The 81044-nt window shown below is 45.5% G+C and carries 70 protein-coding genes, 1 tRNA gene and 1 pseudogene; 29 read left to right on the top strand and 43 right to left on the bottom strand.

Going from position 1 to position 81044, the window contains the following annotated elements; all coding sequences use genetic code 11:
- The first annotated feature begins 681 nt into the window (after nt 1-681).
- Nucleotides 682-1218, top strand: coding sequence for a hypothetical protein (locus tag H6F66_RS07725; RefSeq protein WP_190419883.1), 537 nt, complete (start codon nt 682-684; stop codon nt 1216-1218).
- 124 nt (nt 1219-1342) lie between these two features.
- Nucleotides 1343-1522, top strand: coding sequence for a hypothetical protein (locus H6F66_RS07720; RefSeq protein WP_190419881.1), 180 nt, complete (start codon nt 1343-1345; stop codon nt 1520-1522).
- Here the strand turns inward: H6F66_RS07720 and H6F66_RS07715 are convergent.
- The 4 genes from H6F66_RS07715 to H6F66_RS07700 form a co-directional block, all read right to left on the bottom strand.
- Nucleotides 1508-2643, bottom strand: a protein-coding gene (locus H6F66_RS07715) for an IS630 family transposase (protein ID WP_190419879.1) whose coding sequence is annotated in 2 segments (ribosomal slippage) — nt 1508-2205 and nt 2205-2643 — 1137 coding nt in all. Because the reading frame shifts where the segments join, the coding sequence is not laid out codon by codon here. The genes H6F66_RS07720 and H6F66_RS07715 overlap by 15 nt on opposite strands.
- Before the next feature lie 118 nt (nt 2644-2761).
- Nucleotides 2762-3532 (bottom strand): hypothetical protein, encoded by a 771-nt coding sequence (locus tag H6F66_RS07710; RefSeq protein WP_190419877.1) that lies wholly within the window; start codon nt 3530-3532, stop codon nt 2762-2764.
- 54 nt (nt 3533-3586) lie between these two features.
- Entirely contained in the window at nt 3587-3961 is a 375-nt protein-coding gene (locus H6F66_RS07705; protein ID WP_190419876.1) for a Mo-dependent nitrogenase C-terminal domain-containing protein, read from the bottom strand.
- A 327-nt stretch (nt 3962-4288) separates the two neighbouring features.
- Nucleotides 4289-4513: a hypothetical protein gene (locus H6F66_RS07700; protein ID WP_190419875.1), complete on the bottom strand. Its 225-nt coding sequence runs from the start codon at nt 4511-4513 to the stop codon at nt 4289-4291.
- A gap of 343 nt (nt 4514-4856) precedes the next feature.
- Here H6F66_RS07700 and H6F66_RS07695 point away from each other — a divergent pair, with 343 nt between their 5' ends.
- Nucleotides 4857-5753 carry a WecB/TagA/CpsF family glycosyltransferase gene (locus H6F66_RS07695; protein WP_199295315.1) on the top strand — a complete coding sequence of 299 codons (897 nt, stop codon included), beginning with the start codon at nt 4857-4859 and terminating at the stop codon, nt 5751-5753.
- Between the two features lie 8 nt (nt 5754-5761).
- Here H6F66_RS07695 and H6F66_RS07690 read toward each other — a convergent pair whose 3' ends face one another.
- The 3 genes from H6F66_RS07690 to H6F66_RS07680 form a co-directional block, all read right to left on the bottom strand.
- A complete protein-coding gene (locus H6F66_RS07690) occupies nt 5762-6178 on the bottom strand; it encodes a secondary thiamine-phosphate synthase enzyme YjbQ (RefSeq protein ID WP_190419874.1) in 417 nt (138 codons plus the stop codon).
- Between the two features lie 14 nt (nt 6179-6192).
- Nucleotides 6193-7275, bottom strand: a complete 1083-nt coding sequence (locus tag H6F66_RS07685; protein WP_190419873.1) for a glycosyl transferase — start codon at nt 7273-7275, stop codon at nt 6193-6195.
- Between the two features lie 169 nt (nt 7276-7444).
- Entirely contained in the window at nt 7445-8638 is a 1194-nt protein-coding gene (locus H6F66_RS07680) for an aminotransferase class V-fold PLP-dependent enzyme (RefSeq protein WP_190419872.1), read from the bottom strand.
- Between the two features lie 246 nt (nt 8639-8884).
- Between H6F66_RS07680 and H6F66_RS07675 the strand changes: the two genes are divergently transcribed.
- The 5 genes from H6F66_RS07675 to H6F66_RS07655 all read left to right on the top strand — a co-directional run bounded on the left by H6F66_RS07675 (nt 8885) and on the right by H6F66_RS07655 (nt 14303).
- Nucleotides 8885-10384: a TM0106 family RecB-like putative nuclease gene (locus H6F66_RS07675; RefSeq protein ID WP_190419871.1), complete on the top strand. Its 1500-nt coding sequence runs from the start codon at nt 8885-8887 to the stop codon at nt 10382-10384.
- Nucleotides 10385-10537: 153 nt separating this feature from the next.
- A complete protein-coding gene (locus H6F66_RS07670) occupies nt 10538-11764 on the top strand; it encodes an esterase-like activity of phytase family protein (RefSeq protein ID WP_190419870.1) in 1227 nt (408 codons plus the stop codon).
- A gap of 177 nt (nt 11765-11941) precedes the next feature.
- Nucleotides 11942-12015, top strand: a tRNA-Asp gene (locus H6F66_RS07665).
- Between the two features lie 87 nt (nt 12016-12102).
- Nucleotides 12103-13542 carry a glutamate--tRNA ligase gene (gene gltX / locus H6F66_RS07660; protein ID WP_190419869.1) on the top strand — a complete coding sequence of 480 codons (1440 nt, stop codon included), beginning with the start codon at nt 12103-12105 and terminating at the stop codon, nt 13540-13542.
- Nucleotides 13543-13706: 164 nt separating this feature from the next.
- Nucleotides 13707-14303, top strand: a complete 597-nt coding sequence (locus tag H6F66_RS07655) for a hypothetical protein (RefSeq protein ID WP_242019231.1) — start codon at nt 13707-13709, stop codon at nt 14301-14303.
- 10 nt (nt 14304-14313) lie between these two features.
- On the opposite strand, the gene H6F66_RS07650 is transcribed toward H6F66_RS07655, so the two are convergent.
- Complete coding sequence (locus H6F66_RS07650) at nt 14314-15579, bottom strand: TPM domain-containing protein (RefSeq protein WP_190419867.1); 1266 nt, start codon at nt 15577-15579, stop codon at nt 14314-14316.
- A gap of 123 nt (nt 15580-15702) precedes the next feature.
- Between H6F66_RS07650 and H6F66_RS07645 the strand changes: the two genes are divergently transcribed.
- Nucleotides 15703-17007, top strand: a complete 1305-nt coding sequence (locus H6F66_RS07645) for a homoserine dehydrogenase (RefSeq protein WP_190419865.1) — start codon at nt 15703-15705, stop codon at nt 17005-17007.
- Nucleotides 17008-17078: 71 nt separating this feature from the next.
- Complete coding sequence (locus H6F66_RS07640; RefSeq protein ID WP_242023760.1) at nt 17079-17987, top strand: M23 family metallopeptidase; 909 nt, start codon at nt 17079-17081, stop codon at nt 17985-17987.
- A 76-nt stretch (nt 17988-18063) separates the two neighbouring features.
- Here H6F66_RS07640 and H6F66_RS07635 read toward each other — a convergent pair whose 3' ends face one another.
- The 8 genes from H6F66_RS07635 to H6F66_RS07605 form a co-directional block, all read right to left on the bottom strand.
- Nucleotides 18064-18732 carry a glycoside hydrolase family 16 protein gene (locus H6F66_RS07635; RefSeq protein ID WP_190419861.1) on the bottom strand — a complete coding sequence of 223 codons (669 nt, stop codon included), beginning with the start codon at nt 18730-18732 and terminating at the stop codon, nt 18064-18066.
- Nucleotides 18733-19110: 378 nt separating this feature from the next.
- A complete protein-coding gene (locus H6F66_RS07630; RefSeq protein ID WP_190419859.1) occupies nt 19111-20484 on the bottom strand; it encodes a right-handed parallel beta-helix repeat-containing protein in 1374 nt (457 codons plus the stop codon).
- 727 nt (nt 20485-21211) lie between these two features.
- A complete protein-coding gene (locus tag H6F66_RS07625) occupies nt 21212-22585 on the bottom strand; it encodes a right-handed parallel beta-helix repeat-containing protein (RefSeq protein WP_190419857.1) in 1374 nt (457 codons plus the stop codon).
- Between the two features lie 417 nt (nt 22586-23002).
- Nucleotides 23003-23134, bottom strand: a complete 132-nt coding sequence (locus H6F66_RS28825) for a hypothetical protein (protein WP_277873933.1) — start codon at nt 23132-23134, stop codon at nt 23003-23005.
- A gap of 15 nt (nt 23135-23149) precedes the next feature.
- On the bottom strand, nt 23150-24571 hold the full coding sequence (gene glgA, locus H6F66_RS07620) for a glycogen synthase GlgA (protein WP_190419855.1): 1422 nt from the start codon (nt 24569-24571) through the stop codon (nt 23150-23152).
- 91 nt (nt 24572-24662) lie between these two features.
- Nucleotides 24663-25634, bottom strand: coding sequence for a hydroxymethylbilane synthase (hemC, locus tag H6F66_RS07615; RefSeq protein ID WP_190419852.1), 972 nt, complete (start codon nt 25632-25634; stop codon nt 24663-24665).
- A gap of 220 nt (nt 25635-25854) precedes the next feature.
- A complete protein-coding gene (locus H6F66_RS07610) occupies nt 25855-29457 on the bottom strand; it encodes a tetratricopeptide repeat protein (protein ID WP_190419850.1) in 3603 nt (1200 codons plus the stop codon).
- 276 nt (nt 29458-29733) lie between these two features.
- Complete coding sequence (locus H6F66_RS07605; RefSeq protein ID WP_190419848.1) at nt 29734-30168, bottom strand: lysozyme inhibitor LprI family protein; 435 nt, start codon at nt 30166-30168, stop codon at nt 29734-29736.
- A gap of 217 nt (nt 30169-30385) precedes the next feature.
- On the opposite strand from H6F66_RS07605, the gene H6F66_RS07600 reads away from it, so the two are divergent.
- The 4 genes from H6F66_RS07600 (at nt 30386) to H6F66_RS07585 (ending at nt 33447) form a co-directional block, all read left to right on the top strand.
- Nucleotides 30386-31501, top strand: coding sequence for an NHL repeat-containing protein (locus H6F66_RS07600; RefSeq protein ID WP_190419846.1), 1116 nt, complete (start codon nt 30386-30388; stop codon nt 31499-31501).
- A gap of 243 nt (nt 31502-31744) precedes the next feature.
- On the top strand, nt 31745-31939 hold the full coding sequence (locus H6F66_RS07595; RefSeq protein ID WP_190419844.1) for a hypothetical protein: 195 nt from the start codon (nt 31745-31747) through the stop codon (nt 31937-31939).
- A 63-nt stretch (nt 31940-32002) separates the two neighbouring features.
- A complete protein-coding gene (locus H6F66_RS28820) occupies nt 32003-32767 on the top strand; it encodes a pentapeptide repeat-containing protein (protein ID WP_190419842.1) in 765 nt (254 codons plus the stop codon).
- Nucleotides 32768-32820: 53 nt separating this feature from the next.
- A complete protein-coding gene (locus H6F66_RS07585) occupies nt 32821-33447 on the top strand; it encodes a TenA family protein (protein ID WP_190419840.1) in 627 nt (208 codons plus the stop codon).
- Between the two features lie 82 nt (nt 33448-33529).
- Here H6F66_RS07585 and H6F66_RS07580 read toward each other — a convergent pair whose 3' ends face one another.
- From H6F66_RS07580 to H6F66_RS07540, 10 genes and pseudogenes are all read right to left on the bottom strand, one after another.
- Complete coding sequence (locus H6F66_RS07580) at nt 33530-34567, bottom strand: Npun_R2821/Npun_R2822 family protein (protein ID WP_190419838.1); 1038 nt, start codon at nt 34565-34567, stop codon at nt 33530-33532.
- 15 nt (nt 34568-34582) lie between these two features.
- A complete protein-coding gene (locus H6F66_RS07575) occupies nt 34583-35470 on the bottom strand; it encodes an Npun_R2821/Npun_R2822 family protein (protein ID WP_190419836.1) in 888 nt (295 codons plus the stop codon).
- Nucleotides 35471-35479: 9 nt separating this feature from the next.
- A complete protein-coding gene (locus H6F66_RS07570) occupies nt 35480-36451 on the bottom strand; it encodes an Npun_R2821/Npun_R2822 family protein (protein WP_190419834.1) in 972 nt (323 codons plus the stop codon).
- A 29-nt stretch (nt 36452-36480) separates the two neighbouring features.
- A complete protein-coding gene (locus H6F66_RS07565) occupies nt 36481-37449 on the bottom strand; it encodes a glycosyltransferase family 10 (protein ID WP_190419832.1) in 969 nt (322 codons plus the stop codon).
- A 16-nt stretch (nt 37450-37465) separates the two neighbouring features.
- The gene (locus H6F66_RS07560; RefSeq protein ID WP_190419830.1) at nt 37466-38665 is read right to left on the bottom strand and encodes a glycosyltransferase; all 1200 of its coding nucleotides are present in this window, start codon (nt 38663-38665) and stop codon (nt 37466-37468) included.
- Nucleotides 38666-38709: 44 nt separating this feature from the next.
- On the bottom strand, nt 38710-40722 hold the full coding sequence (locus H6F66_RS07555; protein WP_190419828.1) for an ABC transporter ATP-binding protein: 2013 nt from the start codon (nt 40720-40722) through the stop codon (nt 38710-38712).
- 139 nt (nt 40723-40861) lie between these two features.
- Nucleotides 40862-41191, bottom strand: a pseudogene (locus tag H6F66_RS07550) (glycosyltransferase); the annotation flags it as partial.
- Nucleotides 41192-41312: 121 nt separating this feature from the next.
- A complete protein-coding gene (locus tag H6F66_RS29235) occupies nt 41313-42524 on the bottom strand; it encodes a glycosyltransferase family 4 protein (protein WP_347269348.1) in 1212 nt (403 codons plus the stop codon).
- Between the two features lie 84 nt (nt 42525-42608).
- Entirely contained in the window at nt 42609-42743 is a 135-nt protein-coding gene (locus tag H6F66_RS28815; protein WP_277873932.1) for a hypothetical protein, read from the bottom strand.
- 32 nt (nt 42744-42775) lie between these two features.
- Complete coding sequence (locus tag H6F66_RS07540; RefSeq protein WP_190419824.1) at nt 42776-42982, bottom strand: hypothetical protein; 207 nt, start codon at nt 42980-42982, stop codon at nt 42776-42778.
- Between the two features lie 168 nt (nt 42983-43150).
- Between H6F66_RS07540 and gloB the strand changes: the two genes are divergently transcribed.
- From gloB to dnaB, 3 genes are all read left to right on the top strand, one after another.
- Nucleotides 43151-43924, top strand: a complete 774-nt coding sequence (gene gloB, locus H6F66_RS07535; protein ID WP_190419822.1) for a hydroxyacylglutathione hydrolase — start codon at nt 43151-43153, stop codon at nt 43922-43924.
- Between the two features lie 93 nt (nt 43925-44017).
- Nucleotides 44018-44476 carry a 50S ribosomal protein L9 gene (rplI, locus tag H6F66_RS07530; protein WP_190419820.1) on the top strand — a complete coding sequence of 153 codons (459 nt, stop codon included), beginning with the start codon at nt 44018-44020 and terminating at the stop codon, nt 44474-44476.
- Nucleotides 44477-44644: 168 nt separating this feature from the next.
- Nucleotides 44645-45997 (top strand): replicative DNA helicase, encoded by a 1353-nt coding sequence (gene dnaB, locus H6F66_RS07525; RefSeq protein WP_190419818.1) that lies wholly within the window; start codon nt 44645-44647, stop codon nt 45995-45997.
- 67 nt (nt 45998-46064) lie between these two features.
- Here the strand turns inward: dnaB and H6F66_RS07520 are convergent, their stop codons facing one another.
- Together H6F66_RS07520 and H6F66_RS07515 are read right to left on the bottom strand one after the other, a co-directional pair.
- Nucleotides 46065-46610: an FKBP-type peptidyl-prolyl cis-trans isomerase gene (locus tag H6F66_RS07520; protein WP_190419816.1), complete on the bottom strand. Its 546-nt coding sequence runs from the start codon at nt 46608-46610 to the stop codon at nt 46065-46067.
- Nucleotides 46611-46901: 291 nt separating this feature from the next.
- Nucleotides 46902-47225 carry a phasin family protein gene (locus tag H6F66_RS07515; protein WP_190419814.1) on the bottom strand — a complete coding sequence of 108 codons (324 nt, stop codon included), beginning with the start codon at nt 47223-47225 and terminating at the stop codon, nt 46902-46904.
- A 207-nt stretch (nt 47226-47432) separates the two neighbouring features.
- Here H6F66_RS07515 and H6F66_RS07510 point away from each other — a divergent pair, with 207 nt between their 5' ends.
- Both H6F66_RS07510 and H6F66_RS07505 read left to right on the top strand, forming a co-directional pair.
- Nucleotides 47433-47741 carry a TIGR03792 family protein gene (locus H6F66_RS07510; protein ID WP_190419812.1) on the top strand — a complete coding sequence of 103 codons (309 nt, stop codon included), beginning with the start codon at nt 47433-47435 and terminating at the stop codon, nt 47739-47741.
- A gap of 150 nt (nt 47742-47891) precedes the next feature.
- Nucleotides 47892-48266 (top strand): zinc ribbon domain-containing protein, encoded by a 375-nt coding sequence (locus H6F66_RS07505; protein ID WP_190419810.1) that lies wholly within the window; start codon nt 47892-47894, stop codon nt 48264-48266.
- Here H6F66_RS07505 and nblS read toward each other — a convergent pair.
- The 8 genes from nblS to H6F66_RS07465 all read right to left on the bottom strand — a co-directional run bounded on the left by nblS (nt 48263) and on the right by H6F66_RS07465 (nt 60878).
- The gene (nblS, locus tag H6F66_RS07500; protein WP_190419808.1) at nt 48263-50254 is read right to left on the bottom strand and encodes a two-component system sensor histidine kinase NblS; all 1992 of its coding nucleotides are present in this window, start codon (nt 50252-50254) and stop codon (nt 48263-48265) included. The two genes, H6F66_RS07505 and nblS, sit on opposite strands and share 4 nt — an antisense overlap.
- A 198-nt stretch (nt 50255-50452) precedes the next feature.
- Nucleotides 50453-51733: a phosphoribosylamine--glycine ligase gene (purD, locus tag H6F66_RS07495; protein ID WP_190419806.1), complete on the bottom strand. Its 1281-nt coding sequence runs from the start codon at nt 51731-51733 to the stop codon at nt 50453-50455.
- 449 nt (nt 51734-52182) lie between these two features.
- Entirely contained in the window at nt 52183-56145 is a 3963-nt protein-coding gene (locus tag H6F66_RS07490; RefSeq protein ID WP_190419804.1) for a DUF2157 domain-containing protein, read from the bottom strand.
- A 315-nt stretch (nt 56146-56460) separates the two neighbouring features.
- A complete protein-coding gene (locus tag H6F66_RS07485; RefSeq protein WP_190419802.1) occupies nt 56461-56865 on the bottom strand; it encodes a hypothetical protein in 405 nt (134 codons plus the stop codon).
- Nucleotides 56866-57305: 440 nt separating this feature from the next.
- On the bottom strand, nt 57306-58757 hold the full coding sequence (locus H6F66_RS07480) for a deoxyribodipyrimidine photo-lyase (protein ID WP_190419799.1): 1452 nt from the start codon (nt 58755-58757) through the stop codon (nt 57306-57308).
- A gap of 520 nt (nt 58758-59277) precedes the next feature.
- Nucleotides 59278-59826 carry an NUDIX hydrolase gene (locus H6F66_RS07475; protein ID WP_190419796.1) on the bottom strand — a complete coding sequence of 183 codons (549 nt, stop codon included), beginning with the start codon at nt 59824-59826 and terminating at the stop codon, nt 59278-59280.
- Nucleotides 59827-59832: 6 nt separating this feature from the next.
- Nucleotides 59833-60324: a 2-amino-4-hydroxy-6-hydroxymethyldihydropteridine diphosphokinase gene (folK, locus tag H6F66_RS07470; RefSeq protein WP_190419794.1), complete on the bottom strand. Its 492-nt coding sequence runs from the start codon at nt 60322-60324 to the stop codon at nt 59833-59835.
- Between the two features lie 107 nt (nt 60325-60431).
- Nucleotides 60432-60878 (bottom strand): CAAD domain-containing protein, encoded by a 447-nt coding sequence (locus H6F66_RS07465; protein ID WP_190419792.1) that lies wholly within the window; start codon nt 60876-60878, stop codon nt 60432-60434.
- Between the two features lie 269 nt (nt 60879-61147).
- On the opposite strand from H6F66_RS07465, the gene H6F66_RS07460 reads away from it, so the two are divergent.
- From H6F66_RS07460 to H6F66_RS07430, 7 genes are all read left to right on the top strand, one after another.
- Nucleotides 61148-61498: an iron-sulfur cluster assembly accessory protein gene (locus tag H6F66_RS07460; protein WP_190419790.1), complete on the top strand. Its 351-nt coding sequence runs from the start codon at nt 61148-61150 to the stop codon at nt 61496-61498.
- Between the two features lie 100 nt (nt 61499-61598).
- Entirely contained in the window at nt 61599-61988 is a 390-nt protein-coding gene (rpsL, locus tag H6F66_RS07455; protein WP_190419788.1) for a 30S ribosomal protein S12, read from the top strand.
- 491 nt (nt 61989-62479) lie between these two features.
- The gene (gene rpsG, locus H6F66_RS07450) at nt 62480-62950 is read left to right on the top strand and encodes a 30S ribosomal protein S7 (RefSeq protein WP_190419786.1); all 471 of its coding nucleotides are present in this window, start codon (nt 62480-62482) and stop codon (nt 62948-62950) included.
- 105 nt (nt 62951-63055) lie between these two features.
- On the top strand, nt 63056-65131 hold the full coding sequence (gene fusA / locus H6F66_RS07445) for an elongation factor G (RefSeq protein ID WP_190419784.1): 2076 nt from the start codon (nt 63056-63058) through the stop codon (nt 65129-65131).
- A gap of 115 nt (nt 65132-65246) precedes the next feature.
- Nucleotides 65247-66476, top strand: a complete 1230-nt coding sequence (gene tuf / locus H6F66_RS07440; protein WP_190419782.1) for an elongation factor Tu — start codon at nt 65247-65249, stop codon at nt 66474-66476.
- Nucleotides 66477-66646: 170 nt separating this feature from the next.
- Nucleotides 66647-66964, top strand: a complete 318-nt coding sequence (gene rpsJ, locus H6F66_RS07435) for a 30S ribosomal protein S10 (RefSeq protein ID WP_190415403.1) — start codon at nt 66647-66649, stop codon at nt 66962-66964.
- 265 nt (nt 66965-67229) lie between these two features.
- Nucleotides 67230-67871 carry an LON peptidase substrate-binding domain-containing protein gene (locus tag H6F66_RS07430; protein WP_190419780.1) on the top strand — a complete coding sequence of 214 codons (642 nt, stop codon included), beginning with the start codon at nt 67230-67232 and terminating at the stop codon, nt 67869-67871.
- Nucleotides 67872-67929: 58 nt separating this feature from the next.
- On the opposite strand, the gene H6F66_RS07425 is transcribed toward H6F66_RS07430, so the two are convergent.
- The gene (locus H6F66_RS07425; RefSeq protein ID WP_190419778.1) at nt 67930-69333 is read right to left on the bottom strand and encodes a hypothetical protein; all 1404 of its coding nucleotides are present in this window, start codon (nt 69331-69333) and stop codon (nt 67930-67932) included.
- A gap of 68 nt (nt 69334-69401) precedes the next feature.
- Nucleotides 69402-70247 carry a prephenate dehydratase gene (pheA, locus tag H6F66_RS07420; RefSeq protein ID WP_190419776.1) on the bottom strand — a complete coding sequence of 282 codons (846 nt, stop codon included), beginning with the start codon at nt 70245-70247 and terminating at the stop codon, nt 69402-69404.
- A gap of 334 nt (nt 70248-70581) precedes the next feature.
- On the opposite strand from pheA, the gene H6F66_RS07415 reads away from it, so the two are divergent.
- On the top strand, nt 70582-71169 hold the full coding sequence (locus H6F66_RS07415) for a DUF1997 domain-containing protein (protein ID WP_190419774.1): 588 nt from the start codon (nt 70582-70584) through the stop codon (nt 71167-71169).
- Between the two features lie 96 nt (nt 71170-71265).
- On the opposite strand, the gene H6F66_RS07410 is transcribed toward H6F66_RS07415, so the two are convergent.
- The 3 genes from H6F66_RS07410 to H6F66_RS07400 form a co-directional block, all read right to left on the bottom strand.
- Nucleotides 71266-71868: a ribonuclease HII gene (locus H6F66_RS07410; protein WP_199295316.1), complete on the bottom strand. Its 603-nt coding sequence runs from the start codon at nt 71866-71868 to the stop codon at nt 71266-71268.
- Between the two features lie 239 nt (nt 71869-72107).
- Nucleotides 72108-74273, bottom strand: a complete 2166-nt coding sequence (locus H6F66_RS07405) for an Rne/Rng family ribonuclease (RefSeq protein ID WP_190419772.1) — start codon at nt 74271-74273, stop codon at nt 72108-72110.
- A 607-nt stretch (nt 74274-74880) separates the two neighbouring features.
- Entirely contained in the window at nt 74881-76041 is a 1161-nt protein-coding gene (locus tag H6F66_RS07400) for an IscS subfamily cysteine desulfurase (RefSeq protein WP_190419885.1), read from the bottom strand.
- 440 nt (nt 76042-76481) lie between these two features.
- On the opposite strand from H6F66_RS07400, the gene H6F66_RS27570 reads away from it, so the two are divergent.
- A complete protein-coding gene (locus tag H6F66_RS27570; protein ID WP_199295312.1) occupies nt 76482-76691 on the top strand; it encodes a Uma2 family endonuclease in 210 nt (69 codons plus the stop codon).
- 91 nt (nt 76692-76782) lie between these two features.
- On the opposite strand, the gene H6F66_RS07390 is transcribed toward H6F66_RS27570, so the two are convergent.
- A complete protein-coding gene (locus tag H6F66_RS07390; protein WP_190419770.1) occupies nt 76783-78567 on the bottom strand; it encodes a serine/threonine-protein kinase in 1785 nt (594 codons plus the stop codon).
- A gap of 640 nt (nt 78568-79207) precedes the next feature.
- Here H6F66_RS07390 and H6F66_RS07380 point away from each other — a divergent pair.
- Complete coding sequence (locus H6F66_RS07380) at nt 79208-79366, top strand: hypothetical protein (protein WP_190419766.1); 159 nt, start codon at nt 79208-79210, stop codon at nt 79364-79366.
- Between the two features lie 211 nt (nt 79367-79577).
- On the opposite strand, the gene H6F66_RS07375 is transcribed toward H6F66_RS07380, so the two are convergent.
- Complete coding sequence (locus H6F66_RS07375) at nt 79578-80945, bottom strand: WD40 repeat domain-containing protein (protein WP_190419764.1); 1368 nt, start codon at nt 80943-80945, stop codon at nt 79578-79580.
- Nucleotides 80946-81044 lie beyond the last annotated feature (99 nt).

Raw genomic sequence — 81044 nt, 5'->3', positions numbered from 1 at the left:
ATCGCTTGCATGACTTTTTGCCGGAAGTCATCGCTGTAAGGTTTAGCCATAGAAAGGGGTAGACGTAAGCGGTCTCTCTAGTCTACGTCCTAACGAGCATGAATACAGCTATAGTAGTTGGTTCTCCAAATGGGTAGGTAAACCCTCCTTTGGCAAACTATCCAAGTGAAAAGCCTGCTACCACACATTCACACATAGTAGTGGGTTTGGAAATGAGTATATGACGATGTAGAAACAAATTTTCTAGAGCCACCCCAAGTTGATGACTTGGAAGCTTCAGACAATGGCGGCATATATCTGTAAAGCTGAAAAATATAAAACGCTAAAACATTGGGTACTGTGCTTGGAATTTTGGGAAGGCTGAGTGCGACAAGCAATAAATAAATTACCCCCACCTTAAGCAACCGCGATTACTTTGGTTTATCCATGCTGGCAATGCGTGGAGCGAAAATAACTTGAGAGAACTTCAATTCTTAAGATTAGTAACAAAAGCTTTATAGACATCTTCTTACAGGTAGTTAGTTAAACTCAATATATAGTTTGAGCCATTGTCTACATTGCAAATCGACCATAGGCTGCATAAGTCTCTATTAATATAAATTTATGTAATATTTATAATCCATTGTGAACCGATTGTTCGTACCCCAATTAAAATTTGGTAATAAGAGGAAAAGTTTTATTATGCAGAAAAAACAGATACATTTAGCTTCTTTAGGTGCTGGATTTTTAATGCTAGGTTTTCCATGTGTTACCAGGGCACAAACAACACATCTTACTCAAAATGTAACGACAACACCTAATCCACAGGTAGCGGAGCGCAGATCGCAGGCTCATACTGCTAAAGCTACTTATGAAAACTTAATGGCAGCCTGCAAGAGTAGAGAGTTTCAACTTAGTAGACTGAATAAACTTCAAGATGTGGCAAACAATGTTGTTAGATTTGACAGAATTGAGGTTGTCGATATAAATGAAGTATTGAAAGGTAAAGATGTTTATGCTTTTCAGCAGCTACACGCTAGGCATACTAAAGCCGAACATCTCTTGTTAGAAAAGAGTTTAAATAATATTAGTGTTATTGTGCCAAACACTAATATTATTATGAAGTTAAAACAGGCGCTTTTGAATTTAAAGGTTAAGCCTACAAGTATTACTGGGGTAATAGTTAAAGATATTATTTACGGGAAAGTGTTTGTTTTCTATGATTCTACAGTACAGTAGTTGCAACAAAGGGTCGGCAACAAAATACTGCTTGGCGAGAGTTCCCAAACGCACTAACGGCGGTTCATGAATCTCTCTTAACGCGAAGTTAGGGGATTTGAGTGTACTGTCCTCTCCTGCTGCCATGCGTTCCCTTCCTCACTGTGCTTGTCGAACGCCTGATGCACTAAAACAAGCCAGCCGAGTACGCTTTCATCCCGACACCAAGGGATTTGGCGATAGGGGTTATCAAGGCATCGGCAAGTTTCATCCCAACAGTCAGACTCCAAAAACGAAGCCTACTAGGCTGTCAAGTCTGGATTGATGGGTAAAGGCGCTTGAGCTTAATACGAGCATCAGCCGTCGTAAATTGCCAATCAATAGTACGAGAATCATGATTTCGTCGTTCTTCCCAAGCTGCGACCTCTCGCTGCAAAGATTCTTTGTCAGGGAGGCGACGTTGAAGACATTGAGTTGCTAAAACACTCAATTCAATCTCAGCCATATTCAACCAACTACCATGTTTTGGAGTATAGTGAAACTCCAGTTTGCCCAGGAGGCGTTTCGCTTCTGCTGGCTCAAAAGCCTGATAAAGCGAAGAAGGCACATGAGTATTGAGTTGGTCATGAATAACTGTAATTATTTCGGCATCAGGATAACGCACATCTACCAAATACTTCATTTGTTGAGCATAATCAATCTTGGTGCGTCGGTTAGTAACCTCTACATGCCGCCATCCGGCTTCATGTTCAGAAAACATGAACAGATTACACACGCCGTGACGTTCATATTGATAGTCGTAGCGTTGAGGTTGCCCAGGTTCCATAGGCAGTGGTTCTATTATTTCTCCTACCAGCTGTTTGTTGCTTTCATCAAAACAAACGACTGGGTACAGAGGATCATAGGGACGGGTGTATACGTCTATTACATCTTCCATATGATAGACAAATTCTGCGTCGGCTTTCGGTGCAATCACCCATGATTGCTTAAGCCAAGGTTTAAGTTGGTTTTTTTTAATGTCTGTCTGACGGTTTCATGGGAAATACTGTCAACTATTTCTAGTTCGACTAGGCGCTGGGCTAAAAGACGTAATGTCCAACGAGCTTGCCCTTCGGGTGCCTGAGTGCAAGCAATAGCAATTAAATGTGCTTCTTGTTCACCATCAAGTTTGTGATACTTCCTCTTCTGGGATGTTTGTCGCGAGAGTGCAGCTTCTATTCCTTGTTCTACGAATAATCGACGTACCCGTTCAATTGTCGAAATACTCATGTCTAATGCAATACTTATTGTTTCATCTGTCCAACCTCCGTCTTCAGTACCGATATCAGCTTTCAGGAGGATTCGTGCATGATTAACTTTGTACGCTGGCGATTTTCCTGTGTTAGTCAACTGTTCCAGCATCCGCCTTTCTTCTGGTGTCAGCTTGATAATGTATTTCTTGCTCATTGGATAGCTTAAAAATTTTTGGTGAGCGCTTTTCCTTGCCTTTTCTTTAGATTATCCGTATATACTACCCCTCAAACTATCCTTGACAGCCTACTAGTAACAAGACAAAGAAATACTATTAGGAAAACAAATTAAACCGATGTAGCAGGGTTTCCAGCAGTGGGGGCAAAGTTTGACGTAGTTCCGAAGCTGTGGTGAATAACAGTTGTTGATGGTTGGGAAAGTCAAAAGGAAACTCCCCTGCTAGGTCATTTCGCTCCATTTGAGCTAACAAAAGTTGTTCAGAACGCTTGCTTTGCAAGGCGTAACCAATTTCTACACAAACATTGGGGCTGGGAATTAACAACGTCGTCTCTTCCTTGGAAATGCCAGTCACTGGTGTCCCATCGGCAACAAATAGCAGACATTTGCGGATTTTTCGCATCTGGGTGTTGCTGAGCCGATGTGGGACGCCCGTGGGACGACCAGATTCTTCCAGTGTCAAAGGTAGACGCGATCGCGTGTTTAATGTCTCCAAGGCATCAACCAGTCCCTCGCGCAGGGCAACGCTAGATGCCGTATATTCGGTTTGATGGCACAGGAAGATTGTTGGTTCCAAATTCGCCATCACCGCTTGCTTGGTGAAATAAATCTCGTGGCTCGTTAGGTCAATGTTAGAGATTGTATAGCCACCGCTACCTTCGATATAAAACTCGACCGTTTCTCCTTCTAGGTAGCGCTTAAACCACTCTGAGCCTTTTACATCCTGGCTGTCGTCTAAAAAATCTGCTCGTAGTCCCGACTTCAGCAAGCTATTTTTGCTCAGCCGCAGATCGTGGGGACGTTTCTCTAATTCTTTGATCGGCTCATACTCTTGGAGATACCAGCCTCTCAGGGCAATGATAGCCATGATATCCAGTCACTATGCACATCCGATGGTGCCTTTTTCCAGTCCTATGAAATCTTAGCAGTATGCGGCGATATCTTCTCCACACTCATCTGCCAGATAGCACAGCGCCCGGAAACGCAGACCCACTACTTCATCATAAAGCGGGTTTAGCTTACACATGGGCGGAATGTGGAACAGAACTTTACTGAATAATTTGATATCGCGCTCAAACGGACACTGGGCGGGAATCATTTTGCAGAGGCGATGAGCAAGCTTTGCATCGCGCACTTGTAAGTTATCCATCCACTGGCGTAATGGTTTGAGGGGTTCAAAAGGCTTTTTGGCAGTTGCTTTCGCTTTGGGGGCTGTGTTGACGGTAACTTCTTGTTGCGGAATCGAAACCCAGCTTGCCAGACTAATATTTCTTACTGTATACTCAGATACATTCATGATACTGCTCCTGTGTTGTGAATCCTTTTTTCCAAATAAGTGAAGCTTACTGTCTGTCCTGTATCTACAACTGTCGATCTGCTGTTACCGGATAAGAGTTGTGGATAGCTTGAGAAATTTTGATGTTTAGGTTCACTCAATAAAGACTGGCGATTACAGTTTTTTGTTCTCTACTCCTCAGGATTGAGAAGCAACCACCTTTGGACAACACCTGATGTAGAAACGGCATGAGATCGATGCAGTTCATTACCAGGGGCAGCGATCGCTAAGCCAAAATGCCGATCCGGACTAAAAAAGCTTTTGTTAGACTGCCTGTTATCATCCTCGCTAAAATCTATCCTCGATTGCGTGGGGAGCATCACTGAATCTTTGCGATCGCTTCTGGACAGATTCAGTGATTTCACGCATATCTTGCCTCTGCCATCTCGCGTAAACTTGTCTGCGAAGAGGGTGTAATCTAATTTTTAATTTTTCTACTTGGCTAGAAGCCTCTGCGTAGGCGATCGCTGTTGCTTGGCGGATATACCGTCCTAAGCTAGGTTGTTCGCTCATCTACACGCAGCGCGTAGCGCACTAAAAGTAAAGTTTTTTTACCAAAACAATACAAAATTCAGGTAATGTTATCTGGCTTTTTTCTAAAGGTAGAATTTTATATCGGCAATTCGTTTAACAGTGCTAATTTCAGCAATTTTGCCGATGTAAATGGGAAAGGTACAGCTAATAATTTATATATACTAACGATGAATTAATAAACACTGGAAATTAGTCCCTGCCATAGCAAAAGCGGCTGGATTACTTACCCAATTATATCGAGGGTAATAAACCTATCAAAATACAAAAATATTAGATGCCACTCACGTTGCAGTAAGCAAAACATTAAATACAGAGGTGAATTATGATTGCCATGAAAAATATCTATAATTTCAAGACGAAGATGAACATCCGCACTTTTATATCACCTCCAAGTAAGACTAATGTATTGGGAATTGGCGTTAGCCGGACTAACTATAAAGAAAGCACAGATTTTATTATTCAAAGCGCCCAATTAAATCAATCTTGTACAGTAGCAGCCACTAATGTCCATAGCATTACCTCCGCTTATCTAGATCCCGATGGTTATGGGGAACAGCTGAAGCGTTTTACCCTTGTTACTCCTGATGGTCAACCTGTGCGCTGGGCGCTAAATCTTCTTCGTGATAGTGACGAAGAGGTACTCGCAGACCGAGTTCGAGGGCCAGAGCTGATGTTACAAATTTGCGAACAAGCTGCTGTTAAAGGAATCAGTATTTTTCTATATGGCTCCAAAGAAACAGTTTTGGAGAGTCTGCAAATTAAGCTTAAACAAAAGTTTCCTGAATTAATAATTGCTGGTGTTATTTCCCCTCCTTTCCGTCCTCTGACACCAGAAGAAGATGCCGCATACACCGAAGAAATCCGCAAATCAGGGGCAGGAATTGTTTTTGTTTCCTTGGGTTGTCCTCGCCAGGAAGCATGGACTTTTGAGCATCGCTATCAGCTAAAGTGTCCCATAATTGCTGTGGGTGCTGCTTTTGATTTTCATTCAGGCAACATTCCAGAAGCTCCAGCTTGGATGCAATGGGCTGGTTTAGAATGGCTGTTCCGCCTTTGTAAGGAACCAAAACGCCTCTGGAAACGGTACTTATTGCTCAATCCTCTCTATCTGATTCTCCTGACTTTACAGCTTGTAAAATTACTACCTATTGACGAGGAATCAACTGTAGAAAGTGGCACTGTTGAACACCCAGAGCAAGCAATAGATCGCCGACTTTAAAACAGTTATTAGTCCCCGTTTATATGAACAACCACCTCTCTATATTGGCTGCGCTGTCGATGTTCCCAAATATAAATTCCCTGCCACGTTCCTAGTAGTAATTTTCCTCTGGCAATGGGTATGTTTTCAGAAGTATGAGTCAGTGCCGTGCGGATATGAGCTGGCATATCGTCTGGCCCTTCAGTGCTGTGGAAGTAGTGGCTGTTTTCCGGGACGAGTTTGGAGAGGAAGTTTTCTAAATCTTTGAGAACATCTGGATCGGCATTTTCTTGAATGACTAGACTAGCTGAGGTATGAAGTAAAAACAGGGTGCAAAGTCCAGTTTGTACGCCCGAATCGGCGACAATAGCTTGAATTTTGGGCGTTATTTTGTGCAAAGATTTGCCGGGGGTTTGAAATTTAAGCAGCTGTTGGTATTGCTTCATAGCGGGAAAAAGTATTAACGATTTTGGAAATAGCTGACGATGGTCTGCGCGATCGCTTCCGTTCCATCTGTTGCTACCATCTGAGACTGGCGGGGTGCAAGCAAAGGTTGACGCAGAAACTCCCAATTACTCTGGAAAAACTCAGCAGGCTTCAGAATTTGATGATACCCATGATTTTGAATGCCTTCAAGTAACAAGGGCGCTTCTGCAAAGCCCTCTCGTGTTAACGTCACCAGGGGTACTCCCAGCCGCAAAGCTTCGGCAAAGGTGCTATATCCTGGTTTGGAAACCACGCGCCCACACAGGGGCATAAAATCTACTGGGCGGTAAGACTGGTCTGTTATTTTGAGTAAATTAGGTAAATCGGACGAATCTCGGTCAAACGTGATGAATTGCCAGTCGGGAAACTGCTGCAAGTTGTCATAGGGAATTTCTTGCAAACCTAAGCCGCCGAAAGTGAGTAAGATGGTTTGCTCTCTTGGTGCTGTAATTCCAAATTTAGATCGCAGTTCGTCGGTATTGTGGCGGGGATTACCTCCAGTTAAGCCAACATCTGTAATATTGCCAAAAGCGCTCATGGGTTCGTGGAAGGGTAAGCGAAATAAGCGATCGCATCCTGCATAACATTCGCCAATCCAATCAGAAATTTCCAGAAATTCCCCTCCCCACGCCCGATAAATAAAATCCCAGCCAAAATTACTTAGCATCCAACAAGGAATCCCCGCAGCTTTCCCAATTGATGCTGCTAGAGGGGGAATATCTGCCAAAATTAAACCTACTCGATTTTGGCGAATGAAACTTACTTCTCCAGCAATTATAGATTTTTGTTGGGCGCGAATCTCCCGCAATTTTTCCAGGGTAGCGCCTTTGTCCATCGCGAAACTATCAGCTTGTACAACGCCAATATCAAAAGCACGGGGGCGATGGATAAAATCTCCTGTAATGTAAGATTCTAGCAACCAGCGTGGTGCTGTTGTTACTAGAATTAGCAGAATTTCAGGATACAGTTTTTGTAATTCCGCTGCGACGGATGCCGCCCGCACTGCGTGGCCGAAGCCGTGATTCGTGATCGCTACGTATAAAATTGGATGGGTCATTGGGAATGGCTAATATGGCAATCCTTGCAGGAATTGTAAAATTTTATGAACCGCGTTGGCAGAGCCTGTGCTTTGAGACTTAGAAAGAGAAAGAAGAAAAAGGGAAGATTTCATAAACGGTTTACGGTTGCTATTGATTAAGTCCAGACTGGAAATTGATAATTAGCTATTAGCCATCAAATTCTTGAATTGTTTCAATTAAGCGATCAATTTCTCCAGGGATGGTGAAATAGTGAACGCAGGCGCGAACGCAGTCTGGATTGTTGATTGTCCTCACAAGTATGCCTTGTGTTTCCAAAAATTCTACTAACTTTTGATGGTTTGGTTTGTCTTTAAGTTTGAAGGAGACAAGGCCTGATTCTGGTGGTGCATTTCGCAGACATTGGATGCTGGGAATTTCAGCTAAACGTTGCCAGAGATATTTACTCAAATTTCGGATTTGTTGATAACATTCCTCTGGGGTTCCCCATTGCTGATGTAGCGCGATCGCTGCCCTTAAGCCTGCGTAAAGTGGATAGGCGGATGTTGCTACTTCATATCTTCGCCCGTCCGGTTGCCAACTGTAGGGTAAAGATTTACTGGGTACAATACTGCGCCAACCAATAAAGGTGGGATTTAAGCTTTCTAAGGCTTCCGGTCGCACGTAAAGACCGCCCACACCTTCTGGCCCACACAACCATTTGTGGCCAGTAAAGGCATAAAAGTCAACAGCTAATTCTGTTAAATTTAGTGGCAAAGAACCCACAGATTGAGCCGCATCTACCAAAATTCTTACAGGCTGATGATTATGGGAATGCTGGCGTACCGCCTCAGCAATTTCACTCAGGGGTAGGACTTGTCCGGTGTTCCAGAGAAGATGACTCAGGACTACCATTTTGGTTTTCGGGTGCAGATGATCGCTAATCGCTGCTACTGGATTGCCTTCGTTCAATGTCGCCATTAGGGGACAGCAGTCAACTCCGATGCCAAAACGCCGCTGGAGTTCTTGTACAGTTGCGATAATGCCTGGGTGTTCGCAGTCAGAAATGAGTAAGCGATCGCCTGCTTGCCAGTCGATACCCCACAAGGCGATATTGCAGCCTACGGTGACATCTTCAGTTAGAGTAATAGTTTCTGGCGGAACGTTGAGGGATTTGGCGATCGCGCTTCTAGTTTCATTCGCCTCCTTTATAACCCAAGCGTTGACCTCTGTCGAAAATGGCCCCGAACGCTGCACGTATTCATACGACTGGTAAATTGCATCCAAAGCCGCTTGGGGCATCGGGCCTTGACCGCCATAATTGAAATACGCTTTATTCGCCAAGGCTGGAAATTGCTGGCGATGACTCTCCAGCGAGTCCTTGGTTTTCTGTAAATTGGACATGAGTTTGCGTCACTATATAACTTTATAGAGTTATCCACCTTTTAAGGTAGGGTTGTTTCATTCTGTACTTTTCTGGCTAGATAAGCTCAGATTATAAAAAAAAGAACCGCAAAGACGCTAAGGACAAGGAAGAAAAGACCAGTAGTAAGGACGGCAAAGTATTGGGTTGTCATCAATCTACTATTTTTGGGATAAAAAAGTTGTGTCAGGAAACGCAGCCAGCTTAATCTCTGTTAGCTTGAAGTTATGCTGCTAACTGTTGAGATGCTGCGGCACTACCAACGCTGTAGTCGCCGAGCTTTTTTAGATGTATACGGAGATCCTATCGGACAGGATTTTCAGAATGATTTTCGCGCCAAACTGCAACAGGATCGGTATGCTCTACAGCAAACTATTCTGGCAGGGCGGACTTATGATAAACCAAATTTTCCTTACGGAGATTGGGACGCAGGTGCAAATGCCACTAAGGTATTGATGCAACAAGGCGTTGAACTAATTTACCGAGGAGTGTTGCTGGCAGATTTTGGGGAAGCACAGGAGTATTTTGTCGAGACAACGGCGGAAACCAATTACCAATTACCGCCGGGAATTTCTCTAATAAGTCGTCCCGATTTGTTGGTTAAACAACCAGGACAGTCTATCTTTGGAGATTGGATTTACGTCCCTGTTGACATTCATCTGGGTAAGCGTCCTAAGCAAGAATATCAAGTTGTCGCTGCTTATCACGCTTTGCTACTGGCAACTATGCAGGGAGTTTTACCGAGTCAAGCTTGGTTAATGTTGCGTCGCCCAAACCCTCACTATACGGTAAATTTGAGTAAATGCCTGCCTCAGATGCAGTCGGTTTGCCTTGAATGTATCGAAATGCTGCTTCAAGAGCAAGAGCCAGAGGTATTTATTTCTCGTCATCGGTGCAATCTTTGTCCTTGGTTGAACGAGTGCTATGGCGTGGCGAAATCTCAACAGCACATCTCTTTACTTGCGGGTGTTACGCCTAGCCGCTACCAGTATTTGCGATCGCTTGGACTAACGAGTGTAGAGTTGCTGGCTGATGCTGATTTTACTGAGTTAGAGCCTGTTTTGGGGGAAGAGGCGGCACAATTGTTGATTTGCCAAGCGCAATGCGCGATCGCAAATCAAGCAATGCCTTTGACAAGTTCCACCCAACAGTTTACTATCCCCAAAGATTTACTCGCTTCCCCCATAGAATTGTATTTTGATATTGAGGCAGAGCCGGGGCTGGATCTTGACTATCTGCTGGGAGTCTTGGTTGTTGATCGCCAAGCCAAAACTGAAACGTTTCATCCCTTTGTAGCAGAACAACCAGCTTCGGAAGGCTTAATCTGGCAACAATTTTTAGATTTGGTGACAGCTTATCCTCAAGCCCCCATTTTCCATTTCTGCGATTACGAAGTCCTGACCGTCAAGCGGCTGGCTAAGTGCTACAACACGCCGCGAGAGGTGAGAGAAACTATCTTGTCCCGCTTTGTTGACACCCATCTGTGGATAACAACTACGGTGACAATGCCTGTGGAAAGTTACGCCCTCAAACCAATTGCCCATTGGCTAGGCTTTGAGTGGCGCGATCCTGGAGCTAATGGACAGTTGTCAATATATTGGTATGACCAATGGTTGAAAACAGGCGATCGCACTTTCCTTGATACCATTATTCGCTACAACGAAGATGATTGCCGCGCCACCCATCACCTTAAAGATTGGCTGGTAAACTTTTTGCAGGATTTGTAGAGTAGGTATTGCCCATCCTACTCCTTTACAAAATCCTCATAAATTTAAAGATTTGGTATAGCTGTCTATTCAATAACCTCTTCTTAAGAAAATCTTATCTTTATGTTGATAAGGTACTGTGTGATTTGCTTAACACATTTTCACCATACTGTCATGCAGAAAATTACCAGATTTTTGAAGCCATTAAGAAAAATTTCTCTAAGTTTAGTCGGTGGATTCACCACTGCCATAATCGCAGCGCATCCCTCTGAGGCGGTTACGATTACAGGAGTAGATTTTTTAGGACAATCGACCTTTCCTACTCAAACCTTTTTTCAGGAAACACAACTGGGAGGATTATCGGGAATTACTTATGATCCCGCTAAAAATGTTTATTACAGTATTTCCGATGACCGGAGTCAGTTTAATCCGGCTAGGTTCTACACGCTCCAGATCGATATCAGTGATGGGTTGGAACAGGGGGAAGTAACTCCTTTAGAAGTGACAACCCTGTTAAACCAAAATAATCAGCCTTTTCCTGCTTTAAGTCTCGATCCAGAAGGTATAGCTCTTACTAGCAATGGAACTGTGTTTATTTCTTCTGAAGGAGATGCCAATCAATTAATCAATCCCTTCGTTAACGAGTTTTCCTTATCTGGACAGCAATTAAAGGCTTTACCTGTTCCTGAAAAGTTCTTTCCCACTGCCGATAAAAGTAGTGGTATTCGCAACAATTTATCTTTTGAAAGCCTGACGCTGACACCAAACCAAAAATACTTGTTTACAGCTACAGAGAATGCTCTATTTCAGGATGGTGCCGCCGCTGACATTAATATTAGCAGCCCTTCCCGGATTTTAAAGTACGACCTGAGTGCAGGAAAGCCAGTAGCAGAATTTTTATATGTAACAGAGCCAGTGGCAGCAGCACCGATTCCGGCTACAGATTTTAAAACTAATGGATTAGTTGATTTACTAGCTGTTGATGATAATACATTCCTCAGTTTAGAACGGTCTTTCTCGGTGGGAGTGGGAAATACTATTAAGCTGTTTGAGGTATCTTTAGAAAAAGCTACTGACATCAGCAATATTAACAGCCTCAGCCAGATTGACATTAAGTCCATCAAAACCGCAAAGAAAGAGCTGTTGCTTGATTTCTCGGAATTAAAATTGACTTTAGATAATATTGAAGGTCTGACCTTTGGCCCAGATTTGGCAGATGGGCGAAAGTCGTTGATTGTTGTCAGCGACAACAACTTTAGCGATACTCAGTTCACTCAGATCCTAGCTTTTGGTGTCAAGACCAGATCACCTCGTGAAGTTCCGGAACCGAGCGCGATCGCATCTTTTGCTTTTCTCGCACTTGTAGGACTCCAACTCAAGCGCCGTGTCCACAGCTCGTGAACCATCCCTGCTAGCGAAAAGAGAGCCTTTGTTCCTTCTTAAAGCCTCGTCCCCGCAGGCGGGGACGAGGTTTGGGAAGGGTTCCGGACTGCGGCTAAAAATTCTTTTTTAAGCCTATTGACAAACTTGTTTAGAGTTGCAATAATAGATTCTGGCTTGAAAAACAAAGCCAAATAAGGGACTGTAGTTCAATTGGTTAGAGCACCGCCCTGTCACGGCGGAAGTTGCGGGTTCGAGCCCCGTCAGTCCCGTAAAAAGTAGGGGTGGGCAAATAAACCCACCCCTACGCCTATTATTAGGTAGAACAGATATAGAAAGATAATCAAGAGAAGTAAGCTGTGACCGTTAGAGTTCGGATTGCACCAAGTCCTACTGGAAATTTACACATTGGTACGGCGAGAACAGCTGTATTTAACTGGCTGTTTGCCCGACATCATGGTGGCAAATTCATCCTGCGAATCGAAGACACAGATGAAATGCGATCGCGCCCCGAATATACTCAGAACATCCTTGATGGTTTGAGCTGGCTGGGGCTGAATTGGGATGAAGGTCCACTATTTCAATCAAAGCGCCTCGATCTCTATCGGCAAGCCATTCAAACCTTGCTAGATAAAGGCTTTGCCTATCGCTGTTATACCAGCGAAGGCGAACTGGAGGAAATGCGGGAAGCTCAGAAAGCAAGAAAAGAAGCTCCCCGCTACGACAACCGCCACCGCAACCTGACACCAGAGCAGCAAACTGCCTATGAAGCAGAAGGTCGCCGCCCGGTGATTCGCTTCAAAATAGATGATGACAGAGAAATTGCCTGGAATGACCTGGTGCGGGGAAGAGTGAGCTGGAAAGCCAGCGATCTTGGCGGCGACATGGTGATTGCGCGTGCGTCAGATAATCCTATTGGTCAGCCGCTTTACAATTTGGCAGTAGTGGTGGATGACATTGATATGCAAATCACCCATGTCATCCGAGGCGAAGATCATATCGCCAATACAGCCAAACAGATTTTGCTATATGAAGCGCTGGGAACGACTGTACCGGAATTTGCCCACACGCCTTTGATTTTGAATCAAACCGGACAAAAATTGTCTAAACGAGATGGAGTGACTTCCATTTTCGACTTCAAAAAGATGGGCTACACCGCTCCCGCTTTAGTCAATTACATGACGTTGCTGGGATGGACAGCGCCAGACTCGACTAAGGAAATCTTTACCCTGGAAGAAGCGGCTAAAGAGTTTAGCTTTGAGCGCGTCAACAAGGCTGGGGCGAAGTTTGACTGGGATAAGTTGAATTGGCTCAACAGTCAGTATCTGCACAAAATGCCAGTGGATGAGCTGTTAGAGCAGTTGATTCCCTATTGGCAAGAAGCGGGGTATGAATTCGATCCGGTAAGCGATCGCCCTTGGCTAGAACAGCTGACTTCCCTGTTGGCAGCAAGTTTGGTTCGGTTGCAAGATGCAGTCGAGATGAGTCGAATTTTCTTTAGCCAAACCGTAGCTTACAGCGAAGAAGCACTAACTCAATTACAGCAAGAAGGCAGCGATACCGCTTTTTCTGGGATTCTGAATGCCTTAGAAAATCATCAATCTCTAAGCGTAGAGGTAGCTCAAGACATCATCAAACAGGTGACAAAAGAGAAAAACCTGAAGAAAGGGTTAGTGATGCGAAGTCTCAGAGCTGCCCTTACCGGAGAACTGCACGGCCCCGACCTGATGGAATCTTGGGCGATATTGAATCAACGGGGACTGGATAAGTTGCGCTTAAACCAAGCGCTGGAAAAGTAAAAAGTAAAAAGGCAAAAGGCAACAGAAAGAAATTGTTTTTTGCCTTTTTCCTTTAATCTTTTGCCTTTTTCTGCGGAACTCAGTCTGGGAGGGGCGCGTCACTGGTAATTTCAATCCTTAATAGGTATTGAAACCCCCGTCCCGCTAAAATACTACACCAATTTATGAATAAGTCTAATAACCAAGGTGCCTTTGGTAGAGTAGTGAGGATGTACAAATCCGTACCCAATCTAAGGGAAAGATTACTAGAGAAGCCTGTCAGGGCAACCATTACCAGCTTAGCCCTGATAACACTTGGGCTAATTAGCCTTTCCAAAGTGCAAGCCCAGTCAGTACAATCTCCGCCCATTTTCGAGAATGTTACCCTTGGCCCCAGGTTTTCTCCCGACCCCCTGACCATTCGCGGCATTAGCGGCGGTGAAGTGTCAGCAGCAAAAATCGCTGGTCGCCAAGAAACTGCCACTGGGCCTTGTGTTGGTTTTACAGACGAAAAGCCTGACCATACAGTGGTTTTGACTTCGTTTTTTAACTATCTAGCAATTGAAGTCCAAAGCCCCGAAGACACAACCATAGTCATCAAAGGCCCTGGTGGCAGTTGGTGCAACGATGAGTATCAAGGGAAAAATCCTGGGCTTGCCGGACAATGGCAACCTGGTACTTATGGAATTTGGGTGGGTTCCTACGACAAAAGTAAGTTTCACCCCTACATCATCAAAATTAGTGAAGTAAACTTGCTCAATCCAGGCCCTTTCCGGCGTTAATTACCTGCGGCTACCAGTCGCCACCGCTACCGCCACCGCCACTACTACCGCCGCCAAAATCGCTGCTGCTACAGTCACTGCTATAACTACTGACATCTGAACTCCAGCTACTGCTGCTAGTGTCACTGCTGGTGCCTGAACTCCAGCCGTTGTAGCTTTCGGTACTTGATGTGTAAGCAGTGGACGTGCTGGCGCTCATTGTCTGAGTGGTGACAGGAGGGGGAGATACACAAGGAATTGTCTCCTCAGTTTCCCAGGAATAAGAACAGCAATGACATCGTTGAGTAACTTGGCGGATGCCTTGACTGTGGGTGGTCGCAGATTGCAGAATGCGATCGCTACGTTCGACAGTTAGTTCTTGACAAGTGGGACAATTGCTGAATCGGTTAAAAACCGTAATATAGCCGCGAATATGGATTCCCGATCCGGTTAGATGCGGATAACAATTGGAACATTGCCAACCTTCAAATTTAACGCTACCAAGGTTTTGGGCAACTTGCTCGGCTTGACTCAGGTAAGGTAGCACTACAGTTGAGTCTAGTTTTTGCATCGGTTGAGAGCAAACCGAACAAGCTACGTTTTGAGAGCAACCCCAAAGATTGGAACTACGCGATCGCCCTGTCGGTTCTATTAACACCGGACGGTTGAACCAGCGAACCAGGCTGCGGAGGATTGCCAGCACGACAAGGAAAATTATCCCGCCTATTACTACAAAACCGACAATTTCCACCAAAGAATTACGATCGGTAGGAACAATTTGCGGTTGATAAGCCTTTAAAGCTACAACTAACGCTTGCGTTCCAGCCATTGTGCCGCCATTAAAGTCGCCCGTTTTAAAGCGGGGTGTAATTTCTTGCTGGATGATATTGCTTACCCGCGCATCAGGCAGAATTGACTCAACGCCATACCCGGTTTCAATTTCGACTCGGCGATCGCCTTGAGAAATTAACAGCAGCACCCCGTTATTCTGGTCTTTTTTGCCAATACCCCAGTAATTAAACAAAGCAGTGGCAAATGCTTTAGGAGTCTTTTGGGGCTGAGTCTGCGCCACTGTGACAACAGCTAATTCAGTACCATTTTGGGCTTCTAGCTGGGAAATGAGAGAATTAATTTTTGTTTCAGTCTCAGGACTCAGCATATTGGCTGCATCTGTAACCCAGCCGCCATAAGTCCGGCGGGGATTGGGAACATCCTGCACAGTTAGACTTTGGCTAACTGCTGGCACACTAGCAACCGTCAAAATCAGTAAACTAGACCAACCCATCTGTTTAAGCATATTTTTACTGGCTTGGCAAGAAGGCACCTAGGCGATATAAACCACATTTTTCGCGAGCAATATTCCAGAATGTTGATGAACGCTTGTAGGCTATATATGAGATAAATTTGAGTTTAAAGAGCTGTGACGTTCAAAATTGGTTTATTAGGGCTGGGGACAGTCGGCATGGGTACGGCGGAGATTTTGCTAGATCCGCGATCGCGTCATCCCCTGCTTTCTGAGATAGAGATTTATCGAGTGGGAGTGCGATCGCTTGACAAACCCCGACCTGTACAACTGCCAGAAGCCCTCCTGACAACGGATTTAGAAAGTATAGTCAGCGATCCAAATATTGATATTGTGGTGGAGGTAATCGGGGGATTGGAACCAGCGCGATCGCTAATTTTAAAAGCGATCGCGCACGGTAAGCACGTAGTCACTGCTAATAAAGCAGTAATTTCCCGATACGGAGATGAAATTTATACCGCTGCTAATCAGGCGGGTGTTTATGTGATGCTAGAGGCAGCTGTAGGCGGCGGCATCCCGGTGATTCAACCCCTGAAGCAGGCGCTAGGTGTCAACCGAATTCACTCGGTCACAGGCATTGTTAACGGCACAACTAACTACATTCTCAGCCGGATGCAAACTGAGGGGGGAGAATTTGGCCATATTTTGGCAGATGCCCAGCAACTAGGTTACGCCGAAGCCGATCCAACTGCTGATGTAGATGGTTTAGATGCCGCCGATAAGATAGCGATTCTGGCTTCCTTGGCGTTTGGGGGACGGATTAAACTGCCAGAGGTTTACTGTGAGGGCATTTCTAAGGTAAGTGCAGCAGATATTGCTTACGCAGAAAAATTGGGGTTTGTAATTAAATTACTAGCGATCGCAAAACGGGGATTGGGGGAAGAATCAAAGCAATCCCCTCTGTCAGTGAGAGTTCATCCCACTCTTGTCCCTAAGACGCATCCCCTCGCCAGTATCAGTGGTGTCTACAACGCTATCCTCGTAGAAGGCGAACCGATTGGGCAAGTAATGTTTTACGGACGGGGTGCGGGTTCTGGCCCCACTGCCAGCGCCGTTGTGTCGGATATTTTAAATATTGCCGCCGTTTTGAAAAGCACTCTCAACGCGCAGATGCTTCATCCACTATTAAGTTGTTCCCATCAAGATTATTGCGCGATCGCGCCGATAGATGAGCTAGTAACGCGGTTTTACGCCCGCTTTCTCACCTTGGATCGTCCAGGCGTAATTGGCAAATTGGGAACAAGTTTCGGCAACCACAATGTTAGCCTCGAATCCGTCGTCCAGACTGGCATTCACAACGAACTTGCCGAAATTGTCGTCGTTACTCACGATGTCCGAGAAGGAAATTTTAGACAAGCCCTGAATGAAATTCGTACCCTGGATACCATAGACAGTATTCCCAGCATTTTACGAGTTTTATGAATAGGCAACAGGCAACAAGTGACAGGCAAAAATTCCAGTTTTTTTTTCCTGTTTCCGTTCAAAATTGTAGGATGGGCAAGATACCTACCTTTGTAGGAATGGCTTTTTGCCTTGTTGTAGCAGCGTCGGAAAAATCAGCTGTAGCTGATGAGATTTTCCCTGCACCCCCGCCGTCAATCCAGGGAACACCAGGGATAACTGAATCACTTTGCCCAAAGCCAGCCCTAGATCGCGTGACTCGTCATACAGTTGTCCCTGGTGAAACTCTGCAAAGCATTGCCAGTAAATACAATCTCATCTCTGCTACCCTCATGGGCATGAACCCGTCTTTACGACAAGGCAAAGCACCAGTAGGGGCAGAAATTTTGATTCCTCCCTACAATGGCATTCGTGTCCAAGTTCCTGCCGGGAAAACTTGGGAAGATGTAGCCAAAACCTACCGAATTCGTGCCGATGTACTATATGAGGTGAACGGTTGCCAGAAAAATCCTAGAGTTGTATTCGTACCTGGGGTAAATTGGTCGCCTGTAAGTCTCGCTGGACGTAATAACCGGAAACTAGCCCAGTATCCCTTACCCACAACGGCAGCGATCGCGCTTGGTTATGGCTGGCAGATAAATCCTGTTAGCAATGAAGTTGCTTTCCACAGCGGTATAGATTTGTTAGCAGAAACTGGGACATCTGTGCTGGCAGTAGATCCGGGGACTGTAGCCTTTGCTGGCGATCGCGGAAATTACGGAAATTTAGTAGTCATTAATCATTCCGGAGGTCGTCAAACCCGTTATGCCCACCTTGCCACAATTGATGTAAGTCTTGGCGAAAAAGTTAACCAGGGAGATGTCCTGGGAACAGTTGGTTCCACAGGACTCCCTGATTTAGACAAACCCCATCTGCATTTTGAGTTGCGTTACAATTCCAATTTAGGCTGGGTGGCACAAGATCCACAACCTTACCTTCAGCCAGTAGTTGTTAATAGATAGTAGGTAATGCGTATTCAGAGCTACTTTACCTATTACCCATTACTAATTACCAAACCCCGCACGCCTAAGAAGCATCTCACGCCTTTTTATAGATGCGGATATAGTCAATATCCAAGTAAGTCGGGAACACATTCGTTGTTTGAGGGCATCCTGAAAAGCTGCCGCAGTCACCGACAAGATCCCCCACTGACAGCACCATTGGGGAAGCTGGAAACTTTTGCGTGGTAGTAAACTTTTGCACGCCATCGACAAGCCATGTCAATTTTCCGGGTTCCCAAATCACCGTGTACTCGTGAAACTTGTTGGTGTAGTCTGATTCATAAAGCTTAGAAACTTCAGTCTTGTGTTTACCTGATGCTGAATAATGCTGCGTAAAGATGTTTTCGTTAGGCAGGCTTCCTCTGACTTCACCAAAGTCGATTTCCGGGGGCCATTTAAAGTCCTCTCGCCACAGTGAAATGTAGCCTTGAGTGCCTGCCCCTTGAGGCATACGCGCCCGAACTACCCAACGCCCGTAGGTTTGTGCTGTTAGTTGGGTAAAACCCCCAGCAGTGTAAGGATACAAAATTCCATTTTTGGTTACGTTTTCTTTGGCAATTTTGAGGCGCAAATATCCGTCTTGTACGATGAGTGCTGAGTCTCCATTCCACCACGAAACCGCCCCCCCTGTACTTGGTTTACCCCAGTATCGGACATATTTCGATTTATCGAGGGTACCGGATTTGAACTCATCGCTAAAGGTCATAGTCCAGCCAGGAATGTTGCGATTGCTTCTGGTTTTTGAACCCTGTGCCGAAACTGTTCCACTAAATATGGAAACGGCCAAAAACAGAGAAAAAAGCAGAATAAGGAAAACTCTTTGTTTTTTCATGCCTAGAAATAGTTAACGGTTTCTCGACGGCAAACAACAGTCTAATTAACCTTTCTAACTTGGTTAATATTTACCGGAAATTGCCCAATAAATCTGCCATAAGAAATAAATTCTTATTTCGCAGAATCTCAATAAAGGACATTGTTTTAACGCAAAGATCCGCGCAGGAAATGCAAAGATATGCAAAGAGTTATAGTGACTCTTTTGTCCTTTGCAATTACTTCTGCATCCTCTGCGTTAAGACGCTCTTTTCTACTTGAAAAATTCGTAAGCCCCAATGTCATACTTTAGCCCTAGCGGTCGGCTCGATCCTGCATAATCATTGGTGACTTGAGTAAGCGTAGTACCCGCTTCAATGGCTGGTGAACCAAGCTTCAGCTTGTAGTCAGTTGCTACCGTAGTTCCCAGATTAACAAGCAGCGGATTCGCGGTGATATCGCCAGTACCCCCAGCAATACCAGCACTACCACCGTACCAAGCATTATTCCGAAATGCTAATCCAGTTTTGGCTGGAATTTCTGTCATCGCAACGCCGCCAGTTTGATAGAAAATGTTGTTGGCAATTAGGTTATTGGTATGCCCAGAATCGTTATGGATTAGGAGAATGGCTCGTGTTGCTTTGTAAAATGTGTTGTTAGCAATGACAAAGTTTTTCAAGCCTCCGCCTCTCCCATAATTTGAAAAATAGGCAAAGCCTGTATTCCCCCCAATGACAATGTTGTTGCGGATTTTGATATTGTTGATTGGGTTGGAAAATCCATAGTATTCATTAGCTGCTTGAATACCACTGGCAGGTTTACTGTCACGAAAGAAATTTGTGTTGTTGGTGGTGTAAATACGATTGCGTTCTACTGTAATGTTGGTGGCGTTGTCCAGGTACAGATTCACGCTGTAGTTGTCATGTACATTATTACCGGAGGCAACACCGCCGTTGGTGAGAACAAAGTCGATTCCCTCGCCATAGTTTTGATACACGTGGTTGTTGCTGATGGTTATGTTGCTTGCCATAGTGCTGCCTATCCCTTGGGGCCATCCACCAGTAAGGTTGCGGCTTTTATTTACCAGGCAATTTGAGTAAACGGTGTTGCCAATGATCCGGATGTTTGATGTTGTGGTCATATCTCTGTCGAAACCGACAAAAATACCGTTTTTGTAGGAGTTGTAAATGACATTGTTGAGAATCTGGATGTTCTTGCCACCCCACGACACAATGCCTATAGATTTGGCGTTTTTGAGTTCAAAGCCTTTGAAAATGTTGTATGTGCCAGCTACATTCACCAGGTTGCTGTTGCTTGGAGTTCGAGTGCTATCTAAGATTGCTTTCTCGCCTGGATAGGATTGGTAACTAATTGGTGCACTGGAGGTGCCGATGCTGCCGATGTATTGTTCTTTAGAAAAAGTGTAGGTGCCTCCCCGAACATATACTGTGTCGCCTGCCTTTGCCTTGGTAGCTGCGTGGGTGATGGTGGCAAAGGGGCTGTTCTGACTTCCAAGATTATTATTACTACCATTGGTTGCAACGTAGTAGGTGGTAATAGCTAGTCCTGGTTTTACAAGTCCGAGACTAACAATGGAGACAGTAAGAGTTAACAGCAGACGCGATCCAGAAGACTTGATTTGAGACATTTTTTTCCTCTTCGGAAAAGAACAAGAAAGCTAGACATGACTCTGCTGTGGGTGTTTATGAAGCTTCATAAGAACTTCATAAAACCGATTTGCTAAATCCTAACTGTCGTTAATACTGCTTGAGATCCGCAATTTTACTGCCATGATTTTTAAAGAAACGATGAACTTCAGTACAAACTCGCTTTGATTTCCAGCGTCTTTTTGTAGTTGCAACTCACATTAGAAAAATAATTTCTTGGAAGTTGGCAAAGACGACCCAAACTGTAAGCGATAAAAAACGCAGATAAGCGATCGCAACCCCAACTCTAGGCAGGTATAATCCCAGAGAATTTCAGCGTTTTAGCACTGGTTATTTTTACCAAATTGCCAACTATTGACAATTAGTTCAAATCATGGTGAAATTCCTTGTCTGGTGCATAACACTCACAAAAAGAGGATTCTCAGCGATCGCAAGGTTTTAAAACCTTGTGTGCCTCCTTGCTGATGCCTAATGGGAGTTGTATAGTCCGACGCACTCCTTGGCGGGCTTATTCCAAGTTTTGTAGTAGCGATCGCTTCCAGCAGCACAAGTTTTTAGGAGTAGATAAAAAGCTACCTGACTCCACTCCCCAGCAGGATTTTTTAATGCAAAGAGCGCTTTCGTAAACCTTCTCAATATGCAAAGAAATCTTTTTGCATATTGAGAGCGATTACTTCTGCATCGTTTGCATTAAAAAATTATTCTTGTCTACTTAAAAAATTCGTAAGCCCCAATGTCATACTGTTGCCCTAGCGGTCGGCTCGATCCCGCATAATCATTAGGGACTTCACTAAGCTTAGTACCAGCCTCAATTAATGGCGAACCGGCTTTTAACTGGTAGTCAGTTGCCACCGTAGATCCCAGATTTAGTAACATCGGGTTTGTGTTCACGTCGCCGCTACCCGCAGCAACACCCGCACTGCCACCGAACCAAGCGTTATTCTGAAATGTCGATTTAGTTTTGTCTGACATTTCCGTCATCTCGCCATCGCCAGTTTGGTAGAAAATGTTGTTGGCAATTAGATTACTCTTATGCCCTTTATCATCTTCGATGAGAAGCATGGCTCGCCCCGCTTTGTAAAACGTGTTGTTGGCAATGACAAAGTTTTTCATGCCCCCACCGTTGCCATAGCTTGAATAGTAAGCGAAGCCTGTAATGCCCCCGATGACAATATTGTTGCGGATTGTGATGTCCTTAACTGGATTGGAAGATCCATAAGGTTCATTAGCTGCCTGAATCCCGCTAGCTGGTTTACCGTAACGGTAAAATTCCGAATTGTTGGTGGTGTAAATGAGGTTTCTCTCTACTGTGATGTCAGTGGCGTTATCCAGGTACAGATTCACGCTGTAGTTGTCATGCACCTTATTACCAGAGGCAACACCGCCGTCGGTGAGAACAATGCCGATTCCCTCACCATAGTTCTCATACACATGGTTATTGCTGATGGTTATGTTACTCGCCATACTGCTGCCGATAGCTTGCGGCCATCCACCATCTGTGTTACGGCTCTTATTAACTAGGCAATTTGAGTAAACAGTGTTGTTTTTGATCTGGATGTTTGAGGCGGTGGTCATATTTTTGTCGTAACCGACAAAGATAGCGTTCCGGTAAGAGTCCTCAATGACGTTGTTGAGGATTTGGATATTCTTGCCACCCCAGGAGACAATTCCGACAAATTTAGCGTTGTCTAGTTCAAAGCCCTTGAAGATGTTATGGCTGCCAGCTACGTTCACTATGTTGGTGTTGCTTGGTGTTCGAGAGCCATCTAGGATTACTTTCTCCCCTGGATAGGATTGGTAGCTTATCGGATTGCTGGAGGTGCCGATGCTGCCGATGTATTGTTCTTGAGAAAACCTGTAGGTGCCTCCTCGGACATATACCGTATCGCCTGGGTCTGCCTTGGTAGCTGCGTGGGTGATGGTGGCAAATGGACTGTTTTGGCTCCCAGAATTGCTATCACTACCATTGGTTGCAACGTAGTAGGTGGTTATAGCTAGTCCTGGTTTTGCAAGTCCGAGGCTAATAACGGGGGCGGCAAGAATCAACAGCAGTCGCGATCCAGAAGACTGTATTTTAGGCATTTTTTTCCTCTTCGGAAAAGAACAAGAAAGCTAGACATGACTCTGCTGGGCGATTTTATAAAGCTTTATAAGAACTTCATAAAATCGGTCTGCTAAATCCTAGCTGTAGTTAATACCTATTGAGATCCGCGATTCTACTGTCATACTTTCGGAAGAAAGGATGAATTTCAAGAAAAACTGGCTTTATTTTTAGGCTGTTTCTGTAGTCACCGCTTGCGTTTGAAAAAATGTTACACAGAATCTAAGCAAGAGTGCGTAAACTGTACTTCATATAAACAATATATATAAGCGATCGCTACCCAGCTCAAACCAGCTGTAACCCCAAAAAGTATGGTGCTTGTAGCGCTTTTTATTGCCCCTAAATTAAGAATTATTAGGGATAATCTTAGCTTATGGCTGGATTTTAGGGCTGGTGCGTTACTGTAACAAAGAGTGCATCCTATGCGATCGCAAGGTTTTGAAGGCTTTGTCACCCACTTTGACAGGGTTGGGGATCGCGATCGCTACATTCCCAACAAAAAACCCCCTAGAGTAGGGGGTTTTTATCATGCGTGCTTTTGGTGACTACGTATTTACTAACTCAGGCTGTTTCTGCGGGCCCGATGGCTCCTCGGTGATGCCGTACATGGAGTTGTAAAGTTTGACATACTCCTTAGCGGACGTATCCCAACTGAAGTCCATCTGCATTCCCCGCTTCTGCAACTCCTGCCACTGAGGTTTGAAGCGGAAGCCTTCCCAAGCTCGTACCATGCAGGTATAGAGGTCTAGGGGTTCGTAGCGATCGAAGCAGTACCCAGTGCCAGCGTGTTGCATTGGGTCGTGGAATGAAACCGTATCGACTAAGCCACCAGTGCGCCGCACAATCGGTACGCAACCGTAACGCATAGATAACATTTGGCTAATGCCGCAAGGCTCAAAGCGGCTGGGCATCAGGAAGGCATCTGAGCCAGCGTAGATGCGTCGGGCGAGGGCATCGTTATAGAGTAAGTAGTTTGCCATACGACCTGGGAAACGAGATGCCATCTGCCACATTTGGGTTTCATAGTAGCGATCGCCCGTACCCAGCAGCACAAACTGAGCGTCAGTATACGACATGAACCGATCGAGCATCTGAATCACCAGATCGATGCCCTTCTGCTCCACCAGTCGCGTTACCATGCCAATTAAAAAGGCATTTTTGTTAACTTGTAAGCCGACTTCTTCTTGCAGCGCAATCTTGTTAGCTTGGCGTTTCTCAAGAGTATCGATGGTGAAAGTCTGTGCAATGTATTTATCGGTGGCGGGGTCATAAACCTCGGTGTCGATGCCGTTGACAATGCCGGATAACTTACCGCTGATAAAAGACAGCAAGCCTTCCAAAGTTTCGCCATACGCCGCCGTTTGGATCTGCTGAGCGTAGGTGGGAGAAACGGTGTTCACCTTGTTAGCAAACTGCACCGCTGCTGCCATCGTGTTGTGACCCTGCATATACCAGGGACACCAGGTAATTTTTTCTAAATACCAGCGCCACGGCCCTTGATAAGCCAAGTTGTGAATCGTGAAGACGCTGGTGATATCGGGATCTTGGTGCATCCACACTGGAATCATGCCAGTGTGCCAGTCGTGGCAATGGACAATTTGCGGTTTCCAATAGTTCCAGCAAAACTCTGCTGCACCGTTGGCAAACAGGGTGAACCGCCAGTCTTCATCTTCCCCAGAATAAATGCGGCGGGGCAGGAAGGCAGGATGGCCAAATAGATAAAGTGGCACATCGGTTCCAGGCAGAACGCTTTCGTAAACGTCGAAAGACTGGAACATGGCAGAACCCGACCATATAGGATCTTTGGGGATCTCCATTTTGTCGGGCAACATGCCGTAGTAGGGCATGAATATTCGCACATCATGCCCCATTTTTCGCAGAATTTTTGGTAAGGCACCAACGACATCGCCCATTCCACCAACTTTGGCGATGGGGGCTGCTTCAGCTGCAACAAACAGAATTCGCATGATTGCTCGCGTTTCCTGAAATATTTTGTTACATCATACCGAGTCTGGGGATCGGCTATCTGATTTTGGGTTTTTGATTTGGGATTTTGGATTAATGACCGCGCCCGACTTCAGTAAAAATCTCTTCTAAAATTGCAGAAGCTCCCTGTTCCCGTAACCGATGGGCAAGTTGAATTCCTATTTGTTCGGCATCGCTGGCAGCACCCCTAACGGTATCTTTAATCAGCCGCTTGCCGTCCAAACTGGCAACCATCCCCGTTAAGGTGAGAGTATCGCCGTCAATCTGAGTATTAACCCCGATTGGTACTTGACAACCGCCCTCTAGTGTCCGGAGAAAGGCTCTTTCAGCGTAGCAGCGTTGAGCGGTGGGTTTATGCTCTAGTGCTTTGAGTAAATCCAGAATTTCGGTGTCACCTTCGCGGCATTCAATGCCTAAAGCGCCTTGTCCAACGGCGTGAAGAGAAATTTCAGCAGGTATGACTTGATGGATGCGATCGCTCATATCCAGCCGTTGCAACCCAGCCACAGCTAAAATAATTGCGTCGTACTCGCCAGTATCCAGTTTTGCCAACCTAGTATTCAGGTTGCCCCGAATATCTTTAAACGATAGGTGAGGATAGTGGTGGCGCAGCTGTGCCAGCCGCCGCAGGGAAGACGTTCCCACTACAGCACCTTCAGGCAGGGTGTCAAGTTGCTTGTCTTTGTGCTTTTCATGCACCACGAGGGCATCAGCCGGATTTTCCCGTTCGCTGACGCATCCTAAAACCAACCCTTCTGGCAAGTTGGTAGGCAAATCTTTCAGGGAATGCACCGCAAAGTCTGTCTCGTGGTTGAGCATTCCCACTTCGAGTTCTTTGGTAAATAGTCCCTTATCACCAATCTTGGCTAAGGCAACATCTAGAATTTTGTCACCTTGAGTCGCCATCGTGTGGATTTCAAAGGTGCAATCTGGAAAGTGTTTCTGGAGTTGTGCTTGCACCCAGTAAGTCTGGACGAGTGCGAGTTGGCTTTTACGAGAACCGATGCGGATGGTACGGGTAGGACTGGAAACTGTAGGGGACATATAGCGATCGCCTGAACACAGCAAATAAAGTCACTTTATCTAGACTACCGCAGGCGTGACTGTAATAAGCCTGGAGTTTGATGCCAATGCTCTCAATATAAGTTAAGTAATATAAATTCTCCCTGATGTTGGAAGCGAGGCAGTCATCCCTGATTTAAATCTAGCAGGGACAGCATAATTGATAGAGCGATCGCATTCTTGCCGCAAATAAAGCTACTGACTACAAGCCATTGCCAATCAGGATAAACGGTGCCCAATAATAAGGGTGGCTAAAGTGATCGCTTACATTAGGTGAACTATTGCGAACATGTTCTACGGCAAAAATGCCCTGCTCTTGACCCAAAGCTTTATAGTCGCCAGTAATCAGGGCGATTTGGGTTTGGCGAAGAGCTTCGGCTTTTGTGGTGTTGCTCTTTTTTAGATTTGCATAGAAGGTATTCATCAAGGTTTGAGTCCCGCCATCGTCAACCGTCCACAGGGACGCGATCACAGCCCTTGCCCCTGCCCTCTGCATCTGGTAGCCTAAGCCAAGAATCTCTTCGCCGTTCCCCAGTTTTCCGCCCAATCCGGTTTCACAGGCAGAAAGGACTACCAAATCGACGTTCTTGAGGCTCCAATTTTGGATATCCCGAAGGGTGATGCGATCGCCATTTCCAAAGAGAATAAAGGAATCGTCCGGTGTCCCCACGACAAACGCGGCATGAGTGGCGAGATGCACGACGGTGTAGTCATCCATTTTAGGAACGGTGACTTGGGGGGTGAAGGCTTTATCGATAAATTTGGTTGTAGCGGGAATAGTTTTGGCTAAATTCTCCACCTCGGTTCCAGCAAAGGGCAACCCAGCAAAGTCAAAGGATTCTCCGCCAACCTTGAAGCTGTAGCGTCCCGTTGCAAAGGCACCCGCTAAGACTTGCATTTGGCGTTGCGGTTTGGTGTTGAGGTCGGTGAGGGATGCGGCAGTAATATTATTGATGCGGTAGCGTTGCACTAACCATTGTTGACCGTCGTACAAAGCGGCTAGGGGAATGTAACGCAGTTGAGCGTCTGGTGCGTAGATAATCGTTTGGGCATCTGCGGCTTTGAGGTCGGCTTCTAGGGGTTTAATCAGCCAGTTGTAGAGTTGTTGTGCGGGAGTTTTGGCGTCGGCTGCGGGGTCTTGTAAAGCGCTGCGAAAGGCGACAATTGTCTCATTGAGTTGTTTCTTGGGAACTTGGACGGTGCGCCGAATCGGCGGAGAGTCGGGGGCGGTGAGGATGAGTTCAAGGCGGTCATCCAGAATTAAGGGGTAGAGGAGGACTGCTTTTTGTTGCAGATTTCTCAGGTTATCTTGTAAGGCGTTGAAGTCTCCCATCCGCAGCAGCAAATCCTGAGATAGGGTTTCGGGAGTACGCTGTGTCACCAGTGCCAGCACTTCTGGACTTCGGGTGAAGTTGTTAAATTCTGCCCTAATCGTTTCTTGGGCTTTCACCAGTTGGGCGATACGCTGTTCTTGAGTAGGGGTGAGCATGCCCTTTTGTTTCAGCTGTCGCAGTTGGGTGAGTTCTTTGCCAATTTCAATCGCTTTGTTAAGAACTGCCTGATAGTTCTCCCATGTCTGTTGTTCGGGTAGGAGATTCGGTAAGCCTTGAGCGGTGTTGTTGTTGCCGCGCACGTTGTCCAGGTAGTCGTTGAGTTCTTGAACTTTGAGGAGGTCGAGGACTCGTTGCGCTTCGAGGACTCGGTCTTGCTTGAAGAGGAGGTCTGCTAGAGCGCGGTAGCTGTCTGCGACGGTTTCCGTGTAGGTCTGCTGATCCTTTTGTGGTGCTTCCCGGATATTGCGCCGAATGGTTTGTCTGATATTAACGGATTGCTTATAAAAGACAATCGCTAGTTCTGGCTGGTTTTGTTGGGCTAGCACCATACCAATAGAACTCAGCAATCTTCCTTGTGGTTCGTCGCTAAAACCGATTTCTCGGGCAATAGCCAACGACTGCTGATAAAACTCAATTGCTTCAGGGTATTGTCTTAAGGCATAGTAAACATCCCCCAGGCTCCCTAGAGTGTTGCCTTCCGTAAAGCGATCACCAACTTCTCGGGCAATACTCAACACCTGCTGATAGACCTCAAGTGCTTCTCTGTATTGCCCTAAGGAATAGTAAGCATCCCCCAAATTCCCTAGAGTTTCAGCTTCCACATAGCGAGCACCGAGGCGCTCAAAGGGGCGAAGGCGATCGTTAAGCTGCCGGAGAATAGTCAACGACTGTTGATAAACCTCAATCGCTTCCCTATATTGCCTTAGAGAATAGTAAGCATCCCCTAGCTGGGTCAGAGTGTAACCTTCTCCCCCACGGTCGCCGATTTTCTGGGCAATAGCCAACGCCTGCTGATAGACCTCAATCGCTTCCTTGTATTGCCCGGAGGTATTGTAAATCTTACCCAATTCGCCCAGAGTACCAACTTCCATTCGGCGATCTCCACTGGCTCTGGCTCCAGCCAAAAACTGCTGTTTGTGTTCTATCTGATCTCTGTAGAGACGAGAGCGATTATCTCGCCCCGAAGCAACGTAAGCGCTATCCAAACCCAATTGAGCAGAGTGGTCCCAGTAACCGATTTCTCGACCAATAGCCAACGCCTGCTGATAGACCTCAATCGCTTCTTTGTATTGTCCCGATGCATTATAAGCTTGACCCAACTCCCTCAGAGAGTGAGCTTCTTCCTGGCGGTTACCGAGTTCTCGTGTAATGGCTAACGACTGCTGATGGATCTCAATCGCTTCTCTGTATTGCCCTAAAGAAACGTAAGACCAACCCAAACTCCTTAGCGAGGAGGCTTTCCCTTGGAGATCGCCAATTTCCCGTTGAATTGCTAGCGCCTGTTGATAAAACTCAATTGCCTGCTGATGTTGCCTCAAAGAACTGTAAGCACTACCTAAACTTCCCAGAGAAGTAGCTTCTCCTCGTCGATCGCCGATTTCCCTCGTAATCGTCAACCATTGCTGATAAACCGCAATCGCTTCTTTGTATTGCCCCATCATTTGATAAGTTCTACCAAAATTTTGTAGCAAGTAAGCTTCTCCCCAGCGGTCACTAAGTTCCCGTTGAATTGCTAGCGCCTGTTGATAAAACTCAATTGCCTGTGCCCACTGATGTGGCCCCAAAGAACCATAAGCACTACCTAAACTTCCTAGAGAGTAGGCTTCTCCTTGGCGATCACCAATTTCCCTCGCAATCGTTAACCACTGCTGATAAACTGCAATCGCTTCTTTGTGTTGCCCCATCATTTGATAAGTTCTACCAAAATTCTGTAGCAAGTAAGCTTCTCCCCGGCGCTCACCAAGTTCCCGTTGAATTGCTAGCGCCTGTTTATAAGACTCAATTGCCTGCTGATGAGTTTGATGAGACTCAATTGCCTGCTGATGTTGCCTCAAAGAACCATAAGCACTACCTAAACCTCCCAGAGAGTACGCTTCCCCTCGGCGGTCACCAAGTTCCCGTTGAATTGCTAACGCCTGTTGATAAGACTCAATTGCCTGCTGATATTGCCCCAAATAGCCGTAAGCACCACCTAAACCCATCAGAGAATTGGCTTCTCCTTGGCGATCGCCAATTTCTCTAAAAATGACCAAAGCCTGCTGGGCTGCCTGCAAGGCTTCTTGAAATTGCCCTCTGTTGAATTGTTGGCTTCCCTCTTGGTACAACCGCAATGCCTCAGCTTTTCTGTCTTGAGTCGTTTGCGCCTGTGCTACCAGAGGCTCAAACTTCAAGGTAAGCGGTAAAAGAGGAGACATCAGCGAAAGCAGTAGAGTAGCAGTGGCAAGGCTGAGAGATTTGAGACAGTAGTGCATTGGCAAATTCTCCAGCTGCTGGTTGGTAGATTTGGTCGCTCCATCATCTATATCTTTAAGCTGTTACTCCTTTAAATTGGTTATTAGTCCCAACCAAGATGGTCGCACTACAAGGATTCGGCAATTCTTGACAATCAGGTTTAAATGACGAACAGCTTATCTGAACTGGAGTTATGTAAAAATCTGATTAGTTGCTAGGAGCGTTGCAAAAAAAGTTCTAATACCGCGATCGCATTCTTCACTATTTCATTCAAGTAGTGCGATCGCACTCTCAATTTACTTATTTGTATCAACAAGATAACTTTCTAATTGTGCTGTACGCTGTCTTGTCGTCTCTGCAAGACAACCGCTGTAAATCATCGGTTCCATCGTTCCCCCCTCAACTTCACTTCTCTCAAACGCACAACTGCTATCTCGAAACTTGATCCATGTCTGTTGTGCAGTAATCAGTTTCTGGCGGCGGGAGCTTGTCAACTTTGGCAGGAGTCGCTGGTAAACTTGGTTGAGCCTTCTGTCGGCGGCTTGATAAGACAACCCCGCACAAGCGTTCATTTCTGCTTGAGTTTGAGGATTGTTACAGTTAGGACGTTGAGCTACGTGTACGCCTGTTACATCAGTTGTTGCATCTGCCATTGCTGGGGCGGTGGTGCCTAAACTGATTAGAGTTGCTACACCTACGAGCGCGGGTAATACGGGTAATAACTGACGCATAGCCAAATTTTTAACTCAGTGTAAGTGTAGTCATAACATAACCCAAATGCGATCGCTCTCTTATGGGTGGTCGCGATACGCCTACGTATTTATGCTAACTGTGAATTTGGTTCAGTTTGTACCTAAGCATCATTTGTATAGAAAAAACTTTTTACACTGGTAATTTCCCGATATTGTAGAAATTATTTGTAATAAATCATAAAAAGGTATAACGTCCATGCACGAAAAGCTTGCTGTCCTTAAAGCTTCACTGGTTATCAGTGCTTTCACTACCTTTTCTCTAGCTCTATCTTCTGCCAATGCAGCTATATTGGTCGGCAATACCACAGGTAACAACGTACTGCTCTTTGACGAACAGAGTGGAGCATATCTTGGAGATTTCATCACTTCTGGTAAGGGTGGATTAATTGCACCAGATGACTTGAACTTCGGCCCTGACGGCAACTTTTACGTCTCTAGTGGAAACACTCCTGAAACTTCTGCCATCCTTCGCTACAACGGAAAGACGGGGAAATTTATTGATGTTTTCGCCTCTGGCGGCGGCTTATTTCGTCCTTATGGTAATGCGTTTGGCCCCGATGGTTATCTTTACGTCAGTAGTTTCCTCAGTGACCAAATCCGGCGTTACGACGGAAAAACGGGAGATTTTATTGATGTTTTCGCCTCTGGAAATGGTCAAGCAGGCGGATTAAACGGGCCGAACGGCTTAGTTTTCGGTTCTGATGGCAGCCTCTATGTCACTACTCAGGGTAGTATTGCTGTTAACGGCAATCCCACTTTTCCGGGACTCCCCAGCCAAGTGCTGCGCTTTGATCTGAAAACAAAAACTTCTACGGTATTTATCGAACAGCCAACACCATCACCAGACAGTTTTGGCTTTGTTAGTTTGCTGGGATTAGCTTTTGGTTCTAATGGCGATCTCTTTGTCAGTGATTTCGCTAACGACATCAGACGTTACGACTTGAACACAGGGACGCAGATTGATGTTTTATCAACCAATTACACCGGGACAGTTCCGAGTAGCAATTTCATCGGTAACTTGACCTTTGGCGTTGATGATATTCTCTACACTGTAGGCTTTGACATAAATACTAACTTTGGCACCATCCTCCGTTATGACGGAGTTACAGGAGAACCTTTACCCTCATCGGATAATAATGGCTCTATTTTTGTACCCACCAGTAATAAGTTATTGCGTCCTATCGGTATAGCTTACACTTCGCAGTCGCTTAATATTTCAATTCCAGAACCTGCTACGACGGTTGGCTTATTGACGCTGGGCGCTTTGTTCCCTGCTTGGCGGCGACAACGCCAACGTCAAGTTGTTAAGTAAGTAGGGACGTAACCAAAAATAGCTTTTGAGCGCGATCGCACTTTTTCCCCGGTTCATTTTGCTAGTAGCGATCGCCTCTGTAAATACTATTTCTGGTGTCAGTGACCAAAATCACTCCTAAGGAAGAAGACTGTCACGTTTTTTTCCATGTTTCGATCACCCAAGCTTAAAAATAAATTAACCATATTAGTAATACAGATTTACATACCGTAAATCATCTGGTGAGGGGAAGGGGAGATTGAAATGTTGGAAAAATTTATGGTAGCCGCCACACTGACATTTTCGCTCAACCTGTTTTTAGGACACAGCTGGTCAAATGCTCCCCTGACCTATTCAAAAATCAACTTGCAAGAAACCGCAGATCAAATTGTCAGTCTTTTGCCTCTGGCTAATCATCAGGCTCCCGAAAGTGCCGAGCGATATAATTCTGCACGATAAAGCAGAGAATTCCTTAATGGTTTATGCTGGGGAAAATAGAGCGTTACGGCTGTACGACTCGATATGAAACCCCAAATCGCCGCAACAGCAGCATTATTGGCAACAATTTCCCTAGCAGTTCCCGCAATAGCTGAAGATGTGCAACATCTCAGGCAGCTGTTGGCAACTAAACAATGTCCGCAGTGCAATTTGAGTGGAGCAGGTTTTGCTTTAGCTGACCTGTCGGGAGCAAATCTGAGCGGTGCTGACTTGAGCCGTGCCAACCTAAGTCGTGCTAATTTGAGTGGTGCGAATCTGGCTGGTGCGAACCTGGCTGGAGCTTCATTGTTTGGTGTCAACTTGGCTGGTGCTAACTTGACTGGTGCTAACCTGACTGGCGCTGACCTGAGAGAAAGTTATTTAGTTAATGCCAGTATGGTTAGTGCCAATGTCAACGGTGCTAACTTTCAGGCTGCTGTAGGTATCCCCAACTACGCAGCCACAGCTGAGGAATTCTATACTTGGGGCGTGGTAGAAGGTCAGAAAGGGGATCAAGGAGGAGCGATCGCTCATTTCAATCAGGCTCTAGCTCTTAAACCTCAGTTTGCTGCCGCCTATTTTGCTCGTGGAGTAGCTCGTTATCAAGCAGGCGATCGCCAAGGGGCGGTGCTGGATTCCCAAAGGGCCGCAGAAATTTTTACAGTCCAGGGGAATATGCAGGGCTACCAAACCGCCCAACTTTTCATTAAAGAGATTACTACACCTCCGAAACAACCAGGTAGTGGCGGTGGAAATCTGATGAACTTCCTAGGAGGGATTGGTTCGCTACTACTGCAAATGCTTTTGTAAGTCTTGTGGGGTAGGCTAGGGGCATCGCCCGCCCAATATTCTCAAAGCAGTTTATGACCTTATCCAGCGACTTGTGGCAGACTAATCAAGATTTAGCGCAAGCCTGCCTTAAGCATTCCTTTGTTCAGGGCATTGCTGACGGTACGCTGCCTCAAGAGCGATTTGCCTACTACGTGGGGCAAGATGCTTTTTTCTTAGAAGCTTTTGCCCGTGCCTATAGCATCGCCGCAGCTAAGGCTCCCGACTCTGAGGCATTTAACATCTTCCACACCCTCGCAGGCGGTGTTTTGGATGAGCGTCGCCTGCATCAAGGATATGCGCGAGAGTGGGGAGTAGACTTGGCGGCAGTAGAACCGGGAGCCGCGACGCGCCGTTATACTGATTTTCTGCTGGCTACAGCTTGGGGTTCTAATATTGGCGCGATCGCTGTGGCAATGGCACCCTGTATGCGTCTTTATCTTTTCTTAGGTCAGCAACTCGCTCAAAAGGGGATTCCAGACCATCGATACTCTGACTGGATTCGCACCTACAGCAGCCAAGAATTTGACCATCTGGCTGAAAAGCTGGAAAAGCTAGTTGACCGCTACGCCAGCGCCACAGCATCTGTAACATCAACTTATCGCTATGCTATGTTGTGCGAACGAGACTTTTTTCAAGCGGCATGGGTAGTGGAGTCTTGATAATAATGCCTGCCAACCTAACTCAAGGCTGAGAGGAAAGCTTTTAAATCAATTCAGGTGATATTGTGGCAACCTTTTTAGTTTAGTTAGCACGTTTTAACACACCCGTGCTAACTAATTTGGATCTGATCTTACCAATGTTTTGGCTAACAAAGCTTTTGGCATTTCTTTGTGCGCGAACCAGCAAACTTGGACGAACCAACTTGGGACGTTCTTCAGGTGACTTCAAATACCGATAATGCAAAAACACATCTCGATAGGGAATATTAATATCTTCACCAGCACAAAGCTGTGTAAACTCTGAAGAAGCGATACTCATGTAGTGAATATAAGTAAGCCGACGACCTTTGTCATAAAGCACATGATCTACTACATCAAATTTAGAAGACCAGTGACTACCTGTTGCCTGCTCTAGATCGTGATAAGCGAAGTTGTAGTAGGAAATGCCACTACGTGATACCAGGTAGTTGTACAGCGGTTGATCCGAACCTCGTAATGACATTACTTCCGCTTCACCAGCTTTTAATTTCTCCAATAAATCCGCTAACTCAACAGAATTAAACACCCCTTTTTTAGAAGCAAACCAACCCGCACAGAATATTTGAGATTTTGCTTTTTCTAAGCCGATAGTTTTTTCAATTAGTTTCTCTGCTTCCGGGTTAAAAATATAATCCATATCAGACTTATACTGAAAGTCATTGACTACCCATTCATAATTATCAAGTTTCTGATAAATCTGCTCGATGGGTCCCATTAAAAGAGTATCTGCATCCATATAAATAAACTTATCGAATGCTCCATCAAAACTACATAATTTTCTAACAAAATTCACCCTGCGAACTTCAGGCCAGCCTTTTTTGTGCCAAACTTTCTGAGCTGTTTTGTGAGCTTTCCATGCCTGAGTAATGAAGTCTTCCCAAAAAGCAATAGAGGCTGCGTCATCAAACAGAGTGACATTCTTTCTGGCTGCTACTTCAGCACGAATCTTGTCTAATTGAGTATTGTAAGGAATAACACAAACTGGGATTTCTTTACCAGCATTAAGTTCTATGCTGTTTAAGAGAGCAACCAGCTGGTCATAAACCATATCGTTAGCAAACGTATAGATACCATTTGTCATTGTCTGATCCTTTGCCTAAGTGCGCGTTGCAACAAAAGGAAATAGGCGGAGAAGTTTTCTCTGCCATGCGGGTCTGCCTTCATGTAGATAACGATAATGTTCCCATAAGTCCCAGTATGCACCACCCGGTTTAAGCGGTGTACCTGCCCAATGGAGATATATTAGACGTTTATCCTGATCGTAAAGGACATGGTCTTTCTCCTGAAAGTGTTTAGAACCAGCCCAACTACCAGGCTCTCCTTCTGGAGTTTTAACAAGATTGTAACGTTTGGGAATAAGCTTAAGCACCATGTAGTTGAGAATTGGCTGGTCTGTTACTCCTTGAGTAAAATCGAAATACTCGCGGTGGGTTGCACACTCGCGTAGTATTTCATCCATTTGCTGTTCTGTAATTGCTCCCTTTTTGGAAGCCCAAAGACCACTATTAAAAACGTCTTGAAGTTCCGTTTCAGTAAAGATGTTGTGTTCTTTCACATAGGGGGAAAATATGTTCCGCAAGCCTTCGTTAGCATGATGATAATCGCAACAGATAAAACCTACTTCAGATAGTTTATTTAAGACATCTGAAATCTTATTGAATACGATAATATCAGTATCAATATAAAGAAATTCATCTAACGGGCCGAACCATACCGCTAATTTACGCATTTTATTTGGTAAGGCTAAAAAATCCCGGTCAAATATCTCTCCAATTTTTTTGGTAAATTGATCTATAAACTCTAAGTTAGGAAAAAGCTGAACATTGTGTAATTTGTTGATAGTATCGGCGACTTTCTGATATTCTTCATTAAATGGAATGAGAAAAACGGGTACTTCGGGATCGTAAGAACGAATACTATTAAGGAGCGCAATCGCATTATCGTACACGCGGTCATTAGCAACTATATAAATTCCCCGACTCATACCTGTTCCTCAACGAGTTAGTTTTAATTTATTTAGCACTCTTTTCATCAAACTAGGGCGTGGCTTGTAGTTGTAAGGTACTGGAACACCTGTAAAAACTGGACGTTTCTCCGGTTCATGAAGATAACGATAGTGCAGGAAAATATCTCGATAGGGAAAGTCTATATTTTCTCCTGCACATACCGCTGCTGGGACACGGGGGGAAATTCCAATGTAATGAATGTAAGTCAGTCTTTTGCCCTTATCATAGAGAATATTATCCTTCTCTTCAAATTGTTTAGACGTGACTGTACATCCAGTTACTTCACTTTCAGTCCAATGATGGGCAAAGTTATAAATAGGGATGCCAGACCTCATAAACATATAATTAATAACTGGTTGATCGTGACCGCCAGGTTTAAAAATTTCTGATTCTCCTGCTTGAAGTTGGGAAATTAACCAATCTCTTTGCTCTTGGCTAAAAACTCCCCGCTTCGAGCCATAAAATCCAGAACAAAATATCTCTTTGTTAATTTTTTCTTTATTAAAAACTTCTAATAATTTTTTAGATTTAATATTATAAACATATTCTGGTTGCACATACTGAAAATCATATACTACACAATTATATTCATCTAATTTATCAAAAACAAAATCTAGTGATTTCATCACTAGTGTATCCGCATCCATATAGATAAATTTGTCAAAAGGTCCATCGAATGCACAAAATCGTCGATGAGCGCCATAAAGCCTTTTGCTCCGATCCATTTTATCAGGACGAACTCTTTGCATGAATTCATCCCAGCGCTGAATTGATTCTGTATCGTCGTAAAGAAAAACGTTTGGTCGCTTGGAAATTTCAGCGCTAATCATCTCTGTATGCTCATCAAACGGATAAATACAGACAGGAGTTTCGGGACCTAGTACGACCTCAATGCTATTGAGCAAAGCAACTATTTGGTCGTAAACCCTGTCATTACCCAGTGTGCAAATACCATTCATAGTGACTAAGTAAGAATCAGGTTTTTAATCTACAGAGCTTTGTCTACAAATTTCGAAAGCCAGTTTAGCAGATTTAATTCATGCAAGATGATTTGTCGTGCCTCAGCGATCGCTTCCTTAGCCTCATACCAAGCATCAGGTGTCGCTATCACTTCCTTAATATACCCTATCCCTTTTTCATCCAAACTGGGCAGTCTCAGGAAGCTTCCCGGTGGTAATAATTTATCAGCAGCAGGGCCACCATAGTAGATTGGTAAACACCACGCCAAAATAGCATCCCACAGCTTTTCACTCACATACCAATTATTATCGGCATAGTTTTCTACAGCCAGATTGTAGTAGTAGGGTGCGGTAACGTTCCATTTATTATTAACTTGTCCATATCCACCCGCCCACTCAGGTAAATTGCGCCCATACAAGTCAAAGTCTAAACGGTTTTCTCGTAAGAGCTTCAAAAAAGCCAAACGCTTGCGATGATTACCAGTTCGGTCGATACCAGAAGTTATCCAGCAGCACGGGCGCTCCTTTTCTGGCGCACCCATCTCATTCAGATCTCGGAAGGAATTTGCATGATACCAAATGGCAGGCATATAATCAGGATTTGGCGCAAAGTCATCCGGCCCTGAGACATAGCCACAGTATAGCTGAGCATTTTGGTATTCAGCAATTCTTCTCTGTTCTTTTTCAGGGAAGGGCGGCTCCCGCACCAGAGAAACTATGCGTTCTTTGGGAACTCCCCGCAGCAATTTGAGCATATCTTGTTCGCTGTTTCCCTGCTGCTTTTTAGAGCGACTAAAGATTCCCCACCCCGGCTTCTTTTGGGATAAATTAGGGAAATCATTAAAATTGTACAGCAGTAAAAAGTCTGGCTCTGTTGCTGGTGCCAGCATTTGAATGCTACCCCAAGCTCCTAAAGAATGTGGAGTTTGTTGCCACAACCAATCTCTTTGGTTAAGACTTGAGTAGCTGCTAAGCATCCCCACAATTTTTCTACTCATAAAGTTACCTTCCTAGCTAATTAACTGGGGATGGACGCATAGAATCGTCTACGTAGTTTAGAATTTTGGCAATTCTATTTTCCCACGAGAACTGCCTCACAAAATCTATGCTGTTTGAATATCCGTCGGGTTTTCTGGGATGGGTTTCCAAAACTTGTTTAAGGCATTGGGCAAATTGAGTGGGACGATCTGGTTCGCACCAAAGCGTGATCGCATTGGTAGATTTAAATTCTATCAACGATGGAATTTCTGTGGCTACGATGGGAGTACCAGATGCCATGTAATCAAAAAGTTTGAGTGGAGACGTGAAAGTTGCCGCTTCACCGGAACAGTGAGGGTGCGCCAAGATATCAGCAGCTTGGAGTAAAGTAGCTAACTCATTTTGCGGTAAGTAGCCTAAAAAAGTGACGTTTTGTGTTTCCTTTTCCTTGGTTAGCTGCTGATAAGCTTGTACTTGTGACTCATTACCACCAGCGATCGTAAACTGAATCTGTGGTAATTGCTTGGCAACATCTATCAGCAGATCAACGCCCTTAAATTTGTTCACTGCGCCTGAATAGACAACTAAATGCTGGCATCCATTCACTAGCAGTTTCTGTCGCCATTCCTGAGCCCCTTCTGGCTGCCTGAGGAGAAATACTTGATTAAATCCATTATGAAGTTTAATTACTTTATCCGGTGGCATTCCATTTTGGATCATACTTTCACGGACTGTATCCACCACTGTCACTGCAATTTGAAATAGGGGATGACGAACAATTTCTGGCTCAAATTGCTTGGCGTTGTGATGGTGATGTTCGTAAATTGCTGGAATACCCTGTTTTATAGCCGCCTTCACAAAGTTCCAATCTCGCGTGTGTACGAGCTGAGTAGACGGCTGGATATGAAAAGGGAAATAATACTTCGACACTGCTGTGCTGGAGTTATTCCACTTTCCACCTCTTGGAGAAAGGGGCCACGGCATCGGCAGAGGTGCGACTTTTAACTTGTCTTGAAGATTATAAAATCTTGCCAATTCTGACGTTGGTGTTTGTGGACGAAAGGGATAAAATAACTCGAATGGATTGGAAGAGTCTTCTCTATTACGAAGATAAACTAAAACTGTTGAGTAACCTAAGTTGGCGGCTGCATTAGCAGAATGGGCAACTTGAACTAGGTGAGCTGCATTAGGTTGAGGTAATACATTTCTAGTAAAGAATATATAGTGTTTGGTCATGGGCGCTTTAAAAACTATTCCTTCAAATTAAAGGGAAGCCATTGTTATTTAAGCGGCAGATTAGCGCTATTTTCAAAAAACTCGATGGTATTGAGAATGCTGATGGCTGAGCTATAAGATTCTTCAAGTAATTCATTTTGCTCTTCGGGAGTATCTACTAGTTCGTCAGCCAGTAAACGCAGGGAACCAATTATAGAGTTAAGGCGGGTACGAGCTTCGTAAGAAAGACGATTACGGATTTCTTCATGGTAGGTGGATATACCTTGAGGCTGTTGAGAGAATTGCATTTCGTACAGACGCGCATAGAAGCCGCCTTTACTTAAAAGCTCTCTATGCGTCCCCACTTCCACAACACGTCCTTTATCTAGCACAGCAATTTGATTGGCTTTTTGCACAGTCGAGAGGCGGTGAGCAATCACGAGCGTAGTCCGCGAACGGCTCAACTCCTCGATTGCTGCTTGTACAAGGCGTTCAGAAACAGTATCTAACGCACTTGTTGCTTCATCAAGAATTAAGATATCTGGGTCTTGCACTAAAGCGCGAGCGATCGCAAGGCGTTGGCGTTGACCTCCAGAGAGCAGAACACCGCGATCGCCTATGAGAGTATCAAATCCTTTTGGCAATCCCATAATAAATTCATAAGCATTTGCTCGTTTCGCTGCGGCGGTAACTTCTTCGTCCGTGGCATCTGGCCGGGCATAAGCAATATTATTGCGAACCGTGGTATTGAACAGAAACGTATCCTGGCTAACAATCCCCATTTCCCTTCGGAGAGTCTTGACGTCGAACTCACGCAAGTCAGTTCCGTCTATATTTATGCTCCCTATCGTTGGGTCATAAAATCGCGGTAAAAGGTCAGCCAAAGTTGACTTCCCAGCACCCGATGACCCCACCAAAGCCAAAGTTGTTCCCTTCGGCAGGTACAAATCAACGTCCTTTAGTACCATATCCGCCTGACTGGGGTAGCCAAAAGATATCTGATTGAAATGAATCCCTTCTTGCAAAGGTTTGTAAGTTACAGAACCGTTGCCCATGAACGGCTTATTATCTCGGCGCAAGAAGTCATTAGCTATCTCTACACTAGCAGCGCTATTGGCTAAAGCTCCCCGTGCGCTATTTAACTGTGTAATAAAGGGCAGTAACCGGAAAAGCAACAATAAGTAAGTCAGTAGCACTGCCGAAAGAGATTCAATCTCATCAGCAAAGAAAGTCCGCCCAAGAAAGACGATCGCAATCAAACCAACAATACCAGTAACCTCGCTAACTGGGCCGATAGCCGCCGAGTTTGCCTGAGATTGGAAATCAGCTTTTTCGCGAGCACGAATTAATTCATGAATTCTTTGATACTCTCTGGCTTCGTTCCCTGTTGCCTTAACCAGGCGAATCCCACTAAGTGCTTCTAGTACAGAGATAGAATAACTTTTAGACATCTCTGAGAGCTGCTTGCCAAAATACTTAGCACGGGAAATCGAGTATTGATTAACTACCGCAACTACAGCTAGTAAAACTGTTGAAGCCAGCGTCAGTTGCCAGGAGATAGCTAGCAGCAAAGCCACAAACACCAACACTGTAATTACGGTTATTACCATTTTGAGTGCGGTGCTAATTGCCGTAGCAGCCCGACTGACTTCTCCACCCAAACGATTTATCAGATCGCCGACTTTCGCCTGGGAGTAAAAATCTAAGTCCACCTCTAGCAACATCTGCACTCCTGCTTCCCGGAGGTCGGAGGTGAGGGCCCGCGACAGAGAACTCGATACTAACGAACTGCCATAGGTCGCAAGGTTTTTCAAAACAATGATCGCCACAATAGCAGCTGCCATTACTATCAGCCGATAGTCGCTAGGAACTCCATCAAAGGGCGACATAATAAACTTAAGAATCGGTGGCCCGCTCTTTAAATCTATTTGTTGACCTAAAAAATTCAAAATTATAGGTGCAATTAGGGCTGTACTCACCCCGTTAAACAATCCCCCAGAAAAGCCCAAAATAATCGTTAGGACAATCCAAGCAGGATATCGGCGAGCAAATTTTAGGAGTAGCTTACTTGAAGACATACAGCCCTTCCTGCTACAAAGTTACTGGTAATCAAAAGAGACACTTGATTTATTCTCTAACCGTCTGACCAAAACCCAATTTATAAATTATTGTTAAGTATATTCAGATGTTCCTTTTAGACTCAACAAGGTTGATTGACTATAAATTGGCAATTACCTGTGAGAGTATACTTGCCATTGCACCAATACTGTACGATTCTACACATCTTTCTCTTGCCCGTTTTCCTTGCTGCTGAGCTTCTTGTAAATACTGGAACATCCATTGGATCTTTTCGGCGATTTGGTTCTGGCAACTGGGATCGACAAGATAACCAGTTACACCTAAAATTTCTGGAATATCTCCAACTCGTGTAGCTAAAACAGGTTTAGCCATTGCCATACCATCTGTCAATTTCAGAGGAAACTGGGCGCGAGTTGGAGGAGTGTCTCTTGGTGGAACAACTACGATGTGAGCTGCGGCTACTATCTCAGAAATGACCGTCGCTCTGACTAAAACAGGATACCGTAGCGCGAATTTTAGAACTAACTTATTAAAATTTGAAAACATACTTTCTTTTCTGCTACGAAGTGAGCCCCACTTGATTGATGATTTAAACTTTTCCAGCTAGTTGCAAGTTTTTAATCACATCAGATAGTATAGCTGCCATTGTATCAGTGCTATAATAATTTATACATCTTTCCCTCGCTTTCATGCCCTGCTGATTTGCTTCATCTAAATGCCCGAATATCCATTGGATTTTTTCAGCAATTTCTTCCGGAGATTCGGGAGTAACTAGATAACCTGTGCCGCCTAAAATCTCTGGAATATCGCCAACGTAAGTAGACAGAATTGGCTTTGCCATTGCCATCCCATCTGTTAGTTTGAGCGGGAACTGAGCTTGCGCAGCAGGGGTATCTCGTTGGGGAACAACCACAATATGGGCAGCGGCTACCACAGCAGGCATTTCTGAAACTGGGTATTTTGGTAGTTTGATAATCCAACGCCCCCACTGCTGCATCAATTGATTATCGTAGGCATCGTATGGACTTCCCCCAACAATTACAAGTCTAATGTCTGGCTGATTTAGCACATCTAGTGCCGCTAAGACATCTTCAAGACCTTTGTACGGTCGTGGCGCTCCAGGAAACATTAAAATACGGTAGCCTGCGAGGCCATAACGGATTCTACTTGCCTCGGAATCGAATTGGCTGGGATCGAAAAGAGTAGTATCTTTACCATTCGGTAAATACACACCTCCAAAGCGTTCTTTCAAGAATTGAGTATGTAATGTAATGGTATCTGCATAAAATACCAAGCTTTCTAACCACTTTAAATAAAGAGGGTGATCTGGATATCTTAATGCCCCATCAGGCTTAAAAGTATCTCTATAAAATTGCTTTAAACCGGGACGATATTTCCATTGTTCGCCGCCATGCCAACTGAGTTCCCAGTCATCTATATCTAAAATAACAGGACGACGAGCTGTTAGCTTTTTGATGATAGATAATCCAAAGCTTGTAGGTTTCAGCTTTACGGCGTATATAATATCTCCATCAATTTGTTTGATAACTTTTTGAGCGGCTTTTATAAAGCCTGAGTGATAGGCGCATGGAATGGCAACAATTGGGATTTTTGATTGAGAAACTTCTGGTGATTCATCGCCAAAAACAAAGCCAAAAATTTTTACTTCATGGTTCAGTTTCTTTAAGGCTTCATATAGCAAAAATGTGCGTACAGCCCCCCCCCATCTTCCTGCCCCACTAGCGGATAAATCGCTAACAACTAATGAAATTTTTAATTTTTTGTCTTGCTGTAAATCCACAAATTTTAAGTTATTTTAGCTAGTTGAACATAGATTGAGCGAGTTATAGTACAGTCTAATAAAAAAAAACTAAGTTAATGCTATCTAGAAATCGGCTTCATTCTTCATTAGTATAATCGGTGAATCTGGAACATCAACAGAAAAGTAGGATGGGTGTACGGCAGAAAGCTCCAATCGTAAATAAATCAAGCCAGCAGGGGTTCGTTGTCTTTTCGTCATCCCCTGCTGCTAAGAAAGGGATTGAAGAAGGTCTAGTCCACAAACTTTAGATGACCTGTCTGAATTTCGTCAAATATACGATTAATTTGGCGACGTTCTCCATCGGTAACATTGTAATCAGAGAGGATGGCGGTTGTCAGCTGAAGATGCTCGTTAAGGCTGAGTTGACCAGATGAAAGGATGCGATCTACCATGTGCTGAATTTGCTCTTTTGGCTGACGATCTCGTGTCCATGCCATAGGTGGTTGGTCACTCCTGGTTTAAGGCAATGTAGCGCTTTATTGTCTATTTAAGATTATCTGTCTCATATTGGTTGGCATTTAGCTAAAGTTACTGCAAGAATAATGTAAAGAAATGATAAATTTTATGCCACGATGGGATAATTGCTCATAAACAGGGAGTGTTGAATGCAGGTTCAACGAATTCCGGCACTTTCGGACAACTACATTTTTCTGCTGCACGATCCGATTCAGAAAATAGCAGCAGTGGTAGACCCAGCCCAAGCGCAGCCTGTGCTGCGGCACCTCGAAGAAATTGACACTGAGTTGGTAGCGATTTTTAATACTCACCATCATAGCGATCATGTGGGCGGAAACCAGCAGCTTTTGCAGCATTTTTCTGGTGTCTGCGTGTATGGAGGTGCTGAGGACAAGGGTAGAATTCCGGGGCAACAGGTGTTTTTGCAGGAAGGCTCGCAGGTAGAATTTGCTGGTAGAGTCGGCGAAGTTTTCTTTGTTCCGGGGCATACCCGCGCCCACATTGCCTACTACTTTCCCCCAGCAACAACCGAAGATCCGGGAGAATTATTCTGTGGCGACACCCTTTTTGCTGGAGGCTGCGGCAGACTGTTTGAAGGCACGCCAACTCAAATGGTGTCTAGCTTGGGCAAATTGCGGGCTTTACCCGATAACACGCGAGTTTGGTGCGCCCATGAATACACCCTAAAAAATCTTGAATTTGCCTTAAGTGTAGATGGCGAAAACCCAGAATTACAAGCTCGGTGGACTCAAGTAAAAGCTGCCCGTAGCCGTTCTGAGGCGACAATTCCATCCCAACTTGGCATAGAAAAGCGTACTAATCCATTTTTGCGGTGGGACGCTCCTGTGCTGCAATCAGCAGTGAAAAGTCTAGACCCTCTGCAGACTTTTGCCAGGCTACGGGGGATGAAGGATCGGTTTTAGATTAAAAGATTGCGATCGCTCACTATCTTTTTGTAAGATGGAGTGTTCTAGCTTATCATTACTCCTTCTGTTTTCTGTAGCAGAAAAAAGATTATGGCGAAACGTGTGCAATTAGTTTTGAATCAAGATGTCAGCAAGCTGGGAAAATCTGGCGATTTAGTAGAAGTCGCTCCCGGCTATGCCCGGAATTACCTAATTCCCCAAAAAATGGGAGTTCCTGCCACTCCCGGCTTGCTCAAGCAAGTCGAACGGCGTAGAGAAAAAGAGCGGCAGCGCCTTTTGGAAGAGAAGCAGGTAGCTACACAGCTGAAGACGGCTATAGAGGCTGTGGGCAGCTTCACCATTGCTAAGCAGGTAGGTGAAGAAAACGCCATCTTTGGTACTGTCACGGCTCCAGAAGTGGCAACAGCCATCCAACAAGCCACTGGTAAGGAAGTCGATCGGCGGAATATCAGCCTCCCCGATATCGGAGAGACAGGCACCTACAAGGCAGAAATAAAATTACACCCGGAAATCACAGCGGTTGTACAAATTCAGGTTGTGGCTAGCTAAGCGTAGTGCAGAGACGTTGAAGACGTTGCATACAACGTCTCTACAGTTTCCGCGTGGGTAGAAGCAGTTTTTTTCAGTCAAAAAAAGGGGGTTGGGTGTCGGAGCGCAGCGACTACTCAACCCCCATTATCATAGTCGTGGCTGCTCCTTGTTAAAACGACCTCTGTTATGGCTCACGAACTGAATTTTCATTCTTCAAGCGATCGCCTTCCACCCCAAAACCTCGACGCTGAAGAAAGCATCTTGGGAGGCATTTTGCTAGACCCAGAAGCCATCGGTCGAGTAACTGACTTGCTTGTGCCAGAGGCGTTTTCTCTCATCGCTCACAAAGAGATTTACCGATCCGCCCTTACCCTCCACAGCCAAGGTAAACCCACCGACTTAATGAGCGTTACCAGTTGGCTGTATGACAGAGGGTTGCTGGAGAAGGTTGGCGGACAAACAAAGTTAGCTCAACTGGTGGATCGCACGGTTTCAGCCGTCAACATCGACCAGTACGCGGCGCTGGTGATAGATAAGTACCTGCGCCGTAAGTTAATCCAAGCAGGCGGCGAGATTGCTCAGTTGGGTTACGAGACGACTACGGAGTTGGAAATTATCCTCGACCAGGCGGAACAGAAAGTTTTCAGCCTGACTCAAGATCGTCCTCAGCAGGGTCTGGTTCCTATTTCCGACACGCTGATAAATACATTTCAGGATATTGAAACTCGCCATCAGGATCTAGCGTTACCCGGTCTTACCTGTGGCTATTATGACCTCGACGCGATGACTGGCGGCTTTCAGCGTTCCGATCTGATTATCGTGGCGGGTAGACCGTCAATGGGAAAAACAGCTATCTGCTTAAATATTGCTCGCAATATCGCTGAGTTTCATAAGTTGCCAGTAGCTGTTTTTAGCTTAGAAATGTCGAAAGAACAGCTGGTGCAGCGGATGCTTGCTAGTGAGGCTGAGATTGAAAGTAACCATTTGCGCGCTGGGCGAGTTGCACAAAATCAGTGGGAACGTTTAAGTCGCGCCCTTGGCACTCTTTCGGAGATGCCAATTTTTATTGATGATACGCCGAATATGACTGTGATGCAGATGCGATCGCAAGCTCGTCGTCTTCAAGCAGAACAGCGTGGCGAGTTGGGCTTAATTCTGCTGGATTACTTGCAATTGATGGAAGGCGGCGGTGACAATCGGGTGCAAGAGCTGTCAAAAATTACCCGAAGTCTCAAAGGTTTAGCTCGCGAACTCAGCGTCCCAATTATCGCTTTATCCCAGCTGAGTCGAGGTGTAGAAGCTCGTAATAATAAACGCCCAATGATGTCTGATTTGAGAGAATCGGGGTCGATCGAACAGGACGCGGATTTAATTATGATGTTATATCGCGAAGAGTATTACCAACCCGATACACCAGATCGAGGTATTGCTGAGGTAATTATTTCTAAACATCGAAATGGTCCGACGGGAACCATAAAGTTATTATTTGATCCGCAATTTACCCGTTTCCGAAATCTCGCCTCTTCTAATCGGGGATGATTCAATAAATTGGTATATACAAAGCAAAAACCCGGTTTACTTTGAAACCGGGTTCCGTCAGATTTATTTAGCTAATTTTCAGCAGTTCTACATCGAAAATCAGCGTAGCATTGGGAGGAATCACGCCACCTGCACCGCGAGATCCATAACCCAATTCTGGGGGAATAATTAACTGGCGACGACTACCAACTTTCATGGTACTGAGTCCTTCATCCCAGCCTTTGATTACCTGTCCGACACCGAGTTTGAAGGAGAAGGGTTGATTGCGATCGCGGGAACTATCAAACTTTGTGCCATCCTCTAAAGTGCCAGTATAATGCACTACAACTGTCTGACCAGTTTTTGGAGTCGCACCGTCGCCTTCTTTTAACTCAATATACTTGAGACCAGAGGGCGTTGTCGTAACCTTCTCGTCACTTTCTGGGTTGGTATTCATCGTTATAAGCCTTGTACTGTCAACATCTGGGTTATTGCTTGGGGTTTGTGTAACTGTAGGTGAGGAGTAATTTAGCTCGGAAGCGATCGCCTCTTGTGGAGAGTTGCTAACTTGAGCCAATATTATCACCAACACGCAGGCAAACATGACCCCGACGCTGATTAAAATCTCTCTCAAAATCTTTCCTCCATACCTTTAAGACTTCAAAATTTTAGATTTTGCAAAGGTCGAACTTCCTTTGCTGCCAATGGCATTGTATAGGCACGAAGCACTATTGATTTTAGATTCAATCCAAAATCCAAAATCCAAAATCGACCAAATTTTAGATTTTGCAAAGCTCGAAGTTCCTTTGCTGCCGATGCCATAGTATAGGCACGAAGCAGTACTGATTTTAGATTCAATCAAAATCCAAAATCCAAAATCCAAAATCGATTGTCCAGTTGGATTCTCAAATCCTATCAGCTTTTATCACCGCCACAGCTTATTTTCCATGTCACGCACCTGACGTTCCAACCTGTCGATGCGTCCCCGCAATTCATCCATTTCCGACTGGCGGGGAACTCCCAGATCCTGCAACATATTACGCATCTGCCGTTGCATCTGTACTTCCAAGTTACCCTGATCTGACTTGATTTGCTGCATCAAATCATCCACAAGCCCTTTGGCTTGTTCAGGGTTGATCTTGCCTTCCTTAACCCATTCATCGCTAACTTCCCGAATTTTCTCTGCTGCCATAGATGTCGTACCCACACCGAGCATCAGTAGCTGCTTGAGCCAGTTGTTATTATCCATAGTGCCTTCTTGTCACCTGTCGCTCTCAAAAAGCGGCTGAACCTAGACGATAAAACAATGTTGTTTCGTCTATTTTCCGCCTACAGTTCTATTCTGTGACATTCTCTCGACAACTGCTGCCTACCTGACACGCTTTGATAATGGCAAAATTACATAAGGCAGATTCAAAGCTATTTATACTCGCAAAGAAGCGATCGCAAGACCCAAATGGTTATCGAGTGGCTGAAGATAGAAGTCCCCCCCGAAATCCGAGAAAAATACATCCAGAAGGATGCCGAAATCTGGACGGCGTTTCTCGCCACCTGTCCGGGGTTTCTCGGTAAAGAAGTTTGGCTCAATCCTAACGATCCAACAGCGGTTACTCTGGTGATTCGCTGGGAGACACGCGAACATTGGAAATCCATTAGCTCAGAACGCTTGCAACAGGTTGAGGAGCAATTTGATCAAGCGATGGGATATAGCTATCCAATTATTGATTCAGCGGAGTATCAAGTCCGAAAGTTTCCCCAAGTTTAAACTGAGATTTAGGGCAATACTTTTCGGTTGATGGTGTCCAGCCTTTGGAGATCACCCCAATGCCCCTTTTTAAGGGAGGCTAGGGGGATCTAGCCCTAGCCCAGAAGTATTTGGTCTTTTTCTAGATTAAAAATAACTTTGTTGCGATAAATGCCGACTTGTCCCAAGTGCCATCAACTAATTAAAGCTGAAGCAACTACCTGTCCCTATTGTCGCTGTGAGCTGAAAGCCTACGGTCATCCTGGCATACCCTTACACCGAGCGACTGGGGAAGAGTATCTGTGCGACACCTGCACTTACCACGAAGACGATACTTGTACCTTTGCCAAGCGCCCTTATGCAAAAGAGTGTACGCTTTATAGCGATCGCTCTCAACAATTTGACAAAACGACCACAAAGCGCTATGGACTCGGCTGGCGGCACTCGCTTCAGCTTTGGTGCCAACGCAACCAGGGTTTGCTTATGTTCTCAGGTCTGATTGGTGTGAGTTTATTGGTAGCCTTCTATGCCACCAGGGGACGCTAGACAACTTCAGCAGTCACGGTAGTTTCTATCTCCTGTGTTCCTTCCATTAGTTGCAAGCCCTCAACTGTTGTCGCTTCTTTAAAAACAGCTAAATCAAACCAAAAAGTTGTACCTACGCCAACTTCACTCACCAAGTGGACAGTGGTGTGATGCTTTTCAATGATATTTCTGACAATAGAAAGTCCCAGACCAGTGCCTTCGAGGGTATGAACCCGATTTTCCACCCGGAAAAACCGATCGAAGATTGCCTGTTGGTCTTCTTGATCAATACCAATTCCCGTATCAGAGACTTCAATCCGCACTAATTGGGGGCGATTTTGAGAATGTGAGGAAGCGATCGCGCTTTTGGTGATTCTTGGCTCCAGCAGGTAGGCGCGAATTGCCACCCGTCCCCCTGGCTGAGTAAACTTCAGCCCATTGCCGACCAAATTGGCAAATATTTGCAGCAACAAATCGTAATTGCCCAACACAGGCGGCAAATCTTTTTGAATCTCTTGCAGCAGTTCAATTTCTTTATCGCGTGCATTCAACTGGTAAGTACGCAGCGTTTGCTCCACAGCTTGGGCAATGTCTACTGCATCAAAGTGATAGCGCTTGTGTGATTCCAGCCGCGATAAATCCAGGACATCATTTACCAGACGAGTCAGGCGGTCTGTTTCCCGATTGGCAGTATCTAAGAACTCCCGCCGCTCCTCGTGACTTAAATCTTCACCGTATTCGTGGAGGGTTTCAATAAAAGATTTGATGTTGAAAAGAGGCGTTCTCAATTCGTGAGAGACATTACTAATAAACTGGCTTTTTGCCTCGTTCAGTTCTACCTCGCGAGTAATATCCTGCACCGTCATCGCAATTCCCTTGATGCTCTCCCGATACTGGTCGAGAACCGTTGTCAGGAGAATCCGAACCGTGCGGTCTGCGGGTTGGCACAGCGTCACCCGAAACTCGGCGCTATCGCATTCGCCAGCAGCGATTTGATACAGCGGTCGCGTCAGCTCCACTTGTACAGGTGCTGGGAGGTAATGCAGAACGTTACTTCCCACTACATTAACGCCATCCCAACCAAAAATGCGTCGCGCCGTCGAGTTGACTAATATCGCGTGAAAATTGGTATCTAGCAGCACCGCTCCATCTGCGATAGTAGAAACCAACGTCTCTAACTTGGCTTTTTCAGCCGTTAGCTCCTCGATATTTTGCTCTTCATAACGCTCTAGCCGCTCTGCCATCTCGTTGAAACTGTAAATCAGTTCTTTGAGTTCGCCTCCCTGCGGCAAGTCGATTCGCTGCTTGAAGTTACCAGCGGCAATATTTTTTACCCCGACAAGAAGTTCTCTAATTGGCTGAGTAATTGTCAGGGCGTTAATAACAGCGCCTAAAATCACCATCACCCAGATGGAAATGAAAACCGCAATCGTCACATCCCTGGTCAGATGGGAAGAGGCAACCACTGTAGGATTGGCGTTAATGCCAATTGCCAAAACGCCCAAGTGTTTGCCGTCGTGCATCAAGGGAACGAAAACATCTGTGACTTCCCCATCGGGAGTTATGTGCTGCCGCACCATTGGCAACTCGGAATTATCGGCATAATCCTCTGGGAGTTGAATCCGTCGCTGAATGGTGAGGGAATTTTGTACCTCAGATTCAGAGAAAGGAATGCCAAAATAGATTTTGCCATCTGCGTCAGCGTAGATCATATAACGGACGCTGGAGGTGCTGCTATAGAAGCGGTGGGAAAAGCGAGCCACCTCAGTTAGATTGTTTTCTGCAATCTGAGGCGTGACATTAGCCGCCAGCAACAGACCCAAGTCGCGCCCGAAGCGAGTGTCATTGAGTCGGGCATCCTGCTGAATCGTATTCACTGCCCAGAAGGTCAGACCACTCATCACCAAGGAGACGACTAAGGTAGCAGCCGCCATCAGACGGGTCTGGAGGGTAAACTCCGACCACCAATGAGCTAGAATTTCTCGAATGGTTTTCAGTAGAGCCAGCAAGGTAGGGCTAGGGGCTAGATGAATTTAAAATCGAAAATTAAAAATTTTTCTAGAATTTTTAATTTTGCCTTTTTATTTTTTTGTTTTACTCTACCTATCCGAGCCTTATTGACTTGAGACAAGGAGAAACAGAGGCGGAATTTCCCGTCTGTGTGGTAGTTACAAACAATTCTACACGCTTCCCCTAGCTTCTAGGTTTTATTCCCTGGTCGAGCTGGCTGTAGTGACGCGATAGCCTATATCGCGGCGATAGTACATCCCCTCAAACTGAATGCAATTGATAGCGGCGTAGGCTAAAGCGATCGCATTATCAAAATTCTCCCCAACTGCCGTCACGCCCAACACCCTACCGCCATCTGTCACCACCTGTTGCTGTCGCCTACTCGTACCAGCATGGAATACAGTGGCTCCCATTGCCTCAGCTTGCTCAATGCCAGTAATTTCCTGACCTTTTTTATAGGTTTCGGGATAACCACCCGCCGCCACGACGACGCAGGCAGCGACTCCAGATTTCCAGACAATCGGCGGCTGCTGAGCCAATTTCCGTTGGCTACAGGCAACCAGCAAGTCTTCTAGGGGTGTTTCTAACAAAGGCAGGATCGCCTGAGTTTCGGGATCGCCAAAGCGACAGTTGAATTCCAGAACTTTTGGATCGCCTTCGGGGGTAATCATCAACCCAGCATAGAGAACACCTCGGTAATCAATGCCCCTTGTTTTCAACGCTGCGATTGTTGGCTCCAAAATTTCCTGATGTACTCGTTTGGATAGCTCTGGTGTCATAATCGGAGCTGGACAATAAGCTCCCATACCGCCTGTATTGGCCCCAGTATCGCCCTCGCCAATCCGTTTATGATCCTGAGCTGGGAGCAACGGACGAATCGTCAAGCCATCCGTGAGAGCTAAAACGGAGACTTCCTGCCCCGTCAAACACTCTTCAATCACAACGGTCTTCACCTTACTCTGGAATAAATCCTGAATTGCCGCTAGTGCCTCCTCAACACTTGCGGCAACTGTGACACCCTTGCCAGCTGCCAACCCATCTGCCTTGACAACAATCGGCGCACCCTGTTCTGTCACATAAGCTTTTGCCGCCTCTAACTCAGTAAAAACAGCCGATCTCGCCGTCGGGATGCCCGCTTCGTCCATCAAAGCCTTTGCCCAAGACTTACTCGCTTCAATTTGCGCTCCCTCTTTCGTAGGACCAAACACTTTGACGTGTTGGCTTTGGAGGTAATTTGTAATTCCTAAAGCCAGCGGCACTTCTGGCCCCACAACCACCAGAGAGATGTTGTGAACCTGGGCAAATCGTCCTATTCCCTCAAAATCATCAACACTCAAGGCGAGATTCTGGCAACGCTCCAGAGCCGCTGTAGCGCCGTTACCGGGAATACACACCACCTGCCGAATACTTTGGGATTGCAGCAGTTTCCATGCGAGGGCGTGTTCTCTAGCCCCATTGCCCACCACCAAAACCTTCACTATAGCCTCTCGCTCCTGAAGATTGAACTTTTTTCACTATTGCTGGTATTGCAGGCTTTACGCCCGCCCTGCAAGGGGCAGCGCCTCAATCCAGCCGCTTGTTCTCAGTGACGATTTAACTCCTGAAACGGATAAATCTAAAGTTGAAATCGTATAAGTCAAGCAAATGCACTCCATTATGCCACGCAATTACCAATGGTTCATGGTTTAATGGCACTGACGCCAGCAGAAGAGGAAATAAATTTCCGGCTTAAAGCTAAAGCTTATAAGTAGTAGCGCTTCTAGGCTAAAATGCTGGGTTGATAAAATCCGCCAAATCAAAATTTTCCAAAATTATAGGCATTGCTTTACCCAACAAATTAGGCTTGTCGCACTACTACGCTCACTTGGGGATGTTTAGCTCACAGTGAACCGTATTGGAACCATCAACTATCAGCAATGAGTTGCAACTATTGCCATTGTTCTAGTTCTGCCAGCCAGTTTCGTAGTAGAGAACTTAGCTGAACGCGACGGGTTTCAAAGTTAGCAGCAATTGAGATAAAAGCAATGCCGACTAGCAAGCCTATAACCCATTTAAAGAAAGGATAGTCGAAGATAAAAATGACCAACTGGTAAAAAACAGTCAGTAAAAAAGTTGCTGTACCGACGTAAAGAAAAGCCCGCACTCTTAAAGCCAATCCTGCAAAGATGGCAATTATACTCAAAATTCCGGGCTGTATGCCTGTTTTTTGATGTAGCAAAAATGCCGCCACACAAATTACGCCAGTACCGAGTAACCGGAGGTTGTGGCGAGTTTGGCTTTGAGTTGGCAACTTCAGGTTGGGATCGATTTGGGCAATATAAAGCAGGGATAATCCGATTGGTGTGATGTACCAGAGGGCATCGGTGAGTCGTAGGTCGAAAAACCACCGGAAAATAGCCCAATCAAGTAATGCCGCAGTCAGATAGGTAAACCGGATTTGCTTTGTTAGCTTTGCGAGTAAGACATAAAACGCGGCTACGATTAGTAAGCCAATTGGGGGAATGTCTAATCTGCTTTCCCAGAGCATAATTAGGGGTAGGATGTATGCGGCTTGCTGCCAGGGTCGTTTGGGCCATCCCCACCTTTCCCAAGGTAAAGCGTAGAGAAGATAAGCCCAAATGCAGGATATTGGGGCTTTCCAGGGAAGTAATGTCCCTGCCCATAGCTGTCCGATGGCTGTATAAATCCAAAAGATTCGGATACCAGCGATTTGTAATAAACCCAAATAAACCCAGGTTTCTGCTGTGCTGATCCGCCCAGCCACAGTTGGTAAGGGGGGATCTAGGGGCGATCGCTTACCCTGATAGATGGCATACCTGATCAAAAATAAGCCAATGCCTAATCCTAGAAGGCGGTTAATTTCAATGGGAGTAGCAATGGCTGATAATAATAAGGCGCTACTCCAAGCCCAGTGCAGATGTGATACAACTTTCAGTTCTTGGGCGGTAAGGCGTAAGTAATTTATCAGCAACGGGGAGAGGACACGATAAGCATACATGATGCTGGTGCCGAGGGCGGACATGGCAATCAAGCCATCGCCCAAGCCTCCTCCTGATGCTTGTAGGAGTTGATAGAAGAGGAGTTCGTATGCAGAAATTGATACTCCAAGTAATCCTAAGTAGACTAGGGGTTTGAATTCTTGCTTCCGTCGCCCTACGCTAATGACAATTAAGGCGATCGCTAGTGTAGATAACCCTGTCCAACTGGTAAAGGTATCCCAGCGTAACACGGCACCCAGTACGCCGTACAATAGCGGCAAAATGTGCCAGCTACTGGGGATTTCCAGTCGCGATCGCCGTCGCCAAATTTCTCCTAAAAGCTGAGTCATTAAACCTAAAGCAACGTTGGCGATCGCTAAATTAATCACCGAACGCCCGACAAAGCCCAACGCCTCGGCAGTTAACAATTCCAGACACCACCCCAGTGCGTAAAATGCCCAGTTGTTGGGTTGTAAGTAACTGCGATAAACGATCGCGCCCATTGTCAAAACAACGGCAACTAGAACACTCACAGATGGGGAAACCAGCGCCCAGTAAACATACAGTGAGTGAACTGTCAACGAAACCATTTCTAGGCTACACAGCGCGATCGCCCAACTATCAGCAGATTTTGCGTAAAGGGCGGCTAAAGTCCCGTGACGGCGCTTCAACCAGCTGCTAGAGAGCCATAAACTAAGGAATGCCATCGCTCCCACAACTAGCCAACCGGGTGCTGAGAGTCGCGCTATTCCTGGTACGCCTTCCCATAGCAGCATTGTGGCGAAACTTAAGCCAAACCCGACCGTAATTATTGCTGCTGCTTGGTGCCGCAAATAGCGCGTATTTACTAACATCAAGCCAGTTGCCACGCCTAAGCTAATTAATCTGGCTCCTGGTAAAGTGAAGGTTAGGATTTGTGCCATTCCCAAAGCTGTCACACTCAGCCAACTAGCTAATTGTCTTTGTGGTTGAGTAGTCTGCTTGGCAACTCCAGTTAAAGCTAGGGGTGTAACTAACCAGATAATGTTCCATTGCTGGCGGCTAATGATGTCGCTATCCCAGGATAAATAAGTATTGGGCACCAGTAATTGATAGCTTATTGCCGCAAGTCCTAACCCAAGGTGCCATGCGCTGCGCTGCCAAAATGTTGAGTGTGAAGCTAAAATGCTAAACGTCCATTCTGCTACCATCACAGTTAACAAAATGCTTGCCCAGATTTCTTGACTTAAAGAGGGAAAAAAGCGGTCAATGAAAGAGCAAAATGTCAGCAAGCCGATAATATGTGTTAGATAAACTAAACTAACTTTGATGGAACGGCGTTGGGTTACAGCCAAGAGAGTTATGGTGGATAACAGTAGATTTAGCGATCGCAATGTTGGATTTGCCAAACTAAGCAGAGTTAGTAAAGCCCCAAAACTGAGTGCTAACTGTTCACCAAAAAGGGCTAAATCGGGTTTGTTCATTCGATATAAGCGATCGCTCACTGCTACCATCAAAATCAAGTAGGGAAACCAAGCCAGACTCAACAACGCCGACGGAGAGTTTTGAGAACCAGTGAGTTGAGTACCAGTTGCGATCGCCCACCCTTGTACTGAAGCGGGTACTAATAGCCAAAGTAAGCAAATTGTCTGTAACCCAATTACGAAAATTGCTGCCAAATCCTGACGCTTTTCAAACCGTTGCAAGCGGCTGATAAAGAACCATAAACCTAAGCCGCTAACAGCAGTAGCTTGCCAAGGAAACTCAGTCCTTAACGAAACTACCCAGCCTAGCAATAATAAAACTCCGCCGATATTCTCTAAGGGAAATTGGTAATCTGTAATTGGTAATTGGGTATTTTCTTGTTTCCGGTTTTCTCTTGCTGGCTGCGGCATTTGTTGCGATAACCATGCTACCAACCAACCACAAATTCCAACGGCTAAACCTAATTGTGTAATTGGGATATCGACAACAAAAATTGCCCGGAACAGCAGCAACAACAAGGCATAGATTACTAATCCTGCTGGTAAATTGATACCGAATCCAGGTTTATTATTTTCTTCTATAGCCCGCGCAGACGGGCTTTGTTCGTCTAGACCCAGGCTTTCAGATTGCGGGTATTTTCGGTAACGAATTTGATAAACGGTAGCGATGGTTGTTAACACCATTCCTGCATAAACGGCGATAAGGGGAAATTCTGCAAATTTCCAACCCCAGTGCAGGTAAGTCAGTCCCAGAATATTTAAAAAAGGTAAATTTTGTAAGCGTCCTAAACCAGAAGTTGGGGGGATATTTTTTAATAACCGGAAGGTAATAAATGTGAGAGTAATGGTTGCGATCGCTACCACAATCCAATCCACGGGATTGCGCCACAACCCGAAGCTATCCATCGCCCAAAAGTTGACAGGAACCAGCAACAACGTGACAATTTGTAACGTCTGCGCTGTTAATTGCAAATTAGGCTGCTGACGCGCCCAAAAACTAACTCCCCAGAAAATTGAGGTATAACCCAACAAAACCGCATACTGTCCCGCAGCGGGAAATCTCTGCCATTGACTTGCGGCTAGTACCCCGGAGGATACTACGACCATAAACACACCTAAAAACAGCAGCCAGCGGACGCTTAATTCTGCCACTAGTGACTGAAACATCCCTTCTAAAATGTTGGGGGGTTTCTTCTGAGTTGTTTGTAGAACTAAATCCGACGATTCTTCATGAAATGGAGGGTTAGCAAATACTGTGTCTTGAGGTGTCGCTGTGGTTATTTCCAGTTCTGGTAAGGGACAGGAAAGGTATTTTGTAGACAACCGCTTGACTTGAACCTGAGAAATCAAGCCTAAGCACAACCAGACATCCAGTCCTTCTAATAATTCGGGCTGGGAAGCTTTTACGGTTAATTCAATGGTAATGGGGCGGTCAAGTGGAGAAGGCATCAGTAGACCCCATAGAATACGTTTATGTTTTCTCAATCCTGCTTTTGATTGAGATGGTTTGCCTAGTGCTGATGTGCCACTTTATAATCCGATAACTTAGGGTTGTTTTATCCCATGTCACTAAATATTTACTAGGTATATGTTTAGCCCCCCAATTTATCCTTGGGGTTGGGGGGATTGGATATGTAGGTTAGAGGATAAGAAAAATGAACCGCATTAGGGTTAGCGTTAGCGTTAGCGAAGCCATGCGCGATCGCGCTTTAGAGGCAAAAGACAAGGAAAGATAAGAAGAAAAATTTCGCTCAACCTTTAGTGCTAGTTCATTTCAACTTCATTGGTGTTGGAGCTGTACACTTTACTGGGATACTGGGTTTCAAAATATGCGATCGCTGCTTCCCCAAAACTCCAAATTGCTCCGGCTCCGAGTGCAGGCTTTATTAGTTTGGAAATGAAGGGTATATTAGAAGACACTTCGACTGCTATTTTATACAGCGCATCAGCCCCTCCTCCCACCATAACTGCACCAGCTAAGGCAGATGCTCCGCCTGCGGCGACAACATCAACGTCATAAATTCTGGCAATTCGATTTACAACAGCTATCTCGGCAAAAGTCATCCCAGCTGCGAACAGAAACGGTATATCTATTACACCTGCTGCTGCACCTGCACCCATAATCAAGATTAATTCTTCTCTGGCTTGATCGCGGCACAATTTAGACACGTTAGATTTCTCCAGACAAAACTCATTGCTTGTTTCTGTCCAATTAAAGCCGACAAAATCAGAAAGCCGCAAGTTTTTAGACTTAGTAGTTTGGGAACTTGAAACTGGTAGTATCCCGTATTTGCAAATTGCCTATAGCCTTCCAGTCTCTGGCTACACAGACAAAGCTTACCGACCCAGGACTAATTGAGTCCGCGCAGGCGGACTTGGTTGAATAGACGCGAAGCAACTTCTGCCCCCTTTCTTCTTGTTGGCGAAGCCTGCGCGTTGGCGTTAGCCTCGCTTTAGTGATAGCGCGGGGGTTGGCGTAGCCGCGATTTCCTTTTGTCCTGGTATTTTTGCCAAACTGGGATGTAGCCCTTAGAACGAAGCCCAACACATAAGCCTTGCTGGGCTTCGTTGTTTAACCCCACCTACGCTATGTGAATGCAACGCCAGTATTACGTAGTTAATGTCTTATCAAACTGCTCTTTCTGCTGTTGGTAGCGTTCCTTGTACTGGCGTTGGCGCTTGTTGTGATCCACAATTGGCGCAGGATAACCAACAGCTTCACTCTCCAAAGCTGGAATCTTTCCAGTAACCAAATATTCTGTATCTACAGAGCGCAATTCTGGCACCCATTCCCGGATATAATCACCGTCTGGATCGAACTTCTGAGCTTGAGTAGCTGGGTTGAAAATTCTTACTGGCTTCGGGTCCATGCCACTCGAAGCACTCCACTGCCAACCACCATTATTGGCCGAAAGATCCCAATCATAAAGCTTCTGCATAAAGTATTTTTCACCTTTACGCGGATCGATGAGCAAGTCTTTGGTGAGAAAATTAGCGACAATCATCCGACAACGGTTGTGCATCCAGCCAATTTCATTCATTTGCCGCATCGCTGCATCTACAATCGGGTAGCCAGTTCTCCCCTCACACCACGCTTGGAAATCTTCCTCGTTGTTTTCATAAGGGAAATTTTGTAAAAGTTCGCGAAAAGCACCTTCTGCTAATTCTGGGAACCAATACATCGCGTGTTGATAAAATTCTCGCCACGCCAGTTCCTGTTGCCATCCCCGGATGCTAGATTGTTCTTCATCGCTGCGGCTGTTCTCCAAAGCAGTTTCCGTAGCTTTCCAAACTGTGCGAATACCAATAACGCCAAATTTTAAGGCTGCACTGAGTTGAGATGTTCCATGAACTGCGGGAAAATTGCGCTGTTCTTTGTATTCGCCCAGATGAGAGTCACAAAATTCTTCCAGCTTTTCTTGCGCCGCAGCTTCCCCCGGTTGTGTCACCAATTCATTATCCCAGACAAATCCCAAATCCTTTGCTGTAGGCAATTCCACCACTCCAGACTGATGCGCTGCTTCTTGTTCGGCTGGGGTTAAATTTTCAGCATCTTTGAGTTCTTCTACTGGCTCAGTTTTGGGTTTACTGCTCCAGTTTCTCCAGAAAGGAGTGTAAACTGTGTAGGGTTTATTTGAACCTGTGAAAATATCTTCTGGTGAGTGTAATAACTGATCCCAATTATTCTGTACTTCGATACCCTTTGTTTTGAGAGTTTCAGTGACAATGCGATCGCGTTCTTTCGAGTACGGTTCCACATCCCAATTCCAGAATACTGCCTTAGCATTCAAAGCCGCAGCCAAAGCAGGTATCGCTTGAGTCGGATTATCGTGCAGAATCAACAACTGGCTACCAGCCTGCTGATAACGCTCTTTAAGTGACTGCAAACTGCCAATCATGTATACCATTCTTGCAGGTGCCACATCATCCCTTTCCAAAATATTCGGATCTAGGCAAAAAACACCTACAACTTTCTGACTCCGCTTACGTGCCGCAGCCAGTCCAATATTATCCGAAATGCGTAAATCGCGACGATGCCAAAACAAAATCAGGTCAGACATTTATTAAATCTTTTATTTCAGAGGCTTATTCTTTCAGCTTAAAAGCTGGTAACGTGCGTGTTATCAGTCTTGCGAATTATTCCTTATGCAACATACAGAATCAATCTTTTTTGTGTGTAACTTTGCTATCTGAAGCGTTAAAAAACATCACAAAATCTCTATCAAAATAAATATTTAAAGCCGCATTCTAACTTTCCCAATCGCTTATTCCAGCAATATACCCTGTTAATTATTTATATATTTATTTTACTTATTATTAGATTCAATCCGACTTTCAAAAATTCCTAATATCGTTCCTATATTATTCAAATTTATTAGTTTTTTGTTTTATAGCGTTTTTCACTTGGTTGGAGTATATCAAAATTCTTACCTTCCCGCGACATTTCTAGGAACGTGGCATTGCCATGTCCCTACAGATGTATGGCACCCAATAGAGAATTGCTATATAATAAATGTGCCACTTTTCTATAACTATTTTATTATATTTTCTGGGGCAAGCAAGATGCTCAGCCTATTTTATTTACTTCAAAAACGGACGAGCTAAAAAGAAACTAGAAATCGATTTGGCATCTACAGGTTCGCCTGCCAAAATCGCTTTTTCAAACTCTTCAGGAGTCATCAAAACGGTTTCAATATCTTCATCGACATCTTGCTGGGGAGGCTTTTCTAACAGTTCCAAATCTTGAGCTAAAAAAGCATAAATAAACTCATCAGAATAACCAGGCGCTAAGGAAAACTTACCCAAGTTTTGCCATTTGTGAGCGCGATACCCGGTTTCTTCTTCTATCTCCCGCTTAATCGTCTCCGCCGGGTCTTCATTCGGCTCTATTGTTCCCGCCGGAAACTCCAAAAGTCGCCCCTGAACTGCAAAGCGATATTGCCGCAATAGTATCAGTTTACCCTCTGGCGTGACTGGCACGGCAAGCGCTCCGCCCGGATGACGAACGCATTCCCACTCACCCTCAGCACCATTGGGGAGGCGCAGGCGGGTAACTTCATAGTTAAATTTACGCCCTTTATAGAATAGGCGTTGTTGTAAAACTGTTGGCGGTTCTTGACCCAGCGACATAGTAAATTACAATCGGCGGACTCCTGAACAGTCTACAGCCTGAACCAGTTGCGCGATCGCTTTCCCCGAAACTGGCTCTATCCAATCTGGCGCAATTTCCGCCAAAGGAACCAGCACAAAAGCTCTTTCCCCCATTCGAGGGTGAGGTAGCTCAAGTGTCGGCGTATCTAAGATTACATCATCAAATAGAAGTATATCTAAGTCAAGGGTTCTTGCCCCCCAGCGTTCTTTTCGGATGCGACCAAACTGCGCTTCAATTCTCAGCAGCGTCTCTAACAATTCCTGGGGCGTCAGCTTGACATCCAACAATGCACAACCATTCAAGTAATCTGGTTGCGGTGGCCCTATAGGTACAGTTTGATACCAACTAGACCGTGCTATTACGGTAATTCCGGGAGTTGCGTCCAGAATTTCCAAAGCTGCTGTGAGGATAGCGCGGCTGTCACCGAGATTGCTACCAAGAGCGATTGCGCTTTTGGTACACTTTTCTAATCCCATTTTCCTAATATGCTACACACAAATCCCCTCAAAGCCCCCCAATTTATCGGGGGGTTCGGGGATCTCAAATGTTGCATCAAAAACGTGAATTGATAGCAAAGAGACTGTTAGCTGTCTAAATTTCCTCTGCCTAAATATTGATCTTTAAAGCTGTTAATTTCCTCAGATAGCTCTTGGCGGCTGGAAGCCCGGAGTAAATAGCGGTTAATGAACCAAATTGTGTATCCTAGACCAATCAGATTCAAAGTCGAATCTAGCAAAGGCAAGTCATCAATTGCATCCAGCAAAGCCAGCGTCAGCTTTAAGGTAATCAAAGACGCAAAAATTAGCCCAACTGTAATTAGCGGTCGGCTGTATGACTTGAAAAAGTTGCCAATATAATTTGGCATCTTATCTAGAAAATCAGCAATTTTTTCCCCGACCTGCTGCCATTGAGAATTAAAGTTTTCTGTCGATAGCCTTTTTTCTCCCAAGGTTTCTGAGTTTACCTCTACCTCAAGCTTGATGTTTTCAGCTTCTGCCGTATCGTCGGAGCGTGAAAGTTCAGGATTCATATCAATTTTTGGGAATGACAACAACTTGATGCGTTAATTACGGCGGCGATTGTTCTATTTCTGGCTTGTCTTATGAAGATAGCGAGGTTAATCCTGCGCTTGGAAGTCATTATCTACTAAAATGATGAAAAACAAGCATTTTAAAGCAAAATTAACAGAACAACCTTGCTCTGTCGCCGCTCTCCAAGGCTCTCATCCATAAAAATAGCCGAGTATTGCCGTAACCGCCTCTAGCATTGGTTGTAGCCCCTATAAAAGTAACTTAGTTTATGATTCATCTGAGTAAGGCAGCAGCTAGCGAGATTAAGCGTCTGCAATCTAAGCGTCACAACTCCAAGAATCTCCAATTCCGTTTGGGAGTTCAAAGTGGTGGTTGTTCCAGAATGTCCTACACGCTAGGATTTGAAGAAGTTGTGACCCCAGGCGATCGCGTATATGATTGCGATGGGATTCAAGTAGTGGTGGACGAGCAAAGCCTAAATTACATCAACGATCTCACCCTGGATTACTCAGAGGATCTTATGGGTGGGGGGTTTCGCTTCCACAACCCAAAAGCCAAAGAAAGCTGTGGCTGCGGTAACTCTTTCTCAACTAATGAGCCGACGACAACCGACAGATAAAGTAGAAAACTCCACAAATTGACACAAAGTTACTAATGGTGCTAAACTCAGAATTTGTCTGCATTCGGTTCAACTAAAGGCTCTGTAAATCCCGTAACTCATGCCCACAATCCAGCAGCTCATCCGTAATGAGCGCCTAAGCACAAACAAGAAAACTAAGTCGCCAGCTCTCAAGAGCTGTCCGCAGCGTCGGGGTGTCTGCACCAGAGTATACACAACGACACCAAAGAAACCTAACTCAGCTCTCCGGAAAGTAGCAAGAGTTCGTCTGACTTCAGGCTTTGAAGTAACGGCGTATATCCCCGGAATCGGTCATAACTTGCAAGAACACTCCGTGGTAATGATTCGGGGTGGAAGGGTTAAGGACTTGCCAGGAGTTCGTTACCACATTATTCGCGGAACGCTAGACACGGCGGGAGTAAAAGATCGTCGTCAAGGTCGTTCTAAGTACGGCACTAAACGGCCTAAAGAAGCTGGCGCGAAGAAGTAAGCTTTGCCGAAAGCTACCATTACGGTGTTTGGAAAGCCAAAATGTTCGCAGTTGTGCGATTGCACTTTCCTTAGTCGCGGGAACATCCCTCTCTCGTGCTAAAACTGGGATGAAACCCAGGCAATAATGGTAGAGTTGGATAAAGTATGTTTTAACTGGATTCTGTGCGATGAGAAGCATCAGAGATGTTATAGAAGCGTAGAGTCACACCTGATGCGGTAGAGATACCAACAAAAGCTAGGGGGTGTGAATCCAGTAAAATATATCTGAATCCAGGAAAGATTGCTTCGTTGTTGGCAACGAGGCAAAAAGAAATTAACGCGCTGGGGACAGGACGTAACTGTTATGTATGGGCGAATTTTACTCAATGTGAAATTCCCACAGTAGACTTTCCTGAACCCACAAAGAGGCTTGTTAAACAAAAAATCCCATCAAGAGGCGCGTCCATTGGGATTTAAGAAATTCTGCATTTTATTCATTGAAGGCTTACTATGTCTCGTCGTACCGTAGTTAAAAAGCGTCCTGTTCCCCCCGATCCAGTTTATAACAGCCGCCTGGTCAGCATGATGGTGCGGCGGATTATGAGAAGCGGCAAGAAATCCATAGCTTTAGGGATTATCTATGACGCACTGAAAACCATTGAGGAAAGAACAGGTAGCGATGCTTTGGAAACTTTTGAAAAAGCAGTTCGCAATGTCACCCCTCTGGTGGAAGTAAAAGCGCGTCGCGTGGGCGGTGCCACATACCAGGTGCCAATGGAAGTCCGTGCTGACAGAGGAACAGCCTTAGCATTGCGCTGGCTGATTCAATTTTCCCGCTCTCGTCCAGGCCGCACAATGGCAGGCAAACTGGCAAATGAGTTAATGGATGCTGCTAACGAAACAGGGAACGCCATTCGTAAGCGGGAAGAAACGCACCGGATGGCAGAAGCGAATAAAGCTTTTGCACATTATCGGTACTAAATACGGACTCGCATCCATCAAAGGTGAAAACCTTTAACAAAGTATACAATTATAAACAGAGAGTAACGCCCGCATCCCATGCGGCACAGATAAAAGGAGGTAACTGTGGCACGTACCGTCCCGCTTGAAAGAACACGCAATATCGGAATTGCGGCCCACATAGACGCGGGCAAGACAACAACAACAGAACGGATTCTGTTCTATTCAGGTATCGTTCATAAAATTGGTGAAGTACACGAGGGAACGGCTACCACTGACTGGATGGAGCAGGAGCGGGAGCGGGGCATCACCATCACTGCTGCCGCTATCAGCACCAGTTGGCGGGATCACCAGATCAACATTATTGACACCCCAGGACACGTAGACTTCACGATTGAAGTAGAACGTTCGATGCGGGTATTGGATGGCGTGATTGCCGTGTTCTGCTCGGTTGGCGGCGTGCAGCCTCAATCTGAAACTGTATGGCGACAGGCAGATAGATATAAAGTTCCTCGGATCGCCTTTGTAAACAAGATGGATCGGACTGGGGCGAACTTCTACAAAGTTTATAGCCAGATACGCGATCGCGTCCGGGCAAACGCTGTCCCAATTCAAATTCCCATCGGCGCTGAAAACGACTTTCGGGGAATTGTAGATTTGGTTCGAATGCGAGCCTACATCTACAAAGACGACCAGGGAAAAGAAGTTGAGGACACTGAGATTCCCGCCGATCTTCAGGAAGTAGCCGAAGAGTACCGCACCAAGCTCATCGAATCCGTAGCAGAAACCGATGATGTCCTGACGGAGAAGTACCTCGAAGGTGAAGAACTAACCGAACAAGAAATTCGGACGGCGTTGCGTAAAGGCACCATTGCAGGCACAATTGTCCCGCTTTTGTGCGGAAGTGCCTTTAAAAACAAGGGCGTTCAGTTGCTATTAGATGCAGTGGTAGATTACCTACCCGCACCCATTGACGTTCCCCCAATTCAAGGGCTATTGCCAGACGGCACCGAGGTCGTTAGACGCGCCAGTGATGAAGAGCCTGCGGCAGCTTTGGCTTTCAAGATTATGGCAGATCCCTATGGACGCTTGACGTTCATTCGGGTATATTCCGGCGTAATCAAAAAGGGCAGTTACATCCTCAACTCCACCAAGGGGAAAAAAGAACGCATTTCTCGCTTGATCATTCTCAAAGCTGACGAACGGATCGAGGTAGATGAAATGCGGGCTGGAGACTTGGGCGCTGCATTGGGTCTGAAAGACACCTTTACAGGCGATACCATCTGCGACGAAAACTCACCAGTGATTCTGGAGTCCCTGTTTATCCCAGAGCCAGTGATATCTGTAGCAGTGGAACCCAAAACCAAGCAGGATATGGAAAAGCTCTCCAAAGCTCTGCAATCCTTGTCTGAGGAAGATCCAACTTTCCGAGTCAATATTGACCCAGAAACCAACCAGACAGTAATTGCGGGGATGGGCGAACTGCACTTAGAAATTCTTGTAGATCGAATGCTGCGAGAGTTCAAGGTAGAAGCCAACGTCGGTGCGCCGCAAGTCGCTTACCGCGAAACCATCCGCAAACCCGTCAAAGCTGAAGGTAAATTTATCCGTCAGAGTGGTGGTAAAGGTCAGTACGGTCACGTAGTGATTCAGGTGGAGCCTGGAGAGCCTGGGACTGGGTTCGAGTTTGTCTCCAAAATTGTTGGGGGTATAGTACCTAAAGAGTACATCGGCCCAGCAGAACAAGGGATGAAAGAAGCTTGCGAATCCGGGATTGTGGCTGGATATCCCGTGATTGACCTGCGGGCAACTATGGTGGATGGGTCTTACCACGATGTAGACTCCTCAGAAATGGCTTTCAAAATCGCTGGCTCAATGGCTATTAAAGAAGCCGTGATGAAGGCTTCACCAGTGCTATTGGAGCCTATGATGAAAGTTGAGGTAGAAGCTCCTGAAAACTTCCTTGGGGACGTGATGGGAAACCTCAACTCTCGTCGCGGTCAAATTGAAGGCATGAACTCGGAACAAGGTGTTACTAAGGTAACAGCGAAAGTTCCACTCGCTGAGATGTTTGGCTATGCGACGGATATCCGGTCGATGACTCAGGGTCGGGGTATCTTCTCAATGGAGTTTAGCCATTACGAAGAAGTTCCTCGCAACGTGGCTGAAACCATCATAGCCAAGAGCAAAGGGAACGCATAATTAGTCTGCGGTCAGTTGTTAGTTATAGGTAGCTTGCCAACTGGCAACTGACGTCAGGCATCTCGCCTGGGGCTACCAACTGACAAAGGAAAAAGGAAAAAGGAACACGTAACACATGGCACGCGCAAAGTTTGAACGGACTAAACCCCACGTCAATATCGGCACAATTGGTCACGTTGACCACGGCAAAACAACCTTAACTGCTGCTATTACCATGACCCTGGCAGCAATGGGTCGGTCGAAAGCAAAGGGTTATGCCGACATTGATGCAGCGCCGGAGGAAAAGGCTCGCGGGATTACCATCAACACCGCTCACGTTGAGTATGAAACCGAATCTCGCCACTATGCCCACGTAGACTGCCCAGGTCACGCGGACTATGTGAAGAACATGATCACGGGTGCAGCTCAAATGGATGGTGCCATCCTGGTAGTGTCAGCGGCAGATGGCCCCATGCCTCAGACACGGGAACACATCCTCCTCGCTAAGCAAGTTGGCGTTCCCCAGCTAGTTGTCTTCTTGAATAAGCAAGACATGGTGGACGATGAAGAATTGTTAGAATTGGTGGAACTAGAAGTCCGGGATCTGCTGAGTTCTTACGAATTCGACGGTGACAACATTCCCATCGTGGCAGGATCAGCGCTACAAGCGTTGGAAACCATGACTGCTAATCCCAAGACCACACGGGGAACGAATGAGTGGGTAGATAAAATCTACCAGTTGATGGATGAGGTAGATTCCTACATTCCAACACCAGAGCGGGATATTGACAAGCCCTTCCTGATGGCTGTAGAAGACGTATTCTCGATCTCAGGTCGTGGTACCGTTGCTACTGGTCGTATTGAGCGGGGTAAAGTAAAAGTCGGGGAAACCGTTGCACTGGTGGGAATTCGCGACACTCGCAGCACAACCGTGACTGGGATAGAAATGTTCCAGAAGACCTTGGATGAAGGTATGGCAGGCGATAACGTCGGCGTACTGCTTCGAGGTCTCAAGAAGGAAGACATTGAGCGGGGTATGGTGCTGGCTAAGCCTGGTACAATCACTCCTCACACTCTATTTGAGTCGGAAGTCTATATCCTTCAGGAAAAAGAAGGCGGTCGGAAAACACCGTTTTTCGCAGGCTATCGCCCTCAGTTCTACGTGCGGACAACCGACGTAACTGGAACCATCAAAGCCTTTACAGCAGATGATGGTACTGATGCCGAGATGGTGATGCCGGGAGACCGCATCAAAATGACAGTTGAGTTGATCAACGCGATCGCTATTGAGCAGGGAATGCGCTTTGCTATCCGTGAAGGTGGCCGCACCATCGGTGCAGGTGTCGTTTCTAAAATCCTGAAGTAGGATTCTGACAAACAAATAAGGAGCAGAAAAGCAATTGCCTTTCTGCTCCTTATCTGTGTCGCTTAAATCAAACTTTCTAATTTTCTGGCTGGGAAATTAGGTTTCATTCATAAGATACAATCTCGAAGGCTCTAGCTTCTACCAACTACTTTGAACCTGGAAAACTGAAAATGGCAACTATCCAACAGCAAAAAATTCGCATTCGCCTTAAGGCTTTCGATCGGCGTTTGCTGGACACATCTTGCGAGAAGATTGTCGATACGGCAAACCGGACACAAGCTACAGCAATCGGTCCTATTCCCTTACCGACGCGGAAGAAAATTTACTGTCTCTTGAGATCGCCTCACGTTGATAAGGACTCGCGGGAACACTTTGAAACCCGTACCCACCGCCGCATTATTGACATTTACCAGCCTACTTCGAAGACAATTGACGCTTTGATGAAACTGGATTTGCCAGCAGGGGTGGATATTGAAGTCAAACTTTAATAGGGTTTACGCACGTCAACATGCTGTAGGGGCATGGCATTGCTATGCCCCTACAACAGAATCAGGCATTCACTAATTAACTGCGTAAGTCCTGTTTAACAGTTTGTCAGTTGTTAAGGACGAGTTCCAATTATTCCCTAACAATTGACTAATGACTATTTGTTGGCCCTTTAGAGGTTGCTCTAAAGGGCTTCGTAGTTGGGATTCTGGGGAGAAATCGGTTAAAGTAAGTAAAGAATCACACTTACCGTGAACTATAGGGACAATGGCATCCTCTTCCTCAATCGCAGTTCGAGAACTTCCCCTTTTTCCACTGCCCGAAGTGGTGCTATTTCCAGGGCGACCCCTGCCACTACATATTTTTGAGTTTCGCTACAGAATTATGATGAATACGATTCTGGATAGCGATCGCCGCTTTGGGGTCTTGATGTGGAACCCAGTTCAAGGTAAACCCGCAACTGTAGGATGCTGCGCTGAAATTATTCACTTGCAGCGTCTTCCAGACGACCGTATGAAAATATTAACCTTGGGTCAGCAGCGGTTTCGAGTTCTGGAGTACGTCCGCGAAAAGCCCTATCGAGTCGGTTTGGTGGAATGGATTGAAGACAATCCGCCAGAGAAAGATTTGCGAAGTTTGGCTACAGAGGTCGAACAGTTGCTCAGAGATGTTGTGCATCTCTCAGCCAAGTTGACTGAGCAAGATATGGAACTTCCAGAAGACCTGCCAACTCTCCCTAGAGAATTGTCTTTTTGGGTTGCCAGTAATCTTTACAATGTAGCAGCTGAACAGCAATCCCTTCTGGAAATGCAAGATACAGCAGCACGTCTGGAACGCGAAGCGGAAATTCTCACCTCTACTCGCAATCACCTAGCGGCTCGTACTGTACTCAAAGATGCGCTGAGATAGTATCAGTGAATTGCTAATTGCTAATGGCAATAAACCAAATCGCAATTAGCAATTCTGTCTAAATCCGAGCTTCTTTTTGCCAACTAAACCAGCCGTACCAGTGACGGACAGCCAGCCATACGGCGGAAAGCAATCCTGCTAAGCTAAGCGTTAGGCCGCTGTAAGGCACTAATAAACCAAAAACGGGCAGGACTGCACCGGAAATTGTGCAAATGAGCGCAGCTAAGGAAGCTCGACGGTTGTTTGCACCTAAGCCCCAGGATAAAGCTAACAAAGTTAGAGAAATTAACGTCCACGCCAAGGGCGCACTTATTAAGCGGCTGAGATAAGTCAAAGTTAGTAAGCAAGCAAAGAAAACGCCGCCGGCGATCGCTACATTTTTCAGAGTCATTGGTAGCGACAAATACAGCAATAATATCCACCACAGAAATAAAGCTGGTGCTAACAACAGCAGCCGTGGCAAAATTCCCGTATTCCGAATTGGGCCTGTCGAGGTAAAGACACCAAAGGGATTTTGTACAGAAACATTGTCATCAAATACCCAGGTGAAACGAGTGCCTTGTCCCTCGCGTTTGCTTTCAGTCGGGAGAATCCCACTGGCAAAATCAGCGTCAGGGAAGGTGGAGAGCGCCGTCAGGCGAAAGTTGGAGAGCAACTGACCATTAGCGCTATAAACCCAACGCGGCCCTCCTTGAGCCTTGTAGGCGACTTTGAAAGTAGTTTCTTGTCCAGGTTTCAAGTTGAAAGGAAAACCATAGTCACCAGGGTTTCTCTGTTGAAGCCTAGTGCCATCCCGCTCTACCTTAAAGCCTTGCAGCAGTGAGTAACCGTTAGGCGGTGGTATTTCAAAGAAAAAATTCTCAATATCGCTGAGCTGGTTGACTACTTTATATTCAGCCGTGTAGTCTACTCGGTAAATCGCCCGCCGATCTTGAACGTCTTTGCTTTGGTCAAGCTCTACCTGAATTTGCGAGCCAGCCAGCGTCAGGAAGCGATTAACCTCTCGCGTATCCTTTACCCGGACGATTTTTCCATCAACTTGAGTGTCGTAAGCATACGGCTCTTGGATCGTGTAGCGTACTTGTGGCGCTGCTTGCTCTAACCTATCCCCAGCAACAGTTTGAGCCACTTGAGTCACCTTTGCCTGTTCCCAGTTGTGGTAACGATTGCCTAAAGTTGAGGTAAGAAAAAATCCTCCCACCAGCAAAACTAAGACTAGGGCTAGATGCTGCAATCCTCTAAGTAATTGGGAGTATAGCAGCACCCATTCGCCAATGAAAATAGATTGTTCTGGCTGAACTCGACGTAGGGAAAAACTTAACAGAGCGATCGCAATTCCCAAACCGCCGACAATGAATATTAATGTGGGGAACATCCCAAGCAGCTGTCCCCCAAATTTCATTAGCTCAGCCGGATGCGTTAAATCGGGCAATCCGGGAATGCCTTGAGCAGATGGAAACATAGTTGTAGATTTGTAAAGACGCTTGTAGGTCGCGTCTGCTTTGAGTTTTAGAGACTACAATTTCATAACTAGAGTTTCCCTATTGACACAATAGAATAGCTACCAAAAATCTTCAGCGTTTCGGTGTAAGCTGTTAATTCTTTTAAGGCAGATTGAACAGAAGCTTCTCTGGCATCAGCTTCTAGGTCAGTAAAAAAAAGATAGTCACCAAGACTTCGCTTTGTCGGACGAGATTCAATTCGGCTCAAGTTAATCCCTCGACTGGCAAACACTTCCAGCGGCTTAACCAGCGCCCCCGGTACATTAGCGGGAACGCTAAAAGCTAAACTAGTATGACTGCCGCCGCCGGAAGGTTGTAAACTCAGTACCCAGAACCTGGTATAATTATCCGGATAATCATTAATAGGACAGACGAGAATTGGTAGGTGGTAGAGTTGGGCAGCTCTAGAGGATGCGATCGCTGCCGCAGTTTTATCCTCGCCCAAATACTTTAGCGCCTCCGTAGTCGCATTCATCGGCACTAGCTGCACAGAGGGCAGAAACCGCTCCAGCCACCCCTGACACTGAGCTAGAGCCTGCGGGTGCGAATAAACTGTCTTTATTTCCTCCAGAGTTTCCGCTCGTGACAACAGGGCATGAGAAATTGGCAACACATGAGCCTGTTGAATTTGCAGCTTATCCAATTGCCAGAGCGTATCCAGCGTTGTTGTCACGCTGCCCTCTACAGAATTTTCAACAGGCACGACTGCCACATCAGCCTGTCCCTGTGCCGCTGCTCGCAGCGTCTGAGCAATGCTGGGACAAGGACATAACAGCCCTTGCTGTCCCCTTTGGTTAAGCCAATTTACATAAGCCAAGGCAGCTGCTTCTGCGTAAGTGCCTGGTGGTCCCAAATGTGCAACCGATACGACCATTAAAGCTAGCCCTCAGTTTTCCGCAAGAGTTATTCTGACAACGTTTTAACCTTTATCAGTTATCAGTTACCAGGTGTCAACTACTCAGTCCGTCGCTGGGGATAGGCTGCTGGATCTAGGTTAAACCCAATAATAGTGTCTACTTGTGATGCCTGAGAAAGAGGGAAATCAACTACATAAATTTTTATCATGACAGAGCGATTCAATTAATGCACAGTTTCCTTTCAAAAGCTGTACCAGCGGAACAATCGAAACCCCCTGCAACTTTTTTAAGAACCGTAACGTAAAATTAACTTATCCTGCGTACAGAATTACATTCTGTTACCATCCTCTCATGCAAACTCAATTTGTTGCCTCCCAATCTGTTGAAATTGCTGTTCCGGAACAACCTGTTCCCATTCAGCATTATCTGCGCCAACCCCAACGTCTAGTACAAGCTCTGGTTGACCCGACTCGAATCGAACAACTCAGCGAGGAGATTTTCCGCCTGAAAATGCGCCCGTTGAGCTTTATGGCCCTCTCACTTCAACCAATTGTAGATATGAAGGTGTGGGCAGATGCAGATGGGACGGTTCACTTAAGGTCTACACGTTGTGAGATTCGCGGCATTGAGTATATCAACCAACGCTTTGCCCTTAACTTGGTTGGTAAGCTTTCGCCCTGTCAAGTAAACGGTACAACTCATCTCAAAGGTAGAGCGGATTTAGAGGTCAAAGTCGAGTTACCACAGGCTTTTTGGTTCACGCCTAAAGCTTTTATAGAAGCTACCGGGAATGGTTTGCTCAAGAGCGTGCTGTTGACGATTAAACAACGATTGATGTATCAGCTGCTATCAGACTATCGCCGCTGGGCTAACACTTGGAATCAGCAGACACCCCCACCTCAAGTTCCGGTACTGCCCGCAGACAGCCCATCGGCTTAATAAATTGAGGCTGAGCCTCGTTATTTTAGTTCCCAGGCTGGGACTGGGAACTAGGAGGGGGAGGCTCAGCCTCCAGAGAGGATATAGACTGAAAATCTACAATTTAATATCAACTCGGCAAGGACTGAAAGACCTCCGATGGAAGCGGGAGGGGCCGTGTTGTTGTAAAGCAAGTAGATGGTGAGCGGTGCCGTAACCTTTGTTCGCTGTTAAGTTGTAGGCGGGGTACTTCGCCGCCAGACGGATTATCAGGTCGTCGCGCCACACTTTAGCAACAATGCTGGCGGCGGCAATTACCAATGATTTTTCATCACCCTTGACTAGATTCTGTTGTGGGATTGGCAAGTCTGGAAGCTGCCACTTGCCATCAACCAGACAAAGCTCTGGTTGTATATTCAGCTTGATTACAGCCCGCTTCATCGCTAACAAGGATGCGTGGAAAATATTAATTTGGTCAATTTCCTGGTTGGAAGCATAACCAATTTTCCAGTCTAGAGCGATCGCTTGAATTTGTGACGCCAGTTTAGCACGGCGATAACTAGACAGCTGCTTGCTGTCTCTTACCCCGGCGGCTGAAAGTTCAGCAAAAGCAGACTTTGGTAATATTACAGCCGCCGCCACCACTGGGCCAAACAAAGCTCCGCGCCCAACTTCATCCACACCAGCAACCACTTCCCAGCCACCGAGTAACTCTGGCAAATCCGAGAGGTTAAAATTTGGTTTGCGGGAAGTCTTAACGACTGCGCCTTTGTCTACCACTTGCTGCACCGACACAATACGAAAGCTCCTTAGTAATTAGTCACTGGTTCTTAGCCATTAGTCAGCTGTCATCTTAGAAAGTTGTCAAGTTGAAACGAAGTCTTGTTCTAACAACTTTCCAACCTTCCAACCTTCTGACCGCCAACCGACTAATGGCTAACCACTAACTTCACCCTTTCTCAAGCCTCTGTTGCCGAAGACCGCCGCCGCCGCCGCCGCCGAACTAGAGACTCGCCGCTGTCTGATTCTTCACTGGGGGATGCAGAGTCAGATGCGATCGCGTCTGACTCTTCTGGGGCTTCGCCTACAACAGGTGTCACTTCCTCTATCTGTTGTTGCTGCTCGTCTGCTGTCTGATATTCCATTTCATCTACCTCAAATTCGGAGGGTAGATAAGAGGTATTATCGTCTTCGTCAGACTCAAAGGCAGAAGTCTGTGTATCCCTTTCATCTTTCGCGGCCTGGATTGAGGAAGCGATCGCTTCCGTAGATTGTGACTCTCCAGGCAAAGTAATCGACACTATCGCCGACTTCGGATTTTTCACTTCCCGCTCTAACAGCACCAACGGAGAAATTCCCATCAAAGCATAAACGTCCTGTTGCTCTGGGGTCATTTCAATTGAAACAATCTCCGGCGGTTCAATTTCCTGTCTTGAAGGCTTGGGACGCTCAGGTTTCGGCGACCGACGGACTTCTTCCACAACGGGTAGAGGCGTACTTCCCCCACCTATATATGTCTCGCTTTCGCGGATTGGTTCCGGTTCTGCCACCGGAGCTGCCCGGAAATGATTCACTATAGTCGGAGGAGTCGAAATCCGAATAGGAGTTTTTGGGGTTAATTCCTCCTTTAATGGAGGTTCACCTACACGACGGCGGCGACGACGGCGATTATTATTTGCCCCCCGCTCCTGATAGCTGGGATGATTCATCAAATCCATTGACTCGTCATCATCGTCAGCGCCTAAATCTAAAGCTTCGCTGCGACTTTCAACTGCTGGCAAAGGTATTTCCCTAATTCCAACTTCATTGCGGTAGGGTAACGTCCGTGCTTCCCTTACAGGTGTCGGCGAGGGAGGTTCGGCAATTTCTCCTCCATTTTTGTTAGCAGACTCACCCGGTAGGCGAACCATATGCCCCAAACCGCCACAACTGGGGCAGGGCTGACTAAACAACTCGTAAATATTTTGCCCTTGCCGCTTGCGAGTTAGTTCTACTAAGCCGAGTTCGGAAAGTTGAGCAATTTGTGGTCTAGCTTTGTCTGCCTTCAGTGCTTTGTTGAAGTGTTCCAGCACTTGCAGCTGATCTCGCCGTGCATCCATGTCAATAAAGTCAACAATGATGACACCAGCGATATTTCGCAACCGCAGTTGACGGGCTATTTCTGTCGCTGCTTCACTGTTTGTCCACAGCACAGTTTCTCTTGCAGTAGCAGAACGGGTGAAGGAACCTGAGTTGACATCAATCACCGTTAAAGCTTCCGTCAGCTGGATAATGATGTAGCCTCCTGAAGGTAAATCCACTCTAGGTTTGAGGGCTTCTCGAATGGCTGCATTGATGCGGAAGTATTCTAAGATAGAAAGGCGCTCGCGGTGATGGTCGATTAATACTCCTTCCGGCGACTTTCCTCCGCTCCAACTGACTAAGTATTGCTTGACTCGCTTAACTCCGGTGTGGGAATCTACGACAATTCGATTTACTTCCCCACTGTACATATCCCGCAAGACGCGCTGAATAAAATCATCGTCTCGATTTAGCAGCGCTGGTGCTCTAGTGGAGTTTACTTCTTGTTGAATCGCTTCCCACTGTTTTTGCAGTGTCTCCAAATCTTCTATGATGGCTTCTTCCGAGCGTCCCTCGGCTTCTGTCCGCACGATTAGCCCCATGCCAGCAGGTTTAATGAGAACGGCTAAGGCTCTAAGGCGGTTGCGCTCGTTTTCGCTCTTGATTTGGCGCGACAGACTCACACCCCGTCCGAAGGGCATCAATACTACATAGCGTCCAGGTAAGCTGATATTGCCTGTGAGCCTGGGGCCTTTGTTGCCTGTCGGCTCTTTCATTACTTGAACCAGAACTTTCTGTTGGGGTGCCAGTAGTTCTGTAATCGCACCAGCGGAACGTTTTAGCCGCAGGGGGCCTAAGTCAGTAACATGGATAAAGCCGTTGCGTTCGGCATCTCCAATGTTTACAAATGCGGCATCTATCCCAGGTAAGACATTTTCAACAATGCCCAGATAGATGTCTCCGACTTGGTGGCTGCCAGTAGCAACGACAAGTTCTTGAATTTGATCTTCCCAAAAGACGGCAGCAATCCGATGCTGCTCCGCGATAATAATTTGCTTCGGCATTCAATTTCCTCAAAAATTCGTAGCAAGTTTAGGCACAACAGAGAATCGGAAAGCAGAAGGCGGATTTAATTCCTTTTTCTTCCTTCTTCCTTCCTCGTTGATCCTTTCTAGGCGCCTCTCACTTTTGCTCAAAGAAATAACGGTGTAAGCCAGAAACTCTCTTTCGGTCGATTTGGTTTTACCTTCTGATTCAATGTGACAGGGGATAGATTCTAAACCCGCCCCTACGTAGAGAGAATAAAGGTGTGTTAACCCAGAATCACTGATTACAGTGACAGACATCCCTTGTAAACTCTTCCCCGATTGCATTTTTTGCCAGTGCCATGCCTTTTCAAAAGGCTGGAACACTGGAATTTGCCCAAAATGAACAGAAAGTCTCTCTCAAAAGCTATCTTGCGCGATCGCTTCCATTTCAGGTTCACTCTTAGGGGCAACCTGATAGATCCTCGATCCGCAATTGCTTCTATTGTGATGTATTATATCGCGCTGTCACTCCAATCAGACTCAACTTATGGGTAGTTGCACTCGCTTTAATTTTGGTAGTCTCAAGGACTCTTGACTAGGGAGAAGGTGAAAAGAAGATTCTCCCTTGTCCTATTGTCTCCCTTCATTGCGTTTGTTTACGCAAGCTGAAAATAGTTGCGATCGCGTGTTTTGCTACAGCTTCTATCTCAGATGCCGTATTAAACCGTCCAATTCCAAACCGAACCGAGGCGTAAGCCAGTTGTTCTGAACGTCCCAGCGCCGTCAGAACATGGGAAGCAGACACATTGGCGGCGGTACAAGCCGATCCGGAAGAAACTGCTACTACTGGCTGCAATCCTAGCAGCAGCGCCGCTCCATCCACCCCTTTTACACTGATGTTAAGGTTTCCTGGTAGTCGCTCTTTGGGGTGTCCGTTCAGATGAATTTTTTCTACCTGACTGAGTTGTTGCCAAAGGCGATCGCGCAACTGGATGAGACGTTTTGTCTCTGAGACCATGTTTACCTGCGCCAATTCTACGGCTTGGGCAAATCCGACAATCTGAGGTGTATACAGTGTACCAGAGCGCATTCCCCGCTCATGTCCACCTCCATGCAGCTGCGGTGCAATTTGGACTCTGGGGTTGCGGCGTCTGACGTAAAGAGCGCCAATACCCTTGGGCCCATAGACTTTGTGGGCAGTCATTGACATTAAATCAATGTGCATCGCCTCCACATTTAGAGGTATTTTGCCAATAGCTTGAGCAGCATCAGTGTGGAATAGTACCTGATGCTTGTGACAAATTGCCCCAATTTCTGCTAAAGGCTGTATGACACCAATTTCATTATTAGCTGCCATTACGGAAACTAAAATTGTGTCGGGACGGATAGCTTTTTCCAGTTGATCTAAATTAATCAATCCATCACTTTCAACTGGGAGAAAAGTAATTTCAAAGCCAAGAGTTTGCAAATATTTACAAGGGTCGAGAACCGCCTTATGCTCGGTTGCCACTGTAATGATGTGTCGCCCTTTGCTAAAATTAGCTTCCGCCACACCTTTAATAGCTAAATTGTTCGCTTCCGTCGCGCCGCTAGTAAAAATAATTTCTTCTGGCGTAGCGTGTATCGCTTGTGCTAAAACTTCCCTTGATTGTTTGACAGCAGCTTCAGCTTCCCAACCGTAGGAATGGCTCACGCTGGCGGGGTTGCCGAAATGCTGGGTGAAGTAAGGCATCATGGCGGCAAGTACGCGATCGTCTAGGGGCGTTGTGGAGTGACAATCGAGATAAATAGGGCGTACAGTCATACCAATTTGGGATTTAGGATTTGAGATTTGGCGGCGGTCGGAGTTTCGGAAACTCCGATGATTGGTTTGCATCAAACTATCAGGTATATTCACTTCTCGATCACTCCCCTTTTATGCTCCCTGAAGATGTGTAGCTCCACCAAATCAAAATGGTGTCAATGGGTGTCTCGAATGAGTCACAATTCTATTTTGGCAAAATTGTAAGTTGAGAAATTAAAGATACGATAGCGATAAGCAAAAGACTTGATGAAGTTCCTCTGACTGTAATACTTCAAAGATAGAGCGAAACTACAAGAACAGTTGCATCTGAGCGATCGCGACTACCAACTGGAACTACAAGATGGAAATATTGTTGTAATAACTATCAGATATCGCATCCAGCAAATTCGCACTGAGTTAGACTTCTAAGTAACTGGGTTAAGCCTCGCCGACTTAGACTGGTGTTTGATTCCATCGGTCGATTCATCATGCCCAATACAGACTTGTTTGCGCCGGACGTTGTGTTTGTCTCAGCGCAACGACTCCGGCAAACTGTACGCGACTTTGCCGAACTGGTTCCAGATTTGGTGATGGAGATAAAATCTAAAACAGACTGCATTCACCTACTACAAGAGAAAATCCAGCTATTCCTGACTCTGGAAGCGCTCTAACAGGATGTCTTAAAAGTTATTGTTGACGTGCTTACCCACTCAAAAAGGGGCTAGGGGGATCAGACACTCTCGGATACTTCTCAGACATCCTCTAAGGTTTCGCTACAAAAGTACGAATGCTTTCTTCAAATACCAGCAACTGCCGATCAAATTCATCGGCACTTGCAGAATATACAATCACCCAGAATTTATTGCCACTGGGAATGGTATAGAACATTTGTTTAATCCTTGTCCCTCCTGCCGTGAATTCGGCAACAATGCGCCCAGTTTGATAATAGTTTAAGGATACTACATTCTTTTCTAGAATTTGATACTGACTAGGCAATTGCTTAATTAATTCTTCCAGGTACTGATCAACAGTAGTTCCTGGCATTAGAGGCTCAACCGCAGCCAAAACATTAGTCAGGGAACCTACACTGTCAAGCTGGGAGTCAAAAGCCGCCAAAGAACTTTGTTTAAAAACTTCTTGTCTTCGTTGATAGTCTTGAACTAAAAGTTTTAGGTTATAGGCAATTGCCTCTGAATCTTTGTTAGGATCTCCGCCAAAATAACTTCCTGGCAACCATAACTCTGCCCCTTGTCCCTGAATTTTTTTCCAGCCATCAGGAATTGGTATCGAGTTATTTTCAGATGAGATAGAATAAGGTTCACTGGTCGAGTCAGCAATTGGTTGCTCAGGAATATTTTCACTCTTATCTGAACTAGATAATTCTGTCTCAGTTTGTGTACGAGTAGCCAGCGGGTGACTATGTGAAAATTTAAAATATTTGTAGATTGCCGGAGCGCTTAAGCGAACTAATCCTGTTGAAAGAATTGCCAACATTGTGTATTGGACTGACTGGGCAACCTTTGTAAATAATGTCTTTGTTTCAGCCTTTGGTGATTTGCGTTGAGAAGCAGCAGATGATTGTAGTTGGGTACTCAGGAGAGGATTTTGTACTGCTTTGGGTGCTACTGATGGCGGTGAGACATAGGGCTTCGGTGACTTTACAATTGGGTTAATCTCCAATAAACACTGCAAAATCATTTGAGCATTTTGAGGTCGTTTGCCAGGAAACGGTTCCATTAGGTAATCAATCAAACCGGCTAACTGCTTTGAAACTTGCGAGGCACTTTCCCGCCAGATTAATTTACCTATGCGTGGATCTTCGGGAAATTCATCGGGCGGCTTGCCTGTTAGCAAGTAGACAAAAGTGCGTCCCAAGGCATAAAAATCAGATTGTGGCACAGCTTTGCCAGTTGCTTGCTCTAGAGGCGTGTAGCCTGCTGAAACAATCCCTGTCACTTGTTGCCCTGCTACTTTCTGCATATAGGTTCCTGTAGCTTCTCTGGCAGTGCCAAAGTCAATTAATACCAGATGCCCATCTGCCCTAAGCATAATATTGGCTGGCTTAATATCCCGATGGAAAAAGTTCTGCTGATGCACCTCGTGCAGAATCTTAGTAAGCTGAGTTAGCCATTCGAGTGCTAACTTTTCATCGATAGGGCGATTCTCCCGCTGTTTTAAATACTCCTCCAAATCAAGCCCCTCAATTTTTTCCATTACCAGACAATGCAACGGCGCTTGGCTGTTTTTGGGAAAGAAGGTAAAGTATCCATCTGTTCTCGGAATCCCTGGATGATTCAGATGACTTAATACCTTGGCTTCTTGCTGAAATAGGGATATAGCTTTGGGATGTTCTGTAATTAGCACTTTGAGGACTTTAGAAGTGCCGCGATCGCTCACCTCAAAGGTTTTACCGAAGCCACCACCTCCTAAAATCTTAACTATTCGATAGCGCCCTTCCAGCAGCAATTCAGTACCGCAGGCTTGGCAAAACAACTCCGTATCGAGATTTCGCGGTTTTAGGCAATTGGGATTGATGCACAAGCTCATAAGGGCAACTGCTAGCAGAGTTTTTAATAGTGTAACCCTTGTCAACTATCTAAAAAGTTAAATTGAGGCTACACGAACAAGTATGGGGCTAATATCAATGAATGACGGTATCACGGTGGTTGAGTAAATACAGGGCAGGAGGATTAACACAACTATTAAACATTCAAACTACTCCAGGCAGAACCAGAGAGATACCCCCAGCAGTAGAATCCAGACTAAGAGAAGAATTAAAAGACCCAAAAGGATTCTCAAGTTATAAAGAAATCCAAGTATGGCTCAAAGCGATGTCCGACCTAGATGTCGGCTACACAGTAGTACATAAGTTGGTGAGATATCGTCTGAACGCGAAGTTAAAAGTACCACGACCTGTACACACGAAACAAAAAGAAGGACTAGTAGAAGAGTTTAAAAAAAATAGCTCTCAAACTAGAAGAAGCGCTGAAGCCCTTGGAGGAAGTAGTAAAAAAATATCGAAGAATTCGATATTGGTGTGGAGATGAGTCGAGGATGGGACTGATAACGCTGTCGGCTAGGAAATTAACAGGAAAAGGAGTACAGCCAGTTGGAATAGAACAATGGTGCTTTGACTACTTCTGGCTATATGGATTGGTAGAGCCTTGGACAGGAGAGAGCTTCTTCTATGAATTTTGTCATCTGGATAGCATTTGCAACAGAGAAGTATTTAGAGTTATTTGCGGAGAAATTTCCCGAAGATTCCCATGTAATTCAGCTAGATAACGGCCCCTTGCATCAGGCTCTTGATTTAGCGATACCTGAGAATGTAGCATTCTTGTTTTAACCGCATTATAGCCCTCAAGTCAATCCTATAGAAAGATTGTGGAAAGCCATAAAAAAAGAGTTGAAGTGGAAACTGTTTGATAACTTAGATGAGTTGAGAGAATCTCTCAAAAGTATTTTAGATAAGTTAAGCTTACAAAATGTCATATCTTTAACAAAATGGCAATTTATTGTTGCTGGGCTATCTGTAGCAAACATTTAGCTAATTGATATTAGGGCGATCGCCAAACCTTAATTTTTCCCTCTCCATCATTACTGACCAAGATTTTTCCATCGGGACTGAAAGCAACAGAATTAACATCACCATTAAGGTTAGAAATAGTGCTTTTTAATTTTCCGGTTTGGGGATTCCACAGCTTAATTGTCTTGTCCCTGCTACCACTGGCTAAAGTCTGTCCATCAGGGCTGAAAGCGACAGAATTAACATAATTTTTATGGGCAGAAATAGAGTATTTAGGACGGCACGCCTGCGCCCCGTTACAGCCATTTTGAAGTTCGCGCAGATTCCACAGGTTGATTTTGTCATAAATACTGCTACTGGCAAGAATTTTACCATCCGGGCTAATAGAAACAGCAGGAATAGCATCGCCTGTAGGGTCAGAGATGCTGCTAAGTAGAGTGCCTGCGGATAGATTCCATACCTTGATCGTTTTATCGGAACTGCTACTAACAAGTGTCTTTCCATCCTGGCTGATGGCAACCGATAAAACAAAATCTGAATGCCCTTTCAAGGTGTTTTTCATTTGTCCTGTCCCCAAATTCCACACCTTAATTGTCTTGTCTTTATTAGCACTGGCAAGAGTCTGTCCATCCAGACTAAAGGCAATGGAAAAAACGCGATTTTCAGATGTGGACTTCAGAGTTTGCAGCAGGTTTCCTGTTGGCAAACTCCAAACCTTGATGGTTCCATCACCACTACCACTAGCTATTTTTTGCCCATCGGAACTAAAAGCTACCGCATAAACCGCGTCTGAATGCCCTTTTAATGTACGCAGCAGTTGTCCCGTTTGCAAATTCCACAACTCAATCGAATTGCCATCGCCACCACTTGCTAAGAGTGTACTATCTGAGCTAATAGCAACTGAATAGAGGTTTTTTGAAGAGCCAGCGAGGGTATTAACTAAAGAAATAGTTTCTAAACGATTCCAAGAAATATTTGCTGTTCGTACCAGTGGCAATAAACTATTTTGTTTTGGGACGTAGTTCATTCCCGCTGTCACAGCTAAAGCAGCCGCAATACCTGTTCCAATTCCTATTAACCAACGAAATTTGTTTGTTGGGTTTGCAATACCAGTGTTATCCTTTGCTACATCTACCTGAGATACAAATAAATCAACATCAGCCAAATTTGTTTGTGCTTCAGATGGCGAATTTTGAGGCGGTAAAGTAACAGTAGCTGGGGGTTGAGTTGGAATTGGAGAAGGTGTTAGCGGATGCCTGGAGACATTATAAGTTTGAGTTGATTGAGAATTGGCCAACTCCAGCGCTTGTAAAACTTCTGTTACTCTCTGGTAGCGTTGACGGTAGTCATAGCGGATCATTTTGTCTAAAACGTTGGCGAACTGCCAGGGTAAGCTCATCTAATTTGGTATAAATTGTACTTGACAATAAATCTGGGGTCTGAGAAGTGAAAAAACAAGCAATGCGAGCGCCGGAAAATCTCCAGGAGTAGGCTGATA

The sequence above is a fragment of the Trichocoleus sp. FACHB-6 genome (genome assembly GCF_014695815.1).
In the GTDB taxonomy this organism is placed as follows: domain Bacteria; phylum Cyanobacteriota; class Cyanobacteriia; order Cyanobacteriales; family FACHB-T130; genus Funiculus; species Funiculus sociatus.
This window is presented reverse-complemented; position numbering and strand designations above follow the sequence as displayed.

Coding starts and splice junctions, on each gene's coding strand:
- H6F66_RS07725 (WP_190419883.1), top strand. CDS start 682: ATGCAGAAAAAACAGATACATTTAGCTTCTTTAGGTGCTGGATTTTTA.
- H6F66_RS07720 (WP_190419881.1), top strand. CDS start 1,343: ATGCGTTCCCTTCCTCACTGTGCTTGTCGAACGCCTGATGCACTAAAA.
- H6F66_RS07710 (WP_190419877.1), bottom strand. CDS start 3,532: ATGGCTATCATTGCCCTGAGAGGCTGGTATCTCCAAGAGTATGAGCCG.
- H6F66_RS07705 (WP_190419876.1), bottom strand. CDS start 3,961: ATGAATGTATCTGAGTATACAGTAAGAAATATTAGTCTGGCAAGCTGG.
- H6F66_RS07700 (WP_190419875.1), bottom strand. CDS start 4,513: ATGAGCGAACAACCTAGCTTAGGACGGTATATCCGCCAAGCAACAGCG.
- H6F66_RS07695 (WP_199295315.1), top strand. CDS start 4,857: ATGATTGCCATGAAAAATATCTATAATTTCAAGACGAAGATGAACATC.
- H6F66_RS07690 (WP_190419874.1), bottom strand. CDS start 6,178: ATGAAGCAATACCAACAGCTGCTTAAATTTCAAACCCCCGGCAAATCT.
- H6F66_RS07685 (WP_190419873.1), bottom strand. CDS start 7,275: ATGACCCATCCAATTTTATACGTAGCGATCACGAATCACGGCTTCGGC.
- H6F66_RS07680 (WP_190419872.1), bottom strand. CDS start 8,638: ATGTCCAATTTACAGAAAACCAAGGACTCGCTGGAGAGTCATCGCCAG.
- H6F66_RS07675 (WP_190419871.1), top strand. CDS start 8,885: ATGCTGCTAACTGTTGAGATGCTGCGGCACTACCAACGCTGTAGTCGC.
- H6F66_RS07670 (WP_190419870.1), top strand. CDS start 10,538: ATGCAGAAAATTACCAGATTTTTGAAGCCATTAAGAAAAATTTCTCTA.
- H6F66_RS07655 (WP_242019231.1), top strand. CDS start 13,707: ATGAATAAGTCTAATAACCAAGGTGCCTTTGGTAGAGTAGTGAGGATG.
- H6F66_RS07650 (WP_190419867.1), bottom strand. CDS start 15,579: ATGCTTAAACAGATGGGTTGGTCTAGTTTACTGATTTTGACGGTTGCT.
- H6F66_RS07640 (WP_242023760.1), top strand. CDS start 17,079: ATGGGCAAGATACCTACCTTTGTAGGAATGGCTTTTTGCCTTGTTGTA.
- H6F66_RS07635 (WP_190419861.1), bottom strand. CDS start 18,732: ATGACCTTTAGCGATGAGTTCAAATCCGGTACCCTCGATAAATCGAAA.
- H6F66_RS07630 (WP_190419859.1), bottom strand. CDS start 20,484: ATGTCTCAAATCAAGTCTTCTGGATCGCGTCTGCTGTTAACTCTTACT.
- H6F66_RS07625 (WP_190419857.1), bottom strand. CDS start 22,585: ATGCCTAAAATACAGTCTTCTGGATCGCGACTGCTGTTGATTCTTGCC.
- H6F66_RS28825 (WP_277873933.1), bottom strand. CDS start 23,134: ATGATAAAAACCCCCTACTCTAGGGGGTTTTTTGTTGGGAATGTAGCG.
- glgA (WP_190419855.1), bottom strand. CDS start 24,571: ATGCGAATTCTGTTTGTTGCAGCTGAAGCAGCCCCCATCGCCAAAGTT.
- hemC (WP_190419852.1), bottom strand. CDS start 25,634: ATGTCCCCTACAGTTTCCAGTCCTACCCGTACCATCCGCATCGGTTCT.
- H6F66_RS07610 (WP_190419850.1), bottom strand. CDS start 29,457: ATGCACTACTGTCTCAAATCTCTCAGCCTTGCCACTGCTACTCTACTG.
- H6F66_RS07605 (WP_190419848.1), bottom strand. CDS start 30,168: ATGCGTCAGTTATTACCCGTATTACCCGCGCTCGTAGGTGTAGCAACT.
- H6F66_RS07600 (WP_190419846.1), top strand. CDS start 30,386: ATGCACGAAAAGCTTGCTGTCCTTAAAGCTTCACTGGTTATCAGTGCT.
- H6F66_RS07595 (WP_190419844.1), top strand. CDS start 31,745: ATGTTGGAAAAATTTATGGTAGCCGCCACACTGACATTTTCGCTCAAC.
- H6F66_RS28820 (WP_190419842.1), top strand. CDS start 32,003: ATGAAACCCCAAATCGCCGCAACAGCAGCATTATTGGCAACAATTTCC.
- H6F66_RS07585 (WP_190419840.1), top strand. CDS start 32,821: ATGACCTTATCCAGCGACTTGTGGCAGACTAATCAAGATTTAGCGCAA.
- H6F66_RS07580 (WP_190419838.1), bottom strand. CDS start 34,567: ATGACAAATGGTATCTATACGTTTGCTAACGATATGGTTTATGACCAG.
- H6F66_RS07575 (WP_190419836.1), bottom strand. CDS start 35,470: ATGAGTCGGGGAATTTATATAGTTGCTAATGACCGCGTGTACGATAAT.
- H6F66_RS07570 (WP_190419834.1), bottom strand. CDS start 36,451: ATGAATGGTATTTGCACACTGGGTAATGACAGGGTTTACGACCAAATA.
- H6F66_RS07565 (WP_190419832.1), bottom strand. CDS start 37,449: ATGAGTAGAAAAATTGTGGGGATGCTTAGCAGCTACTCAAGTCTTAAC.
- H6F66_RS07560 (WP_190419830.1), bottom strand. CDS start 38,665: ATGACCAAACACTATATATTCTTTACTAGAAATGTATTACCTCAACCT.
- H6F66_RS07555 (WP_190419828.1), bottom strand. CDS start 40,722: ATGTCTTCAAGTAAGCTACTCCTAAAATTTGCTCGCCGATATCCTGCT.
- H6F66_RS28815 (WP_277873932.1), bottom strand. CDS start 42,743: ATGACGAAAAGACAACGAACCCCTGCTGGCTTGATTTATTTACGATTG.
- H6F66_RS07540 (WP_190419824.1), bottom strand. CDS start 42,982: ATGGCATGGACACGAGATCGTCAGCCAAAAGAGCAAATTCAGCACATG.
- gloB (WP_190419822.1), top strand. CDS start 43,151: ATGCAGGTTCAACGAATTCCGGCACTTTCGGACAACTACATTTTTCTG.
- rplI (WP_190419820.1), top strand. CDS start 44,018: ATGGCGAAACGTGTGCAATTAGTTTTGAATCAAGATGTCAGCAAGCTG.
- dnaB (WP_190419818.1), top strand. CDS start 44,645: ATGGCTCACGAACTGAATTTTCATTCTTCAAGCGATCGCCTTCCACCC.
- H6F66_RS07515 (WP_190419814.1), bottom strand. CDS start 47,225: ATGGATAATAACAACTGGCTCAAGCAGCTACTGATGCTCGGTGTGGGT.
- H6F66_RS07510 (WP_190419812.1), top strand. CDS start 47,433: ATGGTTATCGAGTGGCTGAAGATAGAAGTCCCCCCCGAAATCCGAGAA.
- H6F66_RS07505 (WP_190419810.1), top strand. CDS start 47,892: ATGCCGACTTGTCCCAAGTGCCATCAACTAATTAAAGCTGAAGCAACT.
- H6F66_RS07490 (WP_190419804.1), bottom strand. CDS start 56,145: ATGCCTTCTCCACTTGACCGCCCCATTACCATTGAATTAACCGTAAAA.
- H6F66_RS07480 (WP_190419799.1), bottom strand. CDS start 58,757: ATGTCTGACCTGATTTTGTTTTGGCATCGTCGCGATTTACGCATTTCG.
- H6F66_RS07475 (WP_190419796.1), bottom strand. CDS start 59,826: ATGTCGCTGGGTCAAGAACCGCCAACAGTTTTACAACAACGCCTATTC.
- folK (WP_190419794.1), bottom strand. CDS start 60,324: ATGGGATTAGAAAAGTGTACCAAAAGCGCAATCGCTCTTGGTAGCAAT.
- H6F66_RS07465 (WP_190419792.1), bottom strand. CDS start 60,878: ATGAATCCTGAACTTTCACGCTCCGACGATACGGCAGAAGCTGAAAAC.
- H6F66_RS07460 (WP_190419790.1), top strand. CDS start 61,148: ATGATTCATCTGAGTAAGGCAGCAGCTAGCGAGATTAAGCGTCTGCAA.
- rpsL (WP_190419788.1), top strand. CDS start 61,599: ATGCCCACAATCCAGCAGCTCATCCGTAATGAGCGCCTAAGCACAAAC.
- rpsG (WP_190419786.1), top strand. CDS start 62,480: ATGTCTCGTCGTACCGTAGTTAAAAAGCGTCCTGTTCCCCCCGATCCA.
- tuf (WP_190419782.1), top strand. CDS start 65,247: ATGGCACGCGCAAAGTTTGAACGGACTAAACCCCACGTCAATATCGGC.
- rpsJ (WP_190415403.1), top strand. CDS start 66,647: ATGGCAACTATCCAACAGCAAAAAATTCGCATTCGCCTTAAGGCTTTC.
- H6F66_RS07430 (WP_190419780.1), top strand. CDS start 67,230: ATGGCATCCTCTTCCTCAATCGCAGTTCGAGAACTTCCCCTTTTTCCA.
- H6F66_RS07425 (WP_190419778.1), bottom strand. CDS start 69,333: ATGTTTCCATCTGCTCAAGGCATTCCCGGATTGCCCGATTTAACGCAT.
- pheA (WP_190419776.1), bottom strand. CDS start 70,247: ATGGTCGTATCGGTTGCACATTTGGGACCACCAGGCACTTACGCAGAA.
- H6F66_RS07415 (WP_190419774.1), top strand. CDS start 70,582: ATGCAAACTCAATTTGTTGCCTCCCAATCTGTTGAAATTGCTGTTCCG.
- H6F66_RS07405 (WP_190419772.1), bottom strand. CDS start 74,273: ATGCCGAAGCAAATTATTATCGCGGAGCAGCATCGGATTGCTGCCGTC.
- H6F66_RS07400 (WP_190419885.1), bottom strand. CDS start 76,041: ATGACTGTACGCCCTATTTATCTCGATTGTCACTCCACAACGCCCCTA.
- H6F66_RS07390 (WP_190419770.1), bottom strand. CDS start 78,567: ATGAGCTTGTGCATCAATCCCAATTGCCTAAAACCGCGAAATCTCGAT.
- H6F66_RS07380 (WP_190419766.1), top strand. CDS start 79,208: ATGAATTTTGTCATCTGGATAGCATTTGCAACAGAGAAGTATTTAGAG.
- H6F66_RS07375 (WP_190419764.1), bottom strand. CDS start 80,945: ATGAGCTTACCCTGGCAGTTCGCCAACGTTTTAGACAAAATGATCCGC.